Origin of the sequence: Mycobacterium sp. E1747 (assembly GCF_001667775.1) — a bacterium.
Lineage (GTDB): Bacteria > Actinomycetota > Actinomycetes > Mycobacteriales > Mycobacteriaceae > Mycobacterium.
The window spans coordinates 1-111547 of sequence record NZ_LZJI01000049.1; the positions used below are offsets into that span (position 1 = coordinate 1).

The 111547-nt window shown below is 67.2% G+C and carries 116 protein-coding genes and 7 pseudogenes (1 of these 123 cut by a window edge); 57 read left to right on the forward strand and 66 right to left on the reverse strand.

The window, feature by feature from the left end; translation table 11 throughout:
• Positions 1 to 305 precede the first annotated feature (305 nt).
• The 9 genes from A5695_RS04750 to A5695_RS04790 all read right to left on the reverse strand — a co-directional run bounded on the left by A5695_RS04750 (position 306) and on the right by A5695_RS04790 (position 8191).
• Positions 306 to 1826, reverse strand: coding sequence for an adenylate/guanylate cyclase domain-containing protein (locus A5695_RS04750; protein WP_068078807.1), 1521 nt, complete (start codon positions 1824 to 1826; stop codon positions 306 to 308).
• 52 nt (positions 1827 to 1878) lie between these two features.
• The gene (locus tag A5695_RS04755) at positions 1879 to 2880 is read right to left on the reverse strand and encodes a DMT family transporter (RefSeq protein WP_068078809.1); all 1002 of its coding nucleotides are present in this window, start codon (positions 2878 to 2880) and stop codon (positions 1879 to 1881) included.
• Between the two features lie 517 nt (positions 2881 to 3397).
• Positions 3398 to 3841, reverse strand: coding sequence for a nuclear transport factor 2 family protein (locus A5695_RS04760; protein WP_068078811.1), 444 nt, complete (start codon positions 3839 to 3841; stop codon positions 3398 to 3400).
• Between the two features lie 62 nt (positions 3842 to 3903).
• On the reverse strand, positions 3904 to 5235 hold the full coding sequence (locus tag A5695_RS04765; protein ID WP_068079052.1) for a cytochrome P450: 1332 nt from the start codon (positions 5233 to 5235) through the stop codon (positions 3904 to 3906).
• Positions 5236 to 5290: 55 nt separating this feature from the next.
• Positions 5291 to 5710, reverse strand: a complete 420-nt coding sequence (locus A5695_RS04770; protein WP_068078814.1) for a lipoprotein LpqH — start codon at positions 5708 to 5710, stop codon at positions 5291 to 5293.
• A 13-nt stretch (positions 5711 to 5723) separates the two neighbouring features.
• Positions 5724 to 6557, reverse strand: coding sequence for an SDR family oxidoreductase (locus A5695_RS04775; protein WP_068078816.1), 834 nt, complete (start codon positions 6555 to 6557; stop codon positions 5724 to 5726).
• A gap of 6 nt (positions 6558 to 6563) precedes the next feature.
• Positions 6564 to 7037, reverse strand: a complete 474-nt coding sequence (locus tag A5695_RS04780; RefSeq protein WP_197515365.1) for an SRPBCC family protein — start codon at positions 7035 to 7037, stop codon at positions 6564 to 6566.
• A gap of 38 nt (positions 7038 to 7075) precedes the next feature.
• The gene (rpfC, locus tag A5695_RS04785; RefSeq protein WP_197515363.1) at positions 7076 to 7486 is read right to left on the reverse strand and encodes a resuscitation-promoting factor RpfC; all 411 of its coding nucleotides are present in this window, start codon (positions 7484 to 7486) and stop codon (positions 7076 to 7078) included.
• A gap of 132 nt (positions 7487 to 7618) precedes the next feature.
• Entirely contained in the window at positions 7619 to 8191 is a 573-nt protein-coding gene (locus A5695_RS04790) for a chorismate mutase (RefSeq protein ID WP_156749464.1), read from the reverse strand.
• Between A5695_RS04790 and A5695_RS04795 the strand changes: the two genes are divergently transcribed.
• Positions 8190 to 8870, forward strand: a complete 681-nt coding sequence (locus A5695_RS04795) for a hypothetical protein (RefSeq protein ID WP_231974716.1) — start codon at positions 8190 to 8192, stop codon at positions 8868 to 8870. The two genes, A5695_RS04790 and A5695_RS04795, sit on opposite strands and share 2 nt — an antisense overlap.
• 72 nt (positions 8871 to 8942) lie before the next feature.
• Here A5695_RS04795 and ag85B read toward each other — a convergent pair whose 3' ends face one another.
• Positions 8943 to 9935, reverse strand: coding sequence for a diacylglycerol acyltransferase/mycolyltransferase Ag85B (ag85B, locus tag A5695_RS04800; RefSeq protein ID WP_068078824.1), 993 nt, complete (start codon positions 9933 to 9935; stop codon positions 8943 to 8945).
• Positions 9936 to 10547: 612 nt separating this feature from the next.
• Here ag85B and A5695_RS04805 point away from each other — a divergent pair.
• Positions 10548 to 11654, forward strand: a complete 1107-nt coding sequence (locus tag A5695_RS04805; protein ID WP_068078826.1) for a hypothetical protein — start codon at positions 10548 to 10550, stop codon at positions 11652 to 11654.
• Between the two features lie 11 nt (positions 11655 to 11665).
• Here A5695_RS04805 and A5695_RS04810 read toward each other — a convergent pair whose 3' ends face one another.
• The 3 genes from A5695_RS04810 to A5695_RS04820 are packed head-to-tail and all read right to left on the reverse strand — an operon-like array spanning position 11666 to position 14535.
• Positions 11666 to 12214, reverse strand: coding sequence for a YceI family protein (locus A5695_RS04810; protein WP_068078828.1), 549 nt, complete (start codon positions 12212 to 12214; stop codon positions 11666 to 11668).
• Positions 12215 to 12227: 13 nt separating this feature from the next.
• Positions 12228 to 13241: an alcohol dehydrogenase catalytic domain-containing protein gene (locus A5695_RS04815; protein WP_068078830.1), complete on the reverse strand. Its 1014-nt coding sequence runs from the start codon at positions 13239 to 13241 to the stop codon at positions 12228 to 12230.
• 10 nt (positions 13242 to 13251) lie between these two features.
• Positions 13252 to 14535 carry a cytochrome P450 gene (locus A5695_RS04820; RefSeq protein WP_068078832.1) on the reverse strand — a complete coding sequence of 428 codons (1284 nt, stop codon included), beginning with the start codon at positions 14533 to 14535 and terminating at the stop codon, positions 13252 to 13254.
• Positions 14536 to 14746: 211 nt separating this feature from the next.
• Between A5695_RS04820 and A5695_RS04825 the strand changes: the two genes are divergently transcribed.
• The 3 genes from A5695_RS04825 to A5695_RS04835 are packed head-to-tail and all read left to right on the forward strand — an operon-like array spanning position 14747 to position 15729.
• Positions 14747 to 15145, forward strand: coding sequence for a hypothetical protein (locus A5695_RS04825; RefSeq protein ID WP_067750056.1), 399 nt, complete (start codon positions 14747 to 14749; stop codon positions 15143 to 15145).
• Between the two features lie 11 nt (positions 15146 to 15156).
• Positions 15157 to 15447 carry a hypothetical protein gene (locus A5695_RS04830; RefSeq protein ID WP_068078833.1) on the forward strand — a complete coding sequence of 97 codons (291 nt, stop codon included), beginning with the start codon at positions 15157 to 15159 and terminating at the stop codon, positions 15445 to 15447.
• Positions 15448 to 15504: 57 nt separating this feature from the next.
• A complete protein-coding gene (locus A5695_RS04835; RefSeq protein WP_068078834.1) occupies positions 15505 to 15729 on the forward strand; it encodes a hypothetical protein in 225 nt (74 codons plus the stop codon).
• An 8-nt stretch (positions 15730 to 15737) separates the two neighbouring features.
• Here A5695_RS04835 and A5695_RS04840 read toward each other — a convergent pair whose 3' ends face one another.
• Both A5695_RS04840 and A5695_RS04845 read right to left on the reverse strand, forming a co-directional pair.
• Positions 15738 to 16868: a nitronate monooxygenase gene (locus A5695_RS04840; RefSeq protein WP_068078860.1), complete on the reverse strand. Its 1131-nt coding sequence runs from the start codon at positions 16866 to 16868 to the stop codon at positions 15738 to 15740.
• A 122-nt stretch (positions 16869 to 16990) separates the two neighbouring features.
• Positions 16991 to 17455 carry a hypothetical protein gene (locus A5695_RS04845; RefSeq protein ID WP_068078862.1) on the reverse strand — a complete coding sequence of 155 codons (465 nt, stop codon included), beginning with the start codon at positions 17453 to 17455 and terminating at the stop codon, positions 16991 to 16993.
• A 152-nt stretch (positions 17456 to 17607) separates the two neighbouring features.
• Between A5695_RS04845 and A5695_RS04850 the strand changes: the two are divergent.
• From A5695_RS04850 to A5695_RS04860, 3 genes and pseudogenes are all read left to right on the forward strand, one after another.
• Positions 17608 to 18971: pseudogene (locus tag A5695_RS04850) on the forward strand (HNH endonuclease signature motif containing protein).
• Between the two features lie 109 nt (positions 18972 to 19080).
• Positions 19081 to 21012 carry an NAD(P)/FAD-dependent oxidoreductase gene (locus tag A5695_RS04855; RefSeq protein ID WP_068078865.1) on the forward strand — a complete coding sequence of 644 codons (1932 nt, stop codon included), beginning with the start codon at positions 19081 to 19083 and terminating at the stop codon, positions 21010 to 21012.
• 10 nt (positions 21013 to 21022) lie between these two features.
• Positions 21023 to 22048, forward strand: a complete 1026-nt coding sequence (locus A5695_RS04860) for an alcohol dehydrogenase catalytic domain-containing protein (RefSeq protein ID WP_068078867.1) — start codon at positions 21023 to 21025, stop codon at positions 22046 to 22048.
• Here the strand turns inward: A5695_RS04860 and A5695_RS04865 are convergent.
• Both A5695_RS04865 and dtd read right to left on the reverse strand, forming a co-directional pair.
• Positions 22045 to 22959 carry a class I SAM-dependent methyltransferase gene (locus tag A5695_RS04865; protein WP_068078869.1) on the reverse strand — a complete coding sequence of 305 codons (915 nt, stop codon included), beginning with the start codon at positions 22957 to 22959 and terminating at the stop codon, positions 22045 to 22047. The two genes, A5695_RS04860 and A5695_RS04865, sit on opposite strands and share 4 nt — an antisense overlap.
• 57 nt (positions 22960 to 23016) lie before the next feature.
• Entirely contained in the window at positions 23017 to 23448 is a 432-nt protein-coding gene (gene dtd / locus A5695_RS04870) for a D-aminoacyl-tRNA deacylase (protein WP_068078871.1), read from the reverse strand.
• A 51-nt stretch (positions 23449 to 23499) separates the two neighbouring features.
• On the opposite strand from dtd, the gene A5695_RS04875 reads away from it, so the two are divergent.
• Entirely contained in the window at positions 23500 to 23805 is a 306-nt protein-coding gene (locus A5695_RS04875) for an MTH1187 family thiamine-binding protein (RefSeq protein WP_068078872.1), read from the forward strand.
• Here A5695_RS04875 and A5695_RS04880 read toward each other — a convergent pair.
• The gene (locus A5695_RS04880; protein WP_068079059.1) at positions 23802 to 24296 is read right to left on the reverse strand and encodes a macro domain-containing protein; all 495 of its coding nucleotides are present in this window, start codon (positions 24294 to 24296) and stop codon (positions 23802 to 23804) included. The genes A5695_RS04875 and A5695_RS04880 overlap by 4 nt on opposite strands.
• Positions 24297 to 24330: 34 nt before the next feature.
• Between A5695_RS04880 and A5695_RS04885 the strand changes: the two genes are divergently transcribed.
• Positions 24331 to 25602 (forward strand): competence/damage-inducible protein A, encoded by a 1272-nt coding sequence (locus tag A5695_RS04885; RefSeq protein WP_068078874.1) that lies wholly within the window; start codon positions 24331 to 24333, stop codon positions 25600 to 25602.
• Between the two features lie 12 nt (positions 25603 to 25614).
• Here A5695_RS04885 and A5695_RS04890 read toward each other — a convergent pair whose 3' ends face one another.
• Positions 25615 to 26898, reverse strand: a complete 1284-nt coding sequence (locus tag A5695_RS04890) for an MFS transporter (protein ID WP_156749466.1) — start codon at positions 26896 to 26898, stop codon at positions 25615 to 25617.
• 68 nt (positions 26899 to 26966) lie between these two features.
• Here A5695_RS04890 and A5695_RS04895 point away from each other — a divergent pair, with 68 nt between their 5' ends.
• The 3 genes from A5695_RS04895 to A5695_RS04905 all read left to right on the forward strand — a co-directional run bounded on the left by A5695_RS04895 (position 26967) and on the right by A5695_RS04905 (position 28883).
• Positions 26967 to 28034, forward strand: coding sequence for an amidohydrolase family protein (locus tag A5695_RS04895; protein ID WP_068078876.1), 1068 nt, complete (start codon positions 26967 to 26969; stop codon positions 28032 to 28034).
• A gap of 163 nt (positions 28035 to 28197) precedes the next feature.
• Positions 28198 to 28437: a hypothetical protein gene (locus A5695_RS04900; RefSeq protein ID WP_068078877.1), complete on the forward strand. Its 240-nt coding sequence runs from the start codon at positions 28198 to 28200 to the stop codon at positions 28435 to 28437.
• Positions 28438 to 28490: 53 nt separating this feature from the next.
• The gene (locus A5695_RS04905; protein ID WP_068078879.1) at positions 28491 to 28883 is read left to right on the forward strand and encodes a phage holin family protein; all 393 of its coding nucleotides are present in this window, start codon (positions 28491 to 28493) and stop codon (positions 28881 to 28883) included.
• Here A5695_RS04905 and A5695_RS04910 read toward each other — a convergent pair.
• The 4 genes and pseudogenes from A5695_RS04910 to A5695_RS29395 all read right to left on the reverse strand — a co-directional run.
• Positions 28880 to 29662 carry an enoyl-CoA hydratase/isomerase family protein gene (locus A5695_RS04910; protein ID WP_068078881.1) on the reverse strand — a complete coding sequence of 261 codons (783 nt, stop codon included), beginning with the start codon at positions 29660 to 29662 and terminating at the stop codon, positions 28880 to 28882. The genes A5695_RS04905 and A5695_RS04910 overlap by 4 nt on opposite strands.
• Positions 29659 to 30642, reverse strand: coding sequence for an FAD-dependent oxidoreductase (locus A5695_RS04915; RefSeq protein ID WP_068078883.1), 984 nt, complete (start codon positions 30640 to 30642; stop codon positions 29659 to 29661). The genes A5695_RS04910 and A5695_RS04915 overlap by 4 nt, the downstream gene beginning before the upstream one ends.
• A 42-nt stretch (positions 30643 to 30684) precedes the next feature.
• Positions 30685 to 31269 (reverse strand): hypothetical protein, encoded by a 585-nt coding sequence (locus A5695_RS04920; protein ID WP_231974717.1) that lies wholly within the window; start codon positions 31267 to 31269, stop codon positions 30685 to 30687.
• A 194-nt stretch (positions 31270 to 31463) separates the two neighbouring features.
• Positions 31464 to 31550 (reverse strand): annotated as a pseudogene (locus A5695_RS29395) (TetR family transcriptional regulator); the annotation flags it as partial.
• On the opposite strand from A5695_RS29395, the pseudogene A5695_RS29400 reads away from it, so the two are divergent.
• Positions 31548 to 31941: pseudogene (locus A5695_RS29400) on the forward strand (NAD(P)/FAD-dependent oxidoreductase); the annotation flags it as partial. The pseudogenes A5695_RS29395 and A5695_RS29400 overlap by 3 nt on opposite strands.
• 3 nt (positions 31942 to 31944) lie before the next feature.
• Here the strand turns inward: A5695_RS29400 and A5695_RS04930 are convergent.
• From A5695_RS04930 to A5695_RS04950, 5 genes are read right to left on the reverse strand one after another with little or no spacing between them, the layout of a single operon-like run.
• Positions 31945 to 32553: a YbhB/YbcL family Raf kinase inhibitor-like protein gene (locus tag A5695_RS04930; protein ID WP_068078893.1), complete on the reverse strand. Its 609-nt coding sequence runs from the start codon at positions 32551 to 32553 to the stop codon at positions 31945 to 31947.
• Positions 32554 to 32603: 50 nt separating this feature from the next.
• Positions 32604 to 33050, reverse strand: coding sequence for an SRPBCC family protein (locus A5695_RS04935; RefSeq protein WP_068078895.1), 447 nt, complete (start codon positions 33048 to 33050; stop codon positions 32604 to 32606).
• Between the two features lie 35 nt (positions 33051 to 33085).
• Entirely contained in the window at positions 33086 to 34090 is a 1005-nt protein-coding gene (locus A5695_RS04940) for a zinc-binding dehydrogenase (protein ID WP_068078897.1), read from the reverse strand.
• A gap of 22 nt (positions 34091 to 34112) precedes the next feature.
• Entirely contained in the window at positions 34113 to 34523 is a 411-nt protein-coding gene (locus A5695_RS04945) for an SRPBCC domain-containing protein (RefSeq protein WP_068078899.1), read from the reverse strand.
• Positions 34520 to 34837 (reverse strand): helix-turn-helix transcriptional regulator, encoded by a 318-nt coding sequence (locus tag A5695_RS04950; protein ID WP_068078903.1) that lies wholly within the window; start codon positions 34835 to 34837, stop codon positions 34520 to 34522. The genes A5695_RS04945 and A5695_RS04950 overlap by 4 nt, the downstream gene beginning before the upstream one ends.
• Positions 34838 to 34926: 89 nt before the next feature.
• Here A5695_RS04950 and A5695_RS04955 point away from each other — a divergent pair, with 89 nt between their 5' ends.
• Positions 34927 to 35649 carry an MBL fold metallo-hydrolase gene (locus A5695_RS04955; RefSeq protein ID WP_068078904.1) on the forward strand — a complete coding sequence of 241 codons (723 nt, stop codon included), beginning with the start codon at positions 34927 to 34929 and terminating at the stop codon, positions 35647 to 35649.
• Here A5695_RS04955 and A5695_RS04960 read toward each other — a convergent pair.
• A complete protein-coding gene (locus tag A5695_RS04960; RefSeq protein ID WP_068078905.1) occupies positions 35646 to 36020 on the reverse strand; it encodes a hypothetical protein in 375 nt (124 codons plus the stop codon). The two genes, A5695_RS04955 and A5695_RS04960, sit on opposite strands and share 4 nt — an antisense overlap.
• Positions 36021 to 36344: 324 nt before the next feature.
• On the opposite strand from A5695_RS04960, the gene aceA reads away from it, so the two are divergent.
• From aceA to A5695_RS04985, 5 genes are all read left to right on the forward strand, one after another.
• On the forward strand, positions 36345 to 38636 hold the full coding sequence (gene aceA, locus A5695_RS04965; RefSeq protein WP_068078907.1) for an isocitrate lyase ICL2: 2292 nt from the start codon (positions 36345 to 36347) through the stop codon (positions 38634 to 38636).
• Between the two features lie 396 nt (positions 38637 to 39032).
• The gene (locus A5695_RS04970; protein WP_156749467.1) at positions 39033 to 39236 is read left to right on the forward strand and encodes a hypothetical protein; all 204 of its coding nucleotides are present in this window, start codon (positions 39033 to 39035) and stop codon (positions 39234 to 39236) included.
• 156 nt (positions 39237 to 39392) lie between these two features.
• A complete protein-coding gene (locus A5695_RS28290; RefSeq protein WP_068079062.1) occupies positions 39393 to 39794 on the forward strand; it encodes a hypothetical protein in 402 nt (133 codons plus the stop codon).
• Between the two features lie 184 nt (positions 39795 to 39978).
• Entirely contained in the window at positions 39979 to 41142 is a 1164-nt protein-coding gene (locus A5695_RS04980; RefSeq protein WP_068078911.1) for an LLM class flavin-dependent oxidoreductase, read from the forward strand.
• 63 nt (positions 41143 to 41205) lie between these two features.
• Positions 41206 to 41517 (forward strand): hypothetical protein, encoded by a 312-nt coding sequence (locus A5695_RS04985; protein WP_068078913.1) that lies wholly within the window; start codon positions 41206 to 41208, stop codon positions 41515 to 41517.
• A 22-nt stretch (positions 41518 to 41539) separates the two neighbouring features.
• Here A5695_RS04985 and A5695_RS04990 read toward each other — a convergent pair whose 3' ends face one another.
• Entirely contained in the window at positions 41540 to 42007 is a 468-nt protein-coding gene (locus tag A5695_RS04990; RefSeq protein WP_068078915.1) for an SRPBCC family protein, read from the reverse strand.
• Positions 42008 to 42136: 129 nt separating this feature from the next.
• Between A5695_RS04990 and A5695_RS30005 the strand changes: the two genes are divergently transcribed.
• From A5695_RS30005 to A5695_RS05005, 4 genes are all read left to right on the forward strand, one after another.
• A complete protein-coding gene (locus A5695_RS30005; protein ID WP_255398588.1) occupies positions 42137 to 42262 on the forward strand; it encodes a hypothetical protein in 126 nt (41 codons plus the stop codon).
• 97 nt (positions 42263 to 42359) lie between these two features.
• Positions 42360 to 44225, forward strand: coding sequence for a fatty acyl-AMP ligase (locus A5695_RS04995; RefSeq protein WP_068078917.1), 1866 nt, complete (start codon positions 42360 to 42362; stop codon positions 44223 to 44225).
• 222 nt (positions 44226 to 44447) lie between these two features.
• On the forward strand, positions 44448 to 45107 hold the full coding sequence (locus A5695_RS05000; RefSeq protein ID WP_068078919.1) for a hypothetical protein: 660 nt from the start codon (positions 44448 to 44450) through the stop codon (positions 45105 to 45107).
• On the forward strand, positions 45104 to 45877 hold the full coding sequence (locus tag A5695_RS05005) for a YqjF family protein (protein ID WP_068078921.1): 774 nt from the start codon (positions 45104 to 45106) through the stop codon (positions 45875 to 45877). The genes A5695_RS05000 and A5695_RS05005 overlap by 4 nt, the downstream gene beginning before the upstream one ends.
• A 1-nt stretch (position 45878) precedes the next feature.
• On the opposite strand, the gene A5695_RS05010 is transcribed toward A5695_RS05005, so the two are convergent.
• Positions 45879 to 46649 carry an SDR family oxidoreductase gene (locus A5695_RS05010; protein ID WP_068078923.1) on the reverse strand — a complete coding sequence of 257 codons (771 nt, stop codon included), beginning with the start codon at positions 46647 to 46649 and terminating at the stop codon, positions 45879 to 45881.
• A gap of 58 nt (positions 46650 to 46707) precedes the next feature.
• Between A5695_RS05010 and A5695_RS05015 the strand changes: the two genes are divergently transcribed.
• Positions 46708 to 47181 (forward strand): nuclear transport factor 2 family protein, encoded by a 474-nt coding sequence (locus A5695_RS05015; protein ID WP_068078925.1) that lies wholly within the window; start codon positions 46708 to 46710, stop codon positions 47179 to 47181.
• 161 nt (positions 47182 to 47342) lie between these two features.
• Here A5695_RS05015 and A5695_RS05020 read toward each other — a convergent pair whose 3' ends face one another.
• The gene (locus A5695_RS05020; protein ID WP_068078927.1) at positions 47343 to 48080 is read right to left on the reverse strand and encodes a DJ-1/PfpI family protein; all 738 of its coding nucleotides are present in this window, start codon (positions 48078 to 48080) and stop codon (positions 47343 to 47345) included.
• A gap of 18 nt (positions 48081 to 48098) precedes the next feature.
• Positions 48099 to 49049 carry a GlxA family transcriptional regulator gene (locus tag A5695_RS05025; RefSeq protein WP_068078930.1) on the reverse strand — a complete coding sequence of 317 codons (951 nt, stop codon included), beginning with the start codon at positions 49047 to 49049 and terminating at the stop codon, positions 48099 to 48101.
• A gap of 111 nt (positions 49050 to 49160) precedes the next feature.
• On the opposite strand from A5695_RS05025, the gene tpx reads away from it, so the two are divergent.
• A complete protein-coding gene (tpx, locus tag A5695_RS05030) occupies positions 49161 to 49655 on the forward strand; it encodes a thiol peroxidase (protein WP_068078932.1) in 495 nt (164 codons plus the stop codon).
• Positions 49656 to 49814: 159 nt separating this feature from the next.
• A complete protein-coding gene (locus A5695_RS05035; protein WP_082945856.1) occupies positions 49815 to 50126 on the forward strand; it encodes a DUF4333 domain-containing protein in 312 nt (103 codons plus the stop codon).
• A 69-nt stretch (positions 50127 to 50195) separates the two neighbouring features.
• Here A5695_RS05035 and A5695_RS30170 read toward each other — a convergent pair.
• Both A5695_RS30170 and A5695_RS05040 read right to left on the reverse strand, forming a co-directional pair.
• Positions 50196 to 50357 (reverse strand): annotated as a pseudogene (locus A5695_RS30170) (nitronate monooxygenase); the annotation flags it as partial.
• A 7-nt stretch (positions 50358 to 50364) separates the two neighbouring features.
• Positions 50365 to 50745 carry an NYN domain-containing protein gene (locus A5695_RS05040; RefSeq protein ID WP_068078936.1) on the reverse strand — a complete coding sequence of 127 codons (381 nt, stop codon included), beginning with the start codon at positions 50743 to 50745 and terminating at the stop codon, positions 50365 to 50367.
• Positions 50746 to 50885: 140 nt separating this feature from the next.
• On the opposite strand from A5695_RS05040, the gene A5695_RS05045 reads away from it, so the two are divergent.
• The 3 genes and pseudogenes from A5695_RS05045 to A5695_RS27245 form a co-directional block, all read left to right on the forward strand.
• Positions 50886 to 52070, forward strand: coding sequence for an acyl-CoA dehydrogenase family protein (locus tag A5695_RS05045; protein WP_068079065.1), 1185 nt, complete (start codon positions 50886 to 50888; stop codon positions 52068 to 52070).
• Positions 52071 to 52157: 87 nt separating this feature from the next.
• Positions 52158 to 53060: an NAD(P)-dependent oxidoreductase gene (locus A5695_RS05050; RefSeq protein WP_068079069.1), complete on the forward strand. Its 903-nt coding sequence runs from the start codon at positions 52158 to 52160 to the stop codon at positions 53058 to 53060.
• Positions 53061 to 53138, forward strand: a pseudogene (locus A5695_RS27245) (VOC family protein); the annotation flags it as partial.
• A 135-nt stretch (positions 53139 to 53273) separates the two neighbouring features.
• Here the strand turns inward: A5695_RS27245 and A5695_RS05055 are convergent.
• The gene (locus A5695_RS05055; RefSeq protein ID WP_068078938.1) at positions 53274 to 53528 is read right to left on the reverse strand and encodes a hypothetical protein; all 255 of its coding nucleotides are present in this window, start codon (positions 53526 to 53528) and stop codon (positions 53274 to 53276) included.
• Positions 53529 to 53724: 196 nt separating this feature from the next.
• On the opposite strand from A5695_RS05055, the gene A5695_RS05060 reads away from it, so the two are divergent.
• Positions 53725 to 53982 (forward strand): heme-binding protein, encoded by a 258-nt coding sequence (locus A5695_RS05060; RefSeq protein WP_068078941.1) that lies wholly within the window; start codon positions 53725 to 53727, stop codon positions 53980 to 53982.
• Between the two features lie 144 nt (positions 53983 to 54126).
• On the opposite strand, the gene A5695_RS05065 is transcribed toward A5695_RS05060, so the two are convergent.
• Entirely contained in the window at positions 54127 to 55137 is a 1011-nt protein-coding gene (locus A5695_RS05065; RefSeq protein WP_068078943.1) for an NADP-dependent oxidoreductase, read from the reverse strand.
• A gap of 55 nt (positions 55138 to 55192) precedes the next feature.
• Here A5695_RS05065 and A5695_RS05070 point away from each other — a divergent pair, with 55 nt between their 5' ends.
• The gene (locus A5695_RS05070) at positions 55193 to 55861 is read left to right on the forward strand and encodes a hypothetical protein (protein WP_068078945.1); all 669 of its coding nucleotides are present in this window, start codon (positions 55193 to 55195) and stop codon (positions 55859 to 55861) included.
• A gap of 29 nt (positions 55862 to 55890) precedes the next feature.
• Positions 55891 to 56736 (forward strand): SAM-dependent methyltransferase, encoded by an 846-nt coding sequence (locus A5695_RS05075; protein WP_068078948.1) that lies wholly within the window; start codon positions 55891 to 55893, stop codon positions 56734 to 56736.
• Positions 56737 to 56742: 6 nt separating this feature from the next.
• Here A5695_RS05075 and A5695_RS05080 read toward each other — a convergent pair whose 3' ends face one another.
• Both A5695_RS05080 and A5695_RS05085 read right to left on the reverse strand, forming a co-directional pair.
• The gene (locus A5695_RS05080) at positions 56743 to 57591 is read right to left on the reverse strand and encodes a family 16 glycosylhydrolase (protein ID WP_068078950.1); all 849 of its coding nucleotides are present in this window, start codon (positions 57589 to 57591) and stop codon (positions 56743 to 56745) included.
• Positions 57592 to 58313: 722 nt separating this feature from the next.
• Positions 58314 to 58985: a cutinase family protein gene (locus tag A5695_RS05085; protein ID WP_068078952.1), complete on the reverse strand. Its 672-nt coding sequence runs from the start codon at positions 58983 to 58985 to the stop codon at positions 58314 to 58316.
• Between the two features lie 102 nt (positions 58986 to 59087).
• Here A5695_RS05085 and A5695_RS05090 point away from each other — a divergent pair, with 102 nt between their 5' ends.
• Positions 59088 to 59750, forward strand: a complete 663-nt coding sequence (locus tag A5695_RS05090) for a class I SAM-dependent methyltransferase (protein WP_068079072.1) — start codon at positions 59088 to 59090, stop codon at positions 59748 to 59750.
• A 1-nt stretch (position 59751) separates the two neighbouring features.
• On the opposite strand, the gene A5695_RS05095 is transcribed toward A5695_RS05090, so the two are convergent.
• From A5695_RS05095 to A5695_RS05105, 3 genes are read right to left on the reverse strand one after another with little or no spacing between them, the layout of a single operon-like run.
• Positions 59752 to 60828, reverse strand: coding sequence for a prenyltransferase (locus A5695_RS05095; protein WP_068078953.1), 1077 nt, complete (start codon positions 60826 to 60828; stop codon positions 59752 to 59754).
• Positions 60815 to 61573: a class I SAM-dependent methyltransferase gene (locus A5695_RS05100; protein WP_068078954.1), complete on the reverse strand. Its 759-nt coding sequence runs from the start codon at positions 61571 to 61573 to the stop codon at positions 60815 to 60817. The genes A5695_RS05095 and A5695_RS05100 overlap by 14 nt, the downstream gene beginning before the upstream one ends.
• Complete coding sequence (locus tag A5695_RS05105; RefSeq protein WP_068078956.1) at positions 61567 to 62829, reverse strand: glycosyltransferase family 4 protein; 1263 nt, start codon at positions 62827 to 62829, stop codon at positions 61567 to 61569. The genes A5695_RS05100 and A5695_RS05105 overlap by 7 nt, the downstream gene beginning before the upstream one ends.
• Before the next feature lie 293 nt (positions 62830 to 63122).
• Between A5695_RS05105 and A5695_RS05110 the strand changes: the two genes are divergently transcribed.
• Both A5695_RS05110 and A5695_RS05115 read left to right on the forward strand, forming a co-directional pair.
• A complete protein-coding gene (locus A5695_RS05110) occupies positions 63123 to 64676 on the forward strand; it encodes a GMC family oxidoreductase (RefSeq protein ID WP_068078958.1) in 1554 nt (517 codons plus the stop codon).
• Positions 64677 to 64697: 21 nt separating this feature from the next.
• Complete coding sequence (locus A5695_RS05115; protein ID WP_068078961.1) at positions 64698 to 65504, forward strand: DUF1906 domain-containing protein; 807 nt, start codon at positions 64698 to 64700, stop codon at positions 65502 to 65504.
• A gap of 152 nt (positions 65505 to 65656) precedes the next feature.
• On the opposite strand, the gene katG is transcribed toward A5695_RS05115, so the two are convergent.
• The 3 genes from katG to A5695_RS05130 form a co-directional block, all read right to left on the reverse strand.
• Entirely contained in the window at positions 65657 to 67897 is a 2241-nt protein-coding gene (gene katG, locus A5695_RS05120) for a catalase/peroxidase HPI (RefSeq protein ID WP_068078964.1), read from the reverse strand.
• A gap of 34 nt (positions 67898 to 67931) precedes the next feature.
• Positions 67932 to 68372, reverse strand: coding sequence for a Fur family transcriptional regulator (locus A5695_RS05125; protein WP_082945858.1), 441 nt, complete (start codon positions 68370 to 68372; stop codon positions 67932 to 67934).
• Positions 68373 to 68455: 83 nt separating this feature from the next.
• Complete coding sequence (locus A5695_RS05130; RefSeq protein ID WP_231974724.1) at positions 68456 to 69634, reverse strand: Ig-like domain-containing protein; 1179 nt, start codon at positions 69632 to 69634, stop codon at positions 68456 to 68458.
• A 239-nt stretch (positions 69635 to 69873) separates the two neighbouring features.
• On the opposite strand from A5695_RS05130, the gene A5695_RS05135 reads away from it, so the two are divergent.
• Positions 69874 to 70698, forward strand: a complete 825-nt coding sequence (locus A5695_RS05135; protein ID WP_068078971.1) for a hypothetical protein — start codon at positions 69874 to 69876, stop codon at positions 70696 to 70698.
• 59 nt (positions 70699 to 70757) lie between these two features.
• Complete coding sequence (locus A5695_RS05140) at positions 70758 to 72263, forward strand: FAD-dependent oxidoreductase (RefSeq protein WP_068078974.1); 1506 nt, start codon at positions 70758 to 70760, stop codon at positions 72261 to 72263.
• Between the two features lie 10 nt (positions 72264 to 72273).
• Here the strand turns inward: A5695_RS05140 and A5695_RS05145 are convergent, their stop codons facing one another.
• A complete protein-coding gene (locus A5695_RS05145; RefSeq protein ID WP_068078976.1) occupies positions 72274 to 73266 on the reverse strand; it encodes a bifunctional 2-polyprenyl-6-hydroxyphenol methylase/3-demethylubiquinol 3-O-methyltransferase UbiG in 993 nt (330 codons plus the stop codon).
• Positions 73267 to 73373: 107 nt separating this feature from the next.
• The gene (locus A5695_RS05150; protein ID WP_068078978.1) at positions 73374 to 74546 is read right to left on the reverse strand and encodes a glycosyltransferase; all 1173 of its coding nucleotides are present in this window, start codon (positions 74544 to 74546) and stop codon (positions 73374 to 73376) included.
• A 326-nt stretch (positions 74547 to 74872) separates the two neighbouring features.
• On the opposite strand from A5695_RS05150, the gene A5695_RS05155 reads away from it, so the two are divergent.
• From A5695_RS05155 to A5695_RS05165, 3 genes are all read left to right on the forward strand, one after another.
• Complete coding sequence (locus A5695_RS05155; protein WP_068078980.1) at positions 74873 to 76204, forward strand: PPE domain-containing protein; 1332 nt, start codon at positions 74873 to 74875, stop codon at positions 76202 to 76204.
• Between the two features lie 426 nt (positions 76205 to 76630).
• A complete protein-coding gene (locus A5695_RS05160) occupies positions 76631 to 76954 on the forward strand; it encodes a DUF732 domain-containing protein (RefSeq protein WP_068078981.1) in 324 nt (107 codons plus the stop codon).
• A gap of 89 nt (positions 76955 to 77043) precedes the next feature.
• Entirely contained in the window at positions 77044 to 77889 is an 846-nt protein-coding gene (locus tag A5695_RS05165) for an MOSC domain-containing protein (RefSeq protein ID WP_068078985.1), read from the forward strand.
• 5 nt (positions 77890 to 77894) lie between these two features.
• On the opposite strand, the pseudogene A5695_RS05170 reads toward A5695_RS05165, so the two are convergent.
• From A5695_RS05170 to A5695_RS05185, 4 genes and pseudogenes are all read right to left on the reverse strand, one after another.
• Positions 77895 to 78050, reverse strand: a pseudogene (locus tag A5695_RS05170) (cytochrome P450); the annotation flags it as partial.
• Between the two features lie 66 nt (positions 78051 to 78116).
• Positions 78117 to 78368: a hypothetical protein gene (locus tag A5695_RS05175; protein WP_068078989.1), complete on the reverse strand. Its 252-nt coding sequence runs from the start codon at positions 78366 to 78368 to the stop codon at positions 78117 to 78119.
• Position 78369: 1 nt separating this feature from the next.
• A complete protein-coding gene (locus A5695_RS05180) occupies positions 78370 to 78615 on the reverse strand; it encodes a DUF6480 family protein (protein ID WP_068078991.1) in 246 nt (81 codons plus the stop codon).
• Between the two features lie 331 nt (positions 78616 to 78946).
• A complete protein-coding gene (locus A5695_RS05185; protein ID WP_068078993.1) occupies positions 78947 to 79201 on the reverse strand; it encodes a hypothetical protein in 255 nt (84 codons plus the stop codon).
• A gap of 219 nt (positions 79202 to 79420) precedes the next feature.
• Here A5695_RS05185 and A5695_RS05190 point away from each other — a divergent pair, with 219 nt between their 5' ends.
• Positions 79421 to 79978, forward strand: coding sequence for a CsbD family protein (locus tag A5695_RS05190; RefSeq protein ID WP_068078994.1), 558 nt, complete (start codon positions 79421 to 79423; stop codon positions 79976 to 79978).
• Positions 79979 to 80004: 26 nt separating this feature from the next.
• Complete coding sequence (locus A5695_RS05195) at positions 80005 to 80679, forward strand: IF2 family translation initiation factor (RefSeq protein ID WP_068078996.1); 675 nt, start codon at positions 80005 to 80007, stop codon at positions 80677 to 80679.
• Between the two features lie 9 nt (positions 80680 to 80688).
• On the opposite strand, the gene A5695_RS05200 is transcribed toward A5695_RS05195, so the two are convergent.
• Positions 80689 to 81354 carry a cutinase family protein gene (locus tag A5695_RS05200; protein ID WP_068078997.1) on the reverse strand — a complete coding sequence of 222 codons (666 nt, stop codon included), beginning with the start codon at positions 81352 to 81354 and terminating at the stop codon, positions 80689 to 80691.
• Positions 81355 to 81532: 178 nt separating this feature from the next.
• Complete coding sequence (locus A5695_RS05205) at positions 81533 to 82306, reverse strand: enoyl-CoA hydratase/isomerase family protein (protein ID WP_068078998.1); 774 nt, start codon at positions 82304 to 82306, stop codon at positions 81533 to 81535.
• A gap of 421 nt (positions 82307 to 82727) precedes the next feature.
• Between A5695_RS05205 and hrpA the strand changes: the two genes are divergently transcribed.
• Positions 82728 to 86636 carry an ATP-dependent RNA helicase HrpA gene (hrpA, locus tag A5695_RS05215; protein WP_068079006.1) on the forward strand — a complete coding sequence of 1303 codons (3909 nt, stop codon included), beginning with the start codon at positions 82728 to 82730 and terminating at the stop codon, positions 86634 to 86636.
• A 116-nt stretch (positions 86637 to 86752) separates the two neighbouring features.
• The gene (locus A5695_RS05220) at positions 86753 to 88240 is read left to right on the forward strand and encodes an FAD-dependent monooxygenase (RefSeq protein WP_068079007.1); all 1488 of its coding nucleotides are present in this window, start codon (positions 86753 to 86755) and stop codon (positions 88238 to 88240) included.
• A 3-nt stretch (positions 88241 to 88243) separates the two neighbouring features.
• Here the strand turns inward: A5695_RS05220 and A5695_RS05225 are convergent, their stop codons facing one another.
• Positions 88244 to 88426, reverse strand: coding sequence for a hypothetical protein (locus tag A5695_RS05225; RefSeq protein ID WP_068079009.1), 183 nt, complete (start codon positions 88424 to 88426; stop codon positions 88244 to 88246).
• A gap of 164 nt (positions 88427 to 88590) precedes the next feature.
• Here A5695_RS05225 and zwf point away from each other — a divergent pair, with 164 nt between their 5' ends.
• Positions 88591 to 90096, forward strand: coding sequence for a glucose-6-phosphate dehydrogenase (zwf, locus tag A5695_RS05230; RefSeq protein WP_068079011.1), 1506 nt, complete (start codon positions 88591 to 88593; stop codon positions 90094 to 90096).
• An 8-nt stretch (positions 90097 to 90104) separates the two neighbouring features.
• On the opposite strand, the gene A5695_RS05235 is transcribed toward zwf, so the two are convergent.
• Positions 90105 to 91028 (reverse strand): class I SAM-dependent methyltransferase, encoded by a 924-nt coding sequence (locus tag A5695_RS05235; protein WP_068079013.1) that lies wholly within the window; start codon positions 91026 to 91028, stop codon positions 90105 to 90107.
• Positions 91029 to 91181: 153 nt separating this feature from the next.
• On the opposite strand from A5695_RS05235, the gene A5695_RS05240 reads away from it, so the two are divergent.
• On the forward strand, positions 91182 to 92063 hold the full coding sequence (locus A5695_RS05240; protein ID WP_068079015.1) for a CoA ester lyase: 882 nt from the start codon (positions 91182 to 91184) through the stop codon (positions 92061 to 92063).
• A 10-nt stretch (positions 92064 to 92073) separates the two neighbouring features.
• Here A5695_RS05240 and A5695_RS05245 read toward each other — a convergent pair whose 3' ends face one another.
• The gene (locus tag A5695_RS05245) at positions 92074 to 92820 is read right to left on the reverse strand and encodes a sensor domain-containing protein (RefSeq protein ID WP_068079017.1); all 747 of its coding nucleotides are present in this window, start codon (positions 92818 to 92820) and stop codon (positions 92074 to 92076) included.
• 409 nt (positions 92821 to 93229) lie between these two features.
• Here A5695_RS05245 and A5695_RS28300 point away from each other — a divergent pair, with 409 nt between their 5' ends.
• Together A5695_RS28300 and A5695_RS05255 are read left to right on the forward strand one after the other, a co-directional pair.
• A complete protein-coding gene (locus tag A5695_RS28300; protein WP_156749469.1) occupies positions 93230 to 93658 on the forward strand; it encodes a hypothetical protein in 429 nt (142 codons plus the stop codon).
• A gap of 220 nt (positions 93659 to 93878) precedes the next feature.
• Entirely contained in the window at positions 93879 to 95114 is a 1236-nt protein-coding gene (locus A5695_RS05255; protein ID WP_068079020.1) for an osmoprotectant NAGGN system M42 family peptidase, read from the forward strand.
• An 11-nt stretch (positions 95115 to 95125) separates the two neighbouring features.
• On the opposite strand, the gene A5695_RS05260 is transcribed toward A5695_RS05255, so the two are convergent.
• Both A5695_RS05260 and A5695_RS05265 read right to left on the reverse strand, forming a co-directional pair.
• Positions 95126 to 95896 carry a class I SAM-dependent methyltransferase gene (locus A5695_RS05260; RefSeq protein ID WP_068079022.1) on the reverse strand — a complete coding sequence of 257 codons (771 nt, stop codon included), beginning with the start codon at positions 95894 to 95896 and terminating at the stop codon, positions 95126 to 95128.
• 54 nt (positions 95897 to 95950) lie between these two features.
• Positions 95951 to 96634, reverse strand: coding sequence for a GAP family protein (locus tag A5695_RS05265; protein WP_068079023.1), 684 nt, complete (start codon positions 96632 to 96634; stop codon positions 95951 to 95953).
• Between the two features lie 245 nt (positions 96635 to 96879).
• Here A5695_RS05265 and A5695_RS05270 point away from each other — a divergent pair, with 245 nt between their 5' ends.
• On the forward strand, positions 96880 to 98313 hold the full coding sequence (locus tag A5695_RS05270) for an FAD-binding oxidoreductase (RefSeq protein ID WP_068079024.1): 1434 nt from the start codon (positions 96880 to 96882) through the stop codon (positions 98311 to 98313).
• 265 nt (positions 98314 to 98578) lie between these two features.
• Here the strand turns inward: A5695_RS05270 and A5695_RS05275 are convergent, their stop codons facing one another.
• Positions 98579 to 99130 carry an FKBP-type peptidyl-prolyl cis-trans isomerase gene (locus tag A5695_RS05275; protein WP_068079026.1) on the reverse strand — a complete coding sequence of 184 codons (552 nt, stop codon included), beginning with the start codon at positions 99128 to 99130 and terminating at the stop codon, positions 98579 to 98581.
• Positions 99131 to 99350: 220 nt separating this feature from the next.
• Here A5695_RS05275 and A5695_RS05280 point away from each other — a divergent pair, with 220 nt between their 5' ends.
• Together A5695_RS05280 and A5695_RS05285 are read left to right on the forward strand one after the other, a co-directional pair.
• A complete protein-coding gene (locus tag A5695_RS05280; RefSeq protein ID WP_082945865.1) occupies positions 99351 to 99665 on the forward strand; it encodes a DUF732 domain-containing protein in 315 nt (104 codons plus the stop codon).
• Positions 99666 to 99934: 269 nt separating this feature from the next.
• Positions 99935 to 102226, forward strand: a complete 2292-nt coding sequence (locus A5695_RS05285) for a bifunctional diguanylate cyclase/phosphodiesterase (RefSeq protein WP_082945860.1) — start codon at positions 99935 to 99937, stop codon at positions 102224 to 102226.
• A gap of 56 nt (positions 102227 to 102282) precedes the next feature.
• Here A5695_RS05285 and A5695_RS05290 read toward each other — a convergent pair.
• The 4 genes and pseudogenes from A5695_RS05290 to A5695_RS05305 all read right to left on the reverse strand — a co-directional run.
• Positions 102283 to 102501: pseudogene (locus tag A5695_RS05290) on the reverse strand (ATPase); the annotation flags it as partial.
• Positions 102491 to 103189 carry a DUF899 family protein gene (locus A5695_RS05295; protein WP_068079033.1) on the reverse strand — a complete coding sequence of 233 codons (699 nt, stop codon included), beginning with the start codon at positions 103187 to 103189 and terminating at the stop codon, positions 102491 to 102493. The gene A5695_RS05295 and the pseudogene A5695_RS05290, both read right to left, overlap by 11 nt.
• 131 nt (positions 103190 to 103320) lie before the next feature.
• Positions 103321 to 104124, reverse strand: coding sequence for a HugZ family protein (locus tag A5695_RS05300; RefSeq protein ID WP_068079035.1), 804 nt, complete (start codon positions 104122 to 104124; stop codon positions 103321 to 103323).
• A 33-nt stretch (positions 104125 to 104157) separates the two neighbouring features.
• Positions 104158 to 104976: an NlpC/P60 family protein gene (locus A5695_RS05305; protein ID WP_068079036.1), complete on the reverse strand. Its 819-nt coding sequence runs from the start codon at positions 104974 to 104976 to the stop codon at positions 104158 to 104160.
• Positions 104977 to 105184: 208 nt separating this feature from the next.
• On the opposite strand from A5695_RS05305, the gene A5695_RS05310 reads away from it, so the two are divergent.
• Both A5695_RS05310 and A5695_RS05315 read left to right on the forward strand, forming a co-directional pair.
• Entirely contained in the window at positions 105185 to 105415 is a 231-nt protein-coding gene (locus A5695_RS05310; RefSeq protein ID WP_068079038.1) for a DUF167 domain-containing protein, read from the forward strand.
• Positions 105416 to 105501: 86 nt separating this feature from the next.
• Positions 105502 to 106317, forward strand: coding sequence for a PPOX class F420-dependent oxidoreductase (locus A5695_RS05315; RefSeq protein WP_068079039.1), 816 nt, complete (start codon positions 105502 to 105504; stop codon positions 106315 to 106317).
• Positions 106318 to 106550: 233 nt separating this feature from the next.
• Here A5695_RS05315 and A5695_RS05320 read toward each other — a convergent pair whose 3' ends face one another.
• Positions 106551 to 107141, reverse strand: a complete 591-nt coding sequence (locus A5695_RS05320; RefSeq protein WP_068079040.1) for a TetR/AcrR family transcriptional regulator — start codon at positions 107139 to 107141, stop codon at positions 106551 to 106553.
• 98 nt (positions 107142 to 107239) lie between these two features.
• Between A5695_RS05320 and A5695_RS05325 the strand changes: the two genes are divergently transcribed.
• The 3 genes from A5695_RS05325 to A5695_RS05335 all read left to right on the forward strand — a co-directional run bounded on the left by A5695_RS05325 (position 107240) and on the right by A5695_RS05335 (position 109566).
• Complete coding sequence (locus A5695_RS05325; RefSeq protein ID WP_068079043.1) at positions 107240 to 107557, forward strand: NIPSNAP family protein; 318 nt, start codon at positions 107240 to 107242, stop codon at positions 107555 to 107557.
• A 14-nt stretch (positions 107558 to 107571) separates the two neighbouring features.
• Positions 107572 to 107952, forward strand: a complete 381-nt coding sequence (locus A5695_RS05330; protein WP_068079074.1) for a DUF4267 domain-containing protein — start codon at positions 107572 to 107574, stop codon at positions 107950 to 107952.
• 528 nt (positions 107953 to 108480) lie between these two features.
• Positions 108481 to 109566, forward strand: a complete 1086-nt coding sequence (locus A5695_RS05335) for a methyltransferase (protein WP_068079076.1) — start codon at positions 108481 to 108483, stop codon at positions 109564 to 109566.
• Between the two features lie 159 nt (positions 109567 to 109725).
• On the opposite strand, the gene A5695_RS05340 is transcribed toward A5695_RS05335, so the two are convergent.
• Both A5695_RS05340 and A5695_RS05345 read right to left on the reverse strand, forming a co-directional pair.
• Positions 109726 to 111066, reverse strand: a complete 1341-nt coding sequence (locus A5695_RS05340; protein ID WP_068079078.1) for a hypothetical protein — start codon at positions 111064 to 111066, stop codon at positions 109726 to 109728.
• Between the two features lie 341 nt (positions 111067 to 111407).
• Positions 111408 to 111547, reverse strand: the 3' end of a protein-coding gene (locus A5695_RS05345; RefSeq protein ID WP_068079045.1) for an alpha/beta fold hydrolase. Its footprint extends 679 nt past the window's final position; only the last 140 of its 819 coding nucleotides appear in the window; the start codon falls outside the window, past its right edge; its stop codon occupies positions 111408 to 111410.

The following is a 111547-nucleotide window of genomic DNA, read 5'->3' on the forward strand; positions in this document are numbered from 1 at the left end:
TCCGCATTCGGGCGGCACGTGCCACGGACACGGGGGAGTCCAGCAGTACTTGTAGCGGTCGGCGATGCCCGGCGCTGCTCGCCGCGATCGGATGGTCGGAGGACGAGGGGTGACCATCCGCGAGCCCCAGCGCCGGCATCGCCGAACACCATGCGGTGCAACGGGATTAGCCCGGATTCTGGGCCCGCGATCAACGCGCAGCAGAGCCCCACACGACATGTGCATGTAAAAACTCCCGTTGTGGGCTTCTTTGAAAGGCCGCAGCGAAGGCGCAGAAGTGTGATTGACCCTCTCAGCTAGTGAGGTCAACCCTGCGCGTCGGTCGCTTGGTCGAAGCCGAAGACCCGCACGGCCGCTGACTTTCCCTTCAGAGCGTGGGAGCCACTGTCGATCAGTCCAGGCGGTCGAGATGCCAGAGCTTCGAGGCACTGCTCGGTGAGAAGAATCGCGGCGCCGGTCGTTTTAGTCAGCTGCTCCACGCGGGCTGCCACGTTGACTGTGTCACCGATGAGGGTGAACTCGAGTTTGCTTCCGCCACCGATGGTGCCCGCGATCACCACACCGGTATTGATGCCGATGCCGATTCGAAGCTCCGCGCCGAACCGCTCAACGACAAGGCGCTGAATCAGCACCCCCGCAGTCACAGCGGCGTCGGCATGATGCGCACGATCATTCGGAGCGCCGAAGACGGCCAGCGCCCCGTCACCGAGGAACTTGTTGACATGCCCGCCGGCATCGACGACAGCCGGCACCACAATCTCGAACAAAGCGTTGAGGCGGGCGACAGTGTCTTCGGCGGTGTTGGCCTCAGCGAAGGAGGTGAAGTCGCGAACGTCGACGAACATCACCGTCACCTCCCGACGCTCCCCGGTGAACACATCGTCTCCCTGCTCAAGCAGTCTGGTCGCCAGGGCAGGGTCAACGTACGTGCCGAATGCTGCTTGAAGTCGTCGTCGCTCAGCCAAACCCGCTTGCATGCGGTTGAACGACGCCACCAGTGCGCCGAGGTCATCGTCCTGGACAACCGGAAGGCGTTGTCCGTAGTCGCCGGCCCTGACTCGCTCAGTTGCGTCCGCGAGGTCGCGGATGGGCCGAAAGGACGGCGAAAGCATCGCACCGACGGTGATCGGTATCCCAACGGCAAGCGTCAATGCGCTCGCGATCACAACGGAGAGCAGCGGGGTCCCCCTGCCCCGATCCAGCGCGACCGCCATCATCGCGGCCATCGTGGAGAAGACGAATATCGAGCCAAAGATTGAAAGGCCAAGCCACACGGCAAAGGTCGGACGTGGGCGCGGGAAAGAGTCGCCAATTCCGGTATTCGCGGCAAGGGCCGCCCTGGGCGGTCGCATTGCTCCTTCACCAAAGTTGTGCACGCCGATCAGCGCCGTAGTAATCCCTGCGGCGACACCCACGATCCCGTACTGAGCCAGCCGCGACCCGCCAGCTCCTGCGATGATCCCGACAACCAGCAACAACACTACGACCGAAGCCGGTACTGACCACAACCCTCGAACATCAGCCGCGCGAACCCAGGCATACGTGTCTTCCAGCGCCTTTGCACGATCAACTTCACGCCCAGCCGCCCACTGCTGCGCTAGGCGTAGCCGTCGACGTTGAGGAAAAACACTTACGAACACCATCATCAGCGTGACTGCAACCGCAGAAAGCGACGCCTCCACGTAGTGACTGGAGCGCTCAAACGCGAGAACAATCCACGACCAGATGAAGAAGACCGGCAGCGTCGAGGCGAAGGCCCCTACAGAGAGGGCCCACGAGTACCTCGGCCCATACCGATCCCACGCCCACTGCCAGATGCGATCCATGCCGGGGAGACTAAACGACTAGCCCCCTTCTCATCCGCGTTTGACCATGCAGCTAAATCGGTGCCGCCGAGACGAGATGGTGCCAAATGCCCTGGCCTGCGGCGCCGCCCCCCGAGCAAGCCCGCCCGCAGTTCGTGGGCACCGGCCTTGGTCCGCTCGGTGATCGGCTCAACCCAGTTGTCGCCCAATGTGGTTCGGGCGCCGTCGGATGTCCCTCGCCGCGGGCCAGAGCCACTATCGCGACAATCACCACGATCACCGCCGACGCCAGGACGATCATGCCCACGCCATCGGCATTGAGGGTCTCGCCGAGCACCACGATCCCCAGTACCGATGCCACCACTGGTTTGGCCACGGTCAGCGACGGCATTGAAGTGGTCAACGCACCAGCGCGAAACGATGACTGCTGAAAGATCATTCCTGCCAAGGCCGCCAGTATCCAGACATAGAACTCCGGGCCGCACAGCAGCGCCCCGAAACCATGTCCGGCCGCCGCGACGACGGCTTTGGTTAGCACCGCGAACAGGGCGAGCGACGAGCCGGCCACCACTGCGAGCAGTACAGCCGCACGCGGACCGGGCCAACTGCGCGCACCCAGGACACAGAACATCAGTAGCGGGCCCAGCACGAGGGCCACCGCAGTCCAGGTTGTCAGTGACCCCTGCGGCTGCCCGGCCGTCGGCTCGCCGACCGTGACGACCAGCGCCAAAGCGACGGCGAGCACCGTCGCCCACGTCCACTGCGAGCGCGTCACCCGCTGATGGTTCAGCCGCGCGTTGATCGGCAAGGCGAAGAGCAGCGCCGTCACCTGCAGCGACGTCACCAACATCACCGACCCGACTCCCAGCGCGGCGGCTTGCAGGCTGTAGTTGGCAACGGCTCCTCCGCCGCCAAGCCACCACCGGGCGTCGCGCAACGACATGCGAAACAACTCCCAATGGCCGACTGGTTCGTCGGCGACCTCACGCGCGGACTGTTGGCGACTCACCGCGCCGAGCGCGGATGCCAGTGCGGCGCACAGGGCGAGCACAACCGCGATATCCGCCTTCAACATGGGGCCTCCTCAAGGTTCTCCTCGTTGCTTCCGTTAGGTCATGCCCGTTGTCGGTGCCCAATTCATAACAACCGCTTGAGGAAATGATCGTGGACAACGCACTGCTTCCGGAATGACCGGGAAGGCCAGATTGGGTTGCCTCTAGCGATAGGGTTTCCTATCCATTTGGTAAGCATCGCGTGATCGAGTGCAACCTGCGTCCGTTGAGGCGCGCCCGCCCCGAAGTCGTCAGATGACCGCACCCGAGATCTCTGCATGTTGGCACGCAGTTACTCGTCTCGAGCACCGTCACCGCGCAGCATCGCGAGCGTGATCGCCCGCGATAATCGGACGCGCGTGCCCAACCTGCCACGGCGACAACGTGATTGGGTGCGCTGAAGCGTTTTTCGGTCTGGCTACCCAGCCGCTGACCATTCCGCGTGGTCGGTTCGGGTGGAGTGCTGGTGCACTCACACCCCAGGAGAGAACTGGGTTAACCCCGACAGGTAGGTGGTGGTAGTGCGAGGGGATGAGCCGGCTAGACCAAGGCGCTCGCGTCGAAAACCCAGCTGGTGTCCGCGTTCGCCAGGTTCTCGAAGTGGTTCGGCGGAGCGAAGCTCACCAGGCTGTTGAAGTCCCAATAGTCTTTCCAGACGGTGACCTTCCCGTCGGCGACCTTGTGGACGGTCACGAACCTCAGCACGCCTTGCTCGCCCGTGGTGAAGGTCCACGTCTCGGAGTGCTCGTAGAGCACATCGGAATCGTTTGACACCAGCACGCCGTCGTGGTTCTGGTAACCCGCCAGCGGCTCGAGGCCCATCTTCAGCCGCTTGACGATGTCTTCGGGTCCGCGCGCCGACAGCGCCGGCACCGGCATGTCAACGTACAGGCAGTCGTCGGACAGGAACGTCTTGACCGCCTCCCAGTCCCGTCGCGAGAGCGCCTGCCACAGCCCGAGTACGACATCCTCGACCGAGATCATAGAAACGTCTGTCATAGCGCAAATAAACTCGGTTGTCCGACGGGTGTCAACACCTCTGATCCCTAGCCGTCGACGTGGGCCATCGCCCGCGCCGGTCCCAGCGCCACCGGCAGTGACGACCAGCCCCGCAGCACGCGGGTGTCGCGCCTGCTGCCCGCACCCGCCGCGCGCACCTCGGGGAAGTGGTCGAAGAACGTCCGCAGCCCCACTTCGCCCTCGGCGCGCGCCAGCGCGGCGCCCAGACAGAAGTGCCGGCCCCCGGAGAACGCGAGATGCCTTGCGGCGTTGGCTCGTTCGATGTCGAACCGGTGCGGATCGTCGAAGACGGACGGGTCGCGGTTGGCGGCGGCCAGATAGGCGAGCACCACGTCGCCCCGCCGGAGCCGCTCGCCGGCCAGCTCGACGTCGCCCCACGCCACCCGCGCGGTCAGCTGCACCGGCGACTCCAGCCGCAGGATCTCCTCGACGGCGTTGGGCCACAGCTCGGGGCGGCGGCGCAGGACATCGAGGCGGTCGGGGGCGTCCAGCAGCATGCGAATCCCATTGCCCAGCAGGTTGACCGTGGTCTCGAATCCGGCGGCCAACACCAGCCCGGCGACCGCCCGCAGCTCGTTGTCATCCAAATACGTTTCGGTGGAGCCACTTTCGGCTATCTGAATCAGCTGGCTCATGAGATTGTCGCTCGGAGCGCGCCGCAGCCGGCTGAGGTGCTCGTCGAGCCACGAGCTGAAGCCGGCCAGCCCTTGCTGCACGCTGCGGTACTGCTGCCACGTCAACCCGACGTCGAGGCTCGGTGCCGCGAGCTCACCGAACTCCAGCACCCGCCGCCGGTCCGGCTCGGGCACGCCCAGGATGTCGCTGATGATCGCGACCGGAAGCTGCGAGCAATACCGTTCCACGATGTCGACGACGGGGGAGGCGCCGGCCTCGGCGGCCAGCCGGTCCAACAGGTCGGCGGCGGTCTGCTCCACGCGGTCTCGCAACGCGGCGACCGCCCGGGAGGTGAACACCGCCGACACCGTCTTGCGATACCGGGTGTGGTCCGGCGGCTCGACCGCGAGCAGCGACGGCGCGCGAAGCGGATGCGGCAGGGCGTCGCGGGTGCGGCCCTCCAGCCACCGCAACGGGCCGGGCAGATTCGAGCCCAACGCCACCACACGGAAATCATCGGAGCGCAGCAGCTCGTGCGCGAGCGCATGATCGGCGGTCAGGTAGCTGACGCGGCCCTTCACCAGCGGCCCCGCGGCCCGCAGTTCGTCGTAATAGGCCACCGGATTGGCGGCCACCGCCGGATCGGCGATCAGCCTCGCATGCAGGTCTCCCCGCCGGGCCCCGAGCGTCGCGACGCCCCGGATGAACCCGTGCATCGCCAACCAGTGCAGTCGTTCCTTCACCGGCCCCTCCATCGATCGATGTCTTTCGAGCTTAGGCCCGAACCACCCGACCGGATCAGCACTCGGCGCTGATCTTGAACTCGGTCGCGATGACCTTGTTCGGATTGCTGGTGTTGATGCCGTAGGCGCTGCCGGTGATGATGTACGCGTCGTTGGTGACCTCGGCGTGTGCGTCGCCGACCCCGCCTTCCCAGAAGCTGCCGGTGAACCCGTCGACGTTGCGGATCTTCACCCACTGGGGCATCACCCGGTAACCACTGGTGAGCACCACCGCCTCGACGCCACCGTCGTGGTCCTTGATGTCGATGGTTCGGTACTGCTGGTTTTGGCTGCACGACGGCGGCCGTGCGCTGTGCGTGGCGCCGTCGATGCTCAGGCGGGCCGCTTTCCGCGGCGTGGTCTGGGCCTGACCACACCCCGCGAGACCGACACCGGCGATCACGAGGACGACAACCGCGAGTACCCGGCTTCGCACCGGTTCACCTCCTTCACTGCCGATCCGGCATCATCCTGGGCAGGGACTTGACGATGCTGCGTCGCACGAACTCCGGACTCAGGCCCTTGAACAAGTCGATCAACCGAATGCTCTTGGGCACATACCAATGCAACCGCTTGGGGTGGTGGTAAGCGCGCCACGCGGTTTCGGCGACGCTGCTTGCCGGCATCAACCGGAGCATGCCTTTCTTGGGCGCGGCGGCGCGCAGCTCCTCCGCCGTCATCGGCGCGCGGCGGTCGTTGGAGTGATTCGTCGTCGTGGTCAGGATGGCGGTGTCGATCAGACCGGGCAGCACGTCGGCGACGCGGACGCCGTGTCGCTGCCACTCGACGCTGAGCGCCTCAGTCAGGCCCTTGACCGCGTGCTTGGTCGACGAATAGACCGCGAGGCGCGGCATCCCGTAGGTCCCCGACGAGGACGACGTGGAAAACATCAGGCTGCCCGGCGTCTTCTTCAAATAGGGCAACGACGCGTAGGCGCCGGTCAGTACGGCCTTGTAGTTGATATCGACGACGCGCATGGCGGCCTCATAGGGCACGTCCTCGAACCACCCGGACTCGCCGATGCCGGCGTTGTTCCACATCATGTCGAGCCCGCCGCCGGTGTTGCCGACGCAGAAGTCGGCCAGGGCGCCCTCGAGGGCAGCCTTGTCCGTGACGTCGACTTGGCGCGTCCACAGGCGGTCGCCGCCCAGCTCGTTGTGCAGCGTCGCCAAGCCGTCCTCGTTGCGGTCCACGGCACCGACCCGCCAGCCCTTGGCGTAGAAGAGCTTTGCGCCCTCGCGGCCCATGCCGCTGCCCGCGCCGGTGATGAAGACCGATTTCACGGCGAGTCAGCCGGCCTCGACCACATCTTTGATGCGATTCAGGGTCTTGGTCATGTCGCGGACGTTGCGGCGCTTGCGCAGAAAGCCACCCAACAGCCAGTAGAGGCCGAGCCACGGCGCGGGGCTGAGCCGGAACGACTCGGTCACGTCCGTGCCGCCGCCGCTGGGCGCCAACCGGTAGTGCCAGTTGTTGACCGCCCGATCGCCGAGCAGCACCGCGAATCCGAATTCACGGCCGGGTTCGCACGCGGTGACCTCGCAGGTCGTCCAATACACCGGCCCGATCTCGTTACGCCGAACGTGCCCGCGGAATTTGGCGCCGAGGGCCGGGCCGCTTGCATCACCCAGCCACTCGGCTTCGAACACCTCCGGGGAGAACCGTCCGATGTTGGGAACGTTCGCGATGAGATCCCAGATCTTGTCCGCGGACGCAGCCATATGAACAGTCGCCGAACCTTCCATGCGCTGATCCAAACACAGCTTCCCGCTCGGTCATAGCCCGCGACGGTGGTTGATCGTCAGTGCGGAACCGCCGCCTGGATCAGCCCATTGATGATCTCCTTGATGCCCTGCGCGGGGTGCGAGTACCAACCGATCGGCAGGCCCGACTGGGCTCCGCACTTGGGCCACGCCTCCACGCCTTGGTCGGCGAAAACCCGGTTGGCCACGGCGATTTGCTGCTCTCTGGTCGCGGCCGCCGGGTTGCCGACACCGCCGTACGCGGCCCAGGTGGCCGGCTTGAATTGGAGTCCACCGTATTCACCGTTCCCGGTGTTGGCGTGCCAGTTGCCGCCGGACTCGCACTGGGCGACCGCGTCCCAGTTGGGTGTGGGGGCGGAGGTGGCGATACCGGTGGAAGAAGCTATCGACGCTGCAACGAAGCCGCCGACCGCCAGGGACTTGACGAGAGGCTTGCAGAGAATTGTCATGTGATGGATTTCGGCCGCTGTGGCCAAAGCGTTACCTATTCGAAAATGGTGCGAGATATGCCTTCCAGCTGCGGAAATGGCCTTATTCCGAGATGGAAAGAAAGTGTTAGAAACCGATGAGGAAAAAATAAATTATTGCTGGCAATATGACTGGGTTGCTAACGCCAGCGCCCGCTGATAGAGGGCGTCCAGCCGGCGGGTGCGGACGACGCCGCCGCGGGCGAGGTCGAGCTGCGCGGGGCAGGCCGGCGAATGCAGCAGGTCCCAGTCGGCCATCATCTGGTTCAGCATGGTTTGGTTGAGGTCGTCGATCGCCGACCGGGAGGCCGTCAGGTCCGCCGACTGCGCCGGCGCGCCCGCGGGATCGAGCTTCCAATCCGCGAACCGGCTGTATTCGAGGGCTTCGGTGGCACTGATCTGGTCGCCGAACACCTTGGTGACATAGTCAGGGTCGACCTGCCGGGCGGTGGCCTGGGTTGCCAATTCCGCGAGTTCTTGCTGGACGCGGTCCGGGTCTTCGATAGCCCCGTGCGTGTGCCACTTGAACGCGGCCACCGGCTCGGCGATCTGTAACCGCTGCGCGGCGGCGTCGACCAACTCGGTGAGCGCGCCGGAATCCGCCGCCGCCGGCGACGCGACCAGCACCGCCAGCGCGCCGGCGACGACGCCGCAGCGCGCGGCCAGCGTGCTGCCGCGTCCGGTCATGACCATGATTCTGCGGCAGTCCCGGGCGGAGGGGCACTTCGGAGTTAGCCTGAAAGTGCTGATGTCGTCGACCATGGGCAGTCGCGGCCCGCAGCGCGTAGCCGGGAAGCGCGGAAAGTCGTTGCGTTCGAAGCAGATTCGGGCGCTGATCGCGGCTGCACTGGCGGTCCCGCTGTTGTTGGGTGCGGCGATCGTCATGCTCGACCGGCTGCATTCGATGCCCGCCGACGCGCTCGACCACCCCGCCAGCCCCGTGAGTGACGACCAGTCCAGGGCTCAGGTCGTCGAGTCGGCACAGGACGTCGTCGCCGCGGCGGCCCTGTGGACATCGTCGGCCGGCTACTCGCTGATGTCCTGCAAGAACCGCGACGACCCGCCGTATCAGGGCGCGGTCTACCTGACGTTCGCGGTGCCCGCCGCAACGCAGGCCGAGACGTACTTCGCCCGAATCGCCACAACGCTGGCCACCCACGGCTGGACCGAGGGCCTACCGCCCAACAATCACGCCTTCGCCAAGGCGCTGACCAAGAACGCCGTCACGGTGATCGTTTACCGGCACGACGACGAGCCCACCGTGGGGGTGCTGCGGGTCTACGGCCAATGCCGGAACGTGACCGATCACCACGCCGACGCGACGGCCTGGACGGATATCACCGGCGAGTTCGCCAGGCCGAGCTGAATCGGCCGCATAACGCACTACTGCGCCCGACGATTTGTCGGGCGCAGCAGCGAGCTCGCGACAGGTGAGGGGTTATCCGCCGCCGCCGGGGGTGGCACCCAAGGTGCCCTGCAGGTCCGGCTTCATGGCGTTGAGCTGAGCTCCCCAGTACTCCCAGCTGTGCGTGCCATTGGCGTTGAAGTTGAACACCGCGTTGTGGCCACCGGCCGCGTTGTACTGGTCCTGGAACTTCAGGTTGCTGCTGCGCACGAAGTTCTCCAGAAACTCGGCGGGCATGTTGGCCCCGCCAAGCTCCGACGGTGTGCCGTTACCGCAGTAGATCCACAGCCTGGTGTTGTTGCCGACGAGCTTGGGAATCTGCAGCGTGGGGTCGTTGCGCTGCCACGCCGGGTCGCTCGACGGACCCCACATGTCGTTGGCCTTGTAACCGCCGGCGTCACCCATGGCGAGGCCGATCAGGGACGGACCCATACCCTGCGACGGGTCCATCAGGGCCGACAACGAACCGGCGTAGATGAACTGGTTGGGGTGGTAGGCGGCCAGAATCAGTGCCGAGGAGCCGGCCATCGAGATGCCGACCGCGGCGCTACCCGTGGACTTGACGCTCTTGTTGGAGGCCAGGTACTGCGGCAGCTCACTGGTCAGGAAGGTCTCCCATTTATAGGTGGAGCAACCCGCCTTGCCGCAGGCCGGGCTGTACCAGTCGCTGTAGAAGCTGGACTGGCCACCGACGGGCATGATGATCGACAGGCCTGACTGGTAGTACCACTCGAACGCGGGCGTGTTGATGTCCCAGCCGTTGTAGTCGTCCTGTGCCCGCAATCCGTCGAGCAGGTAGACCGCGGGGGAGTTGTTGCCGCCGCTTTGGAACTGGACCTTGATGTTGCGGCCCATACCCGCCGATGGCACCTGCAGGTACTCGACGGGCAGACCCGGGCGCGAGAACGCCCCCGCGGTCGGCGCGCCGCCGGCAAGACCGATCAGGCCCGGCAGCGTCACAGCCGCTGCCGCACCGACTAATAGCCGGCGCCCCCAGGCCCGGACCTTCTCGCTCAGTTCTGTCATACCTGCCCCTTGTCGTAAGTGATGGCGGTCTCAGCAGGAATTTACCGGGTAAATAGGCCGAATGTCGATCGGGACGCGGTGACACCCCGATTTGGTATCGCCTTTTCTTCCGTCAATTTCGCGGCCGGATAAGGGCGCCGGAGCCGTACAGGTCGGTCGGTTCGCCGACGCCGCTACCGCCGGCATGTCCGAAACGCCTGGTAGCGATCGCAGGTCCGGGTTTAGCTCAATGCACATAGCCCTATTTTTTCGGTCGCGTTACTCCGACAACTCGTTCCGAGGCGCCGAACCGCCACCGGAAAAGCGGATTCCGTCGCTAAGACCTTTATCGGCGCGAGCACACGCGATGGTTTCGGGGCGGCCCGGGGCCGCTCCCTCACCAGCGCGTCCGGTGGAGCACCGGTGGTTCTCGTCGGAGCTGAGCGTCCGGCGAAGCCGAACCGGGGCAGCTGGACTTGCGCCGACCGCGTAGGCTCTCACGGAGCAAGCCGATGGAGACCACATTTTCTCGGTCCGTTCCGGCCCTCACGAACCACCTCACCAGGGGATTTACTGGTGCGCGTCGGTTTGGGCGAGGGTATCGGAGGTCCGGGACCGATTGGGGCATGAGTTTTGGACACGGTACTTGGGCTATCAGTGACGCCGGCCGCCATTGGATGGGTCCTCGCTGAGGGACACCGCGCGGACGGCACCATCCTGGACCACCGGGAGCTGGACTTGGACGCCAGTCGCGGGATGCGAGCCCTCAGTACCGCAGAGCAAGTAGCCGACGAGGTACTGCGGGTGGAGGCGCAGGCGGCCGCCACTGATCACCGGCTGCGGGTCATCGGAGTCACCTGGAACGACGACGCGTCCGCACAGGCGGCGTTGGTGCTGGAAGCGCTCACCAATGCGGGCCTCGACAACGTCGTACCGGTCCGTGCGCTCGACGCCGTCGAGACCCTGGCGCAGGCCATCGCGCCGGTCATCGGCTACGAGCAGACCGCCGTCTGTCTCCTCGAACCGGAGAGGACGACCGTTGTCATGGTCGACACTCACAACGAGGAGACGCGGACAGCCACCAAGCACGTGGGCGGCGGCCTCGACGGCCTGACCCGCTGGCTGAGCGGCATGTTCGACCGCGACGGCTGGCAGCCGGGTGGGGTGGTCGTCGTCGGCGCGCACAGCGACGTCGACGGTTTCTCCTGGGAACTCGAAAATACCTTGCCTGTACCGGTTTTCGTGCAAACGATGGCGCAGGTAACCATCGCACGGGGCGCGGCGCTGACCGCCGCCCGAAGCACGGAGTTCACCGACGAGCAGTTGCTGGAGCCCGACGGTGCACCCTCCGCCACACCCGTGCCGCCGCGGAAGCTGTCGTACGCCGGTGCCGTCACCACCCTGGCCGCCGGTGTGCTCACGTTCGTCTCGTCGTTATCGCTCGCCGTGGGTATTCAGCTTGCTCCGACCGGCAAGCCGGCGAGTCGGCACGCGGTTCAGCCGCCCACACCACAAATCGCCGAGGCCGTTGCACCGCCCCCAGTCGTCGCTCCGCCCACCACGCAGGCGAAGGTTCCCGCCGTTGAACCGATTACGGAATCCGTCGCCCCCGAGGTCGAGCAGCCCGACCCCGGTACCCGGCAGCCCTACCTGACAAGGGTTCTCGAGCACATCCCGGCCGACGCCGGTGAGCCGACGGGCGACTCGGTGTCAGAGTCGCCCGTGCAGCCGCAGCCCTGACATCGCGCCGCTCAGGCGTCCTTCGCGTGAGTGGCGGTGAAGGACAAAGCAACGTCGTCGGCAACCTGGAGTGAACCCATCAGCAGTGAGTACGGCTTGATGCCGTAGTCGGTCTGGCGGACCGTCGATTCGGTGGACATGCGCCACGCGTCCCCGAGATCCTCTGTGCGCAGCTCGATTACGTGGTCCCGCGTCTTTCCTCGCACGGTGAGTTGGCCGTTGAGCCGGTACCCGCCGCCGGTCTTGTCGACGGCGCGTGCGACGAAGCGGATCTCGGGGAACCGGTTGGCATCCAACGACTTCAGGGCGTTGGTCCGCACCAGGGCCTTCTCGGGCGTGGACAGTGCCTTGACGCCGCCCTCGCCGCGCAGCACCTCGAGCGAGTCCGTCTCGACCACAAGCTCGACGGTGGCGGGTTCCGAGCCGGCCCAGCCCACGGTGGCATGCCAGCGGGCCATGACAATGGTGAGACGGTGACCCATTCGCGCCGCCCGCCCGCGGACGCCGGTGGCAAGTAGTAGTTCGCCGTCGGACGCGTCCAAGCTCCACTCGTCGGTCATAGGCCGACTCTAATCACATCGTCAGGACCGTACGGTAGTGCGCGCGCCCTTGCTCCAATGCCGCGTAGCCCTCGGCGGCGTGCGAGAGCGGCAGTTCCTCGATCCACGCCCGCACCCCGGACAGGACGGCGAAATGCATCGTCTCTTCGACGTCTTTCGCCGTGCCGGAGGGATGACCGACGATACTGATCCCCGGTGTGATCAGCTGAATGGGGCTGATCGGCAATGGTTCTGGCGTGACGCCGATGGTGACGAGCGCCCCCTGCGGCAATATCCCGCCGACGGTTGCGGCCATCGCCGGTGAGTTGCCCGCGGTCGCCAGTACGACCGCCGCCCCACCGAGGGCCTTCAGCGCTTCCGCGGGATCGGTGGCGGTGGAGTCGATGTAGTGGTGGGCGCCCAACTTCCGGGCGTCCTCCTCTTTGCCGCTGCCGCGAGCGATGGCGATGGTTTCGAAACCCATCGCCCGGGCGAACTGCACCCCGAGGTGGCCGAGCCCGCCGACACCGAGGATGGCGACCCGGTCACCGGGCACTGCCTTGGTATGACGCAAGGCGTTATACGTGGTAACGCCGGCGCAGCCCATCGGCGCGGCCTCGGCGTCGGAGAGCCCTGCCGGTATGTGCGCGAGCGCGCTCCCTGGGACCGTCACCGATTCCGCGTATCCGCCGGGATACTGGTAACTCGGGACCTTCCCGTTCTCGCAGTGAATGAAGTGGCCTTTTCGGCACTCGTCGCAGTGGTAGCAGCAGCCGCCGAACCACCCGACCGCGACGCGATCGCCGACGGCGAAACCCTCGACACCCGCACCGAGTTCGGCGATGGTTCCGGCGATTTCGTGTCCGGGAGTCAACGGCCACGTCATGCCCGGGAAGCCACCGGCGACAAAGTGTGCGTCGGTACCGCAGATTCCACACGCGGTGACGTTTATCCGCGCCTCATCGCGTCCTGGTGGCTTGGTTTCGACATCGACCAGTTCCAACGGTGCCCCGGCCGACTTTACGTGAACTGCTCGATGGGTTGTCATGCAGTTGATGCTACTGTGCGGCAGGGGTTTTCGCGGCGTCGGCGTGGTAGTCGACCTGCCAGTGTTTGATCCCATTGAGCCAGCCGGACCGTAGCCGTTCGGGCTTTCCGATCGATTCCAGGTTCGGGACCCCGTCGGCGATGGCGTTGAACATCAGGTCTATGGTCATGCGCGCCAGGTTCGCTCCGATGCAGTAGTGGGCACCTGTCCCACCGAAACCCACGTGCGGATTCGGGTCGCGCAGGATGTTGAAGGTGAACGGGTCGTCGAAGACCTCTTCGTCGAAATTGGCTGAGCGGTACACCATCACCACCCGCTGGCCCTTCTTGATCTGCACGCCGGACAGTTCGTAGTCCTCGAGTGCAGTGCGCTGGAAGGACGTCACCGGGGTGGCCCACCGGACGATCTCGTCGGCCGCGGTGGCTGGACGCTCCCGCTTGAACAGCTCCCACTGATCCGGAAAGTCGGTGAAGGCCATCATGCCCTGTGTGATGGAGTTCCGGGTCGTTTCGTTGCCGGCCACGGCCAGCAAGATGACGAAGAAGCCGAACTCGTCGTCGGAGAGCTTATGGCCGTCGATGTCCGCCTGGACCAATTTGGTGACGAGGTCTTCGCCGGGATTATTCGTCCGGTCGGCGGCCATCTGCATGCCGTACATGATGAGTTCGACGGAAGCCGTGATGGCGTCGTTGCTGGCGAACTCCGGATCCTGGTCGCCGACCATCTCGTTGGACCAGTGGAAAAGCTTCTTGCGGTCTTCTTGCGGCACCCCCATCAACCCGGCAATGGCCTGCAATGGCAACTCGCACGAGACCTGCTCGACGAAGTCACCGCGCCCCTCGGCGGCCGCTTCGGCGACGATGCACCGGGCCCGCTCGGCGAGGTCGTCGCGCAGGCGCTCGATGGCCCGCGGGGTGAATGCGCGGGAGATGATTTTGCGCAGCCGAGTGTGTTGCGGCGCATCCATATTGAGCAGCACGAACTTGCCGCGCTCGACCTGCTCGCCGACCGTGCCGTCCTTGTAGCGCGGCAGCGCGGTGTTTTTCAGGCTGGAGAAGACGTCGCTGCGCAGCGAGACCTCTTTGACGTCCTTGTGCTTGGACACCACCCAGAATCCGCCGTCGTCGAATCCGCCGGCTCCGATCGGCTGCTCGTTCCACCAGATCGGTGCCGTCCGCCGTAGTTCGGCCAATTCCTGCACGGGCAACCGCTCGGCGTGGATGTCTGGATCGGTGAAGTCGAATCCGGGCGGAAGATTGGGGACCGGCTTGGCGGTTGGCTCGACGGTTGGCATGGCCCGCTCCTCGATGACGAAGTGGTCTAGTCGTCTTTGTGCAAATAAACCATTGCCGCACCACGGTTGGGAAGCGTTGACACAAGATCGCCGAGCACAAATTGAAACGTGTTCTTCATTTCCGGGCCCCGGGGCCGATACGGCCTTGTGGCCGGCGTCTCGGTGGATATGCTTTGGTGCAGGTCACCGGCGACGACAGGCGGGGTGGAACATGATTCGGGAACTGCTCAGCGCCGCTTCGATAGCGGGCATCGCGATTGGCATGGCGCCGTCCGCGGCGGCCGGGTACGACGGCGACGTGCCGGGCATGAATTATCAGGCGTCGTTGGGTGCCCCGTGCGACAACTACGAGCGCTTCATCTTCGGTCGAGGCCCCAGCGGCCAGGCCGAGGCGTGCCACTTCCCCCCGCCAAACCAGTTCCCGGCGGCGACCACCGGGTACTGGGTCATCTCCTACCCCCTGTACGGGGTACAGCAGGCCGGCGCGAAGTGCCCCGGACCGCAGGCGGCGGCGCAGTCGGATCGCGGGCTGCCCATGCTGTGCCTGGGGGCGCAGGGTTGGCAAGAGGGCTGGTTCACCGGGGCGGGATTCTTCCCTCCGGCCGGATGAGCGGCTGAGTCATGAACGACGGCCGTCCCGGCGAGACCCTCGTTCCGCGCTGGCTGCGGTTCGTCCTCGCGTCCGATCGGGCCGGCTCGGCGTGGTACATCGGGACGGGATTCCTTTTCGCGCCGGTCCTCGCAATGCTGTCGCCGTGGCCCGCCGTCACCGCCGTGCTGTGGGGAATCATCGGGCTGGCCGGACTGTGGCTGGGCCTGCTGGGTATCGCGATGGCCGTCGGCCTGGCTCGAATCTTGCGGTCTGGGGCCGAAATCCCCGAGGACTATTGGCGCAGCCTGGTGAACTACTAGCCCGGCGCCGCCGGTCTAGAGTCATAGCAACTGTCCTGCGACCAGAGGAGACTCGAGATGGCTTTCCACCCGAAAGATGCGGTCGACGCGGCCAGGGACATTGCGACCAACGCGGTCGAAAAGGCCTCCGACATTGTCGAACACGCCAGCGACATCATCCGCGGGGATATCTCGGGCGGTGCCAGCGGGATCGTCCAGAACTCGATCGAGATCGGCACCTACGCGGTCGACCGGACAAGGGAGCTGTTCAGCGGCCGCGACGCACTCGACGACGAGGTTTAGTTCCGCCCTCAGACCGACGCGGCCTCGTTGAGCTCGTCCAGGCGGTTGGTGGCTTCCAGGTACTCCTGGACCCAGCGCTCGATGACCGTCGCCGTCTTCTCCACCTTGGTGAACTGACCGACGACCTGACCGACCGGGTTGAACGCGACGTCCACGCTCTCGTTCGGGTACCTGTTGGTGGCCCGCACCGCCATGCCGGAGACCATGTACTGCAACGGCATACCGAGCGGCTTCGGGTTGTCCGGGTGCTCCCACGCCTCGGTCCAGTCGTTGCGCAACATGCGGGCCGGCTTACCGGTGAACGACCGGCTGCGGACGGTGTCCCGGCTGCCCGCCTTCACGTACGCCTGCTGCTGAACCGGCGTGTTCGAGGATTCCTCGACCATCAGCCACTGCGAGCCGGTCCATGCCCCTTGGGCGCCGAGCGCCAACGCCGCCGCGATCTGCTGGCCGCTGCCGATGCCACCGGCGGCCAGTACCGGCACCGGGGCGACTTCCTTGACGACCTGCGGCCACAACACGATTGAGCCCACCTCGCCGCAGTGACCGCCGGCCTCACCGCCCTGGGCGATGATGATGTCGACGCCCGCGTCCGCGTGCTTGCGGGCCTGCGAAGGCGAGCCGCACAGCGCCGCCACCTTCAGCCCGGCGTCGTGAATGTGCTTGATCATGTCGGCCGGGGGAGTGCCGAGCGCGTTGGCGATCATCTTCACCTTCGGGTGCTTGAGCGCCACCTCGACCTGGGGAGTGGCCGTCGCCTCGGTCCACCCGAGGAGCTGCAGGCTGTCGCCGTCGCTGTCCTCGATCGGCACCCCGTGGTCAGCGAGGATCTTCTTGCCGAAGTCGAGGTGTTCCTGGGGCACCAGCTTGCGCAGCGTCTCGGCGAGTTCTTCGGCCGAGAGGTGCGAGTCCATGCCCTCGTACTTGTTCGGGATGACGATGTCGACGCCGTAGGGGTGGTCGCCGATGTTCTCGTCAATCCAGTTGAGTTCGATCTCCAGCTGCTCGGGCGTGAAGCCGACCGCGCCGAGGACGCCGAACCCTCCGGCCTTGCTGACCGCGACCACGACATCACGGCAATGCGTGAACGCGAAAATCGGAAACTCAATACCAAGCTCATCGCAGATGGCGGTGTGCATGCCTACTCCTGGGGCGCGGAACCGATGCCAACAAATTGAAACGTGTTCTAGTTTAGTACGGACGGCATTGACGAGGCCAGCGGGTCCTGACCTGCGTTTTGCCACTACGACCCGTCGGCCCCTCAGAGTGTCGCGCTGCGCACGACCCACAGGGCCACGAACGCAAACATGCAGCCCGCGCACACCAGATGATCCCGGCACACGGAACGCGCCAGCCGCGCCTGTTCGGGCGGGCCGTCCGCCCGCCTCCCCAGCCGCACCGCGTCGGGGACGGTCTGCGTCAACGCCAGCATGATCGGAAGCCCCGCGAGCACGGCCGAGAGCACCAGCACCCACCACGGTTCCGGCCCGTGCGCGCACTCGTAGGTCAACACCCCCACCAGCAGCACCATCACCACGGCGATCAGCCGGCTCATCGGGCCAGATGTGGTGGTCGCGCGATGGTAGTAAGCCGCGATCGAAGCGAGCACATCCTCAGGCAGATCCGTTGGCGGCGAGCGGAATCGGAGCACCTGTACATCGAAGATCAGATCCATCCATAAGACCGCGAGCAGGAATCCGGCGCAGGCCGTGAGTAGCGAGGCCATGGCGCTCCTCCATCTCCGTGCCGCTGGGGGCACGCGTCGACGTGGACCCATTGTTTCCCAGCGCCGCGGCGAATTGGAATCACTTTTGCCACTTCAGTTTCAGAGGGTCCTTGCCCCACAACCTTGTCGGCGGGCGGCGGTAGCATTCGAACATGCATTCGAGTAATCGCGAGCAGATCGCCGCGGACTATGCCGCGCTGAGCGACGCCGTCTCTCGCGTTCTCGGTCACTCCTACGATGCGCTGACCACCCCGGAATGCTTCGCCCACCTCGAACTGCTCGAACGCGAAATGCGGCGGCTACCTGCGGCCGGCCACGAGCTGATCAATCAAATCGACGGCCAAGCCACCCCGGCCGAACTGGGTGGCAAGTTCGCTCACGTGCTGTCCGACCGGCTCCGCATCACCCGCGGGGAAGCCGCCCGCCGGATCACGGACGCCCAGACCCTCGGCACGCGGCGCGCCCTGACCGGCGAACGGCTGGCGCCGCGGTATGTGGCCACCGCGGCGGCCCAACGCGCCGGCCGTATCGGCGCGTCCCACCTCGCGGTCATCCACGGCTTCTTCGCCGAGCTGCCCGGCTGGGTCGACGACCCCACCCGCGAGGCCGCCGAGGCCGACCTGGCGCGCTGGGCCGGCGAACAGCGCCCGGAATGCCTGCGCAAAGTTGCCGACCGCATCACCTGCTACCTCAACCCCGACGGACGGTTCACCGACCAAGACCGCGCGCGCCGCCGCGGCCTGACCCTGGGCACCCAGGACAGCGACGGCATGTCGCGCCTCAGCGGCTGGCTGACCCCCGAAGCCCGCGCCAGCTGGGAAGCGGTGCTGGCCAAACTCGCCGCACCCGGCATGTGCAACCCCGACGACGACACCCCGGTCATCGACGGGCCCCCGGCGAGGAAGCCGTGCAGCGCGACAGCCGCACCGCGGCGCAGCGCCACCACGACGGCCTCAACGCTGCGCTGAGAGCAATGCTGGCGAGCGGCAAACTGGGCCAGCACAACGGCCTCCCGGCGGCCATCGTGGTGACCACCACGCTCACCGATCTCGAAGCCGCCGCCGGCAAAGCACTGACCGGCGGGGGCACCTTGCTGCCCATGTCCGACGTCGTCCGCTTGGCCCGCCACGCGCATCACTACCTCGCGATCTTCGACAAGGGCAAAGCAGTAGAGCTCTATGACGCCAAACGGCTGGCCTCGCCGGGGCAACGAATTGTCTTGTACGCCAAGGACCGCGGTTGCTCGGCACCGGGCTGCGACGTCGGCGGCTACTACTGCGAAGTCCACCACGTCGAAGACTGGGCCGACACGCACCGCACGGACATCGACCAACTCACGCTGGCCTGCGGACCCCACCACCGCTTGCTCGAGAAGGGCTGGACCACCCGAACACGCGCGAACGGCGACGTCGAATGGATCCCACCGCCCCATCTCGACCGCGGGCAGCCACGCACCAACACCTTCCACCACCCCGAAAAGCCGATGGCAGACCGGGACAACGACGACCCACCGTAGTGATCGGACTATTGATCCGCTCCCTAGCCAGCGGGTAGCGTAGTGCTGCCAATTACGACACGGTAAGTCGCGTAATTGGGGAACCTCCGCGACCGAGAGGATCGGCTAGATGCGCAGCGCCTATGCCGGCGATCCCTTCACCACGTCCACCGCGGAAATCGAAGCCGCCCTCGCGGACGTCAGCATCCCGACGCTGCTGCTTTCGCTGGTACACATCACCGGTGATCCGCGATTCATCCGCGATTTCAAGCAGATGGGGGTCTTCCTCAACGAGATTCAGGGGTTCATGTCCGAAGAGGACAAGGCGCGGGCCCGCGCGGCCGCGCTGCCGGTGCTCGTCGACTATCGGGACCGCGGCTGTCCCGAACCAAAACCCTTGAGCCCCATCCTTATTCGGGAGATGATGGACTGGGCCGCCTGTGAGCACGTGTCCGACGATTACCTGCCGCTGATCCTGGAAGAGATGGACCTCGACGGCGTCGATCCCCGCCGCCCGCATGCCCTGCCGACCGAGAGCGCCGCGGACATCCCGGTGCTCGTCGTCGGCTGCGGTGAATCGGGCATCCTCGCGGGAATCCGTCTCAAGCAGGCCAATATTCCGTTCACCCTCGTGGAGAAGAACGCCGGCCCGGGCGGAACCTGGTGGGAGAACAGCTATCCCGGCGCCCGCGTCGACGTTGCCAACCACTTCTATTGCTACAGCTTCGAACCCAATAACGACTGGACGCACTTCTTCGCCGAACAGCACGAACTGCAGGACTACTTCACGAAAGTCATGGTGAAGCACGGCCTGGCTGAGCACGTGCTGTGGAATACCGAGGTGCTGGCCGCCGAGTGGGTCGACGACGATGCCACCTGGAGCGTCCGGCTGCGCGGCGCCGAGGGCCAGACCAGCACCGTGCGCACGCGAGCCATGATCACCGCGGTCGGCCAGTTGAACCGGCCCAACATTCCCCCCTTCGACGGCGCCGACAGCTTCGCGGGCCCCGCATTCCACTCCGCCGCCTGGGACCACTTCGTCGACGTGCGCGGCAAGCGGGTCGCGCTGATCGGCGCCGGCGCCAGCGGCTTTCAGATCGCACCCGCCATCGCCCCGGCGGTTGAGCACCTCACCGTTTTTCAGCGGACAGCGCAGTGGATGTTCCCCAACCCGATGTATCACGACGAGGTCGGCGAGGGCATGCGCTGGGCCATGCGTCACCTGCCGTTCTACGGCCGGTGGTACCGCTTCCTGGTGCTGTGGCCCGGGTCCGACAAGGGGCTGGACGCCGCGGAAAGCGACCCGGACTACGCCGACCAGGAACACGCCGTCAGCGACATCAACGCCGCCGCCCAAATGATGTTCTCCCAGTGGATCACCAGCCAGGTCGGCGAAGGGCACGAGCTGTTGAGCAAGGTGATGCCCGACTATCCCGCCTGCGGCAAACGCACCCTGCAGGACAACGGCAGCTGGCTGCAGACGCTGCAACGCGACAACGTCGATCTGGTGCGCACAACCATCCGGCGGATCACCCCCGGCGGCATCGTCACCGACGACGGCGAGACACACGAGGCCGACATCATCGTGTACGCCACGGGATTCCGGCACACCGACGTGCTGTGGCCGCTGAGGATCACCGGCCGCGACGGTGTCGACCTGCGCGAGATGTGGGGGAGCCGTCCGTACGCCTACCTCGGTATCACCGTCCCGAAGTTCCCCAACTTGTTCATCATCTACGGGCCCGGGACCCACCTCGCCCACGGCGGCAGCCTGATCTTCCAGTCCGAACTGCAGATGCGCTACATCGACCAGTGCCTGGCGCGGCTGGCGCAGGCGGGCGTGCATTCGCTGGAGCCGAGGGCGGACGCTGCGGCCGCGTGGCACGAGCGCACGCAGACGCAGATCAAGAAGATGGTGTGGGCTCACCCCGCCGTCAAACACTCCTACTTCAAGAACGCCGACGGAGAGATCCACACCGTCAGTCCATGGCGCCTCAATGAATACTGGGCCGCGGTGCGCGAACCGGACTGGTCCCAATTCGTGGTGCGACAAGGGAAGTGAGGCCGCCAGCATGCGTACGGTAGTCGTCGACGGGGCCCGCAGTGTCCAGGTCGAAACCCGCCCTGATCCCGTCCTTCCCGGTCCCGATGGAGCGATCGTCGAGGTCACCGCCGCCGGCATCTGTGGATCCGACTTGCATTTCTACGAGGCCGATTTCCCGATGCCCGAGCCGATTGCGCTGGGGCACGAAGCGATCGGCACCGTGGTCGAGGCGGGCCCGCAGGTGCACACCGTCAAGGTGGGCGACCTCGTCATGGTGTCGTCGGTGACCGGGTGCGGCGCCTGCGCCGGCTGCGCCACCCGCGACCCCGTCATGTGCCACAACGGGTTCCAGATCTTCGGTGGGGGCATGCTCGGCGGCGCGCAGGCCGATCTTCTGGCCGTGCCCGCCGCCGACTTTCAGCTGCTGAAGATGCCCGACGCAATCAGCACCGAGCAGGCGCTGCTGCTCACCGACAACCTCGCCACCGGCTGGGCGGCGGCGCAACGCGCCGACATCCCGTTCGGCGGCAGCGTGGCGGTCATCGGCTTGGGCGCGGTCGGGCTGTGCTCTTTGCGTAGCGCGTTCTTCCAGGGTGCCGCAACGGTTTTCGCCGTGGACCAGGTCGACGGGCGGCTGGACCGCGCCGGCAAGTGGGGGGCGACACCTCTCAAGGCGCCCGCGGTTGGGGCCATCCTCGAAGCCACCGGGGGCCGGGGCGCGGACGCGGTGATCGACGCCGTCGCCACGGACGCCTCCCTGACGGACGCGCTCAATGCGGTGCGAGCGGGCGGCACCGTCTCGGTTGTCGGTGTGCACGACATGAATCCGTTCCCGCTCAACGCCCTGGGCTGCCTGATCCGCAGCATCACCCTGCGCATGACGACCGCCCCGGTGCAGCGCACCTGGCCCGAGCTGATCCCGTTGCTGCAGTCCGGGCGACTGGATGTCGACGGCATTTTCACGACGACCCTGCCCTTGGAGGAGGCGGCGAAGGGCTACGCCGCCGCGGCGTCGCGGTCGGGCGACGACGTGAAGATCCTGCTGACGCCCTAGCGCTTACTGGCCGTAATGTACTGGGACCGCATGAAACTGTCGATCTTGACGTCGACGTCCGGCGGCGTCAGCCCGTAGTTCGCCTGCAAGTCCAGCGTGTTGCGAACGGGGTCGACCGACCAACCGTGGGAGGCCAGCCGTTCGGCGGGATCTGTCTGTGGCTCGTAGGTCAAGGCGGAGAAGTCGACGTCGCCGGACATGTTGACGCCGGGATGGGCCGACTCCAGGGCCTCGAGTTGAGAGTGGTCCAGCCTGGAACCGAGGGCGCCGATGGCGATTCGGCTGCCGGACGCGCTGAGCCCGCTGATCCGGGTGAAGAGCGTGTTCTGGGCCTCGTCGGTCAGGTAGGGCAGCACTCCCTCCACCGACCAGGCGCTGGGCCGCTCGACGTCGAACCCGGCGTCCTCGAGAGCTCTGGACCAGTCGGCGCGCAGGTCGGCGGCGACCTCGACCCGGGGAGCCTTGGGCTTGGCGCCGTGCTGGGCGAGCACGCGGGCCTTGAATTCCAGCACCTTCGGCAGGTCGACTTCGAAAATCCTTGTGCCCTGGACCCATTCGAGCCGATATGCGCGGGAGTCCAGCCCGGCGGCGACGATCACCGCCTGGCGGATGCCCGCGGCGCCGGCCTCGATGAAGAAGTCGTCGAAAAACCGCGTCTGCACGCCGTAGAGGCGAGGAAAGGCCAGCTCGTCTTCGGAGGCGCCCGGGTTGGCGAGCTTGGCCGCCAGGTACGGGTCTCGCGACGCGTCGATGAAGACCTTTGCGTAGTCATCCCGGACCAGCGGCCGCGGGCTCACCGCGTGCAGCGCGCGCCATCCGGCCACCAGCAGAGCGGTGTAACCAACGCTGCTGACGATGTCCCAATTGTCGTCGTCGGAACGGAGCGACCCAAACTCAGGCGTCGGGCTCATCGCCCCTCCCATCAACAATCGGCCACGGCAAGCGACGTATCCAACCTACCCGTCGGTTCACAGTTCCAGGAGCACGGTGACGGGGCCGTCGTTGACCAGCTCGACCCGCATGTTCGCGCCGAACACCCCGGTCTGGACCTCGGCGCCCAGGCGCTGCAGCGCGTCGGCGAACGCCGCGACCATCGGCTCGGCGACCGCACCCGGCGCGGCCGCGTTCCACGACGGGCGTCGGCCCTTGGCGGTGTCGGCGTACAGGGTGAACTGGCTGATCACCAAGATGGGCGCGTTGAGGTCGGCGGCTGACCGTCCGTCATCGAGAATCCTCAAATACCAGAGCTTTTCGGCGAGCCGCCGAGCTGTGTCGAGGTCATCGCTGTGGGTGACACCCACGAAGGCCAGCAGCCCCTGCCCGTTCGGCTGGATCGCCCCCACCACGTCACCGTCGACCGACACCGCCGCCGACGTCACTCTCTGCACCAGAACCCGCATGGGCCTTGATGCTGCCAGGCCGGCCGCGACCGGCTTGGGTAGGCTCGATGGGTGTCTGTGCTCGTCGCGTTCTCCGTCACCCCGATGGGGGTGGGTGAGGGCGTCGGCGAGATCGTTGCCGAAGCGGTTCGGGTGGTTCGCGATTCGGGCCTGCCCAACCGAACGGATTCGATGTTCACCGTCATCGAGGGCGAAACCTGGGAAGAGGTGATGGGGGTCGTGCAGCGCGCCGTGGAGGCCGTTGCCGCCCGCGCACCCCGGGTCAGCACGGTGATCAAGGCGGACTGGCGGGCCGGGGTCAGCGACGCGATGACCCGGAAGGTCGCCACCGTCGAGCGTTACCTCGAAGGCGACTAGCCAGCCACGGCGTCCCGGAAGGCACGCTCGGCCGCGTCGCCGTGGACCGCGAACACCACCTTCTGCAACGAGACCGCCGCGTGCCGGCGGACCGCGTCGACCATCAACCGCGCCGCCTCGTCCAGCGGGAAGCCGCCGACGCCGGTGCCGAAGGCCACCAGCCCCAGCGTGCGGCAGCCCAGTTCGTCGGCCTTGCGCAGCGTGGCGGCCGCGGCCCGAGCGATGATCTCCGCTGACGTCGGGCCGCCGAGCTCCATGGTCGCGGCGTGGATGACGTAACGCGCCGGCATCGCGCCGGCCGTGGTCTCGACCGCTTGACCGAGCCCGATGGGTGCCTTCTCGTTCGATTCGCGCTGCACTTCCGGGCCGCCGGCCCGCACGATCGCCGCGGCGACACCGCCGCCGTGCCGCAGCTGTGTGTTGGCCGCGTTGCTGATCGCGTCGACCTCGAGCCTGGTGACGTCTGCCTGCACAACCTCCAGCTCGATCATCGGCTCATTGTCTCCCGTCCCGGCCAGTAGGCTCATGCCGGTGAGCGCACGCGCAGGCATCGTCGTCACCGGAACCGAAGTCCTCACCGGGCGCGTCCAGGATGCGAACGGCCCCTGGATCGCGGATCGCCTGCTGGAGCTGGGCGTCGAGCTGGCGCACATCACGATCTGCGGCGACCGCGCGAAAGACATCGAGGCGCAGCTGTGCTTCATGGCGGAGCAGGGCATGGACCTGATCGTCACCAGCGGCGGCCTGGGGCCGACGGCCGACGACATGACGGTCGAAGTGGTGGCCCGGTTCTGCGGCCGCGACTTGGTGCTCGACGACGAGACCGAGAACAAGATCGCGAACATCCTCAAGAAGCTGATGGCCCGCTTCGAAGGCGTCGACTTCGACGCGGTGCGCGCCGCCAACCGCAAGCAAGCGATGATCCCCGCCGGAGCGCAGGTGCTCGACCCGGTGGGCACCGCGCCGGGAGTGGTCGTCCCCGGCAAGCCCACGGTGATCGTGCTTCCGGGGCCGCCGCGCGAGCTGCAGCCGATGTGGAGCCGGGCCATCGAGACGCCCGCAGCGCAGCAGGCGATCGCCGCCCGAACGCTCTATCGGCAGGACACCGTGCGAATGTTCGGGCTGCCCGAATCGGGTCTGGCCGAGACGCTGCGCGAGGCCGAAACCTCGGTGCCGGGCTTCGAGTCACTCGAGATCACCACCTGTCTGCGGCGGGGCGAGGTCGAGATGGTCACGCGCTACGAGCCGGACGCTGCAGCCAGCTACGCGAAACTCATGCAGCTGGTGCGCGACCGGCACTCCCAGCAGCTCTTCTCCGAAGACGGTTCCACGGTCGACGATTTGGTGGCCCGGGCGCTGGCCGGCCGCCGGATCGCAACGGCCGAATCCTGCACCGCCGGGTTGCTTGCCGCGCGCCTGACCGACCGGCCCGGGTCGTCGGACTACGTCGCCGGCGGGGTGGTCTCCTACTCCAACGAGGCCAAAACGGAGCTGCTCGGCGTCGACCCGACGTTGATCGAGTCGCACGGAGCGGTGTCCGAGCCGGTGGCCGAGGCGATGGCGGCCGGCGCCATCCGCCGCTTCGGCGCCGACACCGCCGTGGCGATCACCGGCATCGCCGGCCCCGGCGGGGGTACACCCGAAAAACCCGTCGGGACGGTCTGTTTCAGTGTGACCCGCACCGACGGCCGCACGGACACCCGCACGCTGCGGCTGCCCGGCAACCGCTCCGACATCCGGGAGCGCTCCACTACGGTGGCGATGCACCTGCTGCTGCGCCTGCTGAGCAACCCCTGACGCCGAGCGTCGCTACTTGGCTTCCGTTGGCAGAAAAGTGCTTTCGGCGGTGCCGAAGCGAATCCCCGTGGCGTCCTTGCCGATCAGCGTCAGGAGTGCCACCGCGACGAGCACCGGCACGATCGTCGCCGCCAGGGCAAACGGGTACCCATGCGACTCGGCCAGGCGCTCCTGAATCGGCAGGTTGAAGGCCGCCAACAGGTTTCCCAACTGATAGGTGACGCCCGGGTAGAGGCCGCGGATGGCGTCCGGCGACATCTCGGTCAGGTGCGCGGGGATCACGCCCCACGCGCCCTGCACGAACAGCTGCATCAGGAAGGCGCCGAGACACAGCATCGCAGCCGTCCGCGAATAGGCGAACAGCGGCACGATCGGCAGACCGAGCATCGCGCAGAAGATGATGGTGTAGCGGCGGCTGAACCGCTGTGACAGCGTCCCGAAGACAAGCCCGCCGATGATGGCGCCCACGTTGTAGACGATCACGATCCACTTGACGGTCGCGCTGGACAGGCCCGCGCCGTGGTTGGCCGTCGAGGTCAGGAACGTCGGGTAGACATCTTGGGTCCCGTGGCTCATCCAGTTGAAGGCCGTCATCAACGCCACCAGGTAGAAGAATCGGCGGATGATCGCCCCGTCCCGCAGCACGTCGCGGATCTTGGTGCTGGTCAGTTTCATCTGGTCCTGTGCGGCTTCCCAGACTTCGGACTCCTCCACCCGGTACCGGATGATCAGGCTGACCAGCGCGGGAACGATGCTCAGCGCAAAGAGCCACCGCCACGACAACCCGAGCCAGTTCATCACCACCAGCGAGGCGACGCTCGCCAACAGGTATCCGAACGCGTAGCCCTCCTGCAGTAACCCCGAGAAAAACCCGCGTCGCTCGACGGGCACCTTTTCCATTGCGAGCGCGGCGCCCAGGCCCCACTCGCCGCCCATGCCGATGCCGTACAGCAGGCGCAGGATCACCAGCACGGTGAAGTTGGGGGCGAACGCGCACAGGAAGCCGACCACGGAGTAGAACATCACGTCCACCATCAGCGGGAGCCGGCGCCCGACACGGTCGGCCCACAACCCGAACAGCAGCGCACCGACGGGACGCATGATCAGCGTCGCGGTGGTGACGAATGCGACCTCGGCCTTGCTGTGGTGGAAGGTCTTGGCGATGTCGGCGTAGACGAGCACGACGATGAAGTAGTCGAAGGCGTCCATCGTCCAGCCCAGCAACGCCGCGATAAACGAGTTCCGCTGATCGGCGGTCAGCGTGTTTCGAGGACTTTGTGGTGTCACGTTCAGCATCGTGGCCTACCGCGCGCGGTAAAGCGAGCCATTCCAACATGCAATCCGCGAGAGTAAGTTCCGGATACATGCGCATCATCGACGCCGACGGTCACGTCGCCGAGAATCCTTCGCTGGCAATCGAAGCGATCAAACGCTGGCCGCAGTACGTCAAGCCCAGCAGCGACGGGCGGATGCGGTTGACCTTCGAGGGCCGCAATTATCCCGAGGACGAGGGCCCGGGCGCGGGGTGCCCGCCGGAGCACGGCATCAGCAAGGCGCCCGACATCAACTGTCGATCGACCAAGGGCGTGCTGGGCGACGCCGACCGCGACCACATCGACACGATGGTCTTGTACCCGAGTCTCGGCCTGTGCGCACCCACCCTCGAGGACCCGGAGTTCGCCGCCGGGTTTGCCCGGCTGTACAACCAGTGGATCGCGGATTACTGCGCCCCGTCGGGTGGACGGTTACGGGGCGTCGCCGTCACCCCGATCGAGCACGGCCAGGCGGCAATCGACGTCATGACCGAGGCGAAAGAGCTTGGGCTGGTGGCGACCCTGATCCCGCCGGCGCTCAAGACCCGTAATCTCGACCACCCCGACCTCGACCCCTTCTACGCCGCAGCGGTCGACCTGGATATGCCGTTGGGTGTCCACGGCGCGCCGGGCATTCACCTGCCGAAGATCGGCGTGGACCGCTTCACCAATTACATTCAGGTGCACTGCATCAGTTTCCCGTTCGACCAGATGACCGCGATGACGGCACTGGTGTCCGGCGGAGTCTTCGAGCGCCACCCGCAGTTGCGCGTCGCCTTCCTCGAGGCGGGCGCGGGCTGGGTCCCGTTCTTCATGGATCGCCTGCACGAGCACTACGAGAAGCGGGGCGATTGGGTCGACCGCGGCTGGCGCCGCGACCCGCACGAATACCTGGCCGCGGGCAACATTTGGGTGACGTGTGAGCCGGAGGAACCCATCCTGCCCGGGGTGATCAACGTGCTCGGCGCCGACTTCATCATGTTCGCTAGCGACTATCCGCATTGGGACGGCGAATGGCCGGAAAGCACCAAGCACCTGCGCACGCGTCCCGATATCAGCGAAGAGGCCCGCGAAAAAATCGGTGGGTTGAACGCGCAGTGCTTCTACAACCTGAATTAGGTTCGGGGGTTGGTGACTCGTAGTCATCACCACGGTTGGCTCGATTTCCCCCGGAAGCCTTGGCCGCTTTCATCACCGAGCGCTGCACGCCCCGACAATCGTCCCGACAAGCAACCCGATAGCCTCGAGAGACACGCGAATTTTTCGGGAGGTGTCGATCTGCATGGCTGACAAATGGTTCTCCGACATCAGCGCGCCCGGGCAATTGACCCTCGCGGACCTGTGCGACCAAATCGAGGAGAAAATCCATCTCAACGCGGACAACCAGAAACCACCGCAGGAGTTTGCCGACTGGCAGTCGTGTGTAGCGGATCGGGACGCCACCATTGCGAAGTTGAGCGCCGCGGTCGTCAACCTTTGCCAGATGGTGAAGCACTTGTCGTCACAGCGCGGCGACGCCTAGCCCGGGCGCTGAACGGCTGCCCTTCGCGCACCGGTGGTGAGAGGATCGTGGGCATGGGCCCTTTCCTGCTCCGCGCCGCACTGACCGGTTTCGCGCTATGGCTGGTCACCAAGTTCGTTCACGGGATCACGTTCGTCGGCGGTGACAGCAAGCTCGAGCGGGTCGGCATCATCTTCGTCGTCGCCGTCATCTTCGGTCTGGTCAACGCGTTCATCAAGCCGATCGTCCAGCTCCTGTCGATCCCGCTCTACATCCTCACGCTCGGGTTGTTCCACATTGTCGTCAACGCGCTGATGTTGTGGCTCACCGCCCGGATCACCGAGCACACCACCCACTGGGGTTTGCAGATCGATCACTTCTGGTGGACGGCGATCTGGGCGGCGATCGTGTTGTCCATCGTGAGCTGGGTGCTGTCGCTGATCATTCGGGACGTCAGCCGGCGCTAGCGGCCCTGCCACCGGGGCGGACGCCTCTCGGCGAAGGCCCGTGGGCCCTCCTTGGCGTCCTGCGTCTCGAAAATCCGGTCGCTGTGCCGGGTTTCGTTGTCGTACGCCGCCTCGAGGTCGAGCGCCAACCCCTCGACGGCGGACTGCTTCGTTGCGAACACCGCAAGCGGTGCGTTCGCGGCGATGCGCTCGGCGTAGTCGTACGCGGTGTCCATCAGCCGCGCCGGCGGCACCACCCGATTGATCAGCCCCATCGCCAGGGCTCGATCCGCGTCCACCATGTCGGCGGTTAGCAGCAGCTCCATCGCGAGCGGGTAGGGCATCTGCCGTGGCAGCCGCACTGTGCTTCCGCCGCCGGCGAAGAGGCCGCGCTTGGGCTCCATCACCGCGAAGCGCGCGCCGGGTACGGCGACGCGGATGTCGGTGGAGCTCAACATCTCGAAGCCGCCCGCGACACAGGTGCCGTTGATCGCGGCCACGATCGGCTTGTAGACGGGGAAGCGGTGCAGGACGGCGTGAATGGCGTCTTCCTTGTTCCACCCCTGCGGCTGCGGGAGGTCGCCGGTGAGTTCGGGGATGAACTCCTTCAGGTCGGCGCCCGTGCAAAAGTCCTGCCCCACACCGGTGATCACCGACACCCACGCGTCGGCGTCGTCGCGGAACGCCTCCCAGGCGTGCGCCAGGTCGCGGAAATGCGCCATGTCCAGCGAATTGCGCGTCTGGGGACGGTTGATCGTGATGGTGGCGATGTGGGCGTCCACAGCGTAGTCGATGCTCATCGCGCCGCCCCCTGACTCACCAGCCGGACCACGTCGCGCGCGCAACCCCACGACAAGGTCACGCCGTTGCCGCCGTGACCGTAGTTGTGAATGCACAAGGCCTCTCCGCGCGCCCGATCCAGCGGCTCACCCTCCACCCGCACCGTGGGGCGGTCGGGCCGCAGTCCGGTGATGATCTCTATCACCTCGGCTTCGGCCAGCCTGGGCTCGATCTGCCTGCAGCGCCGCAGGATTCGCTCGGTCACATCGGGATCCGCGGCGGTATCCCAGCGGCCGGCGACGCTGATGCCGCCGCATACCACCCGGTGGGGATGGGGAAAATAGCACGTCCATTCCGGGCCGCCGTTGATCTCCAGAAACAGCTGGCGCAGACCGGGATTGGTGAGCACGACGTGCTGGCCGAACAGCGGTCGCACGGTGTCGTCCCCGGTCAGCCGTCCCGCGGCGAGGCCGGTGCAGTTGACCACGATCGGCGCGGCTTCGGCCGCCTCGGCCAGCGACTGCACGGGATGTTCCTCGATGTCGCAGCCGGCCGCGGCCAGCCGCCGGGTCAGGTAGCCCAGATAGTGCGGCATGTCGATCATCGGCAGCGTGGCGCCAAAGCCGTTGCCGAAGCCGCCAGGCAGGTCGGCCGGATCGATCGGTCGCAGGTCGGGGATCAGCGCCGCCGCGGACGACATCGCCTCGGTGGCGGTCAATTCGCCGACGGCCATCGCCGGCGCCAGTTGGACGCCGGAGTCGGGATCGTCGGCAAGTTTGCTAAAGACCTGCAGCGAGTGCTCGGCCCACGTCCGCGTGTCATTGGCACGTTCCGCGGGTCGCGGCGGCAACCACACCGCGCCCGCCACTTTCGACGTCGTCTGCTGCGGCAGGGCGGCCGTCCAGACCCGCACCGGCCAGCCGGCCTCGGCCAGGCACACGGCCGACGTCAGCCCGCTGACCCCGGCACCGACGACGACGATCTGCTGCGCACTGGCCACGGCGCCACCGTAACGAAACGGGCGGGACCCCGTCAGTTCCCGTCAGGAATGGGGAGGCTGCTGCCCGCCCTGACCGCCGAGCAACCCGTTGAGGATTCCGAGTGTGCCCTGCACGCCGGCGGGCGGTGTGGTGGGGGGCAGGGCGGCGTCCGGGGTCAGCTGCCAGGGCTGACAGCCCGAGGTCTTGAACGCCTTGTCGGTCGGGTCGATCTGCACCACCTGCGGCTTCTTGCTCATCGCGTTGTCGATGATGTTGCCGTCGGGATTGCCCGTCCGCTTCCAGTAGCACGTGCCGTTGTTCACGGGCCCGCCCGAGCTGTAGATGCCGGGCGCGATGTCGGACCCGACGTTGTAGATGCCGTCCTTGTCGATCGTCGTCTTCGGCCCCGGTCCCGGTGCGGCCGCGGGGGAGGGCGCCGGAGAAGCGGACGACGGCGGCGGGCCCGGTGGCGGCCCCTGCGAGGCCGCCGGCGAGGGCGCCGGAGAAGCGGACGACGGTGGCGGGCCCGGTGGGGGGCCCTGCGAGGCCGCCGGCGACGGTGACGGAGCCGGCGTCTGGCCCGGGTCGGCCCCCGCGTAACCCGCCGAAGCGGTCCAAGCCGCGATCATCAGTCCCGCGACGGCCAACCGTGCCGCGGTAGGAACACCAGCCTCAAACCCCATAGCATGCCAGCGTACCGGGGCGGGCACCGTAAATCACACCATGCGGCATACGCCGGTTGCCTTGGTCGGACACATAAGCCCTGGTCGGCACACCCTAAGTCCGGCGCCGAATGCGCCCCGCATAGCCGAGCGCATGCTCCTAGGCGTTGAGGTTGTCGGGGGCGGTCGGCCAGCGCCTCGGCGAGCCATTCGAGCTGCGTCTCGTAGTCCTGGAAGAGCACCGCGTCCTTGGTGGGGAAGTGCCGGGCAAGCACGCCGCCAGCGCCTACGCATACGCGTTCCCTGTGGAAGTCGACCGCCAGCACCATGGGCGACTCAAACCGTTATGGCCAAACGGGTTATCGATGAGATCACCCGGCTGGCCCCGAACTTCAGGGACATCGTGATCCGCCACATCACGTTCGCGCCCTGCCACATGAACACGATGTTCGGCGCGCCGTCCGGCGACTTCTGCCACGGCCCAGTGCATCCGGATTTGCTGGGCCCGAACAGGTCCGGCGCCCCAAGGGATTCCTCGACTTCCCGGTCCCGATCGACGGCCTTTACCTCGGCGGCGCGGGATGCCATGGCGGGCCGGGCATCACGTTCACGCCCGGCTACGACGCCGGCTATCAAGCGCTCGACCACATGGCCTGACGCTCATCCCGCGAACGTTCCGGTCAGCTGCGCCTGGGCGGTCGCGGCGCCGCCGATCGTTTGCGCCGCCTGCACGCCGGAAAGGCCGCCGGGGAGCTGGTAGTCGTTGGGCAGCTGGTAGAGGGTGAACCGGTAGTGGTGGGTGCCGGATCCCGCCGGTGGGCACGGACCCCGATACGCGGACTGGCCGGCCGTGTTCGGCAGCGTGGCCGCACCGGCGGGCGTCTGTCCGTCTGCGGTGCTGCCGGATCCCGGGGCGATGCCCACCACGACCCAGTGCACGTACAGCCCATTGACCGCGTCCGGGTCGTCGACCACGAGCGCCGCCCCCAACGGTGCCGACCATGCCAGCGGGGGCGCGATGTTGGCCCCTTTGCAGGTGTACTGCACCGGAATCGGGGTGCCGTCGCCGAACGCCGGGCTGCTGATGGTCAACGGTGCCCCGGCGGGCGCGGCCGCGACCGTCCGCCCCAGGGTCGTCACCTTCGGCGTCGACGGCGCCGTGACGCGGGTATCGCCGTGCCCGCCGCAGCCGGCCAGCGCGGCGATGATCGCCAGCCCGCCGATGATCGAGGCAGTCTGGCGAGGGCCGCGCGGAGTCGTCGATTCCATAAGAAACAGTGTGGACCGCGTCCCGGCCGCCCGGTAGGGACAGAACGCCGCTAGGCGTCGCGCTTCTTCACCTCGAGCACGCGCTTGCGCAGCCCTTTGGTCGCGGTGTCCATAAGGCTTTTCGACCCCCGCTTGATCAAGAATCCGGGCACCGGCATCAACAGGTCGACGGTCAGATCGAAGCTCACCCGGGTGGAGTCACCGTCGGGCGTCAGCGTGTAGCGGCCGTCCTGCGCGCGCTGCTGTTTGGCGCTGACCAGGGTCCAGCTCACGCCGTCCTCGTGAACGGTGTAGGCCAGCTCTTGCTCGTCGCTGACGCCGACCAGTTTGACCACTTGCTTCGACCTGGTGGGGTGGCCCTGGTCGTCCCGCTCGAGAACCTCCACCTTTTGGTGAACCGAGGACCACTCGGGCAGCGATTCGATGTCGAACAGCACATCCAGGATCTCATCCGGTGTCGCTTCGATGACAACCTCGCGGGATTCGGTGACAGCCATGGGGGATAGATAACCACCGCGGCGCCGCCAAAAACTCACGGCACCAAGACCACCTTGCCGACGTTCTCGCGCGCAGCCAGGATGCGGTGCGCCTCCGGCGCTTCGTCGAACGGCACCGCCGCGTGGACGATGGGAGCAATCGTTTGATCCTCGAGCGCCTTGGTCAGCGGGGTGATCCACGGCTCGAGGGTGCCGCGGTCGTCCCACAGCCGCAGCATGTTGAGGCCGATCACGGCCTTGGACTCCGAGAGTTGGTCGATCAGGTTGAAGCCGCGCAGCATCGCCAGCGCGTGCGGGGCCGCCGCCCGCAGCGAGCGTTTCTCCCCGTGCTGCAGGTTCGAAACCCCGTATCCCACAAGCCTTCCGCCCGGCCGCAGCAGCGCATAGGAGCGCCGCAACGAGGTTCCGCCCAACGCGTCAAGCACCACGTCGTAGGGTTCCAGGCCCTCCCGCCAGCCGTCGCGCCGGTAATCGATCGCGCGGTCCACCCCCAGTTCGGCCAGCTTCTGATGCTTCGCGGGCGATGCGGTGCCGTGAACCTCGGCCCCCGCGGCCTTCGCGAACTGGACGGCTGCGATGCCGACCCCGCCGGCCGCGGCGTGCACCAGCACCCGCTCACCGGCGCGCAGCGACCCGTATCCGTGCAACGCGGCCCACGCGGTCGCGTAGTTGACCGGGACGGCGGCGCCCTCTTCGAAGCCCATCGCGGCCGGCAGCGGCACGGAGTCGCCCGCCGCAACATTGACGACCTCGGCGTAGCCGCCGAACCGGGTGCCCGCCAGGACCCGTTCGCCCACGCGACCGGGGTCGACACCCTCCCCGACGGCCTCGACCGTCCCGGCGACCTCGTAGCCGACCACCGCCGGCAGCTTCGGCGCGTCGGGGTACAGGCCCACCCGGGCGAGGTGATCGGCGAAGTTGACACCCGCCGCCCGCACCGCAACCCGAAGCTGCCCGGGACCCGGTGGCGGCGGATCGGGCCGCCGCTGTACTCGCAGCACCGATGGATCGCCGCGTTTGGTGACGACGACTGCGCGCATCTGCAATTTCCTCCCCGGCCGCTCAGGCCCGGTTGACGGCGTCGGCCAGGCGGGGGAGGACGACGCCGGACCAGCCCGGCCCCATCCGGCGGAAGGCCTCGGCCATCCTCTTGTCGTCCAGGTCAAAACCGCTGTGTTCCAAGAACACCCGGGTACCGTCACCCTCCGGCTCGAGGCGCCAGGCGAGCGTCCAGGCGGGCGTGAAGGTGTACACGAACCGGCGCGGGGGATCGACCTCAAGCACCGTGCATGGCTGCTTGCCGTAGCCCGGCATGTGGAGGGTGAACTGGTGGCCGACCACCGCGGCCACGTCGCCCTCGGCCCACCACAGCCGCAGGAGGTCGGGCTCGGTCAACAAGCGCCACACCTTCGCCGGCGGCGCCGCCACAAATTGATCCACCCGGATCGTCGCGGGCGTCGAAGTCTTGGTCATTGCCACTCCTCTTCTGCCGTCTCGGCCAATTTGGCCAGCCGCGTGCGCCAGAACTTCTCGAACGGGTGCAGCCACTCTCCAAGTTCCGCCAACGGTTCCGCGGTCAAGCGATAGATGCGATGGCGGCCCTGTGGTTCGTCGGCCACCAGGCCGGCGTCGCGCAGCACCTTGAGATGCTCGGCCACGGCGGGGCGGCTGAGGTCGAACCGCTCGCAGAGTTTTCCGGCGGGCAGCGGCTGGCGAGACAGGATCTCCAGCAGTTCCCGCCGCACCGGGTTGGCCAGTGCGAGGAACACGCGATCAGTGCCACCCATGACCGCAATATATGTCGGGGATTTCCGACATGTCAATCGTCCCGGGCGAGCGGAGACCGGCGGGGCGCGATGACCGCTATCTTCCGGTTATGCATTTCGCCTGGGAGCAGCTGACATCCAGCGTGCACCGATGCCGGCTGGAGTTCTGCGACGTCACCGTCGGGTTGGTGCGGGGCCGCACCGGCGCGCTGCTCGTCGACACCGGCACTACGCTGGTCGAAGCGGACAGGATCGCCACCGACGTGCGCCGGCTCGCAGGGCGGCCGGTCACTCATGTCGTGTTGACGCACAAGCACTTCGACCACGTCCTGGGTTCCTCGGCATTCGGCCAAGCTGAAATCCTTTGCGCCCCAGAGGTTGTCGAGTATTTGTCGTCCGGCGTCGACCACCTTCGTTCGGATGCCGTGCGTTATGGCGCGGACGCCATTGAGGTCGACCGCGCGATCGCGGCATTGCGGCCACCAAAGCGCGGTGTCTACGACGCCGTCGTCGACCTGGGCGATCGCACCGTGACGATCAGCCACCTGGGCCGGGGACACACCTCCTCGGACCTGGTCGTCATCGCGCCCGGCGCCGACGGCGAAGACGACCCGGTTGTGTTCTTCACCGGTGATCTCGTCGAGGAGTCCGCCGACCCCGACATCGACGCCGATTCGGATGTGGCGGCCTGGCCGCGCATGCTTGATCGGATACTCGCGGTGGGCGGACCCGGGGCCGTCTACGTGCCGGGCCACGGACGCGTCGTCAACGCCGAATTCATCCGCCGCCAGCGGGATTGGCTGGCCCGACGCGCGGGGGCCGAGACGGGCTAAACGCGCGAACCGGCGCAGGCGGCAATGAGGGCGTCTGGGTCGGTGACGCTGACCCATAGCTCGCGCAGCGAAATCGATCGGCCGACGGCCTTTGCGTCCACCGGTGGCTCGATCGTCAACGCCACCAGGCCCTTACCCGACCCGTTGACCAGCCAGCGCCCATCTGAGTAGTGCACGCCCAGGGTGAAGACCCGGTCGTTCGCCCGCTCGGCATGGGTGATCGACGCCAACGGAACGTGCGCGTCGAACGCCCAGCCCATCTTCACGCGCAGGGTTCCGGCGTCCACCCTGACCTCGCTGCGCTTGGGTCCCAATCCGACAGGAACCGAAAGCGGAAGATACCACCGGTCATAACGCAATTCCGTTTGCACAGCGCTAACCCTACCGCTTGTTTGCTGGATGCGTCCGGTTTTTCGGATTTTCGCTCCCCGGCCGACCGGGTCAGCACCTCGGCAAACTTGGAACCATCTGCAGCACAATGGATTCCATCTAACCAGTAATTTTCCGCGCAGGCCGCGGCGCTCCCGTCGAAACCGGCGGGCTTGTGTGCCCGTCGGGCTCAAGCTAGCGACGTGGGCCGGAGCAGGGCAGTTGGCAACAGTTTTGGCACGGGTCTTTCGACCGCTGATTTAACTGTCACCCTCGGGGATAGACTCACGTTCAAGGGAATCGTGCCGAACAGGGAGCGTAAGGCCATGGCCATCATTGACTCGGACACTGAAGTCCGGACTTCGTACGAGGACGACATCGCCGCGACGCAGCGATACATGGACGGCCCACGGTTCGCCGGAATCACGCGTCTTTACACGGCTCGCCAGGTAGTGGAACAACGCGGCACCATCCCCACCGACTACATCGTGGCGCGCGAGGCGGCGGCCGCCTTCTACGACCGGCTCCGCGAGCTGTTCGCCGCCAAGAAGAGCATCACCACGTTCGGGCCCTACTCGCCAGGCCAGGCCGTGGCCATGAAACGGATGGGCATCGAGGGCATCTACCTCGGCGGCTGGGCCACCTCGGCCAAGGGCTCCACCACCGAGGACCCCGGCCCGGACCTGGCGAGCTACCCCCTGAGCCAGGTGCCCGACGACGCCGCGGTATTGGTGCGCGCCCTGCTGACCGCCGACCGCAACCAGCAGTACCAGCGGCTGAACATGAGCGCGGCGCAGCGAGCCAGCACCCCCGCCTACGACTACCGCCCGTTCATCATCGCCGACGCGGACACCGGGCACGGCGGTGATCCGCACGTGCGCAATCTCGTCCGCCGCTTCGTCGAGGTGGGCGTCGCCGGCTACCACATCGAGGACCAGCGCCCGGGCACCAAGAAGTGCGGCCACCAGGGCGGCAAGGTCCTGGTGCCCTCCGACGAACAGATCAAGCGGCTCAACGCCGCTCGCTTCCAGCTCGACGTCATGCGGGTGCCGGGGATCATCGTCGCCCGCACCGATGCCGAGGCGGCCAACCTGATCGACAGCCGCGCCGACGAGCGCGACCAGCCGTTCCTGCTCGGCGCGACCAACCTGAACATCCCGTCGTACAAGTCCTGTTTCCTGGCGATGCTCCGGCGTTTCTACGAACTGGGCGTCAAGGAACTCAACGGCCATCTCCTTTACGCGCTGGCCGATTCGGAGTACGCCGCGGCCGCCGCCTGGCTGGAACGCCAGGGTATCCAGGGCTTGATCTCGGAGGCCGTCAACGCCCGGCGCGAAGACGGGCAGGGTTCGATCGACGACCTCTTCGACCAGGTGGAGTCGCGGTTCGTGGCCGCCTGGGAGGACGACGCCGGCCTGATGACCTATGGCGAGGCCGTCGCCGAGGTGCTGGAATTTGGCGAGAGAGAAGACGACGAGCCCTTCGCCATGAGCCCGGCGGACTGGCGGCGATTCGCCCAGCGCGCGTCGCTCTACGCCGCACGGGAAAAGGCGAAGCAGTTGGGCGTCGACCCGCCGTGGGACTGTGAGCTGGCGAAGACGCCGGAGGGCTACTACCAGATCCGCGGCGGCATTCCCTACGCGATCGCCAAGTCGCTGGCCGCTGCGCCGTTCGCCGACATCCTCTGGATGGAGACAAAGACGGCCGATCTCGCCGACGCTCGGGAGTTCGCCGAGGCGATCCACGCCGAGTTCCCCGACAAGATGTTGGCCTATAACTTGTCCCCATCCTTCAACTGGGACACCACCGGCATGACCGATGAGGAGATGAAGCGCTTCCCCGAGGAGCTCGGCAAGATGGGCTTCGTCTTCAACTTCATCACCTACGGCGGCCACCAGATCGACGGCGTCGCCGCCGAGGAGTTCGCGGCCTCCCTGAAACAGGACGGCATGCTGGCCCTGGCTCGCCTGCAGCGCAAGATGCGGCTGGTGGAGTCGCCTTATCGCACACCGCAGACGCTGGTCGGTGGGCCCCGCAGCGACGCGGCGCTGCAGGCGTCCTCCGGGCGGACGGCGACCACCAAGGCCATGGGCAAGGGTTCGACCCAGCACCAGCACCTCGTGCAGACCGAGGTGCCCAAGAAGCTGCTGGAAGAGTGGCTCGCGCTGTGGAGCGAGCACTACCAACTCGGCGAGAAGCTGCGCGTGTCGCTGAGGCCGCGGCGGCCCGGCTCGGACGTGCTGGTGTTGGGCATCCACGGCAACGGGGACGAGCAGCTGGCCAACGTCGTGTTCGACCCGATCAAGGACCGGCACGGTCGCAGCATTCTCACGGTGCGCGACCAGAACACGTTCGCCGAGAAGCTGCGCCAGAAGCGATTGATGACGCTGATCCACCTCTGGCTGGTGCACCGCTTCAAGGCCGACGCGGTGTATTACGTGACGCCGACCGAGGACAACCAGTATCAGACCTCAAAGATGAAGTCTCACGGCATCTTCAGTGAGGTGAATCAGGAGGTCGGCGAGATCATCGTCGCGGAGGTCAACCGTCCGCGCATCGAGGAGCTGCTTAAGCCGGACCGCGTGGCGCTCCGGAAGCTGATCACCAAGGAAGACTAAGGAGCGGCCCTCGCGCGAACCCCCGTTCGCTCGAGGGCACCGCTTCGACCGGACGTGGCGTGGCGCCACGGACCATCCAATTTACGAATAAGAAAATTTCTTACCGCGGCGTTTGCAGAATCTGGGCATAGCAACAGTTGTCTGCGGATACGATTTGATTCGCCGATGGCCCATTAGCCCGAGATGGGCCATCGGCTCGTAAGGCGCCCCGGTCCGCACCCGCGGCCCGCTTCGCGCCAACTCCCGTCGCCTTGGTTCGATGCCGCCGATGTGGCGCGCCCTCGCCGGCCCACATCTCACCCAAAAGCCCGTCTGTAGCAACAGTTGCACAGGTGTAGAATTGAAGTCATGGATGCGCGCCACCTCCCGACGCGCAACGAGAGGAAGGATCGGCTGATGAAGGCGGAAATGAGGACGATGGTCGCGGTGTTCGGCGGAATGGCCGCGGTGGCCTTGGCGGTCGGTTTCGGGGGATTGGACGTCAGCCCGACCGGGGCCGCGGCGACGCACAAGCCGTCCGCCGTCACGTCGGCGCCGGCGGTTGCGTCCGGCGTTCACCCGGCCACCCTGGCCGGCTGCGTGTCCGGTCTCGACTGCTAGTCGAACCGCTTCCCCGATGGCCCATCCCGGTGATGGGCCATCGGCATTTCCGGGCTTCGAAGCCTCTGTGCCGCATCCAGTTTGCCAGGGCGCGCACCGGGGTAAGGAGAAGTGGACCAGGTGCACGTGGTGCAAGTGGGGATTGGGGACTTCGAGATGAGATCTGCAGCCAGAAACTCGGTCGCGCTCTTCGGCGGTGCGGCCATGCTCGTGCTCGCGGTCGGATGCGGCGGCGGCAACAAGGCGCCTAACAGCAGCACCACCACCACGCCGACGACCACCCCGTCGTCCACCGTGGCCCCGTCCACCCCCGGCGGAGGCGGCGGCACCACTGGCGGCCCCACGGGCGGCGGAGGACCCGGCGGCGGTAGCGGTGGCGTCCCCGGCGGCCCCACGGGCGGTGGCGGACCCGGCGGCGGTGGCGGTGGCGTCCCCGGCGGCCCCACGGGCGGTGGCGGACCCGGCGGCGGTGGCGGCAGCATCCCCGGTGTCGGGGGTGGCGGCGGCGGCCCGGGCGGCGGCGGCGGTTGCATCGGCAACGTCTGCGGCGGCTACTGACATCTCGCCGAACCGACGCCGACCAAACCACAACACAGACTTGCTGCCCTAGTCGGCGGGGCTGGGATCACCCGGCCCCGCCGGCTGAGAATCTCTCGCCCACCGAGCGTTGTCGCGCGACGGCCTAGGCCGGGCTCCGCATACGAGTTATGGTTCTGGCCAACTCGGTTGCAAGGGGACTTCGATGACGAAGCTCAGGTTCGGATATTTCATCGCGCCGTTTCATCGGGCGGGCACCAACCCGACGCTCGCGCTGCAGCGCGACCTCGCCTTCATCGAGCACCTCGACACCCTCGGCTTCGACGAAGTGTGGCTGGGCGAACACCACTCGGCGGGTAGTGAGATCATCAGCTCGCCGGAGGTCTTCATCGCCGCGGCGGCCGAGCGTGCCAAGCGCATCCGCTTTGGCACCGGGGTCATCTCGCTCTCGTACCACAACCCGCTGTGGGTCGCCGACCGGCTGATGCTGCTGGATCACCTCACCCACGGCAGGATCATCGGCGGTGTGGGTCCCGGCTCGCTGCCCAGCGACTCGTCGATGATCGGGCTCACCCCGACCGACACGCGCGAGCTGCTCGAAACGAACCTCGACATCGTCGTCCGCCTGCTCGCGGGCGAAACGGTGAGCGCCAAGACGGCCACGCACCAACTGTTCGACGCCAAGCTGCAGCTCGCCCCCTATTCGGACGGCGGGATCCCGCTGTCGGTGGCCGCGGTCGCGTCGCCAACGGGCGCACGGTTGGCCGGCAAGCATGGCATCGGCCTGCTGTCCATCGGCGCGACGCTGACCGTCGAGGGTTTCAACGCGCTGTCCTATCACTGGGGCATCGTCGAGGAGCGCGCGGCGGCCTTCGGCACGCAGGTCGACCGCAAGAATTGGAGCCTGGTCGGCCTGTTCCACCTTGCCGAAACGGAGCAGCAGGCGCGCGACGAGGTCAAGTTCGGCATCGAGCCGTGGTTCCGCTACTTCCAGAAGGTGGCCGCCTTCCCGCAGATGACGATGCCCGGTGAGCAGCTCGACGAGATGATCGACGTCATCAACGACAACGGGGCGGGCGTGATCGGCACGCCGGAGCGGGCGCGGGCCCAGGTGCAGCGGCTGTGGGATCAATCCGGCGGATTCGGCTGCATGCTGCAGATGGGCCACGAGTGGGCGAGCCCGGCCGCCACCAGGCGGTCCGCGGAACTGTTCGCCGCCGAAGTCATGCCGCATTTCCAGGGGCAGGCGCAGCCGACGTTGGATGCCGCCGCCCGTGCTGGACAGGCCCGGGACAGCCTCGCGCAATCTCAGTTGGATGCGGTCGCGCACATGACCAAGAAGTATCAGGACGAGGTCGCCGCCAAGTAGCTTCATATTCCGGCGATAGCCGCTGCCCAGCTGGCGGCTAGGGTCTCGGCGCACAACCGTGGGATGACCACCACCACCCGCCGCCCCAGGCGGCGGATTGCGCGGCTTTCCTTCGCGGCCGCCGCGGCCGTCGCCCTGCTGACCCTGTTCGGCGCGGCGCAAGCATCGGCGCGCCCGACCTTCCAACAGGCACCGCCCAACCTTTCCGGCGGGAGCGGTTTCGCCGCCGACGACGGCGACGACGAGGCCCAACTGCAGCAGCAGCTGCAGCAGTCCATGCAGCAGGCCGAACAGCAAAACGAACTGGCGCAGCAGCAGTTCGAACAGAGCATGCAGCAGGCTCAGCTCGACGAGCAGCAGGCCAACAACCCGTAGCGCCGGCCTTTGACGCCCGCGGCTAGCGCTGGACGTTCGACTCGCGCTCGGCGGTCTCCACCAGCCGCCGCACGAAGAACCGGATCGCGCCACTCATCGCGGCCCGCAGCACCGGACCCGTCCCGGAAACGCCCTCCACGAACGAGCCGGCCCAGCGGATATCGGTGCCGCCGGCCGGGTTTGGCGTCAGGACCACCTCGCCGACGTAGTCCTTGATCGGGCTCGACGGCGTGATGAGCTTGTAGACGTGCCGCCGGTCCGGCTCGTATTCGACGGTTTCCTCCTGCACGAGCAGCGGCCACATCCCAAGCTTGCGGACCGCCCCGACTCCGCCCGGCGCGGGATCACCCTGTCGCACCCAACTCGAGTGGACGATGATGGGCTTGGCCCACTTCGACCAGTTCGCGCCGTCGGCCACGAGGCGGAACAGCGTCGCGGCGGGCGCGGTGCTGGTACGGGTGGCCTCGAACGAATACGTCCTGCCTGACATGACCCACTCCCTGCGAATCGGTCGCCGGCCCTGCTGGCCGCTCGCGCGTAGGCTACCGCTCGCGCCGCACCCGCGAGGGGCGGGGTTCGGCGACGGTAAGGCCGTCGGCTACGAGGATCACGACGGGTCGTGGGCTGGATTCGTCAGGCTTTCCAGGTCAGCAAGGACCGGTCGACGTCGCTGGCAATCAGCTGCGACACCGACAAGCAAGACCCCGAGACGCTCGCGGACGCGCTGGCAAAGCGCTGCATGTAGCTGGCGGATTCGGTTCGCGGACAACGTCCTTCGCGCACGACGTGCCGATGATCACGTTCGCGGCACGACGGGTTTGCCGCTGCCTACAGTGGGGTCCATGGAGTTCGGTTCCGGGCGGAATGCCGGCGGTGTCCCCGGCCTGCTCAAGATCGAGGATTGCCTGGACGCCGAGGGCAACATCATGCCGCCGCCGGACGTCACGCTGATTTCCCTCATCGACCGCAACATCGCCAACGTCGGTGACGCCGTCGCGTACCGCTTCCTGGACTACAACCGCTCACCCGACGGGGCGGCGGAAGAGGTGACGTGGAGCCAGTTCGGCGTGCGACTGGAAGCGATCGGCGCGCGCGTCCAGGAGGCCGCCGGCCATGGCGAGCGGGTCGCCGTCCTGGCGCCTCAGAGCCTGGACTATGTGATGGGCTTCTACGCGGCGATCAAGGCCGGCACCATTGCGGTGCCCTTGTTCGCGCCCGAGTTGCCGGGCCACGCCGAACGTCTGGACACGGCCCTGCGCGATTCGCGGCCGACGGCCGTGTTGACGACGGCGGCGGCCAAGGGAGCGGTCGAGGACTTTCTGAGCGCCCTCCCGCAGCTGCAGCGGCCACGGGTCATCGTCATCGACGAGATACCCGACTCGGCGCGGGAATCGTTCACTCCCACCGAACTGCGCCACGACGACGTCTCCCATTTGCAGTACACGTCGGGTTCGACGCGGCCCCCGGTCGGCGTCGAGATCACGCACCGGGCGGTGGGCACCAACCTCGTCCAGATGATCCTTTCGATCGACCTGCTGGACCGCAACACCCACGGGGTGAGCTGGCTGCCGCTCTACCACGACATGGGCCTGTCGATGATCGGCTTCCCGGCGGTGTACGGGGGACATTCCACGCTGATGTCGCCCACGGCGTTCGTGCGGAGGCCGCAGCGCTGGATCAAAGCCCTGTCGGATGAGGCGGGGCGGGCGGTCACCGCGGCGCCGAACTTTGCCTACGAATGGACCGCCCAACGGGGGGTGCCCGCGCCGGGTGATGCGGTCGACCTGAGCAACGTGGTGCTGATCATCGGATCCGAACCGGTCAGCGTCGACGCGATCAGCGCCTTCAACAAGGCGTTCGCCCCTTATGGCCTACCGCCGACGGCCTTCAAGCCCTCCTACGGCATCGCCGAGGCAACGCTGTTCGTCGCGACGATCGCGCCCGAGGCGGTCGCGACGCCGGCCTATTTCGACCGCGAGGAGCTGGGCGCCGGTCGCGCGGTGCGGGTGGCGGCCGACGCCCCGGAGGCCGTCGCGCAGGTGTCCTGCGGCCAGGTGGGCCGCAGTGAGTGGGCGGTCATCGTCGACCCGGACAGCGGCGCCGAACTGCCCGACGGTCGTGTCGGTGAGATCTGGGTGCAGGGCAACAACGTCGGGCGCGGCTATTGGGGGCTGCCCGACGACACTCGCCGAGCGTTCGGCGGACGGCTGCGCTCGCGGTTGGCCGAGGGCAGCCACGCGGCGGGATCGGCCGTCGAGGGCGCGTGGCTGCGGACCGGGGACCTGGGCACATTTCTCGACGGCGAGCTGTACGTCACCGGCCGGATCGCCGACATGGTCACCGTCGCCGGCCGCAACCACTACCCGCAACACATCGAGGCCACCGCCGCCGAAGCGTCGCCGATCGTCCGGCGTGGATACGTAACGGCTTTCGCCGTGCCCGCAGGGGACTCCGATCACCAGTTGGTGATCGTCGCCGAGCGGGCGACGGGCACCAGCCGGGCCGATCCGCAGCCGGCCATCGAGGCCATCCGGGCCACCGTTCTGCGCCGCCACGGGCTGCGGGTCGCCGACGTGTGTTTCCTGCCGGCCGGCGCCATCCCGCGCACGACCAGCGGCAAACTGGCCCGCCGGGCCTGCCGCGCCCAGTACCTGAGCGGCGGCCTGGGCCACACTGATTCGGGTGGACGGCATGGAAAACGGCCCTGACCCGGTCGGCTGACTTAGTCTCGGTTCGGAGGCAGGACGATGATTTTCAACTTTGCGTTGCGGCAGGCCGTGTTTCACGACGTCCTCGGCGTACGCCCACAGACGTAACCATTCCGGCCCCGGCGCCGCCGAGGGCGGGCCCTACGCCGGAAAACCGCCCTGGAGTGCGTAGGGCCCACGTTCGGCAGCATGTCGGTCGGCCGCGGGTGGCATCCTGGCCGTGTGGGTTTGCTCATCCGGCTGGCGGAGCTGTTGATCGTGATCCTGCCCTTAGTGGGCGCTGCCGTCGCCGTGGTCCGCTCGTTCGGCGCCAACCGGCGCGCGGCCGAGCGACCGCCAACCGCCGACCGGGCGGAAACGCCGCCGGACGCCGGCGACAATCACGTCGCGCAGTGGCGGTCGCTGCGCCGAGTCCTCGAGGAGCACAGCCGCACCGATGCGCGATGGCTCGACTATGAACTCGACGTCGCAAGGCTTCTGGATTTCCCGCTCATGACCGACATGCGCGATCCGCTGACGGTCGCCTTCCACAAGGCCAAGCTGCGGGCCGATTTCCTGCGGCCGGTCAAAGCCGAAGACCTACTCGACGACCGGGAAGCCGCCGCGCAATACCGCGCCGCCGTTGAGGATTACGTGACCGCCTTCAACGCCGCGGAGACGGAAGCGAAGCGCAGGCGGCGCAGCGACTTCTCGCGCGCGGACCAGCAGCGCATCGCGCGCGGCCAGAACCTGCTGCGCGTGGCGTCGGACCCCGCCGCGGCGGCACAGGAACGCCGGCGCGCCTACGAGTTGGCGCGCCAGGAACTCGAGGGCCTCGTCGTCTTGCCGGCCACCACGCAAGCCGCTATCGAGCGCAGGGTCGTCGGGGAGCTGGAGGGATGACCGCGAAGCCCGACCCGCCGGTCGCCGAACCCGGCGGGGACCCGCCCCTCGCGGGATTTGCGGTCAGACCGCCGCCGCTTCGCGGCCCCGTCACCTTCGATCAGCGTTGGCGTGACCTGACCTTCATCCATTGGCCGGTCCGGCCGGACACCGTCGAAACGATGTTTCCGCCCGGCACCCGCCCCGACGTCTTCTCCGATGGGATGACCTACGTCGGGCTGATCCCCTTCGTCATGGACAGCACTAAAGTTGGCTCCTCAGTTCCTCTTCCGTACTTCGGCAGCTTCCCGGAGACCAACGTGCGGCTCTATTCCGTCGACAATTCCGGCCGGCACGGCGTGCTGTTCCGGTCGCTGGAAACGGCTCGGCTGGCGGTCGTGCCCGTCGTCCGGTCCGGCCTCGGCGTGCCCTACACGTGGGCGAGAATGCGGACCAGCCGACACGGCGACCGCATCACGTACCACAGCGTGCGCCGGTGGCCCCGGCGCGGCCTGCGCAGCAGCGTCGAGATCACCGTCGGCGCCCCGGTGGACCCGACGCCGCTGGAGGTTTGGCTCACCGCCCGGTGGGGCGCACACACCCGCACGGCGGGCCGAACCTGGTGGATACCGAATGAGCACGAACCCTGGCCGTTGCGGGCGGCCGACATCGTCGTGCTGGACGACGAGCTGGTGGCGGCCAGCATGGTGCGGCCCGCCGGCGAGCGCCTGCGCGCGCTCTTCTCGCCGGGTGTGCGCACCCGTTTCGGCCGTCGCGTCGTTGTCGGATGAGCTATGGGCAGGTGTATCCGCCGTCGATGACGAGGTCGGATCCAGTCATGTAGCTGGAGGCCTCGCCGGCCAGGTAGAGGTAGAGGCCGGTGAGTTCCTCGGGGCGGCCGATCCGGCCGAGCGGGATCTTCGGCTCCCACAGCCGGTGATATTCGGTCATCGGCTCCACGAGCTCGGTGAGGATGTAGCCAGGGCTGACGCTGTTGACCCGGATGTTGTGCGGCGCCAACTCCACGGCCATGGCCTTGGTCAGGTGGATCACCGCGGCTTTCGACGTGCAGTAGTGACCCACCTGCTGCGGGATGTTGATGATATGGCCGGACATCGAGGCCGTGGTGATGATGCTGCCGCCGAGCCCCTGCCGGACCATCGCCCTGGCCGCCGCCTGGGCGGTGAGGAAAACGCCTGTGACGTTGGTGCTTTGGATGCGTTCGAACTCTTCCGGGGACATGTCCAGCATTCCAGTCACGGTGATGATGCCGGCGTTGCAGACGGCGATGTCGACCCCACCCAACTCCGCGGTCATCCGGTCCAGCATCGCGGTCACCTGGTCGGGCTGGGTCACGTCGCAGGGGATGGGCACCACCTTGCCCTCGCCGTCCGCCGCGATCTCGCGGGCCACCTCCGCCAGACCCTCGGCGCGGCGCGCGGCAATCGCCACGTCGGCACCGGCCTGCAGATACGCCTGCGCCACCTTCTTCCCGATACCGCTGGATGCCCCGGTGACCAACGCCCGTTTGCCGCGCAGATCAAACAACTTCAAGACGTTCATGCGAGATCCCTATTCAGACGAGCGACCTATAACCGAAACACGTTCTAGTGTGTCCGCCATGGGCAAATTCACCAGGGCAGAGATCGAGCAAGCGCTCGAGAACTACACGCGGGTGGTGGAGGGGTGCAGCGCCTCGGGCGACTGGCGCCCGTTCGCCGATCTCTTCACCGAGGATGTCGTCTACACCGAGCATCACTACGGAGTGTTTCACGGCCGCGAAGCGGTGCGGGACTGGATCATCGCCGTCATGGCGCCGTTCCCGCACATGCGATTTCCGTCCGACTGGACTGCCTACGACGAGGACCACGACGCGGTGGTGGTGATGATCAAGAACCTGCTCGACCACCCGACGGATCCTCAGGGTGAGCCCTTCTGGTTTCCGAACTGGACCCGGCTGGTCTACGCCGGCAACGGATTGTTCTCCAGCGAGGAGGACATCTACAACCCCAACCGAGACGCGCCCGGGGTTGTGACGGCGTGGCTGCAGGCGGGGGGACAGCTCGCGTCCGACGAGATCCTGCAGCCGGGCTAGTGGTGATCGCAAGCGCGGCGAAGCCGGGCGCCGCGGGTCACCACCACCGGGCTAGTGGTGATCGCAAGCGCGGCGAAGCCGGGCGCCGCGGGTCACCACCATCGGGCTAGTGGTGATCGCAAGCGCGGCGAAGCCGGGCGCCGCGGGTCACCACCATCGGGCTAGCTCGTCACGGGGTGTCGCATCCGCCGCCGCGACCGGACGGCCGCCAGCGCCTGCTCCCACGCCAGCATCGTGGTGGCCTTCAGATTGGCCGGCTTGACACTGTCCCGGGACAGCAGCGCGGTGGCGGCCGCCTTGGTGGCCGTCGACGCCTTCGACAGATGGCCGGAGTCGAAAGGCGGCTGCGGGTCGTATTCGATCGCCAGCTGGATCGCCCTGGCGCGGCCCTCGCCGGCGATCTCCCCGGCCAGCCAGAGCGCCAGGTCGAGTCCCGCTGATACCCCCGCACACGTGACGACATTGCCCTGGTGCACGATCCGCTCGTCGCCCACCGGCACCGCGCCGAACGCCTTCAACGCCGGAACGGTCAGCCAGTGCGACGTCGCGCGGCGGCCCTCGAGGAGGCCGGCGGCCGCCAGAATCACCGATCCCGAGCACACCGACGTCATCCAGGCGGCGTTTCGATGCGCCCGGCGCAGCCAGTCCAGCAGCGCCTCGTCGCGCGCATGCACCGGGGTCGACGGGCCGCCCGGGACGAGAACCACGTCGGGCGAGGGCGTTTCGGCCAGCGAGTGGGTGGCGCCAATGACCAGGACGCCGGAGTCGGCGGTGATCGGTCCCGCCTCGTGCCAGACGAACCGCACCTCGGCGTCCGGCAGGTTGCGCAGCACCTCGTACGGGCCAATCATGTCGAGCGCGGTGAAGCCCGGATAGCTCACGATCGCTATTTGGGTCATGGGTGTTCGTCCTTCCTCTTAGGCGAAAGCCTTGCGGTATTGGTCCGGCGGAATGCCGACCCGACGAAGGAAGTTGCGCCGCATGGTCTCCGCGGTGCCGAAGCCGCACCGGGTGGCGATGGCAACGACGGTGTCGTCGGTCTCCTCCAACTGCCGGCGCGCGGCTTCGGTGCGAATCCGCTCGACGTACTGGCCCGGCGCCTCGCCGACCTCGGCGGTGAACACGCGGGTGAAGTGCCGGGGGCTCATCGCCGCGCGACGGGCCAGCTCGTCGATGCTGTGCTCACCGCCTGGCTCGCCCTCGATCGCCTCCTGCACCGCGCGGATCGAGTTGCGTTTGGCCCGCGGCATCCACACCGGCGCCGCGAACTGTGTCTGCCCGCCGGGGCGGCGCAGATACAGCACCAGCCAGCGCGCGACGGTCTGCGCGACCTCGGTGCCGTGGTCGTCCTCCACCAGCGAGAGCGCCAGGTCGATGCCCGCGGTGACACCCGCGGCGGTCCAGACGGTCTCCGAGCTGCGGACGAAGATCGGATCCGGGTCGACGTCGATCGCGGGAAACTCGCGGGCCAGCCGTCCGGCGAAAGCCCAGTGGGTGGTCACCCGGTGCCCGTCCAGTAGCCCCGCCTCGGCCGCAAGGAACGCGCCCGTGCAGACCGTGACCACGCGGCGGGCGGTCGCGGCGACGGCCCTGATCCAGCCGATCAGCTCGGCGTCGGATCGCGCGGCGTCGACACCGCCGCCGCCGGGCAGCACCACGGTGTCGACGGGCTCGCGCGGGTCCGGCAGCGACGTCGCGGCGAAGGCCAGCCCCGTCGGCGTGGTGATCGCCTGGCCGCCGATGGAGGCCAGCGCGACCTCGTACGCGCCGCCGGTGAGCAGCGATGCGCCGGTGAAGACCTCGTGCGGTCCCACCACGTCGAGCGCCTGCACGCCGGGGAAACCGGCGATGACCACCCTGCGAGTCATGGACTTCAGTGTTCGGCACAACCCCTACGTCGTCTACGCCGTGCACCCCACCAATTAGGACACGGGGACCTGACCCACAGGGGCCGCGGCGGGCTTGGCAGACTGTGCGGCATGGCACAGATAACGTTGCGTGGAAACCCGATCAACACCGTCGGCGAGCTGCCTTCCGTCGGATCTCCGGCGCCGGCCTTCAGCCTGACGGGCAGCGACCTGGCGGAGGTCAGTAGCGGCCAGCTCAGCGGTAAGTCCTTGGTACTCAACATTTTCCCGTCGGTGGACACACCGGTGTGCGCGACCAGCGTCCGGACGTTCAACGAGCGTGCCGCGGCCGGCGGCGCCACGGTGGTGTGCGTGTCCAAGGACCTGCCGTTCGCGTTCGCCCGGTTCTGCGGGGCGGAGGGCATCGACAACGTCAAGACGGGTTCGGCGTTCCGCAGCAGCTTCGGTGAGGACTACGGCGTCACCATCAGCGACGGCCCGATGGCCGGTCTGCTGGCCCGCGCCATCGTGGTCGTCGGCGCCGACGGCAAGGTCGCTTACACCGAGTTGGTGCCGGAGATCGGCCAGGAGCCCAACTACGACGCGGCGCTGGCCGCGGCCGGCTGACCCCAGCTAAGCCCGTCCTCGGCGGACGGCCGCGCCCCTCGGGTGTTTGCGATGTCGCGGTGTTCGCCGTCCTGAGCTGTTCCGTCGCGCTTGTGCGTGTTAGCCTGACCGTTCCGCCGGACGAGCGGTGGAACGGGCGACGGCAAAGGAGTACCGGCGATGGACGGCGGCAAGGTCGGTGTTATCGCGGGGGTGCTGGTGGGGATGGTGAGCTTGCAGCTCGCCGGGTGCGGCACGAAGTCGACGGTCAAGCCCGACGGCGCGGCGCAATCCGTCGTCGACGTCGTCTCGAGCCAAACCGGGTTCCACCCGGCGGACGTGAGCTGCCCCTCCGGCATCGAGGCCAAAGTGGGCCAGGAGTTCGACTGTCACTTCACCGGCCCGGAGGGCAAGCGTTACACCGCGCACATGCGCGTCACCAAAGTCGAGGGCGAACAGGTGGTCTTCGACGTCAAGAGCCGTCCGAGCTAGGCTTCCGCGGCCCTAGCCGATCCGCGGTGGCGCCAGCACTTCGCGGCATCCCGCCCAACACCGCTCGATGATGTCGGCATCCAGGGCTTGCGGGCCGCGGACCAGGGTGCCCACCACGCGAACGGCGGTGATGCCCGCATCGTGGAGCTAGCCGGTGAACAATGCGGGATCGCCCGCCGAGGTGGTGACGAAGCGAATGTCGTTGGCCACCACGAGGTCACGGTGGCCGGGTCGGTGCTCATGAGTCCCTCGGGTCGATGAGGTCACGAAAGCCGGCGGCGGGCTGCACGGAAGCGCCGAGGCTCAGCACGCGTTCGCTCAACCCCCTGTCCGACGTCACCACCCGTACGTCGTGCGGTCGGGGGTCGGCCTGCACGCGGCGGACGATTTCGTCGTCGGCCGAGTTGGCGGCCGCCCTGGGCGCATAGGCGATTTCGACCAGGGATGAGGGGATGGCCGTCGAGGGCGGCCGCTCGAACACGACCGTCACGTCGTCCTCCCGACCGGCGGCCCACCGGTCGAGGCTGGCGACCAATGCGGCCATGGCGCGGCCGCGGTCCTTCCACCAACCGTCCGGGCGACTCCCGATCACGTTCATGCCGTCCACGATCCACCGCACGCCCTAACGGTAGGGCGGCATTTCCCCGCGACGCTCGTGGACCCGCTCTGCGGGACCCGCGAATCCATTCTTTTCATCGCTGAGCGGTTGGTACGGTCACCGATATCGGGCTGATGCCGTCGCAACGATGGGACAGGTGGATGACGTCGATGGCCGACACCGAGGATCGGGTGGTCTCGCTGGCCCGCGGCATGCGGGAGCTGGTGCTCTCCGAGGCCGCCGAATCCGAACGGGCGCGCACGCTGACCCCGGCCATCGTCGATGAGATGTGGGCGACCGGGCTGCTGTCCGCCTTCAACCCGGCCGAGGCCGGCGGGGTCGAGCCGTCATTCACCGAGATGATCGAGACGTGGATCGAAATGGCCTGGCAGGACGGTTCTTTCGGTTGGGTGGGCATCGCCAACCTGCCCTCTTCGTTCGCCGCTGCAGCGTACCTGCCCGACGAGGGATTCGCGGAGGTGTTCACCGCACACAACAACCGTGTGACGATGGGCGGCCAATTCTTTCCCAACGGGCAGGGGGCCGCCGTCGACGGCGGCTACCTGGTCAGCGGGTCGTGGAATTTCGGCTCCGGCATCGGCCACTCCCAGTACGTCGCCGCGGGGTTCCTGCCGATGGACCACGGTGAAATGCGCTGGATCAGTGAGGGCTTCCCCGAAATGCGCGTCGCCGTGATTCCTCGTGAGCAGATCAGCTTCAACGACGGCTGGTTTGTGCAGGGGCTCAAGGGGACTGGGTCCTACGACTACAGCGCACACGAGGTTTTCGTGCCGGCGAGCCGCACCTTCGAGCTCTTCGTGCGCCAGCCGCACCGAGGGAGATCCCCGGCCACCCGGATGGGACTGATGCCGGTCACCGCCGCCGGCCACGCCTCGTGGGCGCTCGGCGTCGCCAAGAGCATGCTGGACGACGTTCAAGAGCTAGCGGCGACGAAGTTCCGGATGAGCGACATGGCGTCGCTGGCCAGCCGCCCGACCTTCCAGAAAGGGCTGGCACACCATCGCGCGGCGTGGCGCGCCGCGCGTCTGCTGGTGCTCGACGCGTTCACCACCGCGGAGGCCGCGGTCGCGGCGGGGGAGGACCTGACTCCGACCCTGCGCGCGGACATGCGGGTCGCGGCGGTCTATGCGACCGACACCGCCCGCGGTTGCGCCGAGTGGGCCCATCTGGCCGCGGGCACCAGTTCGATCCGGGAGGGTAGCCGGCTCGAGCGTGCCTTCCGCGACATCTACACCGGCACGCAGCACGCCTTCGTCAGTGAGAAAGTGGCCATCGACGTCGCGCAGATATGGCTCGGCATCATCGAGGACCAGCCGGGGCTGTGAGTGGCTGACGGTCCCGCCTACACCGGGTGTTCGCCCGGCTCGTCGCGCACGCCTGGGCGTTGTCCCGACGTCGCCTACTATCAGCCCATGCGTGGTTCAAAGATCCTGATCACCGGCCCGACCGGACAAATCGCGACCCCGATTGCGCGGGCGCTCGCGGCCGACAACGAGGTGTGGGGCATCGCCCGGTTCACCGATCCCGCCGCGCGAGAAGGCCTGGAGAAAGCCGGCGTCCATTGCCAGACGGTCAACTTGGCGGCCGGCGACTTCACGGCTCTGCCAACCGATTTCGACTACGTCCTCAACCTCGCGGTGGCCAAGAGCGGGAACTGGGACAAGGACCTCGCGGCCAACGCCGAATCGGTCGGGCTGCTGATGGCGCACTGCCGCGGCGCGAAGGCCTTTCTGCACTGTTCCTCCGCCGCCGTCTACGACCCCCCGGATGACCTGCCCCGTACCGAAGGCGCCGCCCTGGGCGACAACCACAAGTGCTTGTTCCCCACCTATTCCATCTCCAAGATCGCCGGGGAGGTCGTCGCCCGGTCGATGGCGCGGGTTCTTGGGGTTCCCACCACCATTGCCCGGCTCAACGTCCCCTATGGCGACAACGGCGGATGGCCGTTCTATCACATGGAGATGATGCTGGCCGGCATCCCGATCCCGGTTCCGGCGGGCGGGTCGGCCCAGTACAACCCGATTCACGAGGACGACATCATCGCGACCATCCCGAAGTTGCTCGAGGCGGCGTCGGTCCCCGCCACGACGGTCAACTGGTGTGGCGATCAGACGGTCAGCATCCAGGAGTGGTGTGGATACCTCGGCTCGCTGGTCGGCAAGGAACCGGTTTTCGAGGTGAGCGCGCAGGCGCTGCGCGGCAATCCCACTGCCGGCGATCGGATGCACGAACTCATCGGCGGCACGACGGTCGACTGGCGTGACGGGCTGCGGCGCATGGCCGCCAAGTTCCATCCGGAGCTGGTCGGCGCGTAGGACCAGCCGTACGGCCTGCGTGACTGCGCGGTGCGCGACCCCGCGGGCAACCTGATCCGCATCCAACAGCTGCGCTAGACAGCCGGATACCGACCGTTTTCGCGGCCCCGGGGCGGATCATCAGATGACGCTGCCCAGCTCTGATTCCCCCTGGACGCGCGAAAGCCCCGAACCGCTCCGGGATTCGGGGCTTTCGTCAACTCGCGGCCCCGGTTATGACCCCTTGGCGTAGCGGGTCAGGAACCCGAAGGCCGCCACCGCCGAGACGGCGCCGATCACGCCCCACAGCACGATCTGGAAGACCATCGACCCGAAGAGCCAGCCGAACGTCATCCCGATGTAGAGGGCCCAGATCAGCCGGTACGCGCTCCACAGCGCGACTGCGCCGGCGCTGAGTCCGATGTAGAGGCTGCGCTGCCGGTCGACCCGATTGATCTGTTCTTCGATGCTGGCCGGGACGATCTTCATTTTCTGACTTCCTTTCGTGGGGCGCCGCCGGAGTGGCGTCGTCGTTGCGCCAAGTACAAACCGCGGCACGGGCTACCGATCCCAACGTTGTCCGGCGACGACGGCGACGAACGCCTGGCGTCGCCCGTAATCTGGCGGTGAAAGGCGCGCGTGCCCGGCTGGGCGATCCGCTTTTTCATGCACCACGAAGTGGACGATGGCAACCCTGCCCGCCCCCAGCGACGATCAGGTCCGGCTCGTCACCGTGCCGCCCACGACCATGGCGGTGCTGCCATTCAGCGGCGACCGCAGCCCCAAGGTGGTCGCCTCCCGCACTCAGGAACTCCTGAACATGTTGCGGGCCAAGGGCATTAAGCCGACCGGGGAGGAGGCGTGGTTCTACGACCCACCCTCGACGCTGCCGATGCGGCGCCGCAATGAGATCGCGGTCCCCATCGACCCGCCGCCGCGCTAGTCGCGCTGGTGTCGACAAACGCGACTGCGTGTCAGTCGCCTCTTGCTGAGGCGGGGCGTCTTCGGGACGCTGTATGCCGCGCTGTGGCGGTTCCCGCCGACGAGGCCGTACCGCGGGGTCTACGCTCGCCTGGACTTCGGCTGATCAGCCGATCTTGACCACCAGCTTGCCGACGTTCTTGCCGTCGAACAGCATGTTGATCGCCGTCGGCAGCTGCTCGAACCCCTCGACGACGGTCTCGAGCGGCTTGAGCTTTCCGGCCTCGATCAGGCCGGCGATCTCGCCGATCGCTTCCGGCGCGCGCCCGAAGTGGTCGAGGACGATGAAGCCCTGCACCATGGCCCGCTGGATGAGCAGGTTCCCGAACGCGCGCGGGCCGGGCGGCGGGTCTTCCGCGTTGTAGCCCGAGATCAGGCCGCAGAGCGCGACGCGGGCGCCGATGTTGAGGCGCGCGAAGATCGCGTCCATCAGGTCGCCACCGACGTTCTCGAAGTCGACGTCGATGCCGTTCGGTGTCGCGGCGGCCAGCTGGGCGGCCCAGTCGTCGGCGCGGTGGTCGACCGCGGCGTCGAAACCCAGCTGGTCGGTGAGCAGCGCGCACTTCTTGGGACCGCCGGCGATCCCGACGACACGAGCGCCGGCCGCCTTGGCGAGTTGCCCGGCGATCGAGCCCACCGCGCCGGCCGCCGCCGAGACGACGACGGTCTCACCGGGCCGGGGCTTCCCGATGTCGCGGATCCCGATCCACGCGGTCAACCCCGTCATCCCGAGCGCGCCCAGGTACGCGCTCGGCGAGACACCGGGTGCCACGTCCACCGGGTTCACCATCGACGTGTCCGTGAGGACCGCGTATTCCTGCCAGCCGAGCAGGCCTTGAACCTGCTGGCCGACCGCGTAGGTAGAGCTCTTGGACGCGACCACCTCGCCGATCCCGGCGGCGCGCATGACCTCGCCGATGCCGACCGGGGGTAGGTAGGTCGGGGTGTCGTTGATCCACATGCGGTTGGTCGGGTCGAGCGAAATCCAGTTCACGCGCACCAGCGCCTCGCCGTCGCCGAGTTCGGGGATCGCCTCTTCGGTCAGTTCGAATGTGTCGGGGCCGATGCGGCCGGTGGGGCGTTCGCGGAGCAGAAAACGACGGTTTCGAACGGCCATATCCGCACCGTACCCTTCAACAACAAGGAGCCCGCCGAACGAAGGGTTTTGCGCGGTGAACGTGAGGTCGCGAAGCGTCGCTGTCCCTATCGCCGCGCTGATGCTCGGCCTGCCACCCTGGTCGGCCGCCGCGGACCCGCCGCCCACCCAGCAGATCACCCTCGTGGCCGTCGGCCCCGACGGCGAACCGATCAACGGTTACCACGTCTCGTCCGGACCGGGCAACGTCGGCCAGGCCAGCGACTGCAGCACCACGTCGCCGTCGGCGGTGGCCGACAACGTCTACTCCTGCTCGCCGACCGCGGCCGGCGCCGGCACCTGTTGGCCCTCGACAGGCGGATCGCTGCTGTGCGTGGACGATCCCTGGGACAGGAGCATGCATCGCGTGACGTATGACCGCCCGCTCCCACCCGTGACCGCGCCCGCAACCCCCGACCCGTTTGCGTTGACGCTCGACGATGGCACCCGTTGCCGGCTCCGTAACGGCGGGGCCTGGGGTTGGCGCGCCGACGGCTACGAAGGGGCGTACTGGTGCGGCGACCCGCACGCAAACCTTTCGGTGCTGTGGCTGCCAAGCCAGGGCGCCGGGAGCTGCATCGACCGCTCGTCGGCGGCCTGGACCGTCAAGGTCGGTCAGCTCGGCACGGGGGAGGCCGGCCTGCCGCCGCCGCAAACCCGGACGGTGGCCGAAGCGTGGTTCGCGGGAGGCCAGGCCGGTCAATAGGCCGGCGCGGGTGCTGCTATAACGCACGTATGTCAGCCCCCAGACACACCATCACCCACGTTTCGGACACCGCCCGCTGGACCGCATTGCACCGGGCGACCGAAACCGCCCGTCCCGATGCGCTTTTCAGCGACCCGCTCGCCGAGCGCCTCGCGGGCGAACACGGCCGTGAGATCGTCGCCAACGTGCCGCGGTCCACCCGCAACGGCTGGTGGCTCGTCGCGCGCACCAAGATCATCGACGACGCCATCGCCGAAGCGATCGCCACCGGCTGCGACCGGGTGCTGAACCTGGCCGCCGGCCTGGACACGCGCCCCTACCGGCTCGACCTGCCGGCCGACTTCACCTGGGTGGAGGCGGACCTGCCGAAACTCCTCGCGGAGAAGACGCAACTGCTGGCCGAGGAGACGCCGCAGTGCCGGCTGACCCGGATGGCCGTCGACCTCGCCAACCCCGCGGCCCGCGAGGGCTTCCTCGACGAGGCGTTGGCCGGCGCGACCAAGGCGTTGGTGCTGACCGAGGGCCTGCTGATGTATCTGGAGGACAGCGACGTCGTCGCGCTTTCAGCGGCGATCACGCGACCCGAGGTCAGGTGGTGGATGCTCGACTTCGCCGGCCCCGGGCTCAAGAAGATGATGAACAAGAAAATGGCCGGCATGCTGCAGAACGCGCCGTTCAAGTTCGCACCCGACAACGGGTTGGCCTACTTCGAAAACCTGGGCTGGCGCACCGTCGAGGTGCAGGCGCTCTTTCTCGCCGCCCACCGGTTCCATCGCTTGCCGATGTGGATGCGGCCGCTCACTTGGCTGCCGCAGCCGAACCCGCGGCACCCGGGCAGCAGGGCGTGGAGTGCCACCGCCCTGCTCACGCACTGAGCGCGCTTACCAGACGCGGATCCAGTCGACGAGCATGTCAGCGGGATAGGTCCCCGGCCCAGGATCGCCGCCACCGGAGCCCGCGACCGCCAGGTTGAACACCGGATAGACCGTGTAGCCGGGCCCATTGAACGGCCAATCCGGCAGGGAACTGGCCGGCACGTCGAAGTAGGGCTGCGCGCCGTCGGCATAGTCCTTCCAGAACCGGATGCCCGCCTCGTCCCACTGGGTCCGCCAGGTGTGCCAGCCGCTGTCCATCGCGATGTTGTGGGTCTTCCACTCTCCACCGTTGGCTTTGGCGTGGACGGTGGTGGCCGAGGGCCAGCTGCCGTTGCCGTACCACTCCATGACGTCGATCTCGCCCTGGTCTTCGTTGCCCAGCCAGTAGGCCGGCCAGGCGCCGGCGGTCAGGCAGTTGAGCTTGATGCGGGCCTCCCAGGTGTGGCCGACGCCGCCGCGCCACAGGCTTTGAACCTTGCCGCTGTAGTAGGTGGGCCCGTCCTTCGCCGCGCGCAGTACCAGGTTGGAGTTGCCGTCGACGAAGACGTTGCGGCGATCGTCGCGGTACTGCCCGATGTGCTCGGGCTGCTCCCAGTACGTCGGGTCTTTGATCGTCTCGCGGGCCTTGGCGACCGTCCACTTCGACGGGTCAGGCGCCGACCCGGCCGGGCCGTCGAATTCGTCGTGGAAAATGTAGGTGCCGGTTTGGCCGCTGGGCGCTTTAGGGGCGGGCGGGCGATCCGCCGGTAGGTCCCGTTCCGCGGGGCGGGCCCGAGCTTCCGGCGCAGGCAGGGCGGTTGCCAGCACGCCGATCCCGGTCGTCAACATCATGCGGCGGCGATCCATCTTGGGCATACGCAAGGGACCATAGCAGCCGCCGGCCCCGGGGGCCGAAGCGGGAATTGTTGTCGGTGGCTGCCGCTAACGTTTCGGATCGCCGGCGGGCCTGCGCGGACGGCGGCGTGAAGCGGCCGACGGATTAGTCAAAATTCATGGCCAATTCTCAACTTTGTGGGTGGTTTGGTCTCAGGATCGTCCGGGCATTCTGGGATCACAAGCCGATAACCACAAGGCCTAGAGCTTTAGCGGGTTGCGCTGAGAGGAGTTAACGATCGTGGCTAATACAACGGGAGCGACGGTTATTTCCCTTCAGTCCCACCCGCGATGGACTGCCGCGCAGCGTCACGAGCGCGAGCGTAGTGAGGCGATGCGCCGCCATCCCACTTTCCGCGCCCGTCAGCGCGCCGCGGTGTCCGGCGGCGAGGTGGTCCCGCTCGTCCGTGACTTCAAGCTGTACCCGAGCACGAACACCTCGGCCTAAGAATTCCCCGGCGCAAATTGCGCAAAAAGTGGCGAGCCGTCTTACTCTCCGGCCGTGCTAATCGCCCCGCAAAAACGATCCGATAACTCTGCACTCCCCACGCACAACCCATCGGTGCGCTCGAACGCGACAGGTTCGATGGTTATTCGCATTACGGCCGTACCCTTTTGATTCGGAAGCGAAGTCGGTCGCCAGAAGCGGTGAGCAGCAATTGGTTTCCCGCCCGCGCTGAGGCACCGATGTGTCGCCCGACGGGTCAGAGCTTGCCGGCGACGAAGTCGGCGGCCTGGTTGGCCATCCCGGCGTCGATGTATGCACCGGCCAGGTGTTGGGGCCAGTTGGCTTTCCAGGTGTTCGGGTCCGCCGGGTTGCAGATGGGGTCGGCGCCGTGGCACAGCTCGATGGTCCGGTCGTTGTAGATCGGGCTGAAGTTCGTGATCGGGCCCACCCACTGGCTGCCGTTGCCGAATAACGCCACGGCGGCGATGTGCTGGTCTGCGCCCGGCGGGAGGGGGCTGTCGAAGCCGAACGCGCCGATCGGCGCGGCGAGCACGACGTCGGTGACCGCCGCACCGAGCGAGTAGCCGCCCAGCACCAACCGGGTGTCCGGGCAATTGGTGATCATGTCCTGAACGTGACGGCTCATGTCATTGGCGCCCTGCGCGACCTCGGTGTCGGCGGGGTAGTTGACGGCATAGACACTGATGTTCTTGTTGACCTTGGAGCGGAGCGCGCTGATGAACGCGTTGCCCAGCGCTCCCGTTCCTGGCGATTCCATTCGGCCCCGGGCGAACACCACCTGGACCGGGGGACAGTTGGCGGCCGCGGCCTTGGGAATGCTGGGCGACGGCAGCACAGCGGGCAGCGCCAGCGCGGCTGCGGTCAGAACCGCCGCCAGGCCGATGTCACCGAGTCTGCGGGCGAGCACAGCATGATCGTAGAGCGATCCCGCCTGGGGCGCTGGTCAATGTCGCCGGCCGCCACGGACCACCCCGATCGGATCCGGCCGCTGACCGATAGGTTCTTCGGTGTGAGTCCCACTGAGGTCGGTTCAACCGAGCGCCTGTTTGCATTGGCGGAGCAGGTGCGCGGTTTCCTGCCCGCAGACGAGGGGCGTGCGCTCTACGACGCCGCACTGGGGTATCTCGGCGGCGGCGTCGGTGTCGAGATCGGCACCTATTGCGGCAAATCCACGCTGTTGCTCGGTGCGGCCGCCCAACAAACCGCCAGTGTGCTCTACACGGTCGACCACCACCACGGCTCCGAGGAACACCAGGCCGGCTGGGAATACCACGACGCCTCGCTGGTCGACGAGGTCACCGGTTTGTTCGACACCCTGCAGACGTTCCGTCGCACGCTCGATGCCGCGGGCCTGGATGACCACGTCGTCGCCGTCGTCGGCAAGTCACCGGTCGTGGCCGCCGGATGGCGTACGCCGCTGCGGTTGCTGTTCATCGACGGTGGCCATAGCGAGGCCGCGGCCAACCAGGATTTCGACGGCTGGGCGAAATGGGTTGCCGTCGGTGGCGCATTGGCCATCCATGACGTGTTCCCGGATCCCCGGGACGGGGGGCGGCCCCCGTACTACATCTACTGCCGCGCAATCGAGTCCGGCCAGTTCCGGGAGGTTTCGACGACCGGATCGCTGAGGGTGCTCGAACGCGTCAGCGGTGAACCGGGCGTGCCTATCTAGGTCACCAGCCGGGGCCGGTGGCCACGCATTCGCACTCGAAGTCCGTCTGCAGGCCCGTCGGTAGACCCTCACCGCGGAAGATCCCGGCGCCGGCGGTGGTGTTCGACAGCGCGTCCGCGGCGAGGATCATCGCCGCACCCGTCCACGTGGTGCGCTCCTCGGGCCACCGCTTGCCGTCGGCGAACACCAAACCGGTCCAGTACGAGCCATCCTCCTCACGGAGATGCTGCATCGCGCCGAACTGCCGATGGGCGGCCGACCGCTGGCCGATGGCGTCCAGCGCCATCACCAGTTCACACGTCTCCGCGCCGGTCACCCATGGCCGGTCGGCCACGCAGCGAATGCCAAGGCCGCCCACCACGAAGTCGTCCCAGCGCTCTTGGATTCTCGCGGCCGCCTCGGGTCCGCGTAGCGCGGTACCAAGGATGGGGTAGTACCAGTCCATCGAGTAGCGATCCTTCTCGGTGAACGCCTCTGGGTGTGCGGCTATCGCATGGCCGAGCCGGCCCACCGCCAGTTCCCACTCGGGCTGCGGATCGCCGACCAGGCGGGCGAGCGCCAGGGCGCACCGGATGCTGTGAAACACACTAGCGCAACCGGTCAGCAGCGCTTCCGGCAGCGGGCCGGCTTCGCTTCGGGCCCAACAGATCTCGCCATAGTTGACCTGCAAGTCGATGACGAAGTCGATCGCTTTGCGAACCACCGGCCACATCTGCGAGGCGAAGCGCCGGTCACCGGTGACGAGCACGTGGTGCCACACACCGGTGGCGATGTAGGCGCAAAAATTGCTGTCGCTGTTGCCGTCTTCGACGACGCCCGCGCGGAACTGGATGGGCCACGAGCCGTCTGCCCGCTGGGTCCGGCGGCTCCAGTCGAACGCGGCGCGCGCCGCATCCAGCAGTCCGGCGGCGGTGAGCGCCATCGCGCATTCCACGTGGTCCCACGGATCGGTGTGGCCGCCCTCGGACCAGGGGATGGCTCCCGACGGTTCCTGATGAGCTGCGATGGACATCGCGGTTTGACGGCACTGCTCGGGCGAAAGGACGCCCGCGACCGAGGGTGGGTTAGACCGACGCAACGGAATATCCCACGGTCGCCTGGCTTTCGGCCGCCGGGTGCTTGACGAAGTACATGGCCACGCTCTTGCCGACCAGCGGATTGAGCAGCGATTCAGCCAGCTGCGTAATCTTCGGTCGCCGCATCAGGTCCCACACCAGGAGTTTGTGGTAGGTGGACACCGCTGGGTGCTCGGTGTTCGACACTCCCACCGCGCATTTCAACCACCAGAATCCAGAGTGCAACGCGTGTGCGTGGTGGGTATGCGTCAATTCCATCCCGCCATCGAGGATCTTCGCGCGCAATTCACTGGCACGGTAGATGCGCACGTGACCGCCCTCGTTGCTGTGGTATTCGTCGGACAGCAACCAACACACCCGTTCCGGAAGCCAACGCGGCACACTGACCGCCAATGTGCCGCCCACCTTGAGCACCCGGATCAGTTCGACGATGGCGGCGTCGTCATGCGGTATGTGCTCCAGGATCTCGGACGCGATCACGCAGTCGAACGCCTCGTCGGCGTATGGCAATTTCAGCGCGTCACCGACCACCACCTCCGCCGAGGCCCCGGCGGGCGCCTCGCCCGTTTCCGCCATCGCGCGCAAAATGGTGTCCACCGAACGTAATTCGGTCTCGTCCCGGTCGAACGCGACCACGTCGGCTCCGCGCCGATACGCCTCGAAGGCGTGCCGGCCGGCCCCACAGCCGACGTCGATGACCTTGGTGCCCGGCCCGATCCGCAGCCGGTCGAAATCGACCGTCAGCATCGGGCTTCCCCCTCGGCCGCCGACGAAGCGGCGCTACGAGCGATCGCGCGTTCGTACACCCGAACCGTTTGAGCGGCCACGGCCTCCCAGCTGAAGACGTTGACCGCGCGGGTGCGCCCCGCCGTGCCCAGGCTCCGCCGCTTCTCCGGCGAGTCCAGCAAGTCACCGAGCGCGCGGGTGAGCGCGTCGATGTCGGCGGGCGGCACCAGGTCGGCGCAGGCGCCGTCGGTGCCCAGCACTTCGGGCAGTGCGCCCACCCGGCTGGCCACGATCGGCGTCCCGCTCGCCATGGCCTCCACCGCGGGCAGCGAAAACCCTTCGTAGAGCGACGGAATGCAGGCGACTTCGGCCGAAGCGAACAGCGCGGCGAGCTCGGCGTCTGAGAGCCCACTGGTGATGTGGACGATGTCGGAGATGCCGAGCTCGGCGATGAGTTTGTGAGTGGGACCGTTGGGCTCCACCTTGGCGACGAGGCGCAGCTCGAGATCCCTGCTCGTGCGCAGCCGGGCCACCGCGTGCAGCAGGGTGCGCACACCCTTGAGCGGGGTATCGGCGCTGGCGATCGCGATGATCCGTCCGGCCTTGCGGGGCGACCCCGGCTTGAACAGCTCGGTGTTCACGCCCAGCGGCACGACGTGCAGCTGGGCGGGGGAAACGCCGAAGTCGCTGACGATGTCGGCGGCCGACGACGACGAGACCGTCAGCAGGTCAGGAATCTGTCGCGCCACTTGCTGCTGCATGCCCAGGAATCCATACCATCGCTGCACCAACGGTTTTCGCCACCACCGCGCGGCGGCCAGGTCCAGCACCCGGTCGCGGGTGATGGGGTGGTGCACGGTGGCCACCACCGGCAGGCCCGCGCCGGCGATCGTGAGCAGTCCGGTGCCCAGGCTCTGGTTGTCGTGGACGACGTCGAAATCGGCTTTCCGACCGGCCAGCAACCGGGCGGCACGCATCGTGAAAGTCCGCGGCTCCGGGAACCCCGCGGTCCACGTGGTGAGCAGTTCCAACAGGTCGATCGAGTCGCGAATCTCGCTGGGCCGCGGCACACGGAACGGGTCGGGTTCGCGATAGAGGTCCAGGCTGGGCACCTTGGTCAGCCGCACCCGCGGGTCGAGCAGGTCGGGGTAGGGCTGGCCGGAGAACACCTCGACGTCATGACCGAGTTCCACCAGCCCGTGGCTGAGATGGCGCACGTAGACGCCCTGTCCGCCGCAGTGGGTTTTACTACGGTAGGACAGCAGGGCAATTCGCATACTCAACTCTTCTTTGCTGGTGACTGACCGCGGAATAGCGCCGAACCCATCGCGGTCAACGGACTCCCGAACTCCGTGACAGCAAACTGGACATGTGTCCAGACTATAGTTCGGTCGGCTAACCGAGCGCAATGAGCTCGAACATCACCGGCTCCCGCAGAAACGGTCCCACAAGAATCCGGCACCCCAAGGATCATGCCACCCGGGCACGGGAGCGGGGTTGAACCGTTCGGCCCGCCCGCGCGTATCACTAGGTATATTGAACTATACTCAGCCGGAGGTGAGGGGAAGTCGTGGGTGCTGTATTGGAACCGCGTTACGACGTCATCGTGTGTGGCGCCGGGTCGTCGGGATCGGTGATCGCCGCCCGGCTGGCGGAGAACCCGGATGTAAATGTGCTGCTGCTGGAAGCGGGCGGCTCCGACGACCTGCCTGCCGTTACCGAGGCGAGCGAGTGGCCGTCCAATCTGGGAAGTGACCGCGACTGGGGTTTCGCGGCCGAACCCGACCCGCGGCTGCACGGGCGCTCCATCCCGTTCTCGATGGGCAAGGTGCTCGGCGGCGGGTCGAGCATAAATTTGATGGTTTGGTCGCGAGGACACCGCGGCGACTGGGACCACTTCGCCGCCGAGTCCGGCGAGCCGGCCTGGGCGTACGGGCAGGTGTTGCAGCTGTATCGGCGGCTTGAGGACTGGCAGGGCACCGGCGAGCCGGATCATCGGGGCAGGGGCGGGCCGGTGTTCGTCGAGCCGGCATCAGAGATGCATCCACTCGCGCCGGCGGTACTCGACGCGGCGCGGGCTCATGGCATCCCCACCTATCAGAGTCCGAACGGCCGTTTGATGGAAAACGCGCGCGGCGCCGCCATCGCTGACCTGCGCAGCCGCAACGGCAAGCGCGAGTCCGTGTTCCGCACCTACGCCGGCCCGCGGATGGGGCAGCCGAACCTGACGGTGGTGCCGCATGCCCTGGTCACCCGCGTGATCCTCCAGGGTGACCGGGCGGCGGGCGTCGAAGTCCTCCATGCGGGCGCAATCCGTCAAGTCGCCGCCGAGGCGGAGGTGGTGTTGTCACTCGGCGCGATACACACCCCCAAGGTGCTGATGCAGTCGGGCGTAGGAGACGGCGACGAATTGCGGCGAGCCGGAATCCCGGTCCGCCTGCACTTGCCCGGGGTCGGACGCAATTTCCAGGATCATTTCGGGTTCGACTGCGTGTGGGAGTTTCCCGACCGGGTTCAGGTCAGCACCCAGGTCGGGGCGACCATGTTCTGGGACTCCGGAGCGGCCAACGTTGAAGGCCCCGACCTCTTCGCCTGCTTGGGCCCCTTTCCGAAGGCAACGCCGGAGAACGCCGCGAGATACGGCCTGCCGGCCAACAGTTGGATCCTCTTCGGTTCCCCGACGCATCCCACCAGCCGCGGTCGGCTGCGGTTGTCGGGCCCGAACCCGGCCGACCCGATCCGCATCGAAGCCAACGCGCTCTCGAACGCCGACGACCTCAAAAACGCGATCGCCTGTGTCGAAACCCTGCGCGAGATCGGCAATTCGGCCGAACTGCGGCCCTTCGTTGCCCGCGAAGTGATGCCGGGCGACCTCTCGGGCACCGAACTCGAAGACTATCTGCGCTATGCCGTAACCACGTATTGGCACGAGTCTGGGACGGCGAAGATGGGGCGCGACCCTATGTCGGTGGTCGACGGACGCCTCAAGGTATACGGCACCGAGAACCTGCGCGTCGCCGACGCATCAGTCATGCCGCGGATCACGAGTGGCAACACCATGGCTCCGTGTGTCGTGATCGGAGAGCGCGCCGCCCAGTTCATTAAGGGTGAACACCGGTTCTGAGCTGTTTGTTACCATCGCGCGGTGCAGGGTTGGGCTGCATCAGGGGCATGCCGCGGGCGGCGATCGGCGTCGCGACGCGACGTCCTGAAACTCGCCGTCGCACCGGCTTTCCTCAGCTTTGTGACTTCAGCCGCCAACTCCGCCGCGCCGACGGCGTCCGCCGCCGACATACGGCTGATCGATTTCGCCGAGCGCAGGATTTCGCCGGACGAGATCAAATCGGCGGGTTATGCCGGGGTGGTGAATTACGTCTCCGAGTCGCGGCCGGGCGCGAATTTCGAGGCGAAGCCGATCACCCGCGAGTACGCGGACGCGCTGCGCGCGGCGGGTCTGCAGATCGTCAGCAATTTCCAGTACGGCAAACCCGGGTGGCCGGATCCATCGGACTACACCCGTGGCTATGACGGCGGGGTGGCGGATGCCCGGACCGCGCAACGGTTGCACGCCGCGGCCGGGGGTCCGGGCTCGGCCCCGATCTTCTTCAGCGTCGACGACGACATCGACGAGAACACCTGGAACAGCATTGCCGTGCAATGGTTTCGGGGCATCAACTCGGCACTGGGCTTAGGCCGCACGGGCATCTACGGGCATGCCAACGCGTGCGGCTGGGCGATCCGAGACGGCGTCGTGGGGAGCTCGACCACGCCCGGGCACCGGTGGGTGTGGCAGACGAGGTCGTGGTCGCACGGCGCGCGCGAACCCGCGGCGGTGCTCTACCAGTCCGTGGTCAACAGCCCCTCCAACCCCAGCCCGCTCCTTGGCGGGATCAACGTGGACATCGACGAGGTGTTGGCCGCCGACTACGGCCAGTGGAGCCTGGATCGGTGAGCCGTGCGGGCGGCTGATGGCTGATCGCGGCGTGCCCACCGTGCAGTTTCTTCGTGGCGACGGCCGAATCGCCATGGCGCACAGGCCCACCGCCCTGACGCACGGCGCCCCGCGAGCCGATGACCCGCGGGGCGACGCGTGCTCTGCCGGTCTTACTTCAGATCGAACCGATCGTTGTTCATGACCTTGACCCACGCCGCGACGAAGTCCTCGACGAACTTCCCCTGGTTGTCATCCTGGGCGTAGACCTCGGCCAGCCCGCGCAGCACCGAATTCGACCCGAACACAAGGTCATTCGCGGTCGCCGTCCACTTGACCGCGCCCGAGGCACGGTCACGTCCCTCGTAGACGTTCTCGCCGGTCTCCGACGGCTTCCACTCGGTACCCATGTCGAGCAGGTTGACGAAGAAGTCGTTGGTCAACGCGCCGGTTCGGTCGGTGAACACCCCGTGCTTGGTGCCGCCGTGGTTGGCGCCGAGGGCACGTAGCCCGCCGATGAGGACCGTCATCTCCGGGGCGGTCACGCCCAATAGGTACGCCCGCTCGATCAGCAGGTGTTCCAGCGGAGCCTTCTCGCCGGGCCGGATGTAGTTGCGGAAGCCGTCGGCCCGCGGTTCGAGCACCGCGAACGACTCCACATCGGTGTTCTCCTGGGAGGCATCGGTGCGTCCCGGCGCGAAATGCACGGAGATCTCGAAGCCGGCGTCCTTGGCCGCCTTCTCGACCGCCGCGGACCCCGCCAGCACGATGAGGTCGGCCAACGAGATCTTCTTGCCGCCGGACGCCGAGCCGTTGAAGTCCTGCTGGATCTGCTCCAGCACGGGCAACACCTTGTCCAGCTCCGAGGGCTCGTTGCACTCCCAGTTTCGCTGCGGCTGCAGGCGCAGCCGCGCGCCGTTGGCACCGCCCCGCTTGTCCGTGTTGCGGTAGCTGCCGGCCGCCGACCAGGCGGTCTTGACCAGCTGTGGAACCGACAGGCCCGACTCGAGGACCTTGCTCTTCAGCGCCGCCACGTCACTGTCGTCGACCAACTCGTGGTCGACGGCCGGCACCGGGTCCTGCCAGAGCTGCGGTTCGGGAATCCACGGCCCGAGGTAGCGGCTGATCGGTCCCATGTCGCGATGCAGCAGCTTGTACCAAGCCTTGGCGAACGCCTCGGTCAGCTCTTCGGGATGGTCCAGCCAACGGCGCGTGATGTCCCGGTAGATCGGGGACTCCCGCATCGAGATGTCGGTGACCAGCATCGTCGGCGCTCGGCCCGGTCCACCGAAGGGGTCGGGAATGGTGCCCGCACCGGCGCCGTCCTTGGCGACGAACTGCCAGGCATCGCCGGGACTCTTGGTCAGCTCCCACTCGTAGCCGTACAGCGTCTCCAGGAAGGTGTTGTCCCACTTGGTCGGCGTGGGCGTCCACACCACCTCCAGACCGCTGGTGATGGCGTCCTTGCCCACGCCGGTGCCATACGAGCTCTTCCAGCCCAGTCCCTGCTGTTCGATAGGGGCGGCCTCCGGCTCGGGGCCGACCAGGTCGCCGGGGCCGGCGCCGTGCGTCTTGCCGAAGCTGTGCCCACCGACGATCAGCGCCGCGGTCTCCTCGTCGTTCATCGCCATGCGGCCGAACGTCTCGCGAATGTCGATGGCCGCCGCGATGGGATCCGGCTTGCCTTCGGGGCCTTCAGGATTCACGTAGATCAGACCCATCGTGGTCGCCCCATAAGGCTGGGCGAGGTCCCGCTTGCCGGAGTACCGCTTGTCGGTGCCCAGCCAGGTGTCCTCCTCACCCCAGAGGGTCTCCTCGGGTTCCCAGACGTCCTCGCGGCCGAAGGCGAAACCGAAGGTCTTGAAGCCCATCGACTCCAGGGCACAGTTGCCGGCGAAGATGATCAGGTCGGCCCAGGAGATCTTGTTCCCGTACTTCTTCTTGACCGGCCACAGCAGCCGGCGGGCCTTGTCCAGGCTGACGTTGTCAGGCCAGCTGTTGAGCGGCGCGAACCGCTGCATGCCCTGGCCGCCGCCGCCTCGGCCGTCGAAAATGCGGTAGGTGCCCGCGGCATGCCAGCTCATCCGGATGAACAGGCCGCCGTAGTGGCCGTAGTCGGCGGGCCACCAGTCCTGGGAGGTCGTCATCACCGAGATCACGTCGGCCTTGAGCGCGTCGACGTCGAGCTTGGCGAATTCCGCGGCGTAGTCGAAGTCGTCGCCGAGCGGATTGGACCGCGGGTTGTGCGGCTGCAGCATCGAGGGATCGACCTGATCCGGCCACCAGTCGCGGTTGGTCAGCGGCGCATTCGATTTCGGCTTGGGCGACGGGATAGCGGGGTTTTCGCTCTCGCTGGTGCTAGCCGTCTTGCTGTCCTCGTGGGGCGGCCGGCCTTGGGAGATATCGGAGGACACAGCATTCCTTTCTTAGGGGGTGATGGGCTGCGATCTAGGGACTTGCAGTCGAACAGTCGGGGCAGACGCCCCAGTAGATGACCTCGGCCTCGTCCAGGACGAAGCCATCCAGAACGTCGTTGTCGTCGGACGGGGTGAGACAGGGCGCCTCGCCGACGGCGCAGTCGATGTCGGCGATTACGCCGCAGACGCGGCACACCACGTGGTGGTGGTTGTCGCCGACGCGCGACTCGTAGCGGGCCACCGACCCGGAGGGCTGGATCTTGCGCACCAGCCCGACCGTGCTCAGCGCGTTCAGGACGTCGTACACCGCCTGGCGGGACACGTCGGGCAGGCCCACGCGGACGGCCGAGAAGATCGTCTCGGTGTCGGAATGCGGGTGGGCGTCGACAGCCTCGAGTACCGCGATCCTCGGTCGGGTCACCCGGAGATCGGCCATGCGCAGTCGTTCCGCGTAATCGGCCGTCGATGACACCGCACCAATATGACGCACTTATTTGGAACGAGTCAAGACTTTACTGTGAAGTGGCACACAATCGGCTAGGCGAATGGGCTGCGTCACGTCTGGGGCTTCAGGGCGCTGCCTTTGCGCCAATCGTCCCAGCTGAGTGTCCAGTCGCCGTTTTGCGCCAGCGTCAGCGGCGGTCCGCCGCTGTTGCGGACCTCCACCACGTCACCGGGCACCGAGAAGTCGTAAAACCACTTCGCGTTGTCGGCGTTGAGGTTCAGGCATCCGTGTGAGGTGTCCTGATGCCCCTGAGCCCACACCGTGGCGTCCAGCTCGTGCAGGTAGATGCCGTCGGTGCTGATCTTGGTGGCCCAGTTGATGGTCTCGCGGTAGCCCAGGCGGGAGTTCTTCGGCAGCCCGAACGTGGAGGAGTCCATGACGACGGGGTTGCCCTTGTCGAGCACGGTGTAGATGCCCGGGGGAGTCCAGAGCGAAATGCTTTTGCCGCCGACGCTTTCGGTCCCGCCCATCCCCATCGAGGTGGGCATCGTGCGGAGCAAGGCTCCGTTGTTGAAGACGCTGACCTGATGGGTCGCGTCGTCGGCGATGGAGACGTGGGCGTCGCCGATCCGGAAGGACACCTTGGTGTCGTCCTGCCCGAATAGACCGTCACCCAACGAGATTCCGTAGATCTTAGCCTCGGCCGTGACGGTCGTGCCCGGCGCGTAGTAGTGCTCCGGGCGCCAGTGGGCGTTCTGGTCGTCGACCCAGTACCAGGAACCCTCCACTTTGGGGTTGGTGCTCACGGCGAGCTGACGCTCGGCGGCGGCACGATCGGCGATCTGTTCGTCAAAGTGCGCGACGATAACCGTCCCGACCCCATAGGTGCCGCCATCTTTGAGCGCTGCCTCTGACGTGGTGGTGAACGACACCTTCGTCTGGTTGGACGGCTTCAACGTCGAAAAGGACGAAACTTGGCTCGACGCAATACCATTGGGGCCCCGGCTGGCCACCGTCAGGGTGTAGGTGCGGCCGTAGCCCAGGGGGACGGTCGGCTTCCATACCGTGTTGTCGGGTGTCATCACGCCCTGCACCGACTTGCCACTGTCGTTGACCATCCGGACGTCGGTCAGCGTCCCGGCGTCGGCCTTGACCATCACGTGCGCGAGCGGATCGACGTCATGGGCGTCAGGGCCCGGCGTGATCGTCACCTGCGCCGGCCCCGAGGGCCTCGACGAGGCGCTCCGGTGACCGCACCCACCTCCGAAGCAACCGAGGGACGCCGCGATCAGGACGGCGCCCACCAGCGCTACGACCACCACCACGGCAAGGAGTAACCGGCGATCCCGGAGGATCCCGTGAATGGGCCGATCACTGGTCTTGGACATCATTGAGCTGAGGGATCCTTGCGTTCTGTTGATGCCGGGTCGAAGTCGCTCGCTGGCTCGGCGCGACGATGTTGTCCTTCAGGTGCCACGGAGGTGCGGTTTTTAAACAGACGGCGGCCGGGCACGTGGATCATGGCGTCATGGCCGACGACGAACTCGACAGTCTTTATTGGGCGCCGCCGAAGGAGTTCACCGCAGAGCGCACCAGATTGGCCGCCGCGGCCAAACGCCGCGGGGACGACGCGGCAGCCAAGCGAATTTCCGCCTGCAACAAGCCAACTACGGCGGCATGGATCGTCAACCGGCTCGCGCTGCGACACCGTGACACCGGGCAGCGCCTGGCGGGGCTGGGCGATGAGTTGCGCGCCGCGCACGCCGCCATGGACGGCGCACGCATCCGGGACTTGTCCGCCCAGCAGCACCGGCTCATCGACGAACTCACACGGGCCGCATTCCAAGCGGCCGACATCGAACAGCCGTCCTCGACTCTGCGCGACGACATCACCAGCACGCTGCAAGCCGCCATCGCCGAGCCAGAGGTCAGGCAGCGACTCGGCCGATTGGCCCGGCCCGAACAGTGGTCGGGTTTCGGCGACGTCGGCGCCGCGACCACGGTATCGACAACCTCCGCCCGCACCCCAAAAGCGAAGGAGCGGCCGGCAAAACCCCGGCCACAGCCCGCCAAGCGATCCGTGCGCGACGCCGCCGCGCACCGGCGTCTCGAGAAACTCACGGCGGCCGTCACCACCGCCGAACGCCAGGGGGCGGACGCCGACGCCGCGCTGTCCGAGCGCCGCGCCGAGCGCGATGCCGCCCGTCAGCGTCGCGACGAGGCGCTCGCGGCGTTGCGGACAGCCGAGCGCGAACTCGAACGCGCCGAAGCCGACTACGGCCGCGCCAAGCGAGCCAGCCGCGCCGCGGCACAATCGGTCAGGGAGGCGAAAGCGCAGCTGAGGCGGGCGTGACGCCGCCAGCCGGGCCGCACCGGTGTTTCCCTGGGGTCGGCGCGGGTATTAGCCCACCCGTGACGTCTTTATGGTTGACCAACCGCGGCGAACAGCCTTGGGCCGCAAGCCAGCTTGACCAAGGTCCCCGCTCCGCGGATGTCATCGTCGTGGGTGCCGGCATCACCGGGCTGATGACCGCGGTGCTGTTGGCCCGCGCCGGCAAGGACGTGCTAGTGCTCGAGGCTCGCACCGTCGGGGCCTGCGCAACCGGAAACACCACCGCGAAGATCAGTTTGCTGCAGGGCACGCACCTGTCGAAGATCCTGCCCAGGCATGGCCGGGACCTGGCCCGCGCCTACGTGGACGGCAATCGCGAAGGCCAGGACTGGGTGGTCGATTACTGCGAGTCGCATGGCATCGCGGTGCAGCGCGAGGATGCCTGTACGTATGCCCAGTCCGCCAAGGGCGTGCCGTCCGCGCGGCTGGAGCTCAGGGCCTGCCAGGCGGTTGGGCTGCCCGCGGTCTGGGACGACGACGCTGACGTGCCGTTCCCCTACCACGGCGGCGTGCGGCTGCCTGATCAGGCGCAGTTCGATCCCATGCCGTTCCTTGACGCACTGGCGACAGAGCTGCTCGGCCGCGGCGGCCGCCTCGTCGAGCACGCCCGGGTCCGGCGGGTGTCCAGCCGCGGCGACCGCGTGCGCGTGCACATCAACGACGCCGATCAGCGAGACGTGGAACTCGAGACCCGGCAGCTGGTGCTCGCCACCGGCATCCCGATCCTGGACCGTGGGGGATACTTCGCGCGCGTCAAGCCGAGCCGGTCCTACTGCTTGGCGTTCAAGGTCCCCGGCAACATCACCAGGCCAATGATGATCTCGACAGACTCGCCGACCCGCTCCGTGCGCTACGCGCCGGTTCCGGACGGGGAGCTGCTGATCGTGGGCGGGGCCGGCCACACCGTGGGCCGCAAGAAGAGCCCGACCAAGGCGCTCGAGGAACTGGCGTCGTGGGCCCGCATGCACTACCCGGGTGCCGAGCAGACGCATTTCTGGTCGGCGCAGGATTACACCCCCATCGATCAGCTGCCCTACGTCGGGCCCATCCTGCCGAACACCGAAACCATCTTTGTCGCAACCGGATTCAACAAGTGGGGGATGACCAACGGCGCCGCCGCGGCGTTGGCGCTGTCGAGCCGAATCCTGGGCGGGCGGATGGATTGGGCCAAAGCGTTCGCCAGCTGGAGCCCACACGAGTTGTCCGGGCTGCCGACCGCGATGCAGTTCAACGCCGAGGTGGGATTCGATTTGGCCAAGGGCTGGATCACACCGCTGCTGCGCGCGGGCCGCCGGAGCCCCGGCGCGGACGAGGGCGGCGTGGTCAGCGGACCGCCGTGGCATCTTCAGGCGCGTTGCCGCGTCGACGGCACCGAGCATCGCGTTTCACCGGTGTGCCCGCACCTCGGCGGGATCGTGAACTGGAATGACGCCGACAAGGCGTGGGAATGTCCGTTGCACGGGTCGCGCTTCGCCCCGGACGGCGCCCTGCTGGAGGGGCCGGCCACCCGCGACTTGTCCGCCTAGTACCGGCGGCTCAGTCCGTCTTGCGGTAGACGAGCCAGCGCAACTCGATCGGCGAGTGCTCGCGGTCGACGTCGAACATGTCGAGTCCACTGGCCCAACCCTCGAACCAGCCGGTGGGCGGCCAGGTTCCCGCGGGCAAATGAGCCTTCTCGTATTCGTACGCGGAGTCATCGGCGACGAGTTCGAGGGGGAGTCCCGCCACCGCGCTCACCATCTGGTCGCGCGTGTAGATCATCGTGTTGCACTGCTGACCGAATTGCAGCGCAGATTCGTCGGGCAGATAACCGTCGCGAGGCAGGAACGTGTTGAACACCAATTGTCCGGCGGGAGCGAGGCATTCGGCGGCCAGTTCGAACACGCCCCGCAGTTCCTGGGCCGTGCGGAAGTCGGGCACCACCTCGGAAAGCACCATCAGCTGGTATTCGTCGTGGACGCTTTCCATCGCGGTGAAGACGTCGCTCTGAATCACCCGCACGGGCAGCGATTCGCGCTGCGCCTCCACGCGCATGACGTCGGCGAGTTTCGCGGCCATCTCGACTGCGTCCACCGGGTGGCCGCGCCGGGCCAGCGCCAGCGCGTTGCGCCCCGTTCCCGCCCCGACATCCAGCACGCGGTAGGCCGTCGGGTCTGCCGCTTCGGCGGCCAGAGCCAGCACCCGCGCGTCGGGCTCCTTTCCGAACAGCGGCGCCGGGCGCACGGCCACCCATTGGTCGTAGTCGGCGTCGAGTGTCCGCCACTCGGCCTTCACGCGGATGTTGACGCTCGTCCCGAAGGGGGCGTCGAACGAGATGACGATGTCCGAGCGGGGGGAGGCCTTGAAGCCCTTGGCCAGCTCGGTCTCGAGCGAGACCCGCAGCGCAGCGGTCTGTTCAGGTGTGTGCCAGACGCCCAGTGTGGCGCAGATGTTGCCGCACAACTGTACATACTCGTCGATCAGGCCCGGCACGGCCGGCACTCTGATGTGCCCCTCGGCGGACGTCCGGCGATACCACCGCCTGATCATCGCCTCGTAGAGGATCGACGGATCGAGAGGCTCAGAACGCGGACCCTGCACCAGAATCTTCTACACGACGCGGCAGTTTTGCACCACTGATCGACTCCACCCGTCAATCACCCTGAGCGGGCGGCGTCTTCGAGGAGATCGGCGGCCTTGGTGACGCTTTCGGCGGGTTTGGTCATCCGAGCGGCCACCTCTCGGGCTGCCGTGACGTAATCCGCGGCACGCAGGGTGCGCAGATCCGCGATCAGTGAATCGTAGGTCGAGTCCGAGAAGGCCCTCGCGACCCCGATTCCCAACTGGCTCACCGCGGATGCCCAGATCGGCTGATCGAGCCAGAGCCAGAGCACCAGCATGGGGACTCCGGCTCGCATCCCCGCGGCGGTCGTACCGGCGCCTCCGTGGTGCACGATCGCGCGGCATGCCGGGAAGACGGCCGTGTGGTTGACCGCCTCCACGACCTTGGTATGAGCCGACCGGCTCAGGCGGGTGAAATCGTTCGACCCGCTGCAGATTAAGGCGCGTTCGCCCAACTGCTCGCACGCCCCGCTGATCACCGCGACCGTCTCGGGGGGCGAGGTGATCGGAGTGCTGCCGAAGCCGAAGTAAATGGGCGGCGATCCGTCGGCGATCCACGACAGCACCTCGTCGTCGACCTCGGTCGGCATTTCCAGCGTCAGCGAACCGACGAAGGGCCGTCGGTACCCAGATCCCGCCCACTCGGCCGCCAACTCGGGCAAGCAAAACTCTTCGTAAGCCTGGATTTCCAGCACTGGACCGCTCGACGACGGACCGCCTTGCGGCAAGCCAAGCGCCAAGCGTTGCGCATCCTCGGCCACGCTCGTGACGTGCGCCTGGGCCACGCCGAGGTCTAATGCGCGCGCGGGAAAGAAGTGCAGCGCGGCGAACGGCATGCCGGAGGACTCGGCGACGTTGGCGGCCAGCCGCTGCTCGTTCATGCCGGCCACCAGCAGGTCGGCGCCCTCCGCCACGGCCGCCAGGGCCGCGCTTTTCTCCGCCCATACCTGGGTGACCCGCTGCGAGAGTTGCGGCAGCGCGCTCATCGGTTCCTGGACGCGGCGAACGAACTCCGTGGCCGCGTGTACCTGCTCTGCCGTGTCCGGGCCGTAGGCGGCAGCGGTGACCCCCGCCGATTCAGCGAATCGGCACCTGTCAGGCGGGACCGCCATCTGCACGTCGTGGCCTCGGCGGAGCAGCTCGCGGCCGACGGCGACACAGGGCTCGACGTCGCCCCGGCTTCCGTAAGCCGCCAGCACAAATTTCATGAATTGACCTAACTCGCGGTGATGGAGTCGATCCAAGCAGACCAAGTGACGTCGGGTCGGTCCGCTCCGACTGGCTGAGCTCGCACGGGCAAAGCCCCGAGGCGCTCCGTGGCGTTGGCAGCCTGCGTTGCGCTGCGAGGGTAATTTATCGGTGTTCTTGGGCGGACGTGCGGGTAGGGGGCAGCACTCGGTTATCCGCCGATGCCGCACCTGTACTACTAGAAGAAACGAGATTTGTTTGCTGCCCGTTGGGCAATCCCCCTACCGCCTGCAACGGCCCGTTCACGCCGTGGCTACCTGTTAACCCATCCGGAGGAGACGACGACATGGACTTCGCAGCTTTGCCTCCGGAGATCAACTCCGCGCGGATGTATACCGGCCCGGGTGCCGCGCCGCTGTTCACCGCCGCGATGGCCTGGGACGCGCTGGCCGGCGCGCTGCATTCCGCGGCGACCTCCTACCAGGCGGAGGTCGCGGCGCTGACGGGCGGGCCGTGGCTCGGGCCGGCGGCGGAGGCGATGGCGGCCGCGGCCGCCCCGTACGTGACCTGGACACGCACCGCCGCGGCGCAAGCCGAACAGACCGCCAACCAGGCCAAGGCCGCCGCGGCAGCCTACGAGACCGCGTTCGCCGAAACCGTGCCGCCGCCGGTGATCGCGGCCAATCGCAGCCTGCTCATGTCCCTGATCGCGACCAACATTCTCGGTCAGAACACGCCGGCGATCGCGACCACGGAGGCGCAGTATTCGGAGATGTGGGCCCAGGACGCCGGGGCCATGTACGCCTACGCGGCGGCGTCGGCGTCGGCAACCAGGCTGACGCCGTTCACCTCGCCAGAACCGAGCACCGATTCGGGGGGGTCGGTGCGGCAAGCCGCCGCGCTCAACCAGGCCGCCGTCACGTCGGCCGGAAATGTGCAAAACGCCCTCTCGTCGACACAGCAAGCCTTCTCCGCGGCGCCCGATGCGCTGCTCAACCTGGCGAGCCCCCTCGATTTCGGCTTCGGCGGCCGGGACCTGCTGGGTCTGGCGGCAGACCTGAGTGCGGTGTTCGTCGACCCGGAAGTCGGGTCCGCGGGGCTTGCCGCCGCCGTCGTGGCGCTTCCCTACGACGTCTCGGGGGCGTTGACCGGTTTCCACACCGACGACATCGTCAGCGGCTGGGCCGGGGTTCAATCTTGGCCCGGCTGGGCGCCCGTGCCCCCGACGCCTTTCCCGGTCATCACCAATGAGGCGGGGGGGTCGGCGGCGACGGCCGCCCTGGGCGAGGCCAACACCGTCGGCGCAATGTCGGTGCCGCCGGCCTGGGCGGCGGCCGCCCCGGCCGTACGCCCCGCCGCCCTGGCCCTGCCCGCCACCACTGTCGGCGCGGCCGCTTCGGCCTCGTCCGGGGGGACCGGGAGCTTGTTCGGCGAGATGGCTGCGGCGAGCATGGCCGGACGTGCCATCGCCGGCACGGGCGGCGCGGGTCGCGCGGAGCGAATCAGGGCCTCCACCCAGCAGGCGAACCAGGGTGGGGCCACGGCGCCGCAAGTCCCCGCCGGTGGCCCGATCACCAGTATCGCCGCCGAGCTGCGCGAGCTGGCCTCCCTGCGCGATGCGGGGATCATCACGGAGGACGAGTTCCTCGAGCAAAAACAACGGTTGCTCCCGCACTGAGGTTTCCTGCACCGATCGGACGCCCCATTTTCGGAGCGACACAACCGCGTCCAATATCGACAGATGTCACGGGCAATTGTTTCGTATGATTTTTGTGTGCTGATGCGTCATTTCGCTATCGGCGAAAGGCAGAAAAATGCCCCAATTATTCCGTCGATAATCCGCACGTCACCCATACGGCATCATTTGGCTATAACCGTGCGCCGAAAGTTCGCACCTTCCGCTGTACCGCCCCTCACCTTGGACGCTCGCTACCGTTCTCACCTGTAGGGGCAGCGTTGTCAGAAATCGCATTCCGTTCCCAGAAAAAGGGCCGCGGGCCGGATGCGCGGCCCGCATCAATTTTTCTTGGTTTTAATATCGGTCCCCGGCGCTCGCTCATATACTGTCCCCACCTCAACACCGACCAGAAAAGAAGGGCGCGAAATGCTTCCACAGCGTTGGCTGGCCAAATTGACAATTCCCGTGATGGTTGGCGCTGCCCTGACCGCGAGCACCGCAATTGCCTCGGCCGACAGCACCGACGACGCCTACTTGGCGAAATTGCACAACCTCGGGTTCACCTGGCCCTCGTCGAGCGATTCCGACATGATCGGCCTGGGGCACGCGGTGTGCTCCGACCGGATGGCCGGCAAGACGCCGGATGAGATTGCCGCCGACCTGCATTCCGGCATGAGCTCGAAGGGCTTTTCGTTCGCGGACATGACCGGCTGGGTCAGCGCGGCGGAATCGACCTACTGCCCCGGCTGATCGGTTTCCGACCTACCACTGGGTTCCGCGTCCTGCCCGCATAGTCTGATGCAGACAGTGCCGGCAGGATCGCCGAGTGGGGACAGCCAGTGGAGCAGCCGACGGCCATTTCAGGTCATGCCGCGGGGGAGACGCGGGTCCAGAGCCTGCTCCGCTACCCGGTGAAGTCGATGCTCGGCGAGACCGTGCAGAGCATGTTCGTCGACGAGCATGGCGCCGAAGGGGACCGGCGGCTGGCACTGCTCGACGCCACCACCGGGCATGTGGCCAGCGCCAAGAACGCCCGACTGTGGCGCGCGCTGCTGACGTGCACCGCCAATCGCCACGCCGGCGGGGTGAACATCAAGTTGCCCGACGGGACGAGTGTGGCGGCCGACGACCCGGGGATCGATGAACGGCTTTCGCAGCTGTTGGGCCGATCCGTCCGACTGGTCACCCAGCGCCCCGAGGGCGCGACGTTGGTGCGCCCGGACCCCGAGCAGCTGCTGGCGCTGGGCCTGGACGCCGAGGTCGGCGGCCGCATCTTGGAGATCGCGCAGACGACGCCGGGCGACTCCTTCACCGACGAAGCCCCTTTGCACGCGATCACGACGGCAACGCTGGAACATATCGGCGTCGAGGCCCTGCGGTACCGCCCGAACCTGGTGTTCGCGACGCCGCCGGGTTGCCCGCCCTATGTGGAGAACGACTGGGTCGGCGGGGAGATCACGGTCGGCGAGATGCGGCTGCGCGTCCTGACGGCAACGTCACGCTGCGTCGTACCGACACTCGAGCACGGCCCACTCCCACGTGCACCGCAGGCTCTCCGCACGCCCGCCGCCGAAAATCGCTGGGATACGGGCGGTCACGGCCCTCAGCCATGCGCAGGCGCATATCTCGCTGCGGTGACCGACGGCGTCATCCACGTCGGCGACCCCGTGACAATCGGCCGGTAAGCCGTTCAGTCGGCGACCGCGGCGAAGTCCATCCAGAGATGGCGTGGCCCGCGGAAGACCTGATTGTGCCGGTACGGCGGCGGGTCGACCACAAGCTTCGGAGAGTCGATGCGCCGCACGAAGAACTCCAGCGCCAGGTTCACCTCCAGCTGGGCCAGCGGAGGGCAGGCTACTTCGCCGTGGACGTCCGCCACGGGGTTGACGAAAGATTCGCCCGCGGGGGTGCGTCAGGCACCCAGGTTGCGGAGCGCCGTGTCGAGCTCCTCGGCCTGCTCGGCCAGCTCACGCTCGGACAGCTGCGCGCCCCCGGTGCGCTCCAGCAACTCCCGGCGCGTCGCGATCTGCAGGGCGCCACGGTAATCGGGTGATTCCAACTCCGCGACCGACGCGACGTCGATGCGGCCCTCGATGGCGACCAGCACGGCGTCCTCGTCCTGGCGATCCAGCAGCCGCCGGACATCCTCAGCGCTGATGCTCATGTCAAGACACCCCGACCAGTTTCATCACGAGCAGCACCGCAACCGCCAGGAACACCACGGCGAAGACGCAGACGCCAATCACCGTGAGTAGGGAGCTGGGGGTGAACCGCCGGGTCGCCGGGGGTCGATGAACGCCGACGCCCGCGGTCTGCGGGGCAGCAGGCGGAGTGGCCCCCGGGGGGACGCCCCCTCCCGGCTCCAGGCCGGGCGTTTGTACCGGGTCGGGGTTGGGGGGCTGCGTGGTCATTGCCGACACCTGTCCTTTTCATGGCTCGGCCTCGGCGATGTCACCGAACGCCACCGCCATCTACTCGGGGTCGCGACAGGCTGTTCGGCCCGCTCGACGGGGCACGCGATCGTGACCGTCTGCCCGGTGCGTGGCGGGGCCACGCGGCGGCGACGGTCTTGACCGCTCCCAACTCCTGTTGCTTGGCGAAATCCAGATCGCTCACGCCGCTCCCTTCGTTGGGGTGTTGCATTCCCGTCCAGAGCGGGCCCAAACGAGTCGCTGCGTTTACTCCACCGATGGGCGACCGCCGCGATCGAGGTGGGTGTGAGCGGTGTGGAGGACCGGCGGTCTAGGTTTCGGTGCGCGGGGTGGGACTCTGCGCAGATTCCCATTTCGACTCGAGCGACCTGGTCACAGGGGTGCCGGCGGCCAGATCGAGCTGGAAGGTTTCGCCGTCCTCGGCCTCGAACGTGACGACGTAACCACTTTCGGTGGCATCTTTGAACACCACTTTGTAGGGCTGTTCACCAAAGCCGCGGTCGACGGCGATGATGTCGCCGGGGGAGACGTCGTCGATGGGGTCGTTACCGGAGACTTTGGACATGCCATCGACGGTAGCCGATCGGAAAATTCGCAGCGCAGCGCGATACCCGCCCGGCGCTCGACTTCGGTTGAAACGCTGGCCAATTCGTTCACCTGAGGGCGACAATCCGGATCGCCGGGCGGTGACCCAGGTCACACGCTGGTTTCATCGGCGCTATGGCTGGAACCACTGGGCGTGACACGAACGAACGCACTTGGCTACGCCGCAAGGAGACTGTCGATGAGCGAGCACAACAAAGCCGACGAAGCGCGCAGGGGCCTGATCGATTCGATCAAGGGCAAAGCCAAAGAGGTCGTCGGCGCTGTGACCGGCAACGACTCGCTGACTGCCGAGGGGCAGCTTGAGCAGACTCAGGCGCACGAACGCAAGGAAGCCAACGCGACGGAGGCCGTCGCCGAGGCGCAGGCCCAGCAGGCGCGGGAAGCGGCGGTCGAAGCCAAGGCGGAAGGCGCCCAACAGCGGGTCGCCGCGAACGCCCGAGCCGTCGCGGCCGAGGAGTCGATCGAGGCCCAAGAGGCGGCTCAGAAGCGCGCGGCGGAGGAGGCCGCGCGCCAGCGGGCAACCACCGAGATCACCCAAGCCGAACTGAGCGCACAGCGCGAAGCGCAACGAGCGAAGGCCGAGGAACGCGCGGAGATCCGTGAAGCGTCCGAGGAAGTTGTCGACGCCGTCGCCGAGCACCAGACGTCGGTGCAGGTGGCCCGCACCGAAGAGTCGGAGGCCAACCGTTTGCGGCGCCACGCCCGGGACGTGTCCGATGAGGCCGACCTGCCCTGACGGCGGCCTAAACCCAGGAGAAGTTGATGAAGATATCCGAAGTTCCGTTGGCAGTTCTACGGTTTCACTACCAACTGGCCCGTTTCCCGTTGCAGGTGATCGAGGACCGGGTCGTCACGCGGATCCCGTCCGACGCGCCCGCGCGCCTGTTGTTCGAGCGCTCCCTGGGCATGCTCGACGCCACCGTCGGCAATGCGCTCGCTGACCCGAACCTGGTCGAGCGCGGGACGGCGCTCGTCGAACGCAGCGACACCCTGGGCCGCGCCGCACAGTTGGACGCCAAGGCGGCGGCCAGGAAGGAACAGGCCGACGCGAAGCTCCAGGGCGCCCGCGACGAGGCGATCGCCGAGCGCCAAGAAGCGCAGGCGGCCACCCAGCAGGAGATCAAAGAGGCGCGCGAGACGGCCGAACAACGCAAACGCGCGGCAACGCGGTCGGCTCAGCGGGAGAGCGCGGCGGCGAAACGTCGCGCCGACGAGGCGGCTGACCGGCAGAAGCGGACGGTCGAGTCGGCCAAGCGCCAGGTGGAGACCGGGACGCAGGCCACCGAGAAGGCCGTGTCTAAGGCCGCGGCAGCGGAAATCGACGAGGCCGAGGACAAGCTGGGTGACGCCGCCGCCAAGCGCGCCGAGGCGGACCGTGTCGCCCAGCCGGCGGACGCCGAGAAGCTGAAGCGCCAAGAGGAACGGGCGAAAGACTGACAGCGGCGCTCAGGCGCGCGACGGAGTGCCCTGATTGATCTTGTCAGCGGCGAACGTCGCGGCTTGGGTGGTCATCCCGGCGGCGATGTAGGAGACGTGCGCCATGATGTTGCCGCCGGCAGAACAGATCGGATCGTCGGGGGCACACAGGCTGATGGTCTTGGCTCCATACGCGGGATTGATCGTCGGAAGCGGCTGACCGCCCCACAGCATGGACGAGAACCCGCTGCTGGGCTCCCCGAACAGCGCGACGGCGGCGACGTGATCGGCGACGGAGGGCGGCATGGCGTTGGTGGCCAGATCGATCACCGTCGAGCCCTGGGAGTATCCGCCGAGCACGATCCTCGAGTTCGGGCAGCTGGCGACCGTGTCCTGGATGTGTGTGCTCGCGTCGGTGGACCCGGCGTTCGCGCTGTTGTGGTAGTCGTCGTTGGCCGGGTAGTTGACCGCGTAGACGTCGACGGACTTTCCGCCGAGTTGCGAGGTCAGCGAGTCCACGAACGCCTGGCCGATGTTGCCCAGACCCGGCTCCTGATGGGTGCCGCGGGCGAAGACCACCGAGACGTCGGAGCAAGCGTCGGCGACCGCGGTGGGGACGGCGACCGGGATGCTCAGCGCTGCCCAGGTCGTCGCCACCGAAACACCAACAATGCGAACAAGTCTGCGTGCACTCATGGCGAAATCCTGTCACACCGCGGGTCACCGCGGTTCCGGCGGTTGGCGCGGCGGCGCCAACGCGGCGCGGGCACGCCTAATCATCTTGCGCCACAGAGGTTGTCCTCCGGTGGCAGCCGGATACGAACGGGGCCGGTCCACTCGTCGGCAGGATCGATGACGTTGCCTGCCGCGCGTTCTAACGGCCGCGCCACTGAGGCTTGCGCTTCTCGGCCCACGCCCGTAGCCCTTCGCCGACGTCCTCGGTCGCCCCGGCGACCTTACGCATGGTCTCGCCGAAGCGCACCGCCTCGATCCAGCCCATATCCGCCGTTCGCCACGCCACCTCCTTGGTCGCCCGTTGCGCCAGGGGAGCGGCCTCGGTGAGCGTCCGCGCCCATGCCCGGGCCTCGGCTTGCAGGTCGTCGGGGTCTACGAGCTTCCAAACCAGACCGACCTCCTTGGCCCGCGCCGCGCTCATCGGCTTGCCGGTCAGCAGGAGTTCCATGGCATTGGCCCAGCCGATCCGCTGGGGCAGCCGGATGGCCCCGACGATGGTCGGGACGCCGATCGACACCTCCGGAAAGCAGAAGCTGGCTTCGGTGCTGGCGATGATGAAGTCGCAGAACAGCACCCCGGTCACGCCGTAGCCGATGCACGGTCCGTGCACCGCGGCGATGGTCGGCTTGAACAGCTCCATCCCGGATTCGAAGGAGTTGATGGTCGGCTTCTCCCAGAAGGTGCCGCCGAAGGTACCGACCGAACCTTCGCCGTCCTTGAGGTCGCCGCCCGCGCAGTACACGTCGCCGTTGGCGGTCAGGATCGCGACCCACGCGTCGAGGTCGTCGCGGAACCGCTCCCACGCCGCGTTCAAGTCCTGGCGGAGGGCGCCGTTGATGGCGTTGCGAGCCTCGGGTCGGTTCAGGGTGATGGTGGCGATGTGGTCGGCCAGCTCATAGGTGACGAGGCTCATGGGTTCAGCCTAGGGCGCCGGGTGTGGGCCTCAGGCATGAAAACCAGCTCGTATTCGCCCATCGTGCCGGCGCTCGAGGAACTTGACACCGATTGGGGCATAGCGATGGCCGGGACGCCGGGAGCTTCCAGCCGGCCGGCGAACCAGGGCGGCGTCACGGCGAAACCGGTTGTGGCGGAGGGCCAATCATGCTTGCCGCGCAGTTCGACGATGGTGCACTCGAGGCTGTGGGCGGCGTCGAGACCGCACAGCGACTCCGCGGCGGACTGACCGCCCGCGAACGCTCACCGCGGGTTGCCCCCTTGGCCCCCGTCTGGTGGCCGAGAACAGGGCGCAGGCGGCGGGGACGACGTCCTCGTGTGGGTGAATCCCGCGTGGCCTTGCCCGGCCGCCGGCGGGCCACGCGCCTACCCTGGCCAAAGTGGCCGAATTGTCCGTCGCGGAACTGCGCGCCCGCCTCGACGGTTTGACCACCCGCGACGCCGCACGCCTGGGCAGGCGCCTGAGAAATCTGCGCGGCGCGAAACACGGCACACTGCGGCAGCTCGCCGATCAGATCGCGCAGGCCGAGGCGCTCGTCGTCACCCGGCGGGCCGCGGTGCCGGCGATCGCCTATCCCGACCTGCCGGTCGGCGAGCGGCGGCATGAGATCGCCGACGCGGTGCGCGCCAACCAAGTCGTCGTCGTCGCCGGCGAGACCGGTTCGGGCAAGACCACCCAACTGCCCAAAATCTGTTTGGAGGCAGGCAGGGGAATCCGCGGAACCATCGGGCACACCCAGCCCCGGCGGCTGGCCGCGCGCACCGTCGCGCAGCGCATCGCCGACGAACTGGGCAGTCCCCTCGGTGAGACCGTCGGCTACACCGTGCGGTTCACCGACCAGGTCAGCGACCGCACCCTGATCAAGTTGATGACCGACGGCATCTTGCTCGCCGAGATTCAGCGCGACCGTCGGCTGCTGCGCTACGACACGCTGATCCTCGACGAGGCCCACGAGCGCAGCCTGAACATCGACTTCCTGCTCGGTTACCTGCACGAACTGCTGCCGCGCCGCCCCGACCTGAAGGTGATCATCACGTCGGCGACTATCGAGCCGCAGCGGTTCGCGGACCACTTCGGCGGCGCGCCGATCGTCGAGGTTTCCGAGCGGACGTACCCGGTGGAGATTCGCTACCGGCCGTTGGAAGTTCCGGTGTCGAGCGGTCCGGACGACGACCCGGACGACCCCGACCACGAGATCGTGCGCACCGAAACCCGTGACGAGGTCGAGGCGATCGTCGATGCGGTCGGGGAACTGGAAGCCGAGCCCGCCGGGGACGTCCTGGTATTCCTCTCGGGTGAACGCGAAATCCGGGACACGGCTGAAGCTTTGGGCGGACTGAAGAATACCCAGGTGCTTCCCCTCTACGCGCGGCTGCCGACCGCCGAGCAGCAGAAGGTCTTCGCGCCGCACACCGGGCGCCGGGTCGTGCTGGCGACCAACGTGGCCGAGACGTCGCTGACCGTGCCTGGCATCCGCTACGTCGTCGACCCCGGCAACGCCCGCATCTCGCGCTACAGCCGCCGCCTGAAGGTGCAGCGGCTGCCGATCGAACCCATCTCGCAGGCGTCCGCCGCGCAACGCGCCGGCCGCTGCGGCCGCGTCGCGGCCGGCGTGTGCATCCGCCTGTACTCCGAGGAGGACTTCGCGGCCCGTCCGCGGTACACCGAGCCCGAGATCCTGCGGACCAATCTCGCCGCAGTGCTGTTGCAGATGGCGGCGCTGCGGCTCGGTGAGGTGGAGAACTTTCCGTTCCTCGACCCGCCGGACCGGCGCAGCATCCGTGACGGGGTCCAGCTGCTGCAGGAGTTGGGGGCCTTCGACGCCGACGGTGCCATCACCGACCTGGGCCGTCGGCTGGCGCGGCTGCCCGTCGACCCCCGCCTGGGCCGGATGATCCTGGCAGCCGAGACCGAGGGGTGCGTGCGTGAGGTGCTGGTGCTGGCCGCCGCGCTGACCATTCCCGACCCGCGGGAACGTCCCACCGACCGCGAGGAGGCCGCGCGCGCAAAGCATGCCCGCTTCGCCGATGATTACTCCGACTTCCTGTCCTACCTCAACCTCTGGCGCTACCTGCGGGAACGCCGAAACACACTGACCGGCAATGCTTTTCGGCGGATGTGTCGCGAAGAATTCCTGCACTACCTGCGCATCCGCGAGTGGCAGGACCTGGTGGGGCAACTGCGCAGCATCGCCCGTGACCTGGGCATCGTCGAAGACGCCGAATCCGCCGAACCGGCCGATCCGGCGCGGGTGCACGCGGCGGTGTTGGCCGGCTTGCTGTCGCATGTGGGCATGCGCCGGGAGGACGGGCGTGAATATGTGGGCGCGCGCAACTCGCGGTTCGTCCTCGCGCCGGGCTCGGCGCTCGCCAAACGGCCGCCGCGCTGGGTGGTGGTGGCGGAGCTGGTAGAAACCAGCCGCCTCTACGGGCGCACCGCCGCGCGGATTCAGCCCGAGGTGGTCGAGCGGGTCGCGGGCGAGCTGGTGCAGCGCAGCCACAGTGAGCCGCATTGGGACTCCAAGCGGGGCGAGGTGATGGCCTACGAACGGGTGACGCTGTATGGCCTGCCCCTGGCCGCCCGCCGCCGCGTGGGGTACGCGCGGGTGGAGCCGGCGGTGGCGCGGGAACTGTTCATCCGGCACGCGCTGGTGGAGGGGGACTGGCAGACCCGCCATCATTTTTTCCGCGACAACGCGCGGCTGCGCGCGGAGCTCGAGGAGCTCGAGGAACGGGCCCGCCGCCGCGACCTGCTCGTCGGTGACGACGAGGTCTACGCGTTCTACGACGCGCGCGTGCCCGCCGAGGTCGTCTCGGCACGCCACTTCGACGCGTGGTGGCGCAAGCAGCGCCACAAGACGCCCGAACTGCTCACCTTCACTCGTGACGACCTATTGCGCACCGGCGACTCGGCTGACGCCGAGCCGCCGGATGCCTGGCGTTCGGGTGATGTCGCGCTGCCCCTGACCTACCGGTTCGAGCCGGGCGCCGCCGACGACGGAGTCACGGTGCACGTGCCGATCGACGTGCTCGCGCGGTTGGGCGGTGATGAGTTCGCGTGGCAGGTGCCGGCGCTGCGTGAGGAGCTGGTGACCGCGCTCATCCGATCGCTGCCAAAGGACTTGCGCCGCAACTTCGTTCCCGCCCCCGACACCGCGCGTGCCGTGCTGGCTGGGATCGACCCGGCGGGGGAGCCGCTGCTGGCGGCGGTGCAGCGCGAATTGCGCCGTCGCACCGGCGTTTTGGTCCCCGTCGAGGCCTTCGACCTCGATAAGATTCCGGCGCACCTGCGGGTGACTTTCGCCGTCGAGTCCGGCGACGGCACCGAGGTCGCCCGCGGCAAGGACTTGGCGGCGTTGCAACAACGGCTGGCCGCGCCTGCGCGCCGGGCCGTCGCCCGGGCGGTCGCCGGCGAGCTGGAACGGGCCGGCCTCCGCGGTTGGCCCGAGGACCTTGACGCGCTGCCACCGGTCATCGAGCGAACGGTCGATGGCCGCGCCGTGCGCGGCTTTCCCGGTTTCGTCGACGCGGGCGCCGCCGTCGACCTGCGGGTGTTCGCGACCCCGGTGGAGCGCGACGGTGCCATCGGGCCGGGTCTGCGCCGGTTGGTACGGCTGAGCGTGCCGTCCCCGGTCAAAGCCGTTGAACGACAATTGAGCCCACGGACTCGGCTCTCGCTCGGCGCGAACCCGGATGGCTCGCTGACCGCGCTGCTCGAGGACTGCGCCGACGCCGCGACGGACGCGCTGCTGCCCGCGCCGGTGTGGAACCGGGACGAGTTCGCCACGCTGTGCGATCGCGTCGCCGGAGCCCTGGCGCCGGCGACCGCCGACATCGTGACCCGCGTGGAGCAGGTGCTGGCCACCGCGCAGGAAGCGCGGTTGCTCCTGCCCGGCCGGCCCTCGCCTGCGCAGGCCGACGCGATCGCCGACATCCGCGCTCAGCTGGATCGACTCCTGCCGGCGGGGTTCGTCACCGCCACGGGACGCGACCGCCTGGCCGACCTCGCCCGCTACCTGACTGCAATCCGCCGGCGCCTCGACCGGCTGCCCCACGCGACCGAAGCGGACCGGGATCGGATGCGCCGGATGCACGCCGTGCAGCACGCCTACGACGAACTCGCACAGGCGCTTTCACCCGCGCGGCGGGCGGCGGACGACGTCCGCGACGTTGCGCGGCAAATCGAGGAATTGCGGGTGAGCCTGTGGGCGCAGCAGCTGGGTACGGCACGGCCGGTGAGCGAGCAGCGGATCTGCCGCGCGATCGACGCACTGCGCGACCGTCTGTGAATTATTGCCCTCCCACTCTCAACCTATAGCGCACCGGGGGGCTTGCCGCAAGGGCCGGGTGATGCCGCACAATCGCTGGCCGAAGCCATTTTCCGCTTTTCAGCAGGGGGTCAGAAATGCCGTCGCATGAAAACGTCGACCATGCGGTGCTCGTCGCGGGGGGCGGCCCGACGGGCCTGATGTTGGCCGCTGAACTGGCATTGGCGGGAGCCGATGCGGCGATCCTCGAGCGGCGCTCCGGGCAGGACCTCATCGGCGCCCGCGCCGGGGGTCTGCATGCCCGCACCATCGAGGTCCTCGATCAGCGGGGCATCGCCGACCGCTTCCTCGCCCGGGGACAGGTCGCCCAGGTCGCCGGGTTCTCCCAGATCCGGCTGGACATCAGCGACTTCCCCACCCGGCATCCCTACGGCCTCGCGCTGTGGCAGAACGAGATCGAACGCGTACTCGCCGACTGGGTGAACGAGTTGGGGGTGCGAATCTATCGGGGGCAAGAGGTGACGGGCATCGCCCAGGACCGCAGCGGTGTCGACGTCGCGTTGTCCGATGGCCGATCCATGCGAGGCGGATACCTCGTCGGCTGCGACGGCGGCCGCAGCGTGGTCCGGAAAGCCGCCGGCATCGACTTCCCCGGCTGGGAGCCAACGACCAGCTATCTGCTCGCGGAGGTCGAAATGGACTACGACACAGTCGATTCGCCCGAGTGGGGCATTCGCCACGACGCGCTCGGCGTCCATTCCCTGGCCGCGGCGCAGGACGGTGGACCGGTGCGGGTCATGGTCACCGAGCGGCTCCTGAGGACAACCAGCGAACCCACGCTGGACGATCTGCGTGAGGGACTCATCGCGGTGTACGGAACCGACTACGGGATCCACAGTCCGGCTTGGCTTTCCAGGTTCACCGACATGGCGCGGCAGGCCGCGACTTATCGCGCGGGTCGCGTCCTGCTCGCCGGCGACGCCGCGCATGTGCACCACCCGGTGGGTGGGCAGGGCCTGAACACCGGTGTGCAAGACGCCGTCAACCTGGGCTGGAAGCTGGGACAGGTCGTCAACGGCACCTCACCCGACAGCCTGCTCGACACCTACCATGGCGAACGGCATCCGGTCGCCGCGCGCGTGCTGCGCAACGCGGTCGCGCAGATGGCGCTTCTGAGGCCCGATGACCGCACCAAGGCCTTGCGCGACACCGTGTCTGACCTCCTCGGCATGGATGAACCGCGCAAACGGTTCGCCGCCATGATGTCGGGCCTGGACATCCGTTACGACCTGGGCGACGGGCACCCGCTGCTCGGACGCCGAATGCCCGATGTCGACCTGCTCACCGCCGACGGTCCGGTGCGGGTCTACTCGTTGCTCCACCGCGCCCGGCCGCTGCTGCTCAACCTCAGTGAACCGGGCCGATTCGACATCGCCGCGGGTCGGGTCCAAACGATCGACGCGGAATATTCGGGTAGTTGGGAACTCCCGGCGCTCGGAGTGGTCACGGCCCCTGACGCGGTGTTGATACGGCCGGACGGACATGTCGCCTGGGTAGGCAGTTCCACCGATGCGGAGCTGCGGGACGCAATCGGGGCCTGGTTCGGTGCCCCGTCCGCTTTTTAGGACCTAGTCGGGTGGCTCCTCCTCGGAGCCTCGGGTCGGGGCGCGCTCGCGGTCGCTGGGCTTGCCGGCGACGCCTTCGGCCTCACGATCGTCGGCGACCTTCTCCTCGAGCTGGTCAACGATGTCTTCCAGCTCCTCCGAGTGACCCCGCAGGCCCTTGTCCGGTTTCGTCATATCGCTTTCCATCGACTGTGGTCGGGGATTGCCCCGCCGTACCCAATACCCGGTCAGCCGAGCGGTAACCCGCCGGCAATTGTGATCCTTCCATTCCCGGCCGCAAACGCCCCCGTCGAACGAGCTAAGAAGTGACGGACGCGACATAACGCCGCGGCGATGGAAGTATCGCAGGAGTGGCCGACAAGAAACCGCAGACCATCTCATACCCGGCGGCCGGCGGGCGTCCGCGCCGCCACGAAACCGAACCGCTGGACCCGCACGTCATCATCCTGTTCGGCGCGACCGGGGATCTGGCTAAACGCAAGCTGATCCCCGGGCTGGCCTACCTGGACCAGTCTGAGCTCGCACCGGACATCCAGATCGTCGCGACGTCGTTGGAAGACATCAGTGACGACGAATTCCGAGAGATCGCCAAGGAGGCGGTCGATTCGTTCGGCACCCACAAGCTCTCGGACGAACAGTGGGCCAACTTCGCGAAGATCATCACCTACGTTCCGCAGGGGCGCGGGCCGGAAGCGCTGGCCGAGGCCGTCTCCGCAGCCGAAGCCAACCTGGGACCCAACGTCAGACGGCTGCACTACCTGTCGGTGCCGCCGAAAGCCGCGCGGGAAGTCATCACCATGTTGCGCGAGGCGAAGCTGGTCGATCGCTCGCGAGTGGTGATGGAGAAGCCGTTCGGGACCGATTTGGCCAGCGCGGTCGCGCTCAATGACTTCGTGCACGAGACGTTCGAGGAATCCCAGATCTTTCGGATCGACCATTTCTTGGGCAAAGAGGCGGCCCAGAACATCCTGGCGTTCCGCTTCGCCAATGGTCTCTTCGAGCCGATCTGGAACCGCAACTTCATCGACCATATTCAGATCGACATTCCCGAAGCCCTCGGCCTGGATCAGCGGGCAAGCTTCTACGAAGAGACCGGCGCGTACAAGGACATGGTGGTGACCCACCTGTTCCAGGTGATGGCATTCGTGGTCATGGAGCCTCCGACGGCGCTCGAACCATTTGCCATCAGCGAAGAAAAGAACAAGGTGTTCCGGTCGATGCTGCCGGTCAAGCCTTCCGAGGTGGTGCGCGGCCAGTACGGCGGATACCGCGAGGAGAAGGGCGTGGCAAAGGACTCCGACACCGAGACGTTCATCGCGCTCAAGGTCGGTATCGACAATTGGCGCTGGGCCGGCGTGCCCATCTATCTGCGCACCGGCAAGAAGATGGCCGAGGGCATCCGCATCATCTCGATCGCCTTCAGAGAGGCGCCGCGGACGATGTTCCCGCCCGGCTCGGGGGTGGGGACTCAAGGTCCGGACCACCTCACGTTCGACCTCGCCGACAACTCGAAAGTGTCGCTGTCGTTCTACGGGAAGCGGCCGGGTCCCGGCATGAAGCTGGACAAGCTCTCCATGCAGTTCTCCTCCCAGGAGATCGACACCGTCGTCGATGTGCTGGAGGCATACGAACGGCTGATCCTGGATGCAATGCGCGGCGACCACACGCTGTTCACCACCGCCGAGGGCATCGAATCACTCTGGGAGCGTTCCCAGGAGCTGCTCGATGACCCGCCGCCGGCCAAGATGTACCAGCCGGGCACGTGGGGCCCCAACGCCATTCACCAGTTGATCGCGCCGAACGCGTGGCGGCTGCCGTTCGAGCGGGGATGGCGCGATGCCAAGCCCGACAGCTGAGAACGCGCTCAGCCCAGCTCGGCGCTGATGTAGGTGATCGCGTGCCGAAACTGCTTGATGAACTCGCTGTCAGGGATGACGAAGCCGTGCTGGGCGTAGAGCTGCTCGCTCGGGTAGGGGGTGACCACCCAGCCGGTCGCCGCGAGGTGGTCCGCGGCGGGCTGGCGCTCCCCGTGCCACACCAGGTCGGCGACGTCGATGTCCAGTCCGTGCTTGCGCCAGGAGGCCCGCATCGCCCGGGCGCGCTCGTCGGCGAACACGGCCATGTCGGTGATGTTCTCGGTGGCCAGCCGGCTGCCCGGCGCGCTCAGCGCGGTGACGTTGTCCAACAACCGGTCCTGCGCCTGCGGCGGCAGGTAGGGGAGCAGGCCTTCGGCGATCCAGGCGGTGGGCATTGATACATCAAAGCCATTGTTGCACAACGCCTCTGGCCAATCGTCGCGCAGATCGACACCCACGGTCCGGCGTTCGGCGGTCGGATCGGCGCCGATCCGGGCCAGCGTTTCGCTCTTGAAGGCGATGACCTCGGGCTGATCGACCTCGTAAACCACCGTGCCCGCGGACCAGGCCAACCGGTAGGCCCGGGCGTCGAGTCCGGCGGCTAAGATCACGGCCTGACGTATCCCGGCCCCACTCGCAGAGGTGAGGAAGTCGTCGAAAAACCTGGTGCGCACGGCGATTTGCTCGCGACGCTGCTGCAGGGTGAAGGGCATATCGTCGCTGTCGAGCGGGACTTCGCCGTCCAGCATGCGCACGAAGAAGGGATGCCCGACCGCGCGTACCAACGGCTCGGCGAAGCGGTCGTCGAGCAGTGGATCCGGCTCGCGGGAGGCCAGCGCCCGGGACGCGGCGACCATCGTCGCGGTCGCCCCCACGCTGGAGGCCAAGTCCCAGCTGTCGCCCTCGGTGCGCGCCGAACCAAGTGATGACACTAGCTGCTCCTCTCTGGGATTCGGCCGCCCCCGCGGCCATTTCGCCAACAGATCGCCGCCGCCGACCGGCTACGCGACCACACCGTTGTGAAAGGGTACTTTCTGCCTAGGCCGCGCTCACGCTGAGCCCGACGACAGGAAGCGAATCACTCGATGGCACCGACCCTGCGCCCGCGCCGCTCCGCGTTGTACCTGCCCGGCAACAAGCCGCGGGCCCTGGAGAAGGGGAAATCGCTGCCCGCGGATGTGGTCATCTTCGACCTCGAAGATGCCGTCGGGCCCGACGCCAAAGCCGATTCGCGGACGACGGTGTGTGCAACGATCTCGTCGGGTGGCTACGCGCCGCGCGAGGTCGTGGTGCGCGTCAACGGGTTGGACACCGAGTGGCACGACGATGACCTGGCGGCCGTCGCCGGCTCAACCGCCCACGGCGTGCTGGTGCCCAAAGTCGAGTCGGCCGAGCAGGTCCGGGCGCTGGCCGCCACGCTGGGCAGGCTGGGCGCGCCTGAGTCGTTGCAGCTGTGGGTGATGATCGAAACGCCGCGATCCTTCTTACGGGCCGAAGAGATCGCCTCGGCCAGTGACCGATTGGCCGCGCTGGTGGTTGGCACCAACGACTTGGTGAACGATCTGCACGCCGTGCACGTACCCGGTCGGGCGCCCGTCGTACCCGCGTTGTCCTTGGCCGTCCTGGGAGCCCGGGCGGCAGGCAAGGTGATCCTGGACGGCGTATTCAACGACATCACCGACGAGGATGGCTTTCGCGCCGAGGCGCGGCAGGGCCGCGAAATGGGTTTCGACGGCAAGAGTTTGATCCATCCGTCCCAGATCGGGCCCGCGAACGACCTATTCGGTCCCTCGGAGCGGGAAGTCGCCGACGCCCGCAAGGTGGTGGCGGCCTATCGGGAGGCGCGGGCCGCGGGGACGAGTGTGATCACGGTGGACGGCCGCATGATCGAAAGCCTGCACGTGCGCAACGCGGAACGGATCCTTGCCCTCGCCGAGATCATCGAGGAATTGGCGTCCGCCTCGTAGGCGTCATGGCTTATTGCTTGTCGACTTTGCCGGCGATCTGACCGGCGAGCTTGACCGCCAAGTCGGCCGGCTCCTTGCGGACCGCGCTGACATCGACCGCGACGTTGTTGCGGACCGTCAGCGCCCGTTGAGCGGTCATGGTGAGTAGGACGTTGCCGTTGTCCCGAACCGTCATTGTCAGCGTGGTGCTCAACGTTCCGTTGTCGTTGGAGACGGGTCCCACCTGCCAGCCCGTCTCCGGGGTGTCCTGCCCGGCCGGAGTGGTGAACTGGCGGTTGGCGCAGGCCGGCCAGCGCTGCGCCGAGGTGGTGTAGAAGGCGTTGGCCTCCTTGGCCGTCGGGAACAGCACCAGCACCTGTTCCACCTCGGGGTCCGGTTCGTTGGAATTCGGGGGAGGGGAAGCGACTTCGTCGTCGCCGCTCACCGCGGTATAGCCGCTGCCGGCATAGACGGGAGCCTGCCCGGGGCCGATCGCGTAGACGCAGTCGTCGGGGAATTTCCAGCCCGCGGGCCACGGCTGCTTCGCGGCGTCGTCCTTCAGCTTGTCGTTCTTTTCCTTGCTCTTCGATCCGGTGGCCCCCAGGGCGCTGTCGAGGTCCGCGGACGTCAGCAGCAATCCCGGTAACGCCGCCTGCGCGACCGGCGGTTTGGCGGAGGTCGTGGTCGAAGAGCCGGGCGCACCGCCGTTGCCACCGCCGCATGCGGCAACCAGGATTCCGATGGCGGCGGCGCACATCGCGGTCGATAGTTGGCGCATGTGTTGCTCACCCTTCGTGGTCGCACCGAGCCGTTGAGCATCCGCGACCGGCGCATCCGATCCCGAAGCTCACAGAGTGGACGGAAGCATAACCGCTTGGGCAGCAAATTGCGTGGTTCATCACAAAATGGTCATCGATTCGACCGTCCCACCGCGGTGTTCCGCATTGGGCGCGTTCGAACACAGCGAGATTTTCCGCCGGAATCGGATTTGCAGGGCACCGCATGCGACGAAACCGTTCGCAGATCAAGGGTTTCCTAGGGCAACAAATGGGCATTTTGCGATCCGGCTCCCTTGTCGCAGAATGCGGTGACGAGGTGAACAACGCGCAGAAACCGCTTCGATTCGATATCCGCGGCCGGTAGGGTTCACACAGCAAACATGTCTTCGGGGGACGAAGGAGTGTCCGATGCGGCGAACCCGAACCACATGCGCAGCACTGGCCGCCATCGCGATGGTCACGGCGGGATGCTCGAACGACTCGTCGTCGTCGGCGTCCTCATCCGCTCAATCTCCGACCCCGGGCTCACAGCCGCCCGCCGCGCCAGCGTCGCCGACGACGCCGGTGACGACTTCCGTGCCGGCCCAGTCGTTCGACCAGCCCACCTGCCTCGATATCTCCTTCGCCAAAGACAACCTGATGGTGGCGAACAACCCGGAGAAGGCGCGCGAGTACGCCGACACGCTGGAGAGGTACGGCCCACCCGACACCGTGAAGGCCGCAATCGAGCACTTCGTCACCACCGGCGGCGCACAGCCCAACGATGCCGATCTGAACAGCAACAGGGACCTGATCACCAACTGGATCAAGCAGGCCTGCCCCAACGTGAACCCTTGACGCCGATCGCGTCTGCCTAGCGCTTGATCGGCTAAGCCCAGCATCTTTGCGTGGCCGAATCCGATTGTGCCAATGGGCGCCTCGATCCGAAGTGCTCTACCGTGATGGCAGCGGACGAAGGGTGCCCTCCAACGGCGGGAGTCCCGCGGCCGGGACCCGTGGATCATCGGTGGCCACACGGTAGGTTGATTCGGTCCCGAGTGATTCGAGAGGAGATACCGTGCGCCAAACCACGGCCATGGCCGAGGCCGACCGCACGTGGATGGTCGACACGCTGCTCGCGCTGCTTCAGACGCCAAGTCCGGCTGGTCGGACGGACGCGGTGATGCAGCTCATAGGTGACATCTTCGACGACTTCGGCGTGCCGTTCTCTTTGACGCGGCGCGGGGCGCTGACCGCCGAACTCCCGGGGGAATCGGCGACGACCGACCGCGCGCTGGTAGTTCACGCCGACACCATCGGCTGCATGGTGCGTCGGCTCAAGGACAACGGGCGTCTCGAGGTGATCCCGGTCGGCACTTTCTCGGCCCGGTTCGCGGCGGGCGCCCGGGTGCGGATCTTTTCTGACGATCCCGACGAGTTCATCACCGGCACGGTGCTACCGCTCAAGGCCAGCGGGCACGCGTTCGGCGACGAGATCGACCTGCAGCCCACCGACTGGGAACACGTCGAGGTCCGCGTCGACCGCCAGGTGCACTCGCGGGAGGACCTCGTCCGCCTCGGCCTGCAGATCGGCGATTTCGTCGCGTTCATCGCCAGCCCCGAACTGACCGCCGACGGCTACATCGTCTCCCGGCACCTTGACGGGAAGGCCGGTGTCGCGATCGCGCTGGCGTTGGCCAAGAATTTCGCCGAGAACAAGCTGGTGCTGCCGCACCGCACGATGGTCATGATCACCATCACCGAGGAGGTCGGCCACGGGGCAAGCCACGGCTTGCCGGCCGACGTCGCCGAATTGGTCTCGGTGGACAACGCGGTGTGTGCGCCGGGCCAGCACTCCATCGAGGACGGCGTGACGATACCGATGGCCGACCTGCACGGTCCGTTCGACTATCACCTCACGCGCAAGCTGTGCCGGCTCGCCCAAGAGCAGGACATCCGTTGCGCGCGAGACGTGTTCCGGTTTTACCGCTCTGACGCCGCGGCGGCGATCGAGGCGGGAGCGGGCACGCGCGCGGCACTCGTCGGCTTCGGCCTCGACGGAAGCCACGGTTGGGAGCGTACCCATCTGGATTCGTTGGAGGCGGTCTACTGCCTGTTGCACAGCTGGCTGCAGACGCCGCTGACCTTCGCCAAATGGGACGCCAAGCCCTCGGGCAAGCTGCGGGACTTTCCCTCGTCCAAGCAGCCCGCCCCGAGCGAGCGGTGGGTGCCGCTGGCTCGTGGGGAGCACGATTCGCCCGGCGAGGCGTGGCCGGGCTCGCACTGGCCCCCGTCGGAGGGGCCCCATGCCTGAGGCGCTGTCGGCTACCGGCCGGCGCGGGGAATTCGGTCCGCGCGCCAGCAGCGCGACTTCATCGGCACATCGATTGCTTCGGCGCCGGAGAAGCGTTCGGTCAAGGTAGCGCGGGCATTGGCCAGTCGCGCCGCGCGCTCGTCTTCAGGCGCGATGATCACCCGGCTGTACGTGCCGACCATCGCGACGACATCGTCGATGGTCATGGTCCGCACGGATGTGAACGTCTCGCGGGACACGTGGTGGAAGGTCTGCGGATCGGGGAGCACGACGTTCTCGTGCCGCCGGCGGAAGCGGTCGGGGGATTCCGACTCGGGTGTGTCCTCGCCCGGGAGTAGGTCCAGCTCGCGAACCCAACCCACCTCACGATCCCGACTGGTCCAGATCAGGCCGAATCGCCCGTTGTCGCGCAGCACTCGGCCGATCTCGGGAACGGCGCGCGCAGGATCCATCCAGTGCCACGCCGAGGAGACGAACACCGCATCGACGGCCGCATCGGGGAGCGGAATCGATTCGCCCGTGCCTTCGACGGCACGCACCTCGGGCGAGCGCCCGGCGAGCACCGCCCGCATCCGGGCGTCGGGCTCCACCGCGATGACCTCCGCCGCCCTGCTCAGCAGCGCGCGGGTGAACAGGCCGGTACCCGCACCCAGGTCGACCGCCACCTCGCATCGGGACGGCACCAGCCAGTCCACCGCTTCTCCTGGAGGTTGCGGACGAAAGCCGTCGTAGTCCTCGGCGATCGAGCCGAAGGACATCGCGCGCTCTTGGCGATCGGTCATATCCGCCAAGGTAATCCAGCTCGCTGGGCAAGAGGTGAGAGAGAGGGGTGCGGGTCACCACAGCGCGCTGTGATTGACGAGCGCGTCGGCCATCAACCCGATTCCGAAGACCAGGAACAACAGGCGCACCGACATCGGCCCGTACCGCGTGAGGACGCGCACCAGGCGCCGCTGAATGCGCTTGGCCCGCATGGTTTTTCTCATCGAGAGGGCAAGAATCAGCATCGGTGGCGAGAGCGCGATCGCCCAGTAGATGATGATGGCCAAGGGCCACAGCGGCGGCCTCGGGTTTAAGGCCGCGAGCATGGCCAAGCCGGTGAGATACGGAATGGCGGTTGGCGCTTGGCCACTCCCGACCGCCAGCCCGAGGAACCCGAGCAGCCAGGGGCGCTCTCGCATCGCCGCCAGCGCCCAACCCGGAGCCGACGACTGGGCGGTCAACGGGAAATAGGCCAGGCCGGTCAGCACCAGACCGAGCGCCAGCTCTCCGCCGAACCGGATGGCCGGTGTCACGTGGAAGCCGACGGCATGGGTCAGGAAGCTGAGGCCGAGAACGGTGCACACGCCGAACGTGGTTGTCACGGCGAACACGCCTGCGATGAAGCTCAGGGCTCCCGGAACCGGCGAGCGGCGGCTCAACCGGCTGTCAAAGACGACCGCCGAGACCACGCCCACGTTGAGGACGTTCAACGAATCGAGAAGCGCCAGCCCCGCAAGCGCCACCACGAGAGCACCCACGCGTTTGAATCCCGGCCTACCGCGCGAGCTTGCCGGGCGTGGGCATCGAGGCGGCGATCATGCTGCATGAGAATACGAGCCGGGGATCGGCGTGTCCGGTCGAGGCGGGCTCAACCGCGCCGGGCGGCCGCATCACCGGGGCGGCTCGTATCGATCTCGATCCGGTCACACGGCATGGGGCACCGCGGCTTTGGTCGACGGACGTTTGACAATGCGGGACATGAGCCAGACGCGGGAGCCCGGCAATGGCGCGTGAAATGTCCCGCCAGACGTTCCTGCGTGGCGCCGCCGGAGCGTTGGCGGCCGGCGCCGTACTCGGGTCCGGCCGCGCCACCGCCGCGCCGAATCCGACCGGTTGGGAGGGCCTGTCCACCGCCATCGGCGGGCAGGTGCTGTTACCGGACAACGGCGCTTTCGGCTCGGCCAAGCAGGTGTTCAACACCAACTACAACGGCTCGACGCCCGCCGCGATCGTCACCCCGACGTCTCCGGCGGACGTGCAGAAGGCCATGGCGTTCGCCGCGGCCCACAACCTGAAGGTCGCTCCGCGCAGCGGCGGGCATTCGTACATCGGCGCGTCCACGGCGAACGGCGTCATGGTGCTCGACCTGCGTCAGCTGCCCGGGGGAGTCAACTACGACGCCGCCACCGGCCAGGTGACGGTGACGCCCGCGACGAGCCTTTATGCGATGCACCAGACGCTGGCCGGCGCCGGCCGGGGCATCCCGACGGGCACGTGCCCGTCCGTCGGCGCCTCCGGGCATGCCCTGGGCGGGGGATTGGGCGCCAACTCCCGGCACGCGGGCCTGCTCTGCGACCAGCTGGTGTCGGCGTCGGTGGTGCTGCCCGGCGGCCAGGCGGTGACCGCGTCCAACGCCACCAACCCCGACCTGTTCTGGGCGTTGCGCGGTGGCGGCGGCGGCAACTTCGGCGTGACCACGTCGCTGACCTTCGCGACGTTTCCGACCACCGACCTCGACGTGGTCAACCTCAACTTCCCGGCGGAGGCGTTCGCGCAGGTGTTGGTCGGCTGGCAGAACTGGCTGCGCACCGCCGACCGGAACAGCTGGGCGTTGGCGGACGCCACCGTCGACCCGATGGGAACGCATTGCCGCATCATGGCGACATGCCCGGCCGGTTCGGGCGCCGGCGTCGGGGCCAACCTCACCAAAGCCGTTGGCGTCCAACCGACGGGGACCGAGAATCACACGTTCAACTACCTGGACCTGGTCAGGTATCTGGCCGTCGGGAACCTCAATCCGGCGCCGCTCGGATACGTCGGTGGATCCGACGTGCTGCCCGTCGTCGACGCGGCGACCGCCCAGGGAATTGCCCAGGCGGTCAACGCCTTTCCCCGGGGCGCAGGCCGCATGTTGGCAATCATGCACGCGCTTGACGGTGCCCTCGCCGATGTGGCGCCGGGGGCGACGGCATTCCCGTGGCGCCGCCAGTATGCGCTGGTGCAGTGGTATGTCGAGACCGGCGACGCGTCGGCCGCGACGAACTGGCTCAATACCGCGCACCAAGCCGTGCAACCGCACTCGGTCGGGGGCTACGTGAATTACATCGAGGCGAACCAACCTGCCTCGCGCTATTTCAGCTCGAACCTGTCTCGGCTTGCCGCGGTGCGGCAGAAGTACGATCCCGGCCGAATCATGTTCTCGGGGCTTAACGTCTAGTGCATGGCGGGCGCGTCTGACGTCGGGACATCATCCAAGCACGACCGACACGGTAAGAGTGACGCTGGATCGCGACAGCGTGGCGATGGGCGACGACACCGAGTCCCATCGGGTCTTCTGGATCTCCCCCCAAGTGGGCCGCCGTCGACGACCTGCAGGGGCGGGCGCGTTGCGACCACCTACCTCGCTCAACAGCTCGGCATCGACCCTGCGCTCATATTCGCACCGCTGAGCAGTTGAGCAGCAAGGGATTTGATGTCCGAGCCTAGCCCGACGCGCTCAAGATCTTGATCGCGAAGACGAGCGAGTCGCCCGGCCGGATACCGGCGCTGGGCTGACCGCTAGGGTAGCCATCCGCCGACGTCATCGCGACGGCGACCGTGGACCCCACCTTCTGTCCCGCAATGGCCTTTTGGAAGCCGGGCACAACGCCGTTGAGCGGGAAGTCGATGGAGGCGCCGCGTTGATAGCTGCTGTCGAACACCGACCCGTCGCGCCCATTGACGCCCATGTAGCAGACAGACACCGTCGCCGCGGGCGAGACCACGGGTCCGTCTCCAGCGTGCAACGTATGCACCTGGGTCTGGGTCACGCTGAACGGTGCCGTCACGTCCACGCGCGGGGCTGTCGTATCGGTGGATCCGGTGACCGCGACGCTGCCGGTGGTCCCGGTCAGCGTCCAGTCGGGCGTTCCGCCGTTTTGCGGTGGCGCCGTCGGGCATGAGCCGGCCGCCGTTGCGTCGCCCGGCGCGGCGATCGCCAACACGGTCGCCGCGACACACGCCGCGACGGAGGAATACACCAGGGAGGACTTCATCGCCGTCACGCTACAGACCGCCCTTGGCATCCCGCGATGGTGGCCCCGCGGCGATACGCGGAACCCTTCGGGCCGCGCGCGATTCGACGAGCCGACGTTGCGGCGTTTCGTTTATTCTTCATCCGTGCTGCTTTGGGTCGCGAACTCTTGGCGGCCCCGCAGAAAGGGAGCGAATCGAATGCCCTCACCCCGCTGGCTGGCCGCACTGAGCATTCCCCTGATGGCTGGCGCTGCCCTCGTGGCCAGCACCGCCGTTGCGACCGCGAACACCCCTCAAGACGACGCCTATCTCGCCCAACTGCGCGCCGTCGGGCTCAGTTGGCCACCGCAGACCGAGGAGGCGCTGATCGGGGAGGCCCACCTGATCTGTTACGACCTCACGTGGGGCTGGACGCCACAACAGATCGCCGACGACGTGCATGCCCACTTGAACGCGCGGGGGGTCACCCTGTTGGACGTCGGAACCATGGTCGACGCGGCACACTCGATCTATTGTCCGGGCAATGTGTGCGATGCCCCTTCCCTTTGCACGTGACATCGCTTCCGGGACAGCGTCGTGCGCGTCCGCGGCCCGACGGACTTCCCATCGAAGCCGGGTACGGGCTGCCCTCGCCGCCTCGTGCACGCCGACCGCGTGCTCTCGCACGGCGCGAGGTCGACCGAATCCGTTCTTCTGATAGCCGAGTCGACCCGACCGGGGGGTATTCAACTTCGTAATGGCCAGAAGCAGGTAGGCAAATCCGCCGAGAACGTTCGCGGTGTGTCTTATCCTGCTTGCGAACAGCGCCCGACAGAGTAAGGAGAATGTTGTCACTGACGCGAAGCCGACTCGTTGTAGTCGGGTTGGCAACCGTCGGGCTCGTCGCGTTCGCGGCGATGTTGTTGACCTCGAGCGCCCCGACCCGGGCGGTACTCTCCCCGGCGGGCTCGGTGATGGCGGGCTTACTCGCCACCGCGTGTTCGATCCTTGCCGCCCGCGGGTCGCGAGGCCGCCAGCGCCTGGCATGGGCCGGCATGTCCACCGGATTGGTCGGCTGGACTACCGGTGAAGCGGTGTGGTGGTACGTCGCTCTCGGTGGCGCTCTTCCTGTCGCGGACCTGTCCGCGGCGAACCTGGGCTACTTGATCTTGCCGCTGTGCGCGTTGGCCGCCGCGATCACGATTCCCTGCCGGGACGACTCCCGATTCGGAATCGGCCTGCTCCTCGACGGCATCCTGATCACCGCGTCGCTGCTGGTGGTTCTCGTCATTGCGCCGCTGGGGCGCACGGCGCGACTCTCGATAACGTTCAGCGTTCCGCAAGTGGTGCTGGCCGCCGCCGCGGGCGTCTACTTGGGCTTGGTGGCCACGTCCTTCATCGTGGTGCGCAAGGCCGAGCGGGGCCGCAGACTTTCCCCCACGCTGATAATGCTGGGGTGGGGAGTCATCGCCGCGGCCGGAGTGGTCCACGTTTATCAAGATCACGCGGACCTAGCGCCGAACGACCTCGTCGTTCTTGGTTGGGCCGTCGGGATGTACTTCTTCGCGCTGTCCGGACTCACTTCTCGTCCGGGACCGGAACCCGACCTCGGTTTCTCGCAACCGTCGTCACGAGCGGCGCTCTGGCTGCCGTACCTGGCCGTACTGCTGGCCATTGCTGTTGGCGCCGTTCACTTTTGGCCCACCTACCGGGGTGAGGCGTTCCTCTTCTCGGTTTGCGTGGCGCTCTTCGTCACCACGGTGGCCCGCCACATCTTGCTCCTCGACCGAAAGCAACGTCTACTCGCCGCGGTGTCTGACGCCGCTCTGCGGGATCCGCTGACCGGGTTGGCAAATCATCGCCTGTTTGACGATCGCCTCGCGCATGCGCTTCGCCTACACGTTCAGCACGATGTACCCGTGAGCGTACTGACGGTTGGCGTCGACGATTTCAAGCTGGTGAATGACACCCTCGGCTATGACGTGGGCGACGAATTGTTGCGCGACGTAGGCGTGCGGATCCAGGCCAATATCAATGATGGCCACACCGTCGCGCGGATGGGTGGCGACGAGTTTGCGGTGTTGGTCGAAGACCATCCCGACGTGGCCATGCAGGTTGCCAACGGGCTGGCACGCTCGTTCGAGGAGCCCGTTGCCGTCGAGGATCATCGCGTGGACGTGCGTTTGAGTATCGGCGTCGCCTCGGCCGGAGCGGAAGTGCAGGCGCCCGGCGATCTTCTCAAACAGGCCGACGCCGCAAGGTCATGTGCCCGGCTGCCGGGCTCGAGCAACGTGCGGACGTTCACCCCGGAGATGGACGCCCAGCTTGGCCGGTTGCCCACACATGCCGGTGCCCTCGCCCGGTTGCAACTGCTCGGCGAGCTGAGACGGGCCATCGAGAACGATTCGTTGACCCTGCTGTACCAGCCGAAATTTTCGATGTCGACTGGGTCGATGACCGGAGTAGAGGCGCTCGTCCGATGGCAACACCCGCGATTCGGTGTGCTGGGCCCCGACGAGTTCTTACCGCTGGTCCGCGAACACGGGCTCATCCATGTGCTCACCGCTCTGGTGCTGACACGCGCCGTCGCCGACGCTGCGGCGTGGTACGCGGCCGGCACCGCGATCCCCGTCGCGATCAACCTGGGAGCGCCGTCCCTCGATGAGGATGCGCTACCCGACCGCATCATGTCCGTGCTCGCCGAGCGCGGCATGCCGCCCAGTTGCCTCACGATCGAGATCACCGAGGACTTGATGGTCGCCGACTTCGCCAGGGCCCGTACAGTGCTCAATCGTCTTCGGGAAAACGGCATCCGGGTGGCGATCGACGACTTCGGCAGCGGCTACGCCACTCTCACGTATCTGCGCGAGCTACCCGCCGACGAAATCAAGCTCGGCCGGGAATTCATCGCGCCGATCGTGCACGACGATCGCGCCGCAACCATTGCACGCTCGGTCATCGAGCTGGCGTCCGCGTTCGGTATCGCCACTGTCGCGGAAGGTGTCGAGGACAGTGCCACCGCCCAGCGACTCAAGGACTACGGCTGCGACGCCGTGCAAGGGAATCTCTTCTGCAGCCCGTTACCCGCTTCCGAGATTCCCTGTGTCCCAGCGAATTCCACACTCGCCGCACAATAGGGGTGGTCCCCGAGCGGTCAGCCCACGACCGACCGTTCTAAGGAGGCCAGCGACTCGACGAGGTTGTGCGTGACGTAGTGGCCGCCGGCCTGGGGGAGATACATGTTCATCGCGAACATCTGTCCCGCGCCGGTGATGGGGGCGCCGTCCACCGCGTCGCGGACCCAGTCCGTGGGCTCGGTGTTTCGGTGGCGGGACGGGTCGGCGAGGACCGCGAAGATGTCCGCCGGACTTGCGGCGATGGTGCGGGTGACGACGTAACGTTCAGCGTTCATGGTTGCCTGCACTTGTCCCTGGGCCGTAGGCGGGGGCGTCAAGCCACCCCGAGTATGTGGGCCTCGATGGCCAGCCTTCGGGCGAATCGAGCCAGTCCTCTTGGCGGCCCCACGGCAGGATGTCGATCAGCCCGAATGTGTGGCTCAATTGCTCGGTGCCCCGGCCGTTGGTGTGCCACGTGCGGTAGACGGTCTCACCGTCGCGAAGGAACACGTTGACTCCGAACCCGCCGCCGGGGGGCGCGTCCATGTCGGTGGCGAATGGGCTCTGGGAGGACGAATACCAGTCCATGTGACTGCCGACCTTGCGCTTGTAGGCGAGGGCCTCTTCGATCGGTCCGTTGGTCACGATGACGAATCGGGCGTCATAGTTGCCGAGGAATTCCAGGCGGGTGAATTGCGAGGTAAAACCGGTGCACCCGCTGCACTGCCACTCCGCGCCGTCGGACCACATGTGGTGGTAGACGATCAACTGCGAGCGCCCGTCGAACACGTCCGCCAGGCGGATCGGCCCGTCGGCACCCATCAGGATGTAGTCGGGCAACTCGACCATCGGCAGCCGGCGGCGTTGGGCCGCGATCGCATCCAGCTCACGCGTGGCGGCCTTCTCACGTTTGCGCAGTTCTTCGAGCGCCGCGCGCCAGGTTTGGTGATCGACGACGGGAGGCAGGGCCGTGTTTACGGACATAGGATCCACCTTTCTTCGAAATCAATTCGTCCGAAAAGTCTGACTGGTGGAGCGCGCAGAATTCATCGCCGCACGCCGTAGACTTCCCGCCCACGGATCCGTCGTCGTCCCGACCCGGCAGAGCCCGGCAATTATGCGGGGCGGTCCGCGTTCCGGGCCAAATTCGCTGTAGCCAAACGTAATTGGTCGGCGGACTGCAGCGGTTCGGGAAACCCGACGCGGACGGAAACCACCCCGCGTGTGGTGTCTACCCGCAGGTCCAGCCCGTATCGGTCGATGCCGGTGCACATCGCCGCGTCGGCGTCTGGATAGCCGCCGAACGCGCGAGCCATCGCAGTCAGCGCATCGCTATGGTCGGCGTTGAGGTGCGCCAGCGCTCTCGGCGCGGCCGGCGCGACCGGATCCGGCGAGGCTGCCGCGTATTCTTCGCCGGTGGCCGAGTCCATCCGGCCGTATCCACCCACCCAGCGCACCCTATGCACGTTCAGCACCCAGAGGGTGAAGTCGGTGAAGTCGACGTAGTGACGGGCTTCGGGCACCGCGTTGAGGTACGCGGCCCGCGCCCGGGCCCGGTCGTCGGCCAGTGGGTGAGCGACCATGCCCGCCAACGTGATCCGGGCCCCCGCCAGCGGGTCAGATTCGGCGGCGCCCGCAACGATGGAAAGGCTCGCCCGTGGGTCGGCCGCCAGGTTGCGACCATGCTCGGCCAGGTTTGACACGCACAGTACCGGGACCCCGCCCAGCAATCCATACGCCACCAGCGACGCCCAGGGGTCGCCATCAGGGGTCAACGAGGCCAGCGTGGCGGCGTTCGTGGCGGCCGCGATGGTGCGGGCCTGCTCCGCCGCGGATGGACGCGCGGCGTTGGTCGGGGGCCGAAGCGGCGGTGGCGCCGAGGGCGCGCCATCAGGGTCGCCATGGTCGCGAACTGACACGCCCGCGAGACTACTCGCCGACGCGCGGCCGCCTCAGTTGATCGGCCGCCAGCCGCCGAGAACAGCGTCGCGGTACCAGCCCAACCGATTGCGGACCTGCACCCCGAGGCGGTTCTGGGCGTTGACTCGGCTGTCGATGATGTGGCCGTCGTCGAGGTAGATCACGACGTGCGAGGCGCGGGTTGCATTTCCGTTGGGGTGCAAATAGATCAGATCCCCGGGCTGGAATGGACCTTCTTGCGGGATGCGGCGGCCCATCGGACCAGCTGTGCCGTCGGCCTGCTCGCGCACGTCGCCGCCGAACTTGATGCCTAGACCGTAGTTGTAGACCCAGGCGGTGAAATTCGAGCAGTCCAGGCCGGGGCCAGGATCCCAGGCGGTCAGCCCCTGTGGGGCGTCGGGGTCGGGATTCTCTCCGATCGCGCCGGCGTAGGTCGAGGTTGGCGGCTGCCAGCCGGGGATGTGGTGGTGGCGGTATTGCAGGCCGAGCGGGTTGTCGGGGGAGTAGACGTAGCGCATGGCCACGGCGAGGATGCGTTCCTGTCTCCAGGTGGTGGCATCGCAACGCGCGCCTTGCGGGATGGCCGGCGGTGGCAGGGCGACGGACCGGGGGCCCCATCCTCGGTTGACGTAGTGCCCCTCGGCATCCGTGCGGTACCAGTCGCCCGGGGGATCCTGGGTTTGCGGCAGCTCGTCGCGACTGGCGAAATCGGCTGTCAGGGACGCCCGGTCGCATGAGAACGGGTAGGAAAACTCGCCGTTGTCGGCGCGAGATCGTGCTTCCGCCAGAGAAATTGCGGTCACCGGAGCCGCGATGCAGAGCAGCACCAGCAGCGCCCGGGCATACCTCACGAAGCCACGTTACAACGGCCCACCCGGGGAAGCGGTGGGAGCCGACGGCGAATACGTGTCGGCCCCTCGGGGTCGGGCCGCAACCGCTCGCCTGCGACAACGGCTGGTGGTGGGATCCCGGCGCCAACGAATGCCGACCGCCGGCCGGCTAACTCGGCCTTCGCGCTTTTGCAACGAAGGCAGGTACGCGGCCGGTAGCTTTCGCGGTATGGACGAGTCCGTCGTTGTCAGGGTCAAACCCGGTAGTCGCAAGGGACCCCTGGTCGACGTAGGGCCCAACGGCGAGCTAACGATTTACGTTCGGGAGCCGGCCGTTGACGGCAAGGCCAACGACGCCGTCACTCGGGTGCTGGCGGCCCATCTTGAATTGCCGCGGAGCCGGGTCGAATTGATCTCCGGAGCGACCTCGCGACTCAAACGTTTCCGCGTGCATTCCTGAGGGCGCGTGGCCGCGCGTCACATATTGCTGCCCTGTCCCGTCTAGCGACCGGAGAGTCAGGACCGGATTGTCTGGAGGACGGCACGATGAAACGCTTGAGTACGCCTGCGCAGGTCTACCTGATCGCGGTGACAGCGACAGTGGGGGTGGTCACGGCTGGGATCGGGACCTGGTGCCTCATCGATCCGACTTCCTTCGCTGATTCCGTTGGTTTTGTTGCCCACCGGCACTTCTTGCATGACGTTGGTGCGTTTCAGCTCGGCCTGGGCACCACACTGCTACTCGCGGTGATCTGGGCGGATGCGCTGGCGACGGCGCTCGCCGGATTTCTCGTGGCGAACACCGTGCACACGGTCAACCACGTTGTCGACCTCGACGTCGGCGGTTCCGCCACGCAAGCGTGGGTGCTTGGTGGGGCGTCGGTCGCCCTGCTCGTGGCGTTCGTGCTGCGGTTGCGCCAACTCGGCTACGTGCTGGGTTCCGTGGACACGGCCACCAGTCCGAGGCTGGCGCCTTTCGTGCGGCAAAAGACCATCAGCCTCACCACTTTTCGCAAGGACGGCAGGCCGGGCTCCAGCCCGGTCAGCATTGTGGTGGACGGAGATCGCGCTTACTTTCGCAGTTTCGAACGAGCGCTCAAAGTGCGCCGCATGCGGCGTAACCCGAGTGTCGAATTCGGCCCGGCCACAGCGTCGGGCAAGCCGACGGGACCCGCGCTGTCTGGCCGCGTGCGTCTGCTGGAGGGCGCCGAATGCCGGCAGGCGGCACGTTTGCTCCGGCGGAAATATCCATTCCTGCATGGCGTCCTGGTGCCGTCGGCGCACCGACTGATGCGGTTCAAGTTCGGCCGAACGATCCACGCGGAGTTGACGCCGATTTCTGATCGCGCCGCCGGCCCATGAGTTCGAGCGTCGCCCCGAGCACCGGTCAGCGGTTGGTGTCGCTCTCATGAGCCAAAGCGATCGAATCGCGTTGTACTGCAGCATTTTCGGCGCAACGCCCCGCTGTCAGGCCTCATCTGAGTGGGGTTCGGCGAAGTCATTGGCGTCGAGGCGCAACCCCACGCCAACGACGTTCCCAAGTGCACACGTGATGTGGTGCCGGGGGAGGAAACCGCGCCGTGCACCTCATAGACTCAGCGCGGCGGTTTCCCTTCGCCGGTGAATTGCTTGACGAGCAGCTCGAGACGGTCCGCGTCATGTCCTGGGCGCAATCGTCCGGTACGGGTAAGGGTGGCAAGGCCGTGCAGCGCAGCCCACAAGACTTCGGTGAGCGCGTCCGCATCCTGCTCGTCGGCGACCAGACGCACCGCTTGGCGTAGTTCCGCGAAGCCCGCCGTCAGCTCCGGGGGGCTGTCCTGGTCGGCGAAGTGCAACGTGGTTATGCGGGTGAACATGGCGTCGTACAGGGCCGGGTTGTCGCGGGAGAAGTCGAGGTATGCCTGCGCAATTCGGGCGAGAACGTCACCGGGCGCGTCGGCGCCCGACCGGGCGGCCGCAATCGCGTCGGCCAGCTCGCCAAACCCGTCGACGGCGACGGCTGCGGCGATTTGTTCCATGCCGGCGAAGTGCTTGTACAGCACCGGCTGGCTGTATTCGATTTCGGTCGACAGCCGACGAGTGGTGACGGCATCCCACCCTTCGGCCTCGGCCAATCTGCGGGCCGTCGTCACAATCAACGCCCGCCGGGCGGCCCGCTCCCGTTCACGACGATCCTCAATGGCCACACCAGATGGTAGCACAACTAGGAAATCTAGCACTGCTATTGACGCGCTAATTGGGCAGGGTTAGCGTTGCTATCAGCACAACCCGAGGGAGCTAAGACATGTTTCAGCTCAGGACCTACACCCTGCGATCACCGGGCGCGCTGCAGCGGTATGCAACTGTGCACTGGGCCCGCCACCTGGCGACCTTGGAGACATTCGGGGTCATCACCCACAGTGTGTGGACCGAACGGAGCGGTACCGCTAACCGACTCCTCGCTCTGATCCGGTACCCACCTGGCGCCGACCCCGACCAACTCACGCAACGCATCATGACCAGTCCAGAGTTCGCCGCCGACATGGCCGGCTTCGACGTCGGCGACATCGTCGACGTCCAAACGAACTTCCTTGACGCATTGCCGTTTTCACCAATCCAGTAAAAGGGGTGCTCGACATGACTGTCACGGTCATCGGCTACACGCTCGCCGGACTGCTCGCCGTGGGCATCATCTTTATCGGGGTGCGCTTCCTGCTCGCACCGCGCGTCGCCGCTGCCGGCTATGGGGTCCTGCCCGATCTCGACCAGCCGGGTGCGGGCGCCTACTTGAGCGTCAAGGGCGTGCGCGACATTGCGATGGGGCTGTTCGTCGTCATCCTGATGGTCGCGGGTACGACCCACCTGGTCGGCTGGGTTATCTTGGCCGCCACCATGATTCCACTCGCCGATGCGGCCACCGTGTTGCGCAACGGCGGCTCCAAGTCGATCGCCTGGGGCGTCCACGGCGTCACCGCCGCCGTCATGCTCGTCACGACCGCTCTGTTGCTCGTTTCCTAGACGCTCACGACATCAACTCGCCTCAACGCAGGGGACTGGGGCGGATAACCCCCGCCCCGTTGAGGGCGGCGGACTGCATCGCCCTCCGCCTACCCCCAACAAGATTGGCCCTCCTTCGAGGGCACGTGAGCCCGACGACGCCGTGCAGTTTTACCCTGCCGCGACCCCTTTACCCTGCCGCGACCCCCAAGGGCGGTCCCACCGTGGTGGCCGCCGGGACGCATCCGGTCGCCGTTACTGCGGTGAATGCGAGCATCGCCGCAACGACGATTTTCGTGACTAGACGTGACATGACGGCCTCCGCTCATCCGACCCCCTGTCCGGACTATAGATCGACTGTCGCGCTATTTCAATCATTGTTGAAAAATTCTGGGTTTCCGGGCATAGTTCGTCGCAGATTCGATCGGTTGGCGTCCACGAGGGCTGCGGTGAACGGAGTTGGCTGCTCTATCGTGGCTTTGCTGGGCGCTTGGATGGTCAGCTACAGACGCGTCCGTCGTGGCGAAGGTGAACGAGAAGGAGAGTCAGTTGACGTCGAAGGTTCCGCCGGTCAAGGTCGCGCGAGCTGTCGAACGGGTCCGGCACCACTTGTCGCAGCTGCGTCAACGCTCGGCTCCGCCTGCGGCGGTGATGATGGAGTTGATCATGAACGCATGGGTCGCTCAAGCGATCACGTCCGCGGCGGATCTTGGCGTGGCGGATGCCCTGGCGAGTGGCCCGCTCTCCGGCGATCAGCTAGCAGACCGAATCGGCGCCGACGCCGACGCTCTGCGGCGACTCATGCGCGCGTTGATCGGCATCGGGATCTTCCGGCAGTGCAGTGACGGGCGTTATGCACTCAACCCACTGGGGGACACGCTGCGCGCCGACGCGCCCACGTCGATGTCCGGAATGGCGCGCTGGGTTGGGGCGCCACAGCATCGCGAGCACTGGAGCCACCTGACCGACGCGATCCGGACCGGGAAGGCGATCGTCCCAGAGCTTCGCGGGAAACCGGCCTTCGAGTATCTGGCCGACGAAGGCGAGCTCGGGGAGATCTTCAACACCGCGATGACCAATGTGTCCGACTTCGCGACCGTGCCCTTGACGACCGCCTACGACTTTGGCGCGTTCAACACGATCGTCGATGTCGGCGGCGGACACGGTCGACTGTTGGCGGCGATCCTGGAGACGGCTCCGAATTCGCAAGGAGTGCTTTTTGATCTTCCGGAGGTCATCGCGGGCGCTCCTGGTCTGCTTCGCAAGCACCGTGTCGAGGACCGCGTCCGGATCGAAAAGGGCTCGTTCTTCGATTCCGCTCCCGAGGGTGGTGACGCGTATGTGCTCAAGAACGTCATTCACGATTGGCCCGAGGACGACGCGGTGCGCATTCTCAAGAATGTCCGCGCCTCAGCTCACGCCGGTGCGCGTCTGTTGCTCTGCGAATTCGTCATTCCCGAGCACGATCGCGACTTCCAAGGCAACTGGGTGGATCTCGAGATGCTGCTCGTCGCCCGCGCTCGTGAACGCACCGCGGACGAATATGGCCAGCTGTTCGACCAGGCAGGTTTTCGCTTGAATCGCATCGTCGAGACCGTGTCACCGCTCAGCATCATCGAGGGGATCGCGGTGTAGCCGGGCGATCGAAGGAATCGGGCCGACCACCCTGCGGGCAGGGACGGGAGCGCGTCCGTTCGATCTCCAGCGGCGTTGTCGGGCATGCGATTCGACGCCGTGCTCCTAGGACCCGTTACCTCAACACCCTGCGTGGTGATCGCCAGTCCTGTGGAGGAACTACTGCACTGAACCCACTGGGATGACTGGGCTGACGAGCCGGCAAATGAACTTGCCGCGTTGCATAAATCGACGCTCGAATGTGCCCTTGATCTGCCTGCCGTCCAACTGGCCCGCCAGCACGAGGCGGTCTTTGTCTGGCTGGGTCGCGCGAAGTACGACTTCGGCCGAATCTGATTCGGGCTTCCGCAACTTGAGCCAATCCCCGTCGACCCTGAGGCGCCAGGTGGTGGTGTAGCCCCCTGGGACCTGGCTGACAAACTTGACCACCACGCCGTATTGGGGCATCTTGGTGCGCTCGGCGATGGCGACATTAGTCCACGGCTGTGGGCTCGTCTGGTTGAGTGCCGCCTCTCGGCCGTCGACGGTGAAGGACGTTGCGCGCCAAACTCCGTCGAGTGTCGAGGTGGGGGTGTTGTAGGCGGTGAACAACATGGCGTCCCACATTGCACTGAACACCAACAACGACCCGGCGATACCGAACTTGGCGACCACGCCGGTTCGTCGCAGCCAGCGTTTGCCCGCACCAAGCGGCAAACTGGGCACAACTGGGCGAGTCTCTCCGTGATTGAAGACCACGCGCGCCAGGTTAGGCCAATAAGGGGACGCGATACCAATTGCGACCAACAACAATTCGCTGACGGCCAGTTTGACTGGCACGTCATAAGTCATGTTGAGCAAAAGCACCTGCCCCATCGCCATCGCCGACCCGAGGGCACCGAGCAGTTGCGTACGGTTCCATAGCAGTAACAGTCCCGACACCAGCTCAACCAGCCCCGCAGCCACTGAGTACGCCGCGGAGGCGCCCATGAAGCCCCATAACGTCTCGAATAGGCTGGTGTCGCCCGTCAACTTCAGTTGGTGGTGAGGAAGGGTCATGAACCCCATCTGGACGGGAATCACCTTGGCCAGCCCGTAGCTGATCATCACCAGAGCCAACCCTAAGCGCGCGAAGACGATCAGCGACGCGGACAGGCCTCGATAGTCGGAACGCCCACGATCCATGACGGTCCATACCGCTGTGATCATCAGCGCCAGCACCACCCAGCCGAGATGCAAACACCAGAACCACAACAGGTCCGAACCGGCCGACTTGGCGATCTCGATCCCACGGCCTCGAGTCAGGTAGCTGCCGATCTGCGCGACTAGCCAGATCATCGGTTCGAGTGGGTGCCGGCCCACACTGTCTTTCACCGCGCTGCCGCCACCGACGGCGATGAGCATGCCGACACCAATGGTGAAAAGGAACCTGAAGCACAACTTCTGGATCCACGTCCACGGCGGCGCGACTACGAGGGGATCAGATGTCTCGCCGGTCGAAACTGGTGATCGCACCGTAATAGACACAGCAGCAATTGTAGGGTGCTCGTCTCCGAATCCGTTGATATACGAGCGTTTCGGGCGACGTTATCCCCGTCGTGATACTCCTTCCACGACGCGACGCATGGGTGTCGGCCATTCGCGGCCCGGGTGGGCGTGCAGCCACGCGGCGCGCTGTGGAGGTGGGACTCTGATGCGACAAAGCAGCACGGCACCCCGGCCGACGTCCGGGTAGGTCCTTGGACGTCCACGCGGCAACTCCGGTCAGCCGATGACCCACATCCGAATACCGGGAGCAGTTGTGGCCATTCCCGTCGACTCTTTAGCCGACGATCGATAGCCGACCTGTCCGACGCCTCCGGTCAGGATGCGATGAACGCGAGCAGGTCCGGGTTGAGCACATCCGCGTGCGTGGTCAGCATGCCGTGGGGGTAGCCGGCATAGGTCTTCAACGCACCGTTTTGGAGTAGGTCGACCGCTCGGGGCACCGCACTGGCGAACG

Coding starts and splice junctions, on each gene's coding strand:
- A5695_RS04750 (WP_068078807.1), bottom strand. CDS start 1,826: ATGGATCGCATCTGGCAGTGGGCGTGGGATCGGTATGGGCCGAGGTAC.
- A5695_RS04755 (WP_068078809.1), bottom strand. CDS start 2,880: ATGTTGAAGGCGGATATCGCGGTTGTGCTCGCCCTGTGCGCCGCACTG.
- A5695_RS04760 (WP_068078811.1), bottom strand. CDS start 3,841: ATGATCTCGGTCGAGGATGTCGTACTCGGGCTGTGGCAGGCGCTCTCG.
- rpfC (WP_197515363.1), bottom strand. CDS start 7,486: ATGACAATTCTCTGCAAGCCTCTCGTCAAGTCCCTGGCGGTCGGCGGC.
- A5695_RS04795 (WP_231974716.1), top strand. CDS start 8,190: ATGACCATGATTCTGCGGCAGTCCCGGGCGGAGGGGCACTTCGGAGTT.
- A5695_RS04790 (WP_156749464.1), bottom strand. CDS start 8,191: ATGACCGGACGCGGCAGCACGCTGGCCGCGCGCTGCGGCGTCGTCGCC.
- ag85B (WP_068078824.1), bottom strand. CDS start 9,935: ATGACAGAACTGAGCGAGAAGGTCCGGGCCTGGGGGCGCCGGCTATTA.
- A5695_RS04810 (WP_068078828.1), bottom strand. CDS start 12,214: ATGACCGACGAGTGGAGCTTGGACGCGTCCGACGGCGAACTACTACTT.
- A5695_RS04815 (WP_068078830.1), bottom strand. CDS start 13,241: ATGACAACCCATCGAGCAGTTCACGTAAAGTCGGCCGGGGCACCGTTG.
- A5695_RS04820 (WP_068078832.1), bottom strand. CDS start 14,535: ATGCCAACCGTCGAGCCAACCGCCAAGCCGGTCCCCAATCTTCCGCCC.
- A5695_RS04825 (WP_067750056.1), top strand. CDS start 14,747: ATGATTCGGGAACTGCTCAGCGCCGCTTCGATAGCGGGCATCGCGATT.
- A5695_RS04830 (WP_068078833.1), top strand. CDS start 15,157: ATGAACGACGGCCGTCCCGGCGAGACCCTCGTTCCGCGCTGGCTGCGG.
- A5695_RS04835 (WP_068078834.1), top strand. CDS start 15,505: ATGGCTTTCCACCCGAAAGATGCGGTCGACGCGGCCAGGGACATTGCG.
- A5695_RS04840 (WP_068078860.1), bottom strand. CDS start 16,868: ATGCACACCGCCATCTGCGATGAGCTTGGTATTGAGTTTCCGATTTTC.
- A5695_RS04845 (WP_068078862.1), bottom strand. CDS start 17,455: ATGGCCTCGCTACTCACGGCCTGCGCCGGATTCCTGCTCGCGGTCTTA.
- A5695_RS04855 (WP_068078865.1), top strand. CDS start 19,081: ATGCGCAGCGCCTATGCCGGCGATCCCTTCACCACGTCCACCGCGGAA.
- A5695_RS04860 (WP_068078867.1), top strand. CDS start 21,023: ATGCGTACGGTAGTCGTCGACGGGGCCCGCAGTGTCCAGGTCGAAACC.
- A5695_RS04865 (WP_068078869.1), bottom strand. CDS start 22,959: ATGAGCCCGACGCCTGAGTTTGGGTCGCTCCGTTCCGACGACGACAAT.
- dtd (WP_068078871.1), bottom strand. CDS start 23,448: ATGCGGGTTCTGGTGCAGAGAGTGACGTCGGCGGCGGTGTCGGTCGAC.
- A5695_RS04880 (WP_068079059.1), bottom strand. CDS start 24,296: ATGATCGAGCTGGAGGTTGTGCAGGCAGACGTCACCAGGCTCGAGGTC.
- A5695_RS04885 (WP_068078874.1), top strand. CDS start 24,331: ATGCCGGTGAGCGCACGCGCAGGCATCGTCGTCACCGGAACCGAAGTC.
- A5695_RS04890 (WP_156749466.1), bottom strand. CDS start 26,898: ATGCTGAACGTGACACCACAAAGTCCTCGAAACACGCTGACCGCCGAT.
- A5695_RS04895 (WP_068078876.1), top strand. CDS start 26,967: ATGCGCATCATCGACGCCGACGGTCACGTCGCCGAGAATCCTTCGCTG.
- A5695_RS04900 (WP_068078877.1), top strand. CDS start 28,198: ATGGCTGACAAATGGTTCTCCGACATCAGCGCGCCCGGGCAATTGACC.
- A5695_RS04905 (WP_068078879.1), top strand. CDS start 28,491: ATGGGCCCTTTCCTGCTCCGCGCCGCACTGACCGGTTTCGCGCTATGG.
- A5695_RS04910 (WP_068078881.1), bottom strand. CDS start 29,662: ATGAGCATCGACTACGCTGTGGACGCCCACATCGCCACCATCACGATC.
- A5695_RS04930 (WP_068078893.1), bottom strand. CDS start 32,553: ATGGAATCGACGACTCCGCGCGGCCCTCGCCAGACTGCCTCGATCATC.
- A5695_RS04935 (WP_068078895.1), bottom strand. CDS start 33,050: ATGGCTGTCACCGAATCCCGCGAGGTTGTCATCGAAGCGACACCGGAT.
- A5695_RS04940 (WP_068078897.1), bottom strand. CDS start 34,090: ATGCGCGCAGTCGTCGTCACCAAACGCGGCGATCCATCGGTGCTGCGA.
- A5695_RS04945 (WP_068078899.1), bottom strand. CDS start 34,523: ATGACCAAGACTTCGACGCCCGCGACGATCCGGGTGGATCAATTTGTG.
- A5695_RS04950 (WP_068078903.1), bottom strand. CDS start 34,837: ATGGGTGGCACTGATCGCGTGTTCCTCGCACTGGCCAACCCGGTGCGG.
- A5695_RS04955 (WP_068078904.1), top strand. CDS start 34,927: ATGCATTTCGCCTGGGAGCAGCTGACATCCAGCGTGCACCGATGCCGG.
- aceA (WP_068078907.1), top strand. CDS start 36,345: ATGGCCATCATTGACTCGGACACTGAAGTCCGGACTTCGTACGAGGAC.
- A5695_RS04970 (WP_156749467.1), top strand. CDS start 39,033: ATGAAGGCGGAAATGAGGACGATGGTCGCGGTGTTCGGCGGAATGGCC.
- A5695_RS28290 (WP_068079062.1), top strand. CDS start 39,393: ATGAGATCTGCAGCCAGAAACTCGGTCGCGCTCTTCGGCGGTGCGGCC.
- A5695_RS04980 (WP_068078911.1), top strand. CDS start 39,979: ATGACGAAGCTCAGGTTCGGATATTTCATCGCGCCGTTTCATCGGGCG.
- A5695_RS04985 (WP_068078913.1), top strand. CDS start 41,206: ATGACCACCACCACCCGCCGCCCCAGGCGGCGGATTGCGCGGCTTTCC.
- A5695_RS04990 (WP_068078915.1), bottom strand. CDS start 42,007: ATGTCAGGCAGGACGTATTCGTTCGAGGCCACCCGTACCAGCACCGCG.
- A5695_RS04995 (WP_068078917.1), top strand. CDS start 42,360: ATGGAGTTCGGTTCCGGGCGGAATGCCGGCGGTGTCCCCGGCCTGCTC.
- A5695_RS05005 (WP_068078921.1), top strand. CDS start 45,104: ATGACCGCGAAGCCCGACCCGCCGGTCGCCGAACCCGGCGGGGACCCG.
- A5695_RS05010 (WP_068078923.1), bottom strand. CDS start 46,649: ATGAACGTCTTGAAGTTGTTTGATCTGCGCGGCAAACGGGCGTTGGTC.
- A5695_RS05015 (WP_068078925.1), top strand. CDS start 46,708: ATGGGCAAATTCACCAGGGCAGAGATCGAGCAAGCGCTCGAGAACTAC.
- A5695_RS05020 (WP_068078927.1), bottom strand. CDS start 48,080: ATGACCCAAATAGCGATCGTGAGCTATCCGGGCTTCACCGCGCTCGAC.
- A5695_RS05025 (WP_068078930.1), bottom strand. CDS start 49,049: ATGACTCGCAGGGTGGTCATCGCCGGTTTCCCCGGCGTGCAGGCGCTC.
- tpx (WP_068078932.1), top strand. CDS start 49,161: ATGGCACAGATAACGTTGCGTGGAAACCCGATCAACACCGTCGGCGAG.
- A5695_RS05035 (WP_082945856.1), top strand. CDS start 49,815: ATGGACGGCGGCAAGGTCGGTGTTATCGCGGGGGTGCTGGTGGGGATG.
- A5695_RS05045 (WP_068079065.1), top strand. CDS start 50,886: ATGACGTCGATGGCCGACACCGAGGATCGGGTGGTCTCGCTGGCCCGC.
- A5695_RS05050 (WP_068079069.1), top strand. CDS start 52,158: ATGCGTGGTTCAAAGATCCTGATCACCGGCCCGACCGGACAAATCGCG.
- A5695_RS05055 (WP_068078938.1), bottom strand. CDS start 53,528: ATGAAGATCGTCCCGGCCAGCATCGAAGAACAGATCAATCGGGTCGAC.
- A5695_RS05060 (WP_068078941.1), top strand. CDS start 53,725: ATGGCAACCCTGCCCGCCCCCAGCGACGATCAGGTCCGGCTCGTCACC.
- A5695_RS05065 (WP_068078943.1), bottom strand. CDS start 55,137: ATGGCCGTTCGAAACCGTCGTTTTCTGCTCCGCGAACGCCCCACCGGC.
- A5695_RS05075 (WP_068078948.1), top strand. CDS start 55,891: ATGTCAGCCCCCAGACACACCATCACCCACGTTTCGGACACCGCCCGC.
- A5695_RS05080 (WP_068078950.1), bottom strand. CDS start 57,591: ATGCCCAAGATGGATCGCCGCCGCATGATGTTGACGACCGGGATCGGC.
- A5695_RS05100 (WP_068078954.1), bottom strand. CDS start 61,573: ATGCTGACGGTCGATTTCGACCGGCTGCGGATCGGGCCGGGCACCAAG.
- A5695_RS05105 (WP_068078956.1), bottom strand. CDS start 62,829: ATGCGAATTGCCCTGCTGTCCTACCGTAGTAAAACCCACTGCGGCGGA.
- A5695_RS05135 (WP_068078971.1), top strand. CDS start 69,874: ATGGCCGACGACGAACTCGACAGTCTTTATTGGGCGCCGCCGAAGGAG.
- A5695_RS05145 (WP_068078976.1), bottom strand. CDS start 73,266: ATGATCAGGCGGTGGTATCGCCGGACGTCCGCCGAGGGGCACATCAGA.
- A5695_RS05150 (WP_068078978.1), bottom strand. CDS start 74,546: ATGAAATTTGTGCTGGCGGCTTACGGAAGCCGGGGCGACGTCGAGCCC.
- A5695_RS05155 (WP_068078980.1), top strand. CDS start 74,873: ATGGACTTCGCAGCTTTGCCTCCGGAGATCAACTCCGCGCGGATGTAT.
- A5695_RS05160 (WP_068078981.1), top strand. CDS start 76,631: ATGCTTCCACAGCGTTGGCTGGCCAAATTGACAATTCCCGTGATGGTT.
- A5695_RS05175 (WP_068078989.1), bottom strand. CDS start 78,368: ATGAGCATCAGCGCTGAGGATGTCCGGCGGCTGCTGGATCGCCAGGAC.
- A5695_RS05180 (WP_068078991.1), bottom strand. CDS start 78,615: ATGACCACGCAGCCCCCCAACCCCGACCCGGTACAAACGCCCGGCCTG.
- A5695_RS05185 (WP_068078993.1), bottom strand. CDS start 79,201: ATGTCCAAAGTCTCCGGTAACGACCCCATCGACGACGTCTCCCCCGGC.
- A5695_RS05190 (WP_068078994.1), top strand. CDS start 79,421: ATGAGCGAGCACAACAAAGCCGACGAAGCGCGCAGGGGCCTGATCGAT.
- A5695_RS05195 (WP_068078996.1), top strand. CDS start 80,005: ATGAAGATATCCGAAGTTCCGTTGGCAGTTCTACGGTTTCACTACCAA.
- A5695_RS05200 (WP_068078997.1), bottom strand. CDS start 81,354: ATGAGTGCACGCAGACTTGTTCGCATTGTTGGTGTTTCGGTGGCGACG.
- A5695_RS05205 (WP_068078998.1), bottom strand. CDS start 82,306: ATGAGCCTCGTCACCTATGAGCTGGCCGACCACATCGCCACCATCACC.
- A5695_RS05220 (WP_068079007.1), top strand. CDS start 86,753: ATGCCGTCGCATGAAAACGTCGACCATGCGGTGCTCGTCGCGGGGGGC.
- A5695_RS05225 (WP_068079009.1), bottom strand. CDS start 88,426: ATGGAAAGCGATATGACGAAACCGGACAAGGGCCTGCGGGGTCACTCG.
- A5695_RS05240 (WP_068079015.1), top strand. CDS start 91,182: ATGGCACCGACCCTGCGCCCGCGCCGCTCCGCGTTGTACCTGCCCGGC.
- A5695_RS05245 (WP_068079017.1), bottom strand. CDS start 92,820: ATGCGCCAACTATCGACCGCGATGTGCGCCGCCGCCATCGGAATCCTG.
- A5695_RS28300 (WP_156749469.1), top strand. CDS start 93,230: ATGCGGCGAACCCGAACCACATGCGCAGCACTGGCCGCCATCGCGATG.
- A5695_RS05260 (WP_068079022.1), bottom strand. CDS start 95,896: ATGACCGATCGCCAAGAGCGCGCGATGTCCTTCGGCTCGATCGCCGAG.
- A5695_RS05270 (WP_068079024.1), top strand. CDS start 96,880: ATGGCGCGTGAAATGTCCCGCCAGACGTTCCTGCGTGGCGCCGCCGGA.
- A5695_RS05275 (WP_068079026.1), bottom strand. CDS start 99,130: ATGAAGTCCTCCCTGGTGTATTCCTCCGTCGCGGCGTGTGTCGCGGCG.
- A5695_RS05280 (WP_082945865.1), top strand. CDS start 99,351: ATGGCTGGCGCTGCCCTCGTGGCCAGCACCGCCGTTGCGACCGCGAAC.
- A5695_RS05285 (WP_082945860.1), top strand. CDS start 99,935: ATGTTGTCACTGACGCGAAGCCGACTCGTTGTAGTCGGGTTGGCAACC.
- A5695_RS05295 (WP_068079033.1), bottom strand. CDS start 103,189: ATGTCCGTAAACACGGCCCTGCCTCCCGTCGTCGATCACCAAACCTGG.
- A5695_RS05310 (WP_068079038.1), top strand. CDS start 105,185: ATGGACGAGTCCGTCGTTGTCAGGGTCAAACCCGGTAGTCGCAAGGGA.
- A5695_RS05315 (WP_068079039.1), top strand. CDS start 105,502: ATGAAACGCTTGAGTACGCCTGCGCAGGTCTACCTGATCGCGGTGACA.
- A5695_RS05325 (WP_068079043.1), top strand. CDS start 107,240: ATGTTTCAGCTCAGGACCTACACCCTGCGATCACCGGGCGCGCTGCAG.
- A5695_RS05330 (WP_068079074.1), top strand. CDS start 107,572: ATGACTGTCACGGTCATCGGCTACACGCTCGCCGGACTGCTCGCCGTG.